We start from the raw sequence: 115,343 nt of genomic DNA, 5'->3' as shown, positions 1-115,343 counted from the left end.
CAAGCGCAAGGGTAACCTCTGAGATATGGGTAACCTCCAGGAGAAATCCTGGAGCGTTCCGAGTTATAAAATTGAGAGAACTCGCACCGGCTTCAACCGGCGCAGCTGACGGAGAGAACCGCAATGGCTACGGCGCAAGCAAAGCACCACGACTATCATCTCGTCGATCCCTCGCCGTGGCCGGCGGTAGGCTCGCTGTTCGCCTTCATCATGGCGGTCGGCGCGGTCAGCTGGATGCATCACATGTATGCCGCGGCGCCCATCGTGTTCGGCGTCGGCACCATCGGTGTGCTCTACGTGTTCGCAAGCTGGTGGACCGACGTGGTCCGCGAAGCCCAGTATAAGGGCGATCACACCCGCGTGGTGCAGATCAGCCATCGCTACGGCATGATCCTGTTCATCGCCTCGGAAGTGATGTTCTTCGTTGCCTGGTTCTGGGCCTACTTCAATTCGTCGCTGTTCCCCGGCGATCCCGTGCATGCCACCCGCGAGGCGCTGTTCGGTGGCGTCTGGCCGCCGAAGGGCATCCAGACCTTCGACCCCTGGCACCTGCCGCTACTCAACACGCTGATCCTGCTGACCTCCGGCACGACCGTCACCTGGGCGCATCATGCGCTGCTGGAAGGCGACCGCAAGGCCGTGAAGCATGCGCTGATCCTCACGGTGCTGCTTGGCGCTGCTTTCTCTTGCGTGCAGGCGTTCGAATACGCCCACGCCGCTTTCGGCTTCAAGGGCAACATCTACGGTGCGACCTTCTTCATGGCGACCGGCTTTCACGGTTTCCACGTGCTGGTCGGCACCATCTTCCTGCTGGTCTGCCTGTTCCGGGTCTATGCCGGTCACTTCACGCCGAAGCAGCATCTCGGCTTTGAATTCGCCGCCTGGTACTGGCACTTCGTGGACGTGGTCTGGCTGTTCCTGTTCGTTACGATCTATGTCTGGGGCTATGGCGGCGTTGTCGCCGGCGCAGCCGCGCACTGACCGCATTCAGGTGCTACAAGAGGGCGGCCGCAGGGCCGCCCTTTTTCGTTGGCCTTCTGCGGCGTGAAAGAAACTGAATCCGATGCCCGATCAACTCGTTGCCCCCGCTACGCTTGGCCAGACCATCGTCCGCGGCCTGACCTGCAAATGCCCGCGCTGCGGCGAGGGCAAGCTCTATGCGGGCTTCATCAATCTGGCGCCGCGCTGCGAGCGTTGCGAACTGGACTATGCTTTCATCGACACCGGCGATGGTCCTGCGATCTTCATCATCATGATCGCAGGGGCCATCGTTGTCGGTTGCGCGCTGGTGGTGGAGGTCAAGTATCAGCCGCCATTCTGGCTGCATGCCGCGCTGTGGCTGCCGCTGATTCTCGCGACCACGCTGCTGCCGTTGCGCTCAATGAAGTCGCTGCTGATCGCCCTGCAATTCCACCACAAGGCTTCCGAAGGCCAACTCATCGATCGCACGCCGAAATGAACACTGTTGCAGCGCGCCGGCGCAGTATCACCGGTCTCGGCATCGTCACGCTCATCATCGTTGGCGTGCTCCTCAGCCTCGGATTCTGGCAGCTACAACGCCGCACCGAGAAACACGCGTTGATCGCCGCACTCACGGAGCGCCTTGCAGGTGCGCCCGGCACATTGCCCGCGCCGGCCACATGGAGCGCGCTGACCCCGGCGAAGGACGAATTCCGCCGCGTCAGCTTCTCGGCCACCTACAAACCCGTGCCGGACGGCATGGTTTACAGCTCCGGCTCCGGGGTGCGGCCGGATGTACCGGGCCCGGTGACCTGGGCCTTCCTGCCGGCGCAGCTGGCATCCGGCGAGACCGTCGTGATCAATGCCGGCTTCGTGCAGAACACGATGCAGGATCGCGCCCAGCAGGACCGCGCCGTGCAGAAGCTCATCACCGGCGCCCCCGTGACCCTGACCGGCTATCTGCGCTTTCCCGAAACCGCGGGCACGCTGACGCCCCATGACGACGTCGCCAAGCGTCTCTGGTTCAACCGCGACCAGCGCGCCATGGCACAGGCGCTCGGCTGGGGCCCTGTCGCGCCGTTCTATGTCGATCTGGAAAGCCCTGTACCGGCCAACGCCATTCCGAAGCCCGGGCCGCTCGAAATCCACCTCAAGGACGACCACATGCAATACGCCATCACCTGGTTTGGCCTCGCGGCTGCCGTGGTGATTGCGTTCGGAGCGTGGATCAAGGGGCAGCAGCGGACTGTTTGAGCCAGCTCCGGAGGAAATCGTGGAGAAGAGCCGGGACATCATTTTGGCCGCCGAAGGAAAGCGAATTCTGGAGCATCATCTGGCTCTTGGGCCCGCAAAAAGCGGTGAGCTACCTGCCGATCAACACGATTGAAAACGTCCTTCACCTGACCGTGCCAATCTACCGTTCCCTTGTCGCGGATGGCGGACATCAGAGTCTTCTATTCGCTGATGGAGAATGCTGTATCGGCTCCGGAGCCATCTATGCTTACAGTCCGGATGACCTTGGTGCCGTCCTGTTTGAGAGCCGGCCAATCCTTGCTTCGAACGATTGGCCAACTTCCCAAATTGAATTTCTGAAGCGAGTAGCTGCCTTATGGGTTGAGCCAGGAAGCCCGGTCCTGCCGGTCATCCGGAGGGCGTTCGGCGAAACTTAACGCTCGGGTGCCTGGTTCGTCGCACCGCCCCATTGGCGGTTTCCCCACCCGGCGAAACCCATTATGGTGCCCTGAGACTTAGCTGCCAGCGAAGTTTTAACCCCATTATTATCAAAGGCTTGGCGGTTTCCGCGCCTTTGGAGGACGCCTTGACGACCTATATCTCGACGCGGGGAGAGGCCCCGAAACTCGGTTTTTGCGATGTCATGCTGACCGGGCTTGCCCGCGACGGCGGTCTCTACATTCCCGAGGTCTGGCCTCAATTGTCGCCTGAGACCATCGCGTCGCTGTTCGGCCGGCCCTATTGGGAAGTCGCCGTCGAGGTGCTCCGGCCGTTCGTGGCGGGTGAGATTTCCGACGAGGATCTCGGCCGCATGGCCAATGAGGCCTATGCCACCTTCCGCCATCCCGCCGTGGTGCCGCTCGACCAGACCGCGCCGAACCAGTTCGTGCTCGAGCTGTTTCACGGCCCGACACTTGCGTTCAAGGACGTCGCCATGCAGCTCATTGCGCGGCTGATGGATCATGTCCTCGCCAAGCGCAATCAGCGCACCACGATCGTGGTGGCAACCTCAGGCGACACCGGCGGCGCCGCCGTCGATGCCTTTGCCGGCCGCGACAATGTCGATCTCGTCGTGTTGTTTCCGAACGGCCGCATTTCCGACGTGCAGCGCCGCATGATGACCACGACCGGCGCGTCGAACGTCCATGCGCTCGCCGTCGAGGGCAATTTCGACGATTGCCAGGCGATCGTGAAGGGCCTGTTCAACCACCACACTTTCCGCGATGCAGTCTCGCTGTCAGGTGTGAACTCGATCAACTGGGCGCGCATCGTCGCGCAGGTGGTTTACTACTTCACCTCGGCTGTCGCCGTCGGCGCGCCTGCACGCAGCGTTGATTTCACGGTACCCACCGGCAATTTCGGCGACATCTTTGCGGGCTATGTGGCCAAGTGCATGGGTCTGCCGGTGCGCAAGCTGCGCGTCGCCGCCAACGTCAACGACATCCTCGACCGTACGCTCAAGACCGGCATCTACGAAGTGCGTGAGGTTCACGCCTCGTCGTCGCCGTCTATGGACATTCAGGTGTCGTCGAATTTCGAGCGTCTGCTGTTCGAGGCCTCCGGCCGCGATGCTGCGCTGGTGCGAGGCCTGATGGACTCGCTGAAGCAGTCCGGCCGTTTCGTGCTGCCGGAGAAAGTGCTAACCGCGATCCGCGCCGATTTCGAATCCGGCCGCGCCGACGAAGACGAGACCTCTGCCGCCATTCGCACGGCATGGCGCGAAACCGGCGATCTGATCGATCCGCATACGGCCGTGGCATTGGCCGTGGCCGATCGCGACACCACCGAGATGCATGTGCCCAACGTCGTATTGTCGACGGCACATGCGGCGAAATTCCCCGATGCGGTGGAAGCCGCTTGCGGCGTGCGCCCGGCATTGCCGGTCCATCTGGAAGGGCTGATGACGAAGCCCGAGCATATTAAGGTCATGAAGAATGACCAAAGCGATATTGAGCAGTTTGTGCTGTCCGTCAGCCGCGCTGCGAAGCAAGGAGTGTCCCGATGACCGTCGAAGTTACCAAGCTGCCTTCGGGCCTGACGGTCATCACCGATACCATGCCGCATCTGGAAACCGCCGCCCTCGGCGTCTGGACCGGCGTCGGCGGTCGCGATGAGAAGTCCAACGAGCATGGCATCTCGCATCTGCTCGAACATATGGCCTTCAAGGGCACCAAGAAGCGCTCGTCCCGCGAAATCGTCGAGGAGATCGAGGCCGTTGGCGGCGATCTCAATGCCGCGACCTCGACCGAAACCACGGCCTATTACGCCCGCGTGATGAAGGCCGATGTGCCGCTGGCGCTTGATGTGCTCTCGGACATTCTCGCCAATCCCACTTTCGTGCCGGACGAGCTGGAGCGCGAGAAGAGCGTGATCGTGCAGGAGATCGGCGCGGCGCAGGACACGCCCGATGACGTCGTGTTCGAGCATCTTAACGAGCTCTGCTATCCCGATCAGCCGATGGGCCGTTCGCTTCTGGGCACCGCAAAGACGCTGAAGGGCTTCGATCGCGATATGCTGCAGAACTACCTGTCCACGCACTATCGCGGGCCGGACATGGTGGTGGCTGCGGCCGGCGCCGTGAATCATCGCCAGGTCGTGCATGAAGCCGCCGATCGCTTTTCCAGCTTCGAAGGCACTGCCGCTCCGAAACCGCAACCGGCGATGTTCGGCAAGGGCGGCTCGCGCGTCGTCAATCGCGATCTTGAACAGGCGCATCTGACATTGGCGCTGGAAGGTTTGCCGCAGTCGGATCTGTCGCTGTTCAGCCTGCAGGTCTTTACCAACATTCTCGGCGGCGGCATGTCCTCGCGGTTGTTCCAGGAAGTGCGTGAGAAGCGCGGTCTCTGCTATTCGATCTACACTTTCCATGCGCCCTATACCGACACCGGCTTCTTCGGTCTCTATACCGGCACCGATCCGGCCGATGCACCTGAGATGATGGAAGTCATCGTCGATGTCATCAACGAGTCGGTGGAGACACTGACCGAGGCCGAGATCGCGCGCGCCAAGGCGCAGATGAAGGCTGGTCTGCTGATGGCGCTGGAGAGCTGCAGCTCGCGCGCCGAGCAATTGGCGCGGCACATGCTGGCCTATGGCCGTCCGCTCACCGTGGAGGAGCTCGTCCAGCGCATCGATGATGTCAGCGTGGAATCGACCCGCAACGTCGCACGTGGCCTGCTGACGCGCAGCCGCCCGGCCGTGGCGGCGCTTGGCAGCGGCCGGGGACTGGACACGGCGGTGGCTTTTGCGGAAGGATTGACCCGCGCCAAGGACAAGAGCCTGCTCCACTAGGCAGGCGAGGTCCGAGGCATCAGGGAGCAAGCCTATGGCCCTGTTTCGTTTACCATCGAGCATGCCGGCGGCGCTGGCGCCGCGCGGCTACGGCGTTGCCTTGCGTGCGCCCGTGATGAGCGATTTTCCGCAGTGGGCCGATCTGCGTGAGCAAAGCCGAGGCTATCTGACGCCGTGGGAGCCGATCTGGCCGTCCGACGACCTGACGCGCTCAGGCTTCCGCCGCCGGTTGCGCCGCTATGCCGACGATGCGTCGGCCGACCGTGCCTATCCGTTTCTGGTATTTCGCGAATCCAACGGCACGCTGCTGGGCGGCGTGACGCTGGCCAACGTGCGTCGGGGCATCGTCCAGGCCGGCACCATCGGTTACTGGGTTGGGCAGCCTTATAGCGGGCAGGGCGTGATGACGGCGGCGCTGCGGGTGCTGCTGCCGATCTTGTTCGGCGAATTGAACCTGCATCGCATCGAAGCCGCCTGCATTCCCACCAATATGCCGTCGGTGCGGGTGCTGGAAAAGTGTGGCTTCTCGCGCGAGGGGCTGGCGCGGCGTTATCTCTGCATCAATGGCATCTGGCAGGATCATCTGCTTTACGGCATGCTGCATGAGGACTTCCGCGGATAGTCTTGCTGCAGCGCGATGTCTGGATGTGGCGCAATGGCGCGCATCTGTCCTGTCTCAAGCGGCTTTGTTTAAGTGCCTTGGGTTCGCCGCCATTGCGCTGTTATAAGGCCCCGCGCACGCCTTGGGCGGGGCTGCGCACACGACTGAATTTCCGGGGATATCTTCATAATGCGCAATATTCGTTCGATGCCGATCAGCGGCCGCACCGGCGCGCTCCGCAGCCTGCTGATGATCACTGCAGCAAGCCTGACACTGGCTGGTTGCGGCGGCGGGAGCATGTTCGGTGGCGGCTCGCCAAGCAGCAGCGGCGGCGGCAGCCCATCGATGACCGATCGCTTCACCCAGTTGTTCTCGGGCAAGTCCACCGAGGTCGGCGCGCCGCAGTCGCCGCAGACCGACGAGAACGATCTGACCTGTCCGAGCGTCAGCATCCGGCCGGGCGCCTCGACCTATGCGGTCGGCGCTGCGGGCAAGCCTGCGGTCGGCAACGATCTGGCTTTCCAGGCCACCATCACCCGGACTGCGCGCTCCTGCGATCTGAATGCCGGTCAGATCTCGGTCAAGATCGGCATCCAGGGCCGCGTCATTGTCGGTCCGGCCGGTGCGCCGGCGGCGGTAGATGTGCCGCTGCGTGTCGCCGTGGTGCAGGAAGGCGTCACGCCGAAGACCATTGCGACTAAGGTATTCCAAACCAATGTGCAGATCGGCAGCGAGACCAGCGTGCCGTTCAGTTTGGTCGGCGAGGATCTCGTCTATCCCGTGCCGACAGGCACAGCGGGCGATTCCTACATCTTCTATATCGGCTTCGATCCGCAGGCGCTGAAGTCGCAGCCGCAGTCTCGCAAAAAGCGCTAAGGCGGCTTTCAGCCAACAAAAAGCCGGCGCGATCATCTCGCGCCGGCTTTTTAAGTTTGAAGTTCTTCGCTTAGTTCAGCTTGGAGCGGACTTCGCCGATGCCCTTGGCGATCAGGTCGTCGGCCACCGAGCCCTTCACTGACTGCGACAGCACCGAGGCTGCGGCATTCACTGCGGCTTCGGCTGCAGCTGCGCGAACGTCTGCGACAGCCTGGGCTTCCGCCAGTGCAATCTTGCCTTCTGCGCTCTTGGTGCGGCGGGCAACAAAATCTTCCATCTTGGTCTTGGCTTCGGCGGCAATGCGCTCTGCCTCTTCCTTGGCGGAGGTAATGATGTCCTGGGCTTCGCGCTCAGCCGCTGCATGACGCTTCTTGTAGTCGACGAGCAGTGCAGCAGCTTCATCACGCAGGCGACGGGCGTCGTCGAGTTCCTGCTTGATGCGGGTGCTGCGGTTGTCGAGAGCCTTCAGGATGGTGCGGTGAATACCGAACCAGCCGAACACCACCATCAGAAGGACGAAAGCGACGGCGACCCAGAATTCAGCTTGAAGTCCGAACATCCGTTATCCTTTCACCGACGCGTCGAGCGCGGCGTTGACGGCGCCTGCGTCCGGGCTGATGCCCGTCAGGCGTTCGACGATCGCCGAGGCGGTGTCCGCAGCGATGCTGTGCACATTGCCCATCGCCGTTGCGCGGGTGGTGGCGATGGTCTGCTCCGCTGCAGCAAGCTTGGTGGCAAGGCTCTCTTCGAGCTTCGCCTTGGCTGCTTCCTGTTCCGCATTGAGCTTCTCACGAACTTCTGTCGCCATCGCCTGCGCCTTGGCGCGGGCATTGGCGAGTTCGGTTTCGTAAGCCTTCAATGCAGCATCGGAATCGGCCTTGAGCTTGGCAGCTTCATTCAGGTCCGTATCGAGAACCTGCTGACGCGCAGCAAGCACGCCGCCGACGCGGGGCAGCGCCAGACGCGACACGATCAGATAGAGCAAGCCGAACGCGATCGCGAACGACACCAGCTGTGAAGCGAAGGTGTTGCTCTCGAACGGCGGAAACGACGCCTTGTGACCACCGTCAGCCGCAGTGTGTGCGGCAGTTCCGTGATCGGCGCCCTTGGATTTGCCCTGACCTTCAGCCACAGCAGTCTCCTTATCGATCGGAAGCGCCCCGGGACGGGGCGGCAACCGGATCTGTTTTCAGCTTAGACGGCGAACAGCAGCAGCAGCGCGATCAGCAGCGAGAAGATGCCGAGCGCTTCGGTCACGGCGAAGCCGAAGATCAGGTTAGCGAACTGGCCCTGGGAGGCCGACGGATTGCGGAGCGCACCGTTGAGGAACTGGCTGAAGATCATGCCGACGCCGATGCCAGCGCCACCCATGCCGAGACAAGCAATGCCGGCGCCGATGTACTTCGCTGCGATGGGATCCATAGTAAAACTCCTTCTTGGGATAGGGATAAAGACAGTTGAGGGTGAATTCCGCCAGGACACTAAGAAGCGATGGTTAGTGGCCCGGATGAAGTGCGTCGTTGAGATAGATGCAGGTCAGGATCGTGAACACGTAGGCCTGCAGGAAGGCGACCAGTATTTCCAGCGCGGTCAGCGCCGTGGTCATGGCCAGCGGCAGCACCGAACCGAAGATGCCCACTGCCCCGAGCGCGCTGAGCGATGTCACGAAGCCGGCAAAAACCTTCAGCGTGATGTGGCCGGCCAGCATATTGGCGAACAGACGAACCGAATGCGACACCGGGCGGGACAGGAACGAGATCACCTCGATCACCGTGACCAGCGGCAGGATGTAAATAGGAATGCCGTGCGGCACGAACAGCTTGAAGAAGCCGAGACCGTTCTTGTAGAGGCCGTAGAGCAGCACGGTCAGGAACACCATCAATGCCAGCGCAACGGCGACGATCAGATGGCTGGTAACGGTGAAGGTATAGGGAATGATGCCGATCATGTTCGCCGTGAGGATGAACATGAACAGCGAGAACACGAACGGGAAGAACTTCATGCCTTCTTCGCCGATGCTACTGCGCACCGTATTCGACACGAATTCGAAGGACAGTTCGGCGACCGACTGGAAGCGGCTTGGGATCAGCGCGCGACCGGCGCTGCCACCCAGCATCAGCAGCGACACGACGGCGACGGCGCCGAACATATAGGCCGATGAGTTGGTGAAGGCGATTTCCTGATTGCCGATATGGCCCAGGGTGAAGATCTTGTGGATCTCAAATTGATGGATCGGATCGGCCATCCACGTCGGTCTTTCAATTCGGCCGGAATGTCCGGCGTTTCCTTGCCGGACAGCCGGCACTCAAACACTGCGCCAACGACGCAGAGGTCTTGGGCGCGAATTTCTTATTCCGCTTTTTTTCCGACGCCAGCCGAGCGCATCACGTTCATCACGCCGGCGACGAAGCCAAGCAGCATGAAAACGATCAGCCCCCACGGCGATGTCGACAGCAAACGATCGAAGCCCCAGCCCAGAATCGTTCCGACGACGACGCCCGCGACCAGTTCCGAAGAAAGACGGAGACCCACCGCCATGGCCGATGCCCTGGACTGCGCGTTTCCGCTTCCAGTTTCGGATTGGTCAGTCTGGAATTTGCGCTCATCCTGAAGTTTGGACAGACGCTGATTCAGACTTCCGAGCCTTGCGGAAAGCGCAGCCTCATCGGGAGACGATTTGCCATCGTTTCCGCGTTCGCTGTCATTGTCCCGTGTGCCGTTCGTCATGGTTGCGACACTCGAAATAACGCTGCAAATGCTGGAAATAACGCCCCATCACCCTTCAAAGCCGGGCGGACCATACTTAGCGCATCTTGCCAAGTCAAGATTCGCTGATCGCTTGTTAGCGCCTTGATTCATTTGATTTTATTGGCAAAATTCGAATCCCGCTGCGCGAGATCGCCGCAGTGCAAGAGTGACTTTCGAGGGGATCTATCTTGCACGGCGCAGGGCGCTCTGTTGGAGTGCCGCAGAGTTTGAAAACGCCCCTGCCGGAGCCCGGAATGTCTCAAGAGATCGATTACTATTTTTCGCTGCCATCGCCCTGGGCCTATATCGGCCACACGCTGTTTCGCGATCTCGTAAGTACTTACGATCTCAAGGTGAATCACAAGCCGGTATTTCTCGGCGAGTTGTTTTCGGAAACCGGCGGCTTGCCGCTGGGGAAACGCCACCCGGTGCGGCAGCGTTACCGGATGCTCGAATTGCAACGCTGGCGCGACAAGCGAGGCCTGGATTTCCATCTCAAGCCGAAGAACTGGCCGTTCGACGGCCGGCTCGCCGATGGTCTGGTGATCGCTGCACTTGAAGCGGGACATGATCCGGATCCGTTTCTGCGCCGCGCATTTCCTGCTGTCTGGGAAGGTCAGCTCAATCTCGGGGATGCAGCGGTGCTGACAAAGCTGGCCGATGATTCGGGCCTGCCCGGTGCTAAACTCGTCGAGCGCGCGGCCTCCAGTGAGATCGCAACGAAATATGAGCAGAACCGTCAGGAGGCGATTGCAGCCGACGTGTTCGGCTCGCCGGCCTATGTGCTCAATGGTGAAGTATTTTGGGGCCAGGATCGGCTCGAATTGCTTGCCGATGCGTTGAAAGCGAAGCGAGCGCCTTTCAAATCTGAAATCTGAGCGTGAAGGCGGCTATCGCCCCGAACTCGCAACGCGGAGCATCTCCATGAAGAATGCTGTGGTGCGTTTTGTCTCCCCCGGACAGCCCATGCGGTACGCCGCGCGGGTTGGCGCGGTTCTGATGGTCGGGATCGTCCGTGCGTCTGCGCAGGCCCTCCCGGACGTCGAGAATGGCCGTTATTCGTTGTCGCCGATCGCTGAAGGCGTCATTCGCCTGGATACCCGTACCGGCACGGTTTCGACGTGCACGGATAAGGGGGCCGGCTGGGCCTGCTATGTTTTGCCGGACGAGCGTGCTGCGCTCGATACCGAGATAGGGCGGCTGCAGAAGGACAATGAAAAACTGAAGGCGGAGCTTGAGCAGCGCGGTCCAGCCGTCGCCGGCAAGACCGATGAAGCGCTCCCGAAGCAGGATTCGCTGAAGCCCGGGAAGTCAGGGACTGCGGATGGCGAGAGGAAGATCGAGATTCCGCTGCCGAGCGATCGCGACGTCGATCGGGTGATGGCCTTTGTCGAAAACGCATGGCGACGCCTTGTCGACATGGCCAGTCGCATCCAGCGCGATTCCAGCGGAAAAATCTGAGCGCTGCCAATTTCGCCGCGGATGCCGATACTCACATAGTTGATTGGTATTATTCGCCCATAGGAAGGAGCGCTTTGATGCCGAGATTCTATTTCGATCTGGTTGATGGTACGACCGTGCCCGACGTTTCGGGGCAGATTTTGCGTAATGAATTGTTAGCCGCTGAGGTCGCTGACAAGCTCGCAGGCGATATTTACAAGATCAGGCCGGAACTCCGCGGCAAGCACTTCGCCATTTCCGTCCGCAACGAGGAGGGCGATGAAGTTCACCGCGCAGATGTGATTAGCTCCGACGATTAACGCAGTGCGCAGTTCTTATTTGCGGTCGAACCCTATATCGCCGCCGTTGCCATGGATGGTGTCGCGGTTGGCTTGATCGGTCTTGTCTGCGTCCTTGATCACAGCTTTCTCTTGCGCGTGCTCTTCGTTCTTGCGTGGCTCCGGCCCCGGAATGTCCCTTGATGTTTTAGGCTTCATGGCGTTTTCCATTGTCAATCTTGATTGAAGCGGGAACGCCATATCGGCGTTTTGGTTCATCAACCAAGGTGGAATTGGCCAGGAGGGGACTTTATGACATCTGCCAGATCCGTTACGCGCAGCGCGCCGTCTTCAGTTCGTGTCGAGACCGTGACGTCGTCGCTGCTGACTGTGCAGACTTCCGGTGCGGGCTTCATCGATATCACCCGCGAGGTCGGCAAATTCCTGAGCGAGATCGGCGCCCGTGAAGGTGCGTTGACGCTGTTCATCCGCCATACCTCAGCGTCGCTCACCATCCAGGAAAATGCCGATCCTTCCGTGCTGGTCGATCTCATGACAACGCTCGATCGCCTTGCGCCTAAGGATTTTAACTGGACGCACGATACGGAGGGTCCCGACGATATGCCGGCGCATGTGCGTACCATGCTGACCGCGACCTCGCTGCATGTGCCGGTGCTGTCCGGCGAACTCGCGCTTGGAACCTGGCAGGGCATCTATCTGATCGAACACCGCGCCCGCCCGCATCGCCGCGAGGTGGTGCTGCAGTTCGTCGGCGCGACCTGACGCTCGCAGATCTGCTGAAACAAAAAAAAGCCGCGGATTGCTCCGCGGCCGGTTTGTTGTCGTCGTGTCTGCCGGCAGCCTGGGCTGCGGGCAGGGCGAAGTTAGTTCGCGCTGATATCGACGTCCTTGGTCTCCGGCAGGAAGAAGAAGCCGATGACCACGGTGATTGCCGCGAAGATCACGGGATACCAGAGACCGGCATAGATATCGCCGGTCGAAGCCACGATGGCGAAGGCGGTCGCCGGGAGAAGTCCGCCGAACCAGCCGTTGCCGATGTGGTAGGGCAGCGACATCGAGGTGTAGCGGATCTTGGTCGGGAACAGTTCGACCAGCATCGCCGCGATTGGCCCGTAGACCATGGTCACGAAAAGCACCAGCACGAATAGCAGTCCGATCACCGCCGCGACCTGCGGACGGAAGATGTCGAATGGATGCGCCATCTTCACGATCTGCGCGTCGCCGGTCTTCGGATAGCCCGCGGCCTGAACCGCTGCGAGAACCTGCGGGTTGGACGCAGCTGCGGTGTAGGGGGTGTCCTTGCCGTTGACGACGACCTTCACACCGGAGCCCGCCGGACCGTAGGCGGTCGAGTACTTGACCGACGACTGGGCCAGATAGGCACGGGCGGTGTCGCAAGGCGTGGTGAAGACGCGGGTGCCGACCGGGTTGAACAGATCGCCGCACAAAGCGGGATCGGACACAACTTCGACCTTCACGGTTTCGATCGCCTTTTCCAGCGTCGGGTTGGCGTTGGTGGTGATCATGCGGAAGATCGGGAAGAAGGTCAGCGCCGCGATCAGGCAGCCTGCCAGAATGATCGGCTTGCGGCCGATCTTGTCGGACAGGGCGCCCCAGAACACGAAGAAGCCGGTGCCGAGCAGCAGCGACCACGCGATCAGGAGGTTCGCGGTGTAGCCGTCGACCTTGAGGATCGATTGCATGAAGAACAGTGCGTAGAACTGGCCGGTGTACCAGACCACACCCTGGCCCATCACGCCGCCGAGCAATGCGATCAGCACGATCTTGGCATTGCTCCAGTTGCCGAAGGCTTCGGTCAGCGGAGCCTTGGAGCCCTTGCCTTCGTCCTTCATCTTCTGGAACACGGGCGATTCATTCAGCCGCAGACGGATCCAGACGGAAACGCCGAGCAGCACCACCGAGACTAGGAATGGCACGCGCCAGCCCCAGGCGGCGAATTCGGGTTCGCCGAGAATCGTACGGGTGAACAGGATCACCAGCAGCGACAGAAACAGGCCGAGTGTGGCCGTCGTCTGAATGAATGAGGTGTAGTAGCCGCGCTTGCCGGCTGGCGAATGCTCCGCCACGTAGGTTGCCGCGCCGCCATACTCACCGCCGAGCGCAAGGCCCTGCAGCAAACGCAGACCGATCAGGATGATCGGAGCCGCGATACCGATGGTCGCAGCGTTAGGCAGAATGCCGACGATAAAGGTCGACAGGCCCATGATGAGGATGGTGACGAGGAACGTGTATTTACGGCCGACGATGTCGCCGACGCGTCCGAACACGATGGCGCCAAACGGACGAACGATAAAGCCCGCGGCGAAGGCCAGCAGCGCGAAGATGTCGCGCGTAGCCTGATTGAACATCGGCAGCTTGGTGGCGGGATCGATCACGCCGAAGAACTGCGCGCCGATGATGCCGGCCAGCGAGCCGAACAGGTAGAAGTCATACCATTCGAAAACAGTGCCGAGCGATGACGCGAAGATGACGAAGCGTTCGTCCTTCGTCATCCCTTGGGCTTTCGCCGATGTTGCTGCGATGGTGGACATGTTTGAATCGCTCCCCAAAATTGTTGCAAAGTTTATTGTGGCTTCTCGTTCGCTGCGCCGAACTTCTGTCGGCTCAATGCAGAGAACTTCGATGCAAAAGCTAGCATTGCGGGGAAATGCGACCCAATACGACTTTAGGCCGTGCGCAAGGGGCTGTGCGCAGACGTCGCAGTGGTGAAACCCTCCTTCCGGATATGTGCATGCATATGAAATATTGCGTCGCACAATGGTCCGTGTTCACCAATTTACCGCGTGGCAGCATTGGGCGCTTGCAAGACGTTGTCGCGCGGGAGACACTTGCGGCGAAAATGCGCTTTTGCGCGTCGCCTCAACGCGGTCGCTGGTTTGCCGCAAGATTTTTGCATGGATTTTGATGACCGTTATCGCTCCCTCGCGCCTCATTATTGCTGACGATCATCCGCTGTTCCGCGGTGCGTTACGGCAGGCGGTCAGCAGCGTGCTGCCGACCACAAAGGTGGATGAAACCGGCACGTTCGAGGACCTGACCAAACTGTTGGAACAGGACTCCGACGTCGATTTGATCTTGCTCGATCTGTCTATGCCGGGGATATCAGGGTTCTCCGGACTGATTTACCTCCGTGCGCAATACCCCACGATTCCGGTCGTCATCGTGTCGGCCAGCGATGATGTCGGGACGATCCGGCAATCGCTGGACTTCGGTGCATCAGGCTTCATTCCGAAGCGGTTCGGCGTCGATACGTTGCGCGATGCCATCGTGAAGGTGATGGATGGCGATGTCTGGGTTCCGCCGGATGTCGACATGTCTGCAGCGGTCGATCCGGAAATGAGCAAGCTGCGCGACCGGCTGGTAACGCTGACGCCGCAGCAGGTCCGTGTGCTGATGATGTTGTCCGAGGGACTACTCAACAAGCAGATCGCCTATGAGCTCGGCGTGTCCGAAGCGACCATCAAGGCCCACGTCTCGGCGATCCTGCAGAAGCTCGGCGTCGAGAGCCGTACCCAGGCCGTCATAGCCGCGGCAAAAATAGCCGGCGGCCAGTGGCGCCAGGGCGAGCAGAATCCACACCAATAAGCGATATCTGATGGCGTCTCATTGTGAGGAGGCCTGGCGGCGCAATTGCGCCGCGAGCTTGCGCCGTCTCGAACCATGAGATGTTGAGACGCCATTCTTCGAGACGCGACGAAGACGTAGCTCCTCAGGATGAGGACGGAGTTTCACTCCGCCGCGATCATCTGCTGCGTGCGCCACTGCCCGAGCAATGCGCGCAGCGACGCCGGCTTCACCGGCTTGTTCAGCACCGCGATCTTGTCCTGCCGGGCGGCTGACTGCACATGTGGGCTGCGGTCGGCAGTGATCAGGATAGCCGGGATGTCCTTGCCGAAACGGTTGCGAATTTCCCGGATCGCGGCGACGCCGTTGCCGCGATCGAGATGATAATCGACTAGCAGGCCCGTCAGGCGGCGGCCTGAGGCCTGGATTTCGGCGATGGCGTTCATAGCGGCTTCCGGATCGGGCACCGCGACGACCTCGGCTCCCCAAGCCTGCAGCAGCGTCTTCATGCCGTCGAGAATCGCCGCGTCGTTCTCGATACAGACGACGAGCGTGCCCGACATCGGCGATTTCGATAGCGGCGTCGCGCTGGTGACCGCGGTGGTGTGATTGATCGCCTTGGCGACCGGTACGGTGACCGAGAAGAACGAACCGCCGCTACGGTTGGAATCCAGCGCGATGCCGTGATTGAGTACATGCGCGAGCCGCTTGACGATCGACAGGCCGAGCCCGAGACCGCGGGCGATGCGCGCGCCCTGTTCGAGTCGGTGAAACTCCTTGAAGATCTCGCCGCGTTTGAGGATCGGAATGCCGACACCGGTATCGTAGATGCCGATCTGTAAGGCCTTACCGCGGCGCCGGCAGCCGACCAACACACGGCCATGCGGCGTGTACTTGATGGCGTTCGAGATCAGGTTCTGCAGCAGACGTCGTAGCATCAGGCGGTCGGATTCGACCGGCAGCGAGCATGGCACGAAAGTGAGCTTCACGCCGCGCGCGCGGGCGATCGGCGCATATTCGATCTCGAGCGAGCGCATCAGGTCACCGATGCGGAAACTCGAAATCGCCGGACTCATGGCACCGGCATCAAGACGTGAAATGTCGAGCAGGGCGCCGAGGATTTCCTCGATGGCCTCCAGCGAGTCGTCGATGTTCTCGACCAGCCGCGCGTCCTCACCAATGCTCTTTCGTTCGACCAGACTGGTGACATAGAGACGTGCAGCGTTGAGCGGCTGCAGAATGTCGTGGCTGGCGGCGGCCAGAAAACGTGTCTTCGAAATATTGGCGTCTTCCGCAGTGCTCTTGGCGAGTGCCAGTTCGGAATTCAGTCGCGTCAGCTCCTCGGTACGGTCGCGGACGCGCTTCTCCAGCGTGGCATTGGCGCGCTCCAGCGCTTCTGCTGCCTCGAAGCTGGGGGTGACGTCGGAGAAGGTGAGCACGAGTCCGCCATCCGGCATCTTGTTGGTGCGCACCTCGATGACGATCTGGCGGTCCTGAAGACGTTCAAGATAAGGCTCGCCCTCAGTCGTGTAGGCAGCCAGCCGCGCCTGTGTCAGTGTTTCGTTGTCGCCATAAGGCGATGCACTCTGGATACCGATGAATTCCAGAATCTCCCGGAGCGGAATGCCGATCTGCACTATCTGCGGCGGCAGGCCGAGCAGCTCGCCGAACTGCCGGTTGGAGACGATGAGCTGCAAGTCGGGATTGAAAACCGCGATGCCCTGGCGGACGTGGTTGAGCGCGGTTTGCAGGATCTCGCGGTTGAAATGCAGCGCCGCGTGTGAATCGTCGAGCAGCTTCAGTGCCGCCTTGGCCGACACCGTACGTTTGCGCAACAGCAGCGACATCACGACGCGCGACGAGGCGGCGCCGATCGATGAGGCGATCAGATATTCTGCGTGCTGCAGCAGTTCGAAATCCGCAGGCGCGGCCGGATCGAGATCGACACGGCGACGCGTGGCGAAAGCATCGAAGGATTCACGCGCGCGGTCCGGGCCGAGGTATTGGGTCACGGTACTGAGAATGTCCTGCACGGTCACCGTGGTCCGCCAGCGCCGGAATGCCGGCGTGATCGGCGCCAGAGTATTCGGCACAAAAACATCGGCCTGTAGTCGTTCGATCGACGACGGTGCGCGCATCAGCGAGAGCACGATATAGGTCAGGATATTGAGTGACAGACTCCACAACGTGCCGTGCAGCAACGGCGGCAGTTCGGTGCCAAGCAGGTCCTGTGGTCTTAGCGCCTCGATACCGAACGGGCCGTGCTGCAGGAACAGGACGCCTGCGGTGCTGCCTTCAAGGAAGCTCGGGATGAATAGCGTATAGGCCCAGACGATGAAGCCGACCACCATGCCGCCCATGGCGCCGCGGGCAGTCGCGCGCCGCCATATCAGCCCGCCGAAGAAGGCTGGCGCGAGTTGCGCGATGGCGGCAAATGACAGCAGGCCGATGGCAGCGAGTTGCGTATTGCCGAGCGCGCGGAAATAGAAATAGGCCATCACCATGATGGCGAAGATCGAGAAGCGCCGCGCCTTGAGCAGGAAGTTGCCGAAGTCAGTCTGCTCATTCTGCGTCTGCGGTCCGCGCCGCAAGACCAGTGGCAACACGATGTCGTTGGACACCATGATAGCCAGTGCGACACATTCGACGATCACCATGGCTGTGGCCGCCGACAAGCCGCCGATGAACACCGCCATGCTGAGCGCCGTGGAGCCAGCCTCGATCGGCAGCGCCAGCACATACATGTCGTTGTCGACGGCGCCGAACGGAAAGGTCACGAGGCCGGCCAGGGCGATCGGAATGACGAACAGGTTGATGGCGATCAGATAGGTTGGAAACAGCCACCGTGCGCGGCTTACTTCGGAGTCGTTGGAATTTTCGACGACGCTGACGTGGAACTGCCGGGGTAGCAGCATGATGGCGCAGAACGACAGCAGCACCATCGTGAGGAAATTGCCGAACGACGGCACATAGTTGATGGCGCGCATCGCCTCCGGTGTTTTCATCGCGCGCTCGAACAGCTCCGACGGGCCGAACATCCAGAATGTCACGAAGGCGCCGGCGATGATGAACACCACCAGCTTGACGATGGATTCGGTAGCTACGGCGAGCATCAGGCCGTGCTGATGCTCGGTCGCATTGGTCTGCCTGGTGCCGAACAGTACGGCGAACATCGCCATGGCGAGAGTCACGACCAGTGCCATGTCGCCGACGATAGGGACGCCGGCAATGGCCTTGTCCTCGCCGAGGATGGTTTCCAGCGAGGACGCCACGGCCTTCAGCTGCAGCGCGATGTACGGAACCGAGCCGATGATGGCGATCACGGCCACGGTGGCGGCTACGGCCTGGCTCTTGCCGTAACGCGCGGCGATGAAGTCGGCGATCGAGGTGATGTTCTGGGTCTTGGCGAGATGGATCACACGCCGCAGCACGGGCGAGAAGAAGGCAAAGAACAGGATCGGGCCGACATAGATCGCGAGGAAATCCACGCTGGTCCGGCTGGCCACGCCGACCGAGCCGAAGAACGTCCATGACGTGCAATAGATCGCCAGCGACAGCGGATAGATGACGGCCTTGGCGCGACCGCTCTGGAACAGCGCGATCCGATCGCCATAGCTGGCGACGCAAAACAGAAATCCGATGTAGCAGAGGGCGGCAACAATCACGCCCCAGTCGTGCAGCATCGTGCGTGCTCCCTTTGGCGGGCTGAAGCCCGACCGTCAGGCGAAAATCTAGCCGGTTGCGTCGGTGCAGGCGACAGGGATTTGGTCGGACGCCGGGGAATGCCGGATCGTCGTTAAATCCAGCGCGGGCCGAAAAAGGTGATCAGGATAATAAACAGCCACGCGGTCACGCCGGCCAGCAGAGCGAGGCGGTAATCGAACGCGCCGACCGTGAGATAGCAGATGCCGAGAAAAGCGAGATAGGCCGGAATGGTCTTCGCCCCGGCCATACAGGCTTCCCGGAAGCCGGAGCTATCGCCCTTGGCGCCGACGATGAGCAGCGCGATGATGGCAAAGGTCGGAAACAGCGGCAGAATGCCCGGCAGCGTATTGCCACGTTTCGACAACCAGGCAATCAGGGCGGTGAGCAGTCCGCCGAGAATACCTTTCCAGATGATGTCCACGTCGCTATTCCCCGTTGCCTTGAATGATCCGACTTCCGCCGGATCATGAAGCAATGGAGGCGGAAGCGCTATCTCACTCGGCAGCCAGCGCCTTGATGCGCAGCGGCAGGCTGAGTTCATCCCACACCTGCAGCAGCGATTCAGCGAGGTGATCGATCAGCACGTCGTCGTGATAGGGCGACGGCGTAATGCGCAGGCGCTCGGCGCCCTTGGCGACGGTCGGGTAATTGATGGGCTGGATGTAGATGCCGTGATCTTCGAGCAGCAGATCGCAGGCCTTCTTGCAGAGTTCGGCATCGCCGACGAACACCGGCACGATATGGGTGTCAGTAGACATCACCGGAATGCCGGCGGCTGTGAGGATCGCCTTGAGACGCGCGGCGCGGTCCTGATGGCGCTCGCGCTCCCAGCTTGAGCTCTTCAGGTGTTTGATCGCCGCGGTTGCGGCCGAACAGATCGCCGGCGGCAGTGCTGTGGTGAAGATGAAACCCGGCGCATAGGAGCGCACGGCATCCACAATGTCCTTGCTCGCTGCGATATAGCCGCCGAGGCAGCCATACGCTTTGGCCAGCGTGCCTTCGAGTACGTCGATGCGATGCATCACGCCGTCGCGCTCGGCGATGCCACCGCCGCGCGGGCCGTACATGCCGACGGCATGGACTTCATCCACGTAGGTCATGGCGCCATAGCGTTCGGCGAGATCGCAGATCGCAGCCAGCGGCGCAACGTCGCCATCCATCGAATAAAGGCTCTCGCAGGCGATGAGCTTCGGCCGCGCCGGATCGGCAGCCTTCAGCAGTTCCTCGAGATGCGCGACGTCGTTGTGGCGGAACACGACGCGATCGCAGCCGGCCTGCCGGATGCCTTCGATCATCGAGTTATGATTGAGCGCGTCGGACAGGATCAGGCAATTCGGCATCAGCTTGGCGAGCGTTGAAATGCCGGTCTGGTTCGAGACATAGCCCGACGTGAACAGCAATGCCGCCTGTTTGCCGTGGAGGTCGGCGAGTTCTTCCTCGAGCTGCACCAGCGGATGATGGGTGCCTGCGATGTTGCGGGTGCCGCCGGCGCCGGTGCCGACACGGGTCGCGGTTTCGACCATGGCGCCCACCACTTTCGGGTGCTGGCCCATGCCGAGGTAATCATTGGAGCACCAGATCACGACATTCCGCGGGCCCTGCGGCGTGTGCCACATCGCATGCGGGAACCGACCGGCAATGCGCTCGAGATCGGCGAACACACGATAACGGCGCTCGTCATGCAAACGATTGAGCGCGTCACTGAAGAACTTGCTGTAATCCATCGCAAAAGACCCAAAACGGAACCCGAACCCTGCGTCAGGTTGCGTTTTAGAGCTTTTCCAGCTTGGCTGTCGAGGTGCAATTGGTCAATTTGACCAAGTGCTGTGGCTTTTGATGTGCATCAAGAGCCTGAGGTCATTCACAAATTTTTGCTGCGCTGCAGGCTACGTCGATTTGAACTGCAGCATGCCATCTGCGTCGAGCGTCGAGGTCAGCCGCTTCTGCGCCAGCATGTGGTTGACGTGGGCGATCAATTCGCCGGCGGCAAATCCGGTCTGGTGGGCGTCCAGCTTGTGCTTGTGAAACACCACCGGCACCAGCTCGGCGGATGTCTTGCCGGTGACGTTGCATGCGGCGGCGATCATCTGACAGCGCTCTTCATGATGATCGGCGAGCTGCTTGATGCGGATCTTGAGGCCATGAAACGGCACGCCGTGACCGGGCAGCACGAGCACATCGTCGGGCAGCGTATCGGCGAGACGCTTCAGCGAGCGCAGATAGGAGCCGAGTGAATTTTCGTCGGGTTCATGAGCCCAGACGCTGACATTCGGCGAGATCTTGCTGAGCACCTGGTCGGCCGACAGGAACAGTTTGTCGGCTTCGCAATACAACATCACCTGATCCGGCGAATGGCCGGCGCCGGTAAGGATGCGGAATGTGCGCGTGCCGATCACGAGATCGTCGCCGTCGGACAATCGGCGATAGGCTGCCGGCAGCGGCACTGTCTTCTTCAGGTACTCCTGGCCGCGGCCGAGCAATTGCTCGGTGATATCTGCGTCCATGCCGTGGCGATGGAAGAACTGCCGCATGTTGACGACGCGCTCTTCGGTGCGACGGTTCTGGTGATAGATGCCCTGCAGATATTCGACCTGTGACATGTAGAACGGACAGCCGAAGCGCTGCACGATCCAGCCGGCCTGGCCGACATGATCGGGATGCGCATGGGTAACGATCACCTTGCTGATGGCGATGCCCTTGAGGGGGCCTTCGAACAGCTTGGTCCACGCTGCGATGGTGGCGTCGTTGCCGAAGCCGGTATCGACCATGGCCCAGCCGTCGCCGTCCGCGAGCAAGTAGATGTTCACATGGTTGAGACGGAACGGCAGATCGAGCCGGATCCAGAGAACGCCCGGGGCGATTTCGACCATCTGATCGGTGCCGGGATGGCTCTCCCAAGGATATTGGAGGTCATCGGCTGGCTTTGTGCTGGCGTCTGTTTTCGAATGCATCGGTTCTGTCACAATGTCCTTTTCATCCGGCTTAGCGGGCCGAGGACCCCTGCGCCAGTACAAATTTGGCTGGCGCAGGGCATGGGTTTATGCGCCAGCGCGCATATCGGCCCGTGCTGAAGCGGCAATTGGCAGCGCCGACGTGCTCTTTCCGCTCACCTCGTCGAGCCGTGACGTCATGCCAAGACGGTCCAGCAGATTGGCATCGCGGTCGGTCTGCGGGTTCTTCGTCGTCAGCAACACGTCGCCGATGAAGATCGAATTGGCACCGGCGACGAAGCACAGTGCCTGCAGTTCATCGGTCATATATTGCCGCCCGGCGGAAAGCCGCACGACGCTCTTCGGCATCATGATACGCGCCACCGCGATCATGCGGACCAGTGCGATCGGATCCGGGCGTTCGGCGGTGTCGTTGACCGGTACGCCCTTCACCTCGTTCCACATGTTGATCGGCACGCTGTCCGGATGATGCGGCAGGTTCGCCAGCAGCATCAGCATGCCCAGACGATCCTCGACCTGCTCGCCCATGCCGATGATACCGCCGCAGCAGACCTTGAGGCCGGCATGGCGCGCCCGCGCCAATGTCTCGATACGATCTTCCATCGTCCGCGTGGTGATGATTTTGCCGTAGAATTCCCGCGAGGTATCGACATTGTGATTGTAGAAGTCGAGGCCGGCGTCCTGCAGACGTTTGGCCTGATCTTCCGTGAGCATGCCCAGCGTCGCGCAGGTCTCGAGGCCGAGATCCTTCACCGCGCTGACCATGTCGCAAACGCGGTCGAGATCCTTGTCCTTGGGATTGCGCCAGGCCGCAGCCATGCAAAAGCGGCTCGCGCCGGCATCCTTTGCACGCTGCGCCGTGGCAACCACGGCGTCGCGATCCATCAGCTTTGTCGCCTTGACGTCAGTGTTGTAGTGGGCGCTTTGCGAGCAGTAACCGCAGTCTTCCGCGCAGCCGCCGGTCTTGATGCTGAGTAGGCTCGCAGTCTCGACGTGATTCGGATCGAAATTGTTGCGGTGGATGCTCTGAGCCTGAAAGATCAGATCTGCGAACGGCAGGTCATACAGGGTCTGGGCTTCATGACGCTGCCAGTCGTGGCGCAGTTCGGTCGTTGTCCCTGCAGAGGGTGTTGGGGGCATTCACGCAATCCTTACATTCTGCGCAGCCACCGGTCATGGGCTGCTGTGAAAGCAGTCCATGATTTTGAGGGCAGGAGCAATGACGCTGGCCGGGTGCAGCCATGCGCTGGATTGTCGGCTTAAGCGGCGCGGATGCTCGACAGGAATTCGTCGATTTCACCACGAAGAACGTCGGCCTCGCGGCGCAGTTCGCCCGAGGCGCCGAGCACGTCGTTGGCAGCCGTGCCGGCCTGCGTCGATGCATCGCTGACGCCGACGATGTTGCTCGACACTTCGCTGGTGCCGCCGGCGGCGTGCTGGATGTTACGCGCGATCTCGCGTGTTGCCGCACCCTGCTGTTCGACGGCGGTGGCGATGGCAGCACTCACATGGTTGATCTCGGCGATGGTCTGCCCGATGTTGCGGATCGCACCGACGGCGGTGGAGGTGACCTGCTGCATCGAAACGATCTGCGTGCGGATCTCGTCGGTGGCCTTGGCCGTTTGATCGGCAAGGCTCTTCACTTCCGATGCCACGACGGCGAAGCCGCGGCCTGCATCGCCCGCGCGTGCAGCTTCAATGGTCGCATTGAGCGCCAGCAGATTGGTCTGCGAGGCAATGGTCTGGATCAGATCGATCACCACGCTTATACGGTTGGCGTTATCGGCCAGGCCCTGCATCGTTGCGTCGGTTTCGCCGGCCTCGCTGACGGCCTTTGCGGCGATTTCGGCTGATGTCACGACCTGTCGGCTGATCTCGTTGATCGATGACGACAGCTGCTCGGTCCCGGCCGAGACCGTCTGGACGTTCACCGAAGTTTCCTCTGCGGCCGACGCGACAGCGCTGACCAGTTGGCTGGAGCGATCGGCGGTGGCCGACATGCTCTGCGCGGTCGATTGCATGGAATCAGCCGAGGTCTGCAGCTTCTCCAAAGCGTTGCGCACCTTGCTTTCGAAGTCGACGATGCGGGCTTCGATACGCGACGTACGTTCGCCTTTGGCAATGCGGTCCTGATCCTGTTCTGCGCTGAGCGTGCGGGCGTTGATCATGCTGTCACGGAATACTTCGAGCGTACCCGCCATTGCCGCGATTTCGTCCTGCTGGCGGCTGCGGGCGATCTCGGTGTCGAGATCTCCGCTGGACAGCCGCTGCATGGCGCGCTGCAATTGCGCGAGGCGGCGCAGAATGCTGCGGCCGACATAGAGCCAGACGAACAATGCCGATCCGATCAGCGTCAGCGCGCCGAGGCCGAGCATCACCTGCGTCGCCAGCGTGATTGTCGTCTGCGCCTCTGTCGTGGCGGCGTCGGTTTCGCTGCGTACCTTGTCCACCAGTTGCCTGACACTCATACCGAGGCCGAGATTCAGCTTGCGCGTCTCGTCGAGGATGAGTTCGCCATATTCGACGGTGTCCATCTCTTTCTGGCGCACTTTGAAGACGCTGTTCTTGCCGTCGCCGATTGCCAGCAGTTGCACGGCGGCTTCCTTCAGTTCCTTCGTGCCCTTGATGCCAACCAGGGCATCGAGATTCGATTTGACGCGCGCCTGTGCAGCCTTGAAGCTTGCTTCGATCGGATCGAGTGCCTCGGATGTGCCGGCCGACAATGCGGCCATCAGATCGGATGAGATTAGGTTGGTACTGGCGACGACTTCGCCGACCTGCACGATGACGCGCGCAGCTTCGCCTGAATCCTCGGCCGAGAAGACTGTTGCCCGTAGCGTCTCGTCCATCACGTTCTGGGCATCGGTGGCGGCTGGCTCCGACATCTTGACGAAATTTGCCGCAGCGGCGCGCAGGGAGTCGTATTGCTTCTGATGCTGGGCGAGGGCGTCGAGGCGTTCCTGAGTGGCGGCGCCAAGGCTGCGAATCGTGTCTTCAATGTTTTTCACGGTCTCGGCCAGGGCGGCGACCACGGCCTTGTCGGCGCCGAGCTTGGCGATGGCATCGAGCTTCTCGACTGCAATCTTGTGTGTATCCCGCATGCGCTGCGAGCGTTCCTTCAGCACGTCGACGCTGCTCGATGCCAGCAGCATCGGGCCCTGGCTGGCAAGGCTCTCGCTGGCGGTGGCCAATTGAAGGCTGGCAGTGAGTTTCGGAATGTCCCGGCCGTTCAGGTCCGTCATCATGCCCCCGAGCTGGCCGAGAATCATGCCGGCGCCTGCACTGATCAGGATCGCCATGCCTGCGATAACCGCGAAGGCGGCGAACAGGCTGCCGCGGATGCCCCAACGGGGCCGCGAGAAACGAAACCGTCCAAATTTTCCGATGAATGACGTCAGTGCCATTGATTCCCCCCGCGTCCACCGTCCTGGTGGCGGATAGCGCGGAGAGTATGTCGGTACCGGGTTAACATTCGGGTAAACCGACAACCTTTGGCTGTCGCGGGGCTTGCGAGGTTACCAAAGGGTAAAACAAAAAGGCCGGCGTTTCCGCCGGCCTTTCCGTAGTCAGAGGCCTGTAACCAGGCGTGAAGCTCAGTACTTCGCGACGACCGGGCCACCCCAGTTGAAGCGGTAGTTCAGGCCAGCCTTGACGGTGTGCTCGTCGTTGCGGGACGACACGCCAGCCAGCGCGACCGGGGTCGTGAAGGTGGTCTTGCCGAAGTCGTAGTACTGGTACTCAACCTTGCCCGACCAGTTCTGGGTGAACATGTATTCGAGACCAGCGCCGACGGTGTAACCGTCATGCTTGGTGCCAGCTGCGAAGGCAACCGGAGTGCCGACGCCGGTCAGGACCAGCGATTCGCTGTAGTCGGAGTAAGCGTAGCCGCCCTTCACGTAGAGCAGTGCCGGACCCCAAGTGTAACCGATACGACCGGTGACCGAGCCGAGGCCCTTCTGGTTCAGGTTGTAGGTGACGCCTGGCGTGGTGAGGAAAGCGACGTTGGTGTTGTTCGAACCAACCCAGCTGTACTGACCTTCGATACCAACAACCCAGTTCGGAGCGAACTGGTAGTCAGCGCCGATCTGCAGACCGCCGAGGAAGCGACCATCCGAATTGTCGGAGGTGCCGCCGAAGCCGTTCGAGCCGTTGAACGCGCCGCCGACGTGGCCACCGATGTAGAAACCGGTCCAGTTGTAGATCGGGGCGGCAACGTAAGCCGGAGCCTTGGTGTAGGGACGGGCGGCCAGGTCAGCGGCCATTGCCGGAACCGAAGCGCCCAGAGCGATCAGGGCAACAGTGCCCAACAGGAAGTTCTTCATTTTCTTCTTCTCCAGAAAACCATTTTAGAGCGAGAGCGCGTTCGCTCCGTCTATGGCGTGGACTTAGACAGCTTTTGCATAAAATGCTGTCACCCATTCGCCACAGCAATCGACAACCCGACGCGATTTGGATTGGCGCGACGACATGCTTATCGGCGCCTTAATGAAAGCTGAAAGATGCCTTAATTTGCAGAGGTTTAGCGGACCAAGATACCTGCTCGCCTAACCCGCAGCAGTTTGGTTTTACTCCAGATCGCATTATTGTGATCACCTAAACCACAGCGCTCCTTCAGCGTCGGCTGCAGCTTCTCGCGTCACGTTTGGAACGCCTCAAAACGCGATGCAAACGCCGGCAACAAGCCGCCCCATCTGACATTGGAAACAAAAAACGCGCGACCCGTTAGATGTTTGCGCGGTGCCCGTCGGCGCCTCCGTGAATGGAATCGCGTTGCATGCAGGTTGAGCGGATTTTACGTGAGTACGGCCACTTCCTTCGGCCGATGAGTGAGGCGCCACGCGACGGTCAGCGAATCCTTGGCCACTCTGCCAGGGGCGGCCATCTCGTTTCCTGCTACTGGGAACTGCGCCCCCAAGCCCTGATCGGGCCGAACTGGGTGGAGGAGCGCGATAGCCCCATCGGTTATATCGACCGCTATTTTGATGGCTGGATCGGGCCCCGCGAATTCAGGCTGCTTGATTCGATCGCCATCAACCGTTTGCTCGTCGCCTATATCGATGATGCGCGCGCCGCCGATAACCGAGAGGCGCTCAAAATGCTCGAAGCGGGAGAGGGCTAGAGCATGATCCCGAAAAGTGGATGCCGGTTTTCGGATAAGATCATGCTTTCAATAAAGAAAAATGCTCCAGCCGCGTTGGGACGAGCTGATGGAAGAGGGCGGGAAATGGCTCGGGCCGGGAGCTTCGCAGCAACCCCGGCCCTGACCGCCTGTCCTCAGGTCTAGAAAGCCTTGTTGGCTTCCGGACGATGCGTATTTTTCGGCACGAAACCCGAGCGCGCGGCTTCGCGCTGGTTGCGCACCCAAACATCGCGATTGGGGTGCAGGCCGGCGCCGCGGGTGGCGGGGACTGCGCTGGTGCGGGCGCGATGCAGCAGGCGCGTGTCGGCGTCGCCGCAATTCGGATGGATGCCGCCGTTGTCCGCGACGACCTTGTCCCATGCCGTCTTGCGCTGCTTGTAGACTGCAGGATCCTTAAGCTGCGTGCAGTTGAGCTCGTTGACGTTGAGATCGGCAACGATCTCGTCACCATCCTCGATCAGCGCGATGGCGCCGCCGAGCGCAGCTTCCGGCCCGACATGGCCGATCACGAGGCCCACTGAACCGCCTGAGAAGCGGGCGTCGGTCATCAGGCCGACGACGATGCCACGTTCGCGGCACAGCGTCGTGATGCGCGAGGTCGGATCGAGCATTTCCGGCATGCCGGGTGCGCCGACAGGGCCATCGTAACGCACGATGACCATGTCGTGGTTCTGGAAACGCTCGGGATGCTTGTCGAGCGCTGCGAGCAGGCCGCGTTCGCCTTCGAATACGCGCGCGGTGCCGCGGAACAGATTGTCCTCAAGGCCGCCTTCGACGCCAGCGAGCTTGAGGATCGCCGAGAACTCCGGCGACAGATTGCCGCCGAGCACGCGCAGGCCGCCGGTCGGCTTGTAGGGCTTGGCAACGGTATAGACGACCTTGCCGTCGGCCGGCTTGGTCTCCAGGCGCTTGATTTGCTGTGCCAGCGTTTCGCCGGTGCAGGTCAGCACGTCGCCATTAATCAGGCCGGCTTCCATCAGTTCGCGCACGATCACCTGCACGCCGCCGACCGCATCGATGTCGACCATCGAATACTTGCCATAGGGACGCGCGTCGGTGAGCACCGGCACGATGTATTGTGACAGGTAGTTGAACTCCGCCGGCGTCATGACGTCCTTCCAGAAGTCGGCGAAGCCGGCCGCGCGCGCGATTTCCGGCGCATGCAGCGTGACATTGGTCGAGCCGCCGATCGCCATCGAAACGATCACCGCGTTGCGAATGCTGTCGCGGCTCACGATGTCGCGCGGCTTGATGCCCTTGGCGATCATGTTGGCAAGATAGCCGACGAGCTGCTCCGGGAATTCCTTCAGGCGGCGCGGATCGTCGGATGGCGGCGCCACCATGTGCAGCGGCTGCATGCCGACGACGCCGATGAAGGTCTGCATCGTGTTGTAGGTGAAGATGCCGCCGCACGAGCCGATGCCCGGGCAGGCATGGCAGGCGATGTGGTGGCGATATTCGGCGTCCGCATTGCCGGCGACCTGATAGGCGCTGACGATGTCCAGCTTCTCGCCGGTCTTCGGGTCCTCGCCCGGATGGATCGACCCGTCCGACATGATGATGCCGGGCTCGTTGTGTTCGAGCAGCGCAGCCAGTGTGCCGACCGGAGGTTTGTCGCAGGCAACCACGGCAATAGTGCCGAGCAAGCCGGTGGCGCTCAGATGCTCGCTTAGCGCATCATTGGTGACTTCACGTCCAATCAGCGAATAGCGCATTTCGCGCGTGCCGTTGCGGATGCCGTCCGAAGTGGCGATGGTGTATTCCGGCTGTACCAGGCGATAGGGCAGCTGGCCTTCGCCGCGGCCGATCCGCTTCTTCAGGCTCTCATGGATCGCGTCCACCTTGGACATCACGCCCATGTAACACTGGCTGTCGCCTTTGGTGCCTACCACGCCCACCGACGGCTCATGGATGAGCGTCTCGTCCGTCCCCAGCACGCGCGCAATCCCGATGGTCTGCGCAGAGCGGCCTGGATGATTGTCGATGGTGACGACGGGCGACTTGGACACGGCGAATTCCTTCCTGACGGCTTTCTTGATCGGCGAGGTTTGAGAGCACCGCCGCCGGCGTTCGGCATTGAGGCATGTCAGACCCTGCAGTCAGGGCAGGGTCCGTCACGATCCAGTTTAGGATCGGTCTAGCCAGTCCATAACCCTCTCAGATCGCAAACACAATCGGATTGACCGTCCGCTCGAACATGGCTGTGTTGATGCCTCCCGCTACCGTAAAGCAGCAAAAATCGGGTAGGCCGGTTTGCGCGATCAGGCTACTTCTGCATGGTTTTGACAAACCGGTGGGATAATCGCCATCTGCACCGTCAGTGCGGACCGCGCCGAACCGGAGTTCGAGAGTGAGCGTTGCTTTCACCAAGGAAGAGAGTGCCGAAACGGCGTCGGAAACGCAGTTGCCCGACCGCCCGATTTCGCCGCATCCGAACCTCGTGACCGAGGCCGGGTTGAAGGCGCTGGAGTTACAGCTTCGACAGGCGCGCGAGGCCCATGACGCGGCGAGCGCGATCGATGACGTGAACGAGCGGCGGCGGCAGGCGGCGATCCCGTTGCGCGATATGCGTTATTTTACGGCACGTGTGCGCACGGCCCGGCTCGTCCCGGCCCCGACGTCAACGGATACTGTGGCTTTCGGCAGCACGGTGACCTTTAGCCGCAATGACGGGCGCGTGCAGACCTATCGGATCGTGGGCGAGGACGAAGCGGACCCCAAGGCGGGATCGATCTCTTTCGTCTCTCCTGTCGCGAAGTCGCTCATGGGCAAAGCCGTCGGCGATGTCGTCGGCGCAGGTGCCCAGGAGCTCGAGATCATGGTCATCGCGTAGACTGCGGGTGCCTTTCGCAACATCGGCCTCGCGACGACTGTTCGTCGGGAGACCGATGGACGTGCTGCTGCGAACGATCGGAATGGCGCGTCAGATTCCAGCGCCGGACTCCAGCCGCTCGTTGAGCTTCTGATCGACGACTTCGACCGTACGGTCGATATTTGCATTTGTCATGCCGAGTTGATGCGAAATCAGCTTCACCAGAAGATCGACCCGCTCGATGAAAGGCGCACCGGCAGCCACCGCACGGGCCGCCGACGATGGCTTGAGCAGGCTCTCTGCCGCCTTGGCGTATTTCGCGAACGGTACCTGATCCCCGGGATCAGCGCCGAGGCGCCGCGCCACGGCATCGACATGCTCGTAGATCGATTGTGATACGTTCAGATCGCCGTGAACGGCATCGCGGATCGACTGCGGCTCTTCGGGCGTGATGCAGCGATAGTTGCCGGTCAATAGCATCGACCACTTCGCCAGTGGGACGAACAGCGAGTCGAATACCTTCAGCTTCACCGGCACGTCCTGGCCATCGAGCTTCACAGCGTCGATGTCAGCTTCGAGTTCGCGCAGCAGTTTATTGTGAGCCGGATCGGCAAAGGCCGATGCCTTGAAATTCGTCGGCAGGCCCACGTGAAGGACATTCGCCGCTTCTTCCGGCGGCCGGAAGGCCTGCGGATCGGGCGAGCACAGCGTCACCAGTCCGGGCTCGAAACGCTCCCACACCTGGGCATTGGTATAGGCCTCTTCGAGATTCATGTCGGCCAGCCCCGGAATACGCTTGAGGTAGGGCAGCGGCGGCATGTTCATGATCGACAGGCACGGAAGCTTCGCCGCGGCGATCTTGATCATCAGAACGCGGATCGTGTGGTTGGTGTATTGCGGCTCCTGCATCGCAAGGCCGACCAGATCGTATCGAGGCAGATCGACCTTGTCGGGCGACGTCGCATCCAGTTTCCCCGGCAGGTCGCGCGAGAAGATGGCGCGGTGATTGGGTTCGTCGCGCAGCTTGATGCGTACTTCAGTGCCGTCGCGGTTGATGAGCTCTGCGGTGTTCTTCCGGCAGATCAGGGTCACGTTGTGACCGGCCATCAAGAGCTTTGTAGCCAGCAATGAGCCGTAAGAAGCTCCGAGAATCAGAATATTCCGCGCCATGGTGTTTCATTCCTCAAGTGATGTGTGCGCGCCAGATCCGAACGGTCCGGCATTTTTAGTTGGCGCGGACACTACTGCACCGCTGCGTTTCGATCCAGATGGCGCGTGCCGATGTGTGCAGTCCTGCGGGGCTGAAAGCGATTTGCTTTCCCTATGCGCCAATCTGTCCTGTCTATCGTCGTGGCGGAGGTCGGAGCGATCGGATACCGTCGTAAAAAACAGGGAGGGAAACATGTCTGCGATCATCAATCGTCGTCACTTCATTGCTGCGGGCTCGGCGGCGGTCGCCATGCCGTTCGTTGCGCGCGATGCTTCGGCACAAGCAGCGTGGCCGTCGCGGCAGATCCGTATGATCTGTAGTTATCCGGCCGGTGGGCAGACCGATCTCCTGGCGCGCGCCTTCGGCGAATATATCTCCAAGCAGGTCGGGCAGACCGTCGTCATCGAAAACAAGGCTGGCGCATCCGGCGCCATCGGCACGGCGGAAGTCGCGCGCGCCGAGCCTGATGGCCACACGATGCTCTGCTCCATCTCGACCACCTATGTGATGAACCGGGTGATGCTGAAGACGCCCGGTTACGACATGGACAAGGATCTGACGCTGGTCAGCGTCATTCCCGGCGCCGGATTGCCGCTGGTCGCGAGTCCGAAATCCGGCGTCAAGACACTGGAGGACTTCGTCGCCTTCGCGCGCAAGAACGACAAAGTGAACTTCGGCACCTATAGTGTCGGCTCGGCTCCGCATATGACGATCAACGAACTCAACAAGCAGTATGGCCTCAAGATCGAGCCGATCCACTATCGCGGTGAGGCGCCGATGTGGACGGGACTGGCGGAAGGCTCGATCGATTTTGCGATGGGCAGCTACACCGCTGCGCAGACCGTGCTGCAAGGCGACCGTGGTGTTGTGTTCGCCGTGCATTCGAAGAAGGTCGACGCGATCCCCAACGTGAAGACGTTGCCCGAGCAGGGCGCAACGTCGAAATTCTTCACCGTCAGCGGCTTCACGGGCTGGGCCGTACCCAAGGCGACGCCGCAGCCAATTGTTGATCGGCTGTCGCAGCTTTGTGTAGCGGCCAACAGCGATCCGAAAGTAAAGGAAGTGCTGAAGACCTTCGTGCTCGAACCGGCGCTCGGCTTCAAGGAGACCAATGCGCTGTATCAGAAGGAATTGCCGGTTTGGATCGAGGCGGCACAGGCGCTCGGTTTGCAGCCGGTCTAGTCTGCATGGAACGTTGACCGTTGGTCGCGCGGCTAAAAGCGAGAGGCTGGCCCGCCTGGGCCAGCCGCGCTAGGCGCGTACTGAAAACCGGCTCATCGCGCTGAGCGCTTGCACGCGAGGCTCGACATCGCGCATATAGATCGTCTTGCGCAGGAATTCGATTTCGCTCGCTTCTTTGCTTTCCTCGACGTCGATGTACCAGGATTTCGGCCGGCCGTCGGAACCGTCGCTCCAGCGATAGCCGCGTCGCTTCAGTTCGTCCTTGAGATCGAAAGGCGACTGTTCCGCCCAGACTCGCATCGTCTTCTTGCGGGCGCGCTCCAGCAAAACTGCAAGCGCCGGTTCGCCCAGGTCGGGCAGTTCAAAGGCGAGAATCTCCAGCAGTGCGTGGCAGTCGTCGATCGCCCTGTGCGCCTGGTGAAAGAAGCCGGCGCCAGCGAGCAGATAGCCCAGGCGCGATCCGTCGAAGCCGTGTTTGCGCCAGTCCACTTCCGTGGCGGAACAGCCCCAGGCCTTGTGCTGAAACACGGGCCAGTAGCGTTCGGAAAATTTGCGATCGAAACTCGCATTATGCGCGATGACGATGACGGCGTTGTCGGCGAATTTGGCGACTGCCTCCGGATCGATGCGGTGCCCTGCGACGATCTCGTCGGTAATGCCGGTCAGCTCGGTGATCTCCGGCGGGATCGGCCGCGACGGCTCGCTGAATGCGGTGAAGATATCCGCGACGCGCGTGATGCTGCCGTCCGGCAGATAGTCGAACTTGATCATCGCGAGTTCGATGACTTCGTCGCGAACCTGATCGAGGCCAGTGGTCTCGACGTCGAGAAGAATGCCGGATCTGGTCGGCTGGCCATTGGCTGGCGCGAATTCGGTGCGCGGGATCAGCCGGCGCAGCACGCGGTAATCGGTCGATCGGGCGAGCGTGTCCGCCATGGCGGCAAGGCCGGGATTATCCTGCAGGCTAAGATCGTCTTGGAGCATCTGATTCCGGGCAGTTCTTCAGGCGCAGCGTCGTTCAGCCATGACTATGGTGTTCGCTGAATCGGGGCAACCTGCCTGCCGGCGATAGACACAGCTGTGTGGCGCTCAGGGCGCCACTTTTACGGCCGATTATACCTTGCGATCCAGCGAGGCCAGGGCCTTGTTCAGTACCGAGCGCAGGCGTTCGGTGTCGCTGGGCCGCACGGCCGCCGGGTCGAGATAGAAATCCAGCCCCGGCATGCGTTCAACGACGATATCGGTTTGCACCGGCTTGTCGTCGATGATGCTGTCCACCGCATAGGGTACGACCTCGCGGCTGATGCCTTTCATGGTGATCGGCGGCAGCGGATGCGAGGTGATGATGTCGCTCACCAGCGCGAAGGTTTCATAGCTGATGGCAATGCCGCCCGGCTCGGCGATCGACTGCAGGCGCGCCGCGAGATTGGCCTCTGCACCGATGATCGTATAGTCCATGCGATCGGCGCTGCCGAAATTGCCGACATTGCAATAACCGGAATTGATGCCGATGCGGGCCTTGAACGGTTCCTCGATGCCTTCGGTGCGCCACTTCGCATTCAGCTCAAGCAGTCTGCGTTGCATCCGCCACGCCATGCGCAGGCAGTCCTGCGCGTCCTGACGATCGCCTTTGGTATCAGGGTCGCCGAAGAAGATCAGCATCGCATCGCCGATGAACTTGTCGATGGTGCCGCCATATTTGTGGGCAATCGCCGACATCTCCGTGAAGTACTCGTTGAGCAGATGCGTGATCAGCTCCGGCTGCAGCCGCTCTGTCGTGGCCGTGAAATTCTGGATGTCCGAGAAGAAGATCGTCAGCTTCTTGCGCTCGGTATGGATCGTGACGTCCTTCTGGCCGCTGAAGATGCTCTTGTAGACCTGTGGCGAGATGTAACGTGAAATCTTCATCGAGAGCGTGGCGAGGAAATCGTTGTTGGCCTCCAGCTCCTGATTCATGCCGGCAATGCGCCGCGACTGGCGACGCTGCAAAGTGAGGAACGAGACGCCGCTGACGGCCGCCAGAGCGAAATAGGCCAGCAGGAACTTGAAGGAAAACAGGTTCGCCGCGATCGGCTGCGTGATGATCACTTCCTGAATGCCCCGGACATCGCCGACCTTCCAATCTTTCTTCGGACTTTCCGGATGGCTGTTGTGGCAGCTGACGCAGGCTGGGCCCATCAGCACCGGCGCGACGATGCGGACGGTGTCGCTGAACAGCGACGCCTTGGTGTCGATGATCTTCTGTTCGGAATTGTCGCGCAGGCTGCGCAGCGATGTCCTCTCAAAATCGTCAAGCTGGTGCGGCGCGCGGTTCTGGAATGGGTAATCCGACACGAAGCGGTAGTTGATGTTCTCCTGCTGCGCGCCGATCACCCGGCCGAGTTCGAGGGAAAGCGTCGCCGGGATCGGGATCGCGCCCGGAACGCTTTCATAATTATGAACCACCTCCGTGGTGCCCTGATGGGCCAGCACGCGCCCGACCACATTGGTTGCGTAATAACCACGCACGCTGGTGATCACGGAGTTCAGGTCATTGGCCTGCCGGCGCAAGGCGGCGTCAACCAGATTGGTCAGGTCGAGCCACACTGCTACAGGCAGCAGCAGCAAAAGCGCGGCGACGGCGAGCCCAGGCGCAAATACGCGAGAGCGTCGGCGGGGGACATCAGGCTGATCCATGAAGATAGGTTCCTGGATTTCTGGCTGTTGAGCGCAATGAGCGTGCAGCGGCGCGGCCGCCTCAGTCTCATAGCGCCGGTATGGTTATAATATCGTGCCTGGGTTGTGCCAATTTTCCGGTAGCGGATGACATTGCGCCAGATGCCCGCCAATTTTGGCAGACGTGCATGCCGCCTGCGCACCTTGACTTCACGAGTCGCTTGGCCAATCTCGCGGTCAGAAAAACACTTCAAAACTCTTGGGAGAAGAGCATGGCCGAGGCCTATATCATTGACGCAGTCCGCACGCCCCGTGGCATCGGCAAAGTGGGCAAGGGCAAGCTCGCTGAACATCATCCGCAGCATCTGGCAGCGACCGTGCTGAAGGCGATTGCTGAGCGTAATAAACTCAACACCGCCGACGTCGATGACGTGATCTGGTCGACCTCGACCCAGCGCGGCAAGCAGGGCGGCGATCTCGGCCGTATGGCCGCGCTCGATGCCGGCTATGACATCAAGGCTTCCGGCACTACCCTCGATCGCTTCTGCGGTGGCGGCATCACCGCGGTGAATTTCGCAGCAGCGCAGATCATGTCGGGCATGGAAGACGTCGTCATCGCCGGCGGCACCGAGATGATGTCGCTCACTGGTGCGATGGCTGCCGAAGACATGGCCGCCGGCAAGGCGCCGCTCGGCATGGGCTCGGGCAATAAGCGGCTCGCCAAGGTGCATCCGCAGTCGCATCAGGGCATCTGTGGCGACGCGATTGCCTCGATGGAGGGCATCAGCCGCGAGGCGCTCGATGCGCTCGGTCTGGAAAGCCAGCGTCGCGCAGCCATCGCGATCAAGGAAGGCCGTTTCGACAAGAGCATCGTCCCGGTGAGGGATGACGAGGGCAACATCGTGCTCGCGAAAGACGAGTACCCCCGCCCGGAAACCACTGCCGAAGGTCTCGCCGGTTTGAAGCCGGCTTTTGCTGCGATGGCCGATCATCCGCTCGATGCAGCGGGCATGACCTATCGCAAGCAGATCAACCAGAAATATCCGGATCTCAAGATCGAGCATTTCCACCACGCCGGCAATTCATCAGGCGTGGTCGATGGTGCCGCAGCCCTGCTGCTGACCTCGAAGTCCTATGCCGACAAGCATGGCCTGAAGCCCCGCGCGCGCATCGTGGCGATGGCCAATATCGGCGACGATCCGACCCTGATGCTGAATGCGCCGGTGCCGGCTGCGCAGAAGGTACTGGCAAAGGCCGGTCTCAAGAAGGAAGACATCGATCTGTGGGAGATCAATGAAGCCTTCGCCGTGGTCGCCGAGAAGTTCATCCGCGATCTCGATCTCGATCGCAACAAGGTCAACGTCAATGGCGGTTCGATCGCGCTCGGTCATCCGATCGGCGCCACCGGCGCGATCCTGATCGGGACCATTCTGGACGAACTCGAGCGCCGCAACCTGAAGCGCGGCCTGGTCACCATGTGCGCCGCCGGCGGCATGGCACCGGCGATCATCATCGAGCGCGTGTAAGCGCGCGCATACTCAACAATCCTGATCCCATGAAGGAGCATAGGTGCCACGCACCTGTGCTCCTTTGCGTTGGAGCATGACTTGCATCCGGCGGCCAAAGGGAAGGTTGCGCCTCGACCCTATCACAGTTCGGCGCGAAGGCATAAAACCACGGTTATTGTCGAAGCCAGAGCGTATCCCAAGGTTACACCATGCAATACAGACACGATGGACTTTATGCCTCCCGCCGTTCGCCGGTTATGGCGCGCAATGTGGTGGCGGCGTCGCAGCCGCTGGCGACACAGGCCGGGTTGCGCATGCTGGAACGCGGCGGCAATGCGCTGGATGCGGCGCTTGCGGCAGCGATCACGCTGACCGTGGTCGAGCCGACCGGCAATGGCATCGGATCGGACGCCTACTGCATCCTGTGGGACGGCAAGGAGCTGCACGGCCTCAACGCCTCCGGCCGGTCGCCGGCAGGATGGACTCCTGAGCGATTTGCAAATCACAAGACGTTCCCGCACCGCGGCTGGGAAAGCGTCACCGTACCCGGCGCCGTCTCTGCCTGGGTCGATCTGTCCGAGCGCTTCGGCAAGCTGCCCTTCGCGGATCTGTTCGGGCCCGCGATCTCCTATGCGGAGAATGGCTTCAATGTCTCGCCCGTGATTGCCGAACTCTGGCGCCGCGGCGCAGAGGAACTGAAGAACCAGCCGGGCTTCGCCGAAGCCTTCATGCCGAACGGTCGCGCGCCGGCGGCTGGTGAACTCTTCAAAGCGCCGGGCCATGCATATTCGTTGAAATTGATCGCCGAGACCAAAGGCGAAGCCTTCTATCGCGGCGAACTCGCCCAGCGCATCGCTGACTTTGCGCGCGAGCATGGTGCGGTGCTCGAAGAGGCTGATCTCGCCGCACACAAGAATGACTGGTGCGGCACCATCCATCAGGATTTCGGCGACGCATCGTTGCATGAGATACCGCCGAACGGGCAGGGCATCGCCGCGCTGATGGCGTTGGGTATCATGAGAGCCTACGGCACCGATGGTCTTGTGCTCGACAGCGGCGATGCTTTCCATTTGCAGATCGAGGCCACAAAGCTGGCCTTCGCCGATGTCTACGCTTACGCCGCCGACCTCGATTACATGCACGATGTCACCGTCGCGCATCTGCTCAATCCCGCCTATCTCGCGTCACGCGCCAAACTGATCGACATGAGCCGCGCGCAGGATTTCGGCGCCGGCGCACCCAAAACCGGCGGCACGGTGTGCCTGTCCACCGGCGACGCCAATGGCATGATGGTGTCCTATATCCAGTCGAACTATTCGGGCTTCGGCTCCGGCGTGGTCGTGCCCGGCACCGGCATCAGCCTGCAGAATCGCGGCTTCGGTTTCGTCCTGACCGATGGTCATCCCAATCAGGTTGGCCCGCGCAAGCGGCCGTTCCAGACCATCATTCCGGGCTTCGTCATGCAGGGCAAAGAGCCGCTGATGGCCTTCGGCCTGATGGGTGGTCCTATGCAGGCACAGGGCCATCTGCAGATCATGCTGCGCATGCAGCTCTGGGGACAGGATCCGCAGACCGCAGCGGATGCGCCGCGCTGGCGCTATGTGGCCGGGTTGAAAGTGGCGATCGAGACGGCGGTGCCGGACAATGTCGCCGCCGATCTCGCCAGCCGCGGCCATGTCATCGAGCGCGAGCCGCCGGATTCAGCTTTCGGCTTTGGTGGCGCGCAGCTCGTGCGCAGGATCGACAGCGGTTATGTCGCCGGATCCGATCCGCGCAAGGATGGCCTCGCAGCGGGCTATTGAGGCGACGACGTCGTCGTGGGGGTGCGCTACCCCAGCCCGGCGGCCTTCGCGATATTGTAGGTGATCAGGCTCGCCACATAGGCCAGTGCGAACATGTAGAGGAACGTCACCACCATCCACTTGGTGCTGCCGGTCTCGCGGCGGATCACGGCCAATGTTGAGGCGCATTGCGGGGCGAAGATGAACCAGGCCAGGAACGACAGGGCCGTCGCAAGGCTCCATTTGCTGGCCAGCGCCTGGCCGATGGCGTCTGCCGCTTCCTTGCCGCCTTCGATCGCATAGACGGTGCCGAGCGCGCCGACCGCGACTTCGCGCGCCGCCATGCCGGGGATCAGTGCCACCGTGATCTGCCAGTTGAAGCCGAGCGGCGCGAAGAACGGCTCCAGCGCGTGTCCGATGATGGCCGCAAGACTGTAATTGATCGCTGGCCCTTCGGCGCCGGCCGGCGCCTGCGGGAATGAGGCGAGGAACCAGATCAGGATCATCATCGACAGGATGGTGGTGCCGGCGCGCTGCAGGAACATCTTGGCGCGGGTGTAGACACCAATGGCGATGCTCTTGAGGCGCGGCAGCTTGTAGTCCGGCAATTCCAGCATGAACGGCGCCGGCTGGTAGTCGCGCCACATGAAGAACTTGATGACGAAGGACGCCGCCAGCGCGCTGCCGATGCCGGCGATATAGAGCCCGAACATCACGAGGCCCTGCAGATTGACCCAGCCCCAGACGGTCTCGGCCGGAATGAAGGCGGAGATGATCAGCGTATAGACCGGGATGCGCGCCGAGCAGGTCATCAGCGGCGCAATGAGGATGGTAGTGAGGCGGTCGCGGCGATTGTCGATCACGCGGGTCGCCATGATGCCGGGAATGGCGCAGGCGAAGCTCGACAGCAGGGGGATGAAGGCGCGGCCGTGCAGGCCGGCGCCGCCCATGACGCGGTCCATCAGGAACGCGGCGCGCGCCATGTAGCCGAAATCTTCCAGCAGCAGGATGAACAGGAAGATGATGATGATCTGCGGGAGAAACACGAGCACGCTGCCGACGCCGGCGATCAGACCGTTCTGCAGGAAGCTCTGGATGATTCCTTCGGGCAGCACCTGCGCCACCAGTGTGCCCAGCGCGCCGAAGGAATCCGACAGCAGTTCCATCAGCGGCTGCGCCCAGGAGAATACCGCCTGGAACATCACGAACAGAATGAGCGCGAGGATCACGAGACCGGCGACGGGATGCAGCACCACGGCATCGACGCGCGTGGTCAGCGTGTCCGGCTTGCTCGGCATCGTGACGGTTTCGCGGATGATGCGGTCAGCCTCGCGCTGCAGCGTTTTCATCTCGGACAGGCCGAGCGGCGTCCAGCCGTCGCCGGCGGTGACCGCCGGCATATTGGTGGCGAATTCGTCGGTGCGGTGACGCAGTTCCTCGACGCCGGCCTTCTTCACCGCGATCGAGGTGATGACAGGCACGCCAAGTGCTGCGGACATCGCGTCGACATCGATGCTGACGCCGCGGCGCTGCGCGATGTCGAACATGTTGAGCACCACCAGCAGCGGGCGACCGGTACGCTTGAGTTCCAGGATCAGCCGCAGCGTGAGGCGCAGATTGGTGGCGTCGGCGATGCACAGGACCAGATCGGGCGCAGCTTCGCCGGGGCGCTTGCCGAGCACGACGTCGCGGGTGATCTCTTCATCCGGGCTGCGGCCGCGCAGCGAATAGGTGCCGGGCAGGTCGAGCAGCGTCACCTGACGGCCGGCCGGCGTCACGAAGGCGCCTGCCTTGCGCTCGACGGTGACGCCCGCATAATTCGCCACCTTCTGGCGGCTGCCGGTGAGTGCGTTGAAGAGCGATGTCTTGCCGCTATTGGGGGCTCCCACCAGCGCGAGATGAAAGCGCTCGGTGGTCACGTCTGTATGGGTCATTTCACAACAACTGCCATGGCTTCGCGCCGGCGAACGGCGATCGTAATATTGTCGACGCGCACCGCGATCGGATCGCGCTGGATGGCGCCCTGATGCAGGATCTCGACGCGCGCGCCTTCGGTGAAGCCCATTTCCAGCAGATGCCGTTCGAGCTCGTGGCCGCTCTCGGCTGCGCCTGCAATATCGGGCTGCAATGCCACGATGGTCCCGATGAATCCGCGCGGCGCATTGCCGAGGCGCAACTCGTGTACGGATGTTTCAGATGCAGTCGGGTGGGCGGTCATGCCGGACCTTGTCGAGCAGCGTTCTGACAAGGTCAAGACAAACGCGCGTATGTTATTAGAATGATTATAAAAAGGCGCTCTGGCACCGCTTCTCGCCTGCCGAAGACGGGCGACCTGGAGCGTTAAGACACTCCGGCCGATTGTTCGTTCGCTACGCGCTGCTGGATTTTCATCATCTCTGCAAAGATGGATTTTCGCTGACGGCCCGCGCATGATGGCATACGGGCGGGGCCTCAGCGAATTTGCGGGACCGCGCAGGACCGAACATGAGCGTGCGATCCATTGCTTTCCCGTTCTGGGGCAGGGTGCTTCTGCTGGCCGGCATCTTCGGTCTGGTGCTGGGCGGCGGCCTTCTGACCTGGCGTTATATCGAGCGTCCGACCGTGCTCAAGCTGGCAGTCGGATCTATCGATGGCGAAGCCGGCAAGACGGCGGCAATCATCGCCAGCCATTTCGCCAACAAGAAGTCGCCGATCCGGCTGGATTTCGAGACCTTCGACAACGCCGTCGATGCCGGCAAGGCATTCTCTTCCGGTAAGGTCGATCTCGCTGTGGTCCGGGCCGATGTCGGCGATCTCTCCGAGGCGCGCGCCGTTGCCGTCATGGCCAAGGCGGTTGTCATGCTGATCGCGCCGCCCGGCTCGAAGATCACCAGTGTCGAGGGCCTGCGCGGCCGCACCGTCGGTGTGGTGGGCGGTGAGGTCAATCGCAAGCTGGTCGATGCGCTGACCAAACAATATGACCTGACGAGTGCGAGGGTCACATTCAAGAATCTCGAAGTCAGCGACACCCGGCGCGTAGTGGAGGCCCGGGAAGTCAGCGCGCTGCTGGTCGTGATCCCGCTGACTGAGAAGTATTTGTCTCAGGTGCGCGGTCTGTTCAAAACCGGCGCGCCGGTGTTGATCCCGATCGACGCCGCCGGCGCCATTGCCGATGCCAACGGTGCCTATGAAAGCTTCGACATTCCGAAAGGGTCGCTCCGCGGTGCGCCGCCCGTCCCGGATGATGACGTGACAACGCTTCGGGTCAGTTACTATCTGGTCGCGAACAAGAAGCTCCATTCCAGCGTGATCGCGCGTCTGACCGAAATGGTGGTCGCGGCGCGCCGCGATCTGATTGCCGGGCAACCGCAACTGGCCGGTATCGCCGCTGCCGACACCGATCCCGATGCCTTTATCCCCGTCCATCCCGGCGCCGCCGCTTACTATAACGGCACCGAGCAGAGCTTCATGGATAAATACGGCGATGACATCTATCTCGCACCCATGCTCCTTGGCGCTCTGGCCTCGATACTCGCTGCCGCCTGGCGGTTCCTCGGCATTCGCCCGCCCGATCACCGGGAGACGACGCTCAACGCACTTTACACATTGCCGCGCCGGATTAGGGCGGCGCCGGACGATGCGGAACTGTGCGCGATCGAACAGGAGGTCGACGACCTTCTCACCGCGCAGTTGGCGAAGACGATGCGAAATGACGAGGACGCACTGGAAATGGCGACGCTGGTCTCGGCAGCGCAGCGACTCGACAATCTCATTCATCATCGTCGTTCGGCGTTGGCGCGCGCCCCATTGTCCGCCGCGCCGGGTTCAAGCATCAAGTCAGAGACGTAGTTGTGCCAGGCAACGTACGCGTCTTCGCTCAGCGCCGCTCCGGCCGCGGCGATTGCCGGCCGCGGGGCTGTACAGGCTTCCTTTCCGCGCGGCGAGCGTATTCCGTAGCCAGGTTCAGCAGCCGCTCGCGAATCGTGGGGTCATCATTCTCCCGCGCCAGCTTTTCGCAGCGCTCGGCCTGCTCTCTGAAATATGCAGCCTCGTCAGGCAACTTTGTCGTTTTCCTTGGGCAGTGCCGGGTGCAGGAACATTGCTGAGAGCTGATCCTTGATTTCTATGACTCGCGGCGACGTCAGGCCGGGGCGAATGCAGAGCAGGGCTTTGATGGTCGGAAGCTCCGGCAAGCAATAATCCTTGGCCCAAACCAGTCCCGGCGGAATGATCCGGCTGGGAACAGCCGTCAGTCCAATACCGGCTTCGACGGCGGCCTTCTTTGCGCTGTAGTCCTGACTGCTGAAGGCTATCCGATAGGAAAGGCCATGTCGCGAGAGCGTATGAAGCATCCAGTCATCGTTGGTCCAGATGATGACCGGGATAGGTGCGCCGGGGCTGAGCAAGAATGATTTCGCGCGAACCCATGCCAGCCGATCCTCGGATTCATCAACAACAAGTGGAGCCAGATCGGAATTGATCTCTCCTCGCTGGAAAAAACATGCGATGTCGACATGACCCTCGATCAACGCTGTCGCAATCTCGGCGGACATTCCGGCATGGATATGTATATCATCGAGATTGGTTGGGCTCTGCTGGGCCACGAAGCGCTGCGCCATGACGACGCTCAGGCCCAAACGAAGCCGCTCGCCATGACTATCGGTTCCGCCGAGTGCAAGCACCTGATCGTTGGCCTCGATAATCTTGCGGGCTTGCGCAAGCACCAGCTTGCCGAGATCGGTCGGACAGCTTCCGTTCGGCGTCTTGCTGAACAGCGAACCGCCAACAAGTTGTTCGAGGCGCTTGATTTGCGAACTCACTGCGGGCTGACTCAATCCCAATTGTTCCGCAGCTTTGGTTAAACTACCTGTTTCTGAAATGGCAACGACGGTGCGAACAATTTCAATGGGAATATTGAGATGCCGCCTGTGCATTGAATGTCCAGCCTCGCAATTAAGTCATGAGTCAGACTGAGTGGTGCAGCGATTCGTTACCAATCATATATACGTAATCACTCTTGGTTATATATTTGATTTGGATGGCCTTTCCGTAATTTATGGCCTCATCAAAATCGGCGGTCCGGTGACGCCTATCTACCGAATTCGATGATGACGGCACGTGCCGTCGCATGAGACTCAATGGTGACAGGTGTTGATCCTCGTTCGACAAGCAGCGCATCATGCGCCGACAGTCTGTCGACGGTGGATGCCGACCGTATGGTCGCAGTACCATGCTCGACGAACAGAAACGTTTGTGCAGAAACTATAAAGTCTCGATGCTTCATGACGTTGATGCGTCGCACATGCTGTGAGACGATCCCGCGCCTGCTCATCACATTCAAATCTGTAATGGAACCGTCGATCAGTGTCGCTGACGTTTGCTGATCGCCCGGGAAGGAATGGATCGTATTGCGATCAATGCGCACAGGTGCGCAGCCGTCGACATTGAGGTCGATGCCGGCACCATCGATGACCAGAAGTGTGCGATTAATCCCGGGAAATGACGAGAACGGTCCGTCGCTCGTCACCATTGCCATACTGACGCGCCAGTCGAAATCGTCCAGTTTTGCATCCGCCGGGAAGATCGCGATCTCCGTGGTCGATCCCAGCCCGTTCTTCCAGGGCATCACTTTGTAGTTTGCGGCGCGCAGGATCTGCATGGCGCCGCGCTCAGCCTTTGGCGTGCAGCGACGGCAGATTGAGGTGATGTTCCTCGGCGCAGGCGATGGCTTCTTCATAGCCGGCATCCGCGTGACGCATCACGCCGGTGGCCGGATCGTTCCACAGCACCCGTTCGAGACGCTTCGCTGCTTCCGGCGTGCCGTCGGCGACGATGACCATGCCGGAATGCTGCGAGAAGCCCATGCCGACGCCACCGCCGTGATGCAGCGACACCCAGGTTGCACCAGATGCGCAGTTGAGCAGCGCATTGAGCAGCGGCCAGTCCGACACGGCGTCGGAGCCGTCCTTCATCGCTTCGGTCTCGCGGTTCGGGCTTGCTACTGATCCGGAGTCGAGATGATCCCGGCCGATGACGATCGGCGCTTTCAACTCTCCAGACGCCACCATCTCGTTGAAGGCGAGGCCGAGGCGATGGCGATCGCCGAGGCCGACCCAGCAGATGCGCGCCGGCAGGCCCTGGAACTGGATGCGCTCGCGCGCCATGTCGAGCCAGTTCACCAGTGCCTTGTTGTGTCCGAGGATCTCCTTCACCTTGGCGTCGGTCTTGTAGATATCCTCGGGATCGCCGGACAGCGCTGCCCAGCGGAACGGGCCGATGCCGCGGCAGAACAGCGGGCGGATATAGGCTGGCACGAAGCCGGGAAAGTCGAACGCGTTGTCGACGCCTTCTTCCTTCGCCATCTGGCGGATGTTGTTGCCGTAGTCGACAGTCGGCACGCCCATCTTGTGAAAGTCGAGCATCGCGCGGACGTGTTCGCTCATCGATTTGCGCGAGGCCTTCTCGACGGCCCGCGGATCGCTGGCGCGCTTGGTTTCCCATTCGGACAGCGTCCAGCCTTGCGGCAGATAGCCGTTGACCGGATCATGCGCCGAGGTCTGGTCGGTGACGATGTCTGGCCTAACGCCGCGGCGGACCAGTTCAGGGAAGATGTCAGCGGCATTGCCAAGCACGCCGACCGAGACCGGCTTCTTCTCCTTGTTGGCCTTCTCGATGATTGCCAGAGCATCGTCGAGGTCTTTCGCCTGCACGTCGAGATAACGGCTCTTCAAGCGCATCTCGATGCGGCTCGGCTGGCACTCGACCGCGAGGCACGACGCGCCGGCCATGGTCGCCGCCAGCGTTTGCGCGCCGCCCATGCCGCCGAGACCGGCGGTGAGAATCCAGCGTCCGGAGAGGTCGCCGTTGTAGTGTTGCCGTCCGGCTTCCACAAAGGTCTCGTAGGTACCCTGCACGATGCCCTGCGAGCCGATATAGATCCACGACCCCGCCGTCATCTGGCCGTACATCATCAGCCCCCGGCGATCGAGCTCGTTGAAGTGCTCCCATGTCGCCCAGCGTGGCACCAGGTTGGAATTGGCGATCAGCACGCGCGGTGCATCCGCATGCGTCTTGAATACGCCGACCGGCTTGCCGGACTGCACCAGCAGCGTCTCGTCATTGTTGAGTTCGCGTAGCGACTTGGCAATCTGGTCGAAGGCTTCCCAGTTGCGCGCGGCACGGCCGATGCCGCCATAGACCACCAGTTCGTTCGGGTTCTCGGCCACTTCCGGATCGAGATTGTTCATCAGCATGCGTAGTGGCGCTTCGGTGAGCCAGTCCTTGGCGGAAAGCTCGGTGCCGCGCGGGCTGCGTACGATGCGGCTGTTCTTGCTGCGATCCATGATGTCGATCCTTATTTGGATGTCGCGGAGGTCCGGCCGTGCCAGACGCGGGCGTGAAGCGGATTGAAGCCGACGCGGTAGACCAGCTCGGCGGGGTGTTCGATGTCCCAGATCGCAAGGTCGCAGACCTTGCCCGTTTCCAGTGTGCCGATCTCCCTAAGCTTGCCGAGCGCCCGCGCACTCTCACGCGTCACGCCGAGCAGACACTCGTCGACCGTCATGCGAAACAACGTCGCGCCCATATTCATGGTGAGCAAGATCGACGTCAGCGGCGAGGTGCCCGGATTGCTGTCAGTCGCCAGCGCCAGATGCGTCCCATGTTTGCGGAACAGCGCGATCGGCGGCGCCTGTGTCTCGCGCAGGGTGTAGTAGGCGCCGGGCAGCACGACGGCGACGGTGCCGGCCTTGGTCAGCGCGATCACGCCGTCTTCGTCGGTATGTTCGAGGTGATCGGCGGAGAGCGCGCCATGTTCGGCGGCGAGCTTCGCGCCATGCAGGTTGGAGAGCTGGTCGGCATGCAGCTTGACCGGCAGGCCGAGTTTCTTGGCGGCGTCGAACACCCGCGCCGTTTGCTCCGGCGAAAATGCGATGCCCTCGCAGAACGCGTCGACGGCGTCGGCGAGTTTCAGTTCGGCAATCGCCGGCAGCATCTCGGCGATGACCCTGTCGATATAGGCGTCCTTGTCGCCATTGGCTTCCGGCGGCATCGCATGCGCGCCGAGAAATGATGTCACGACGGAGACGTCGCGCTCGCTCGCGAGCTGCCTCGCGGCCTTGAGGCAGCGGATCTCGGTCTCCTTGTCGAGCCCATAGCCCGACTTGATCTCAATGGTCGTCACGCCTTCGGCGAGCAGGTGGTCGAGCCGCTTCAATCCGCTGGCGACGAGCTGCACCTCGCTCGCTGCGCGCGTCGCCTTCATGCTCGAAGCGATGCCGCCGCCGGCGCGCGAAATTTCCTCATAGCTCGCGCCTTCGAGCCGCATCGCGAATTCCGTGGCGCGATTGCCGCCATAGATCAGATGGGTGTGGCAATCGACCAGCCCCGGCGTGATCCAGCGCCCATCGCAATCGATGCGGGTCTTGGCGTTGGCACCCGGCAGCTCCGAAACCGGTCCGACGAAAGCGATCCGGCTATCCTTTGCTGCGATGCACCCGCCCTCCACGATCCCGAGGCCGGGCGTGCCGGGCGCCATGGTCGCAAGGCGTGCATTGGTCCAGATGGTATCGAAGGTCATGACGGACTGCCGTAAATTCGGGACGTCGTATGTCTATACATAATCAGCGGCCTCGCTTATTGTCGAGCGTCTTTTGAATGCAACAGGCAATCGCTATGGGCACGCAACGTGCTGCAAAAAGGCTGTTCTTCGCACATGCGCTGCTGCCGTCAGGCTGGGCGCGCGACGTGATTTTCACGATCGAGAATGGCACCATCACGGCCGTTGCCGCGAATTCGAGCAGCGCTGACGCTGAAATCATCAGCGGCGTGGCGCTGCCGGGATTGCCCAATTTGCACAGCCATGCGTTTCAGCGCGGCATGGCCGGCCTCACCGAAATCCGCGGTGCCACGCAGGACAGTTTCTGGACCTGGAGGCAATTGATGTATCGCTTCATCGATACGCTGACGCCGGACGACGTCGAGGCCATCGCGGCTTTCGCCTATGCCGAGATGCTGGAAGGTGGCTTCACCTCGGTGGCCGAGTTTCACTATCTGCACCACGATGAGAACGGCGCTCCCTATGGCGATCTCGCGGAGATGGGTACGCGCATCGCGGCAGCGGCCGGCGAGACCGGCATCGGTCTGACGCTGCTGTCGTCCTTCTATAATTTCAGCGGCTTCGGTGGCGCCACGGCTATTCATGGTCAGCGCCGTTTCGTCAATGATCCCACGCGCTTTCTGGCGCTGCTGGAGAAGTCGCGCGCTGCTATTCAGTGCCTCGATGACGCTGCCATCGGCATCGCGCCGCATTCGTTGCGCGCGATCACGCCAGACACACTAAATGAAGTCCTCAAGGCTGTGCCTGACGGTCCCGTACATATCCACGTGGCCGAACAGACCAAGGAAGTCGACGACTGTATCGCCTGGTCCGGTCAGCGCCCGGTGGCGTGGCTGCTGGATCACATGCCGGTCGACAGGCGCTGGGTGCTGATTCACGCGACCCATATGACACCCGAAGAAACCGCCGGTGTCGCGAAAGCAGGGGCCGTCATCGGCCTGTGCCCGCTCACCGAAGCAAGTCTCGGCGACGGTATCTTCGAAGGTCCGCGCTTCATCGATGCAGGCGGCGTGTTCGGCGTCGGCAGCGATTCCAACATCGAGATCACGGCGCCCGGCGAACTCAAGCAGCTCGAATACAGCCAGCGTCTCGTCTATCGCGTCCGCAATGCCGTGGCGCGCCATGAGGGCGAGTCCACCGGCCGTGCACTTTATGAGCATGCGTTGGTTGGCGGTGCGCAGGCCTCAGGCCGTGCCATCGGCGCACTTGCGGTTGGCAAACGTGCCGATATCGTCGTGCTGGACACCGCGCATCCCGATCTCTGTGCCGTCACCGGTGACCGATGGCTCGATGCCGCGACCTTTGTTGCCGGCAAGTCGGCGATTTCCGACGTCTTCGTTGGCGGCAAGCAGGTTGTCAACGGCGGTCGCCACATCAAGCGCGCATCCATCACTGAACGCTATCGGCGTGTCGTGCAGCGGCTGGCGGCACTCTGATGGCGACAGCGCGCGTATCAAAATCGGCAAACGGAAAAGCGCACACCGCGCCGCAGGCGCTGTATCAGCGCATCCGTGCCGATCTCGAAGAGAATATCCTCTCCGGCCGCTGGCCGCCCGGCTATCGCATTCCGTTCGAGCATGAACTGGTCGAGAGCTATAACTGTTCACGGATGACAGTGAACAAGGTGCTGTCAGGTCTCGCTGCCGCCGGCGTCATCGAGCGCAAGCGCCGCGTCGGCAGTTTTGTTGCCAAGCCGCTGGTGCAGTCTGCGGTGCTGCATATTCCGGATATCCAGGCCGAGATCGCCAAGCGCGGCGAGGCCTATGCTTATGAGTTGCTCACGCGCAAACGGCGCAAGGCGACCAAGGACGATCTCGAACGTCTCGGCATCGACAAGAGCTGCGACGTATTGGTGTTGAGCTGCCGACACATCGCCAAGGGCAGGCCTTTCGCGCTGGAAGAGCGCCTGATCAATCTCGACGTGGTGCCGCCTGCATCCGAGGTTGACTTCACGCGCGTGCCGCCCGGTACCTGGCTGCTCGGTCACGTACCGTGGAATGAGGCGGAGCATCGGATCACCGCGTCTCTGGCAGACGATATCGCGCTGAAAGCGTTGACGCTGAAGAAGCCGGCCGCCTGCCTCGTGGTCGAGCGCCGCACTTGGCGCAAGAACAAGATCATCACATCGGTGCGCGTCACTTATCCGAACGATTTGTATCAGCTCACCGCACGCTTCACGCCGACGGGGCTGCGATCGTGAGGACGACATGAATCATCTGCCGCGGCATAGCCGCGCAAATTGACTCTGGCAATCCGCCATGTTGCCATGCAGTATCATTCTAAATCTGGCTGAGGAGAGTGCGTTATGAAGTTGATTGGAGTTTCCGTCGCCGCCATGTTCGCGGCTCTCGTTGCGACCCCGGCTGCGGCGCAGACCAAGGTCACCATCGCCATTTCAGGCTGGACCGGTTTTGCACCGCTGACGCTGGCGAAGGAAGCCGGCATCTTCGCCAAGAATGGTCTCGACGTCACCATCAAGAAGGTACCGCAGGCCAGCCGCCATCTCGCCATCGCCTCGGGCGACGTGCAATGCGCTGCCACGACGGTCGAGACCTGGGTGGTGTGGAATGCCAACGGCGTCGCCACCACGCAGCTGTTTCAGCTCGACAAGTCCTATGGCGCCGACGGCATGGCCGTGCGCGCCGGCACCGCATCGATCAAGGATCTGAAGGGCAAGACCGTTGCCGCCTCTGCGCCGGGCACCGCGCCCTATTTCACGCTCGCCTGGTTCCTGAAGAAGAGCGGTCTCTCGGTGAAGGACGTTTCCGTCGTCAACATGGAGCCGGGTCCGGCAGCACAGGCTTTCATCGCCGGTCAGAACGATGCGGCGATGACCTATGAGCCCTATCTGTCGGCGGTGCGCGAGAAGCCGGAAGCCGGCAAGATCATCGCCACCACGCTCGACTATCCGATGATCATGGACACCTTCGGCTGCACACCGAAATTCATCGCCGATAATGAAGGTGCTGTGAAGGCACTGGCCAAGAGCTATTTCGAAGCCGTCGCGATGATCAAGGCCGAGCAGGCCAAGTCCTATGAGATCATGGGCGCCGATGTGAAGCAGACCGGCGAGAAGTTCGGCGCCTCCGCGCAGTATCTGCGCTGGCAGGATCAGGAAGCGAACAAGAAGTTCTTCGCTGGCGAGCACCAGGCGTTCTCGAAGGAAGCTGCCGAGCTGCTGCTCGAAATCGGCGTGATCAAGGAAATTCCGGATCTGTCGAAGCTCGCCGATCCGCGCTTCATTCAGTAAATCTCTGCCATCGCTTCCGTCATTGCGAGGAGCGAAGCGACGCGGCAATCCAGCTCTTACTTAAGGAAGACTGGATTGCTTCGTCGCAAGAGCTCCTCGCAATGACGATCATGAGCATCGAATACGCAGCATGAAGCCACTCGCCCCCATTTCATCCACCGCGCGCGTCGTGCTCGGCATATCCTTCTTCGTGCTGTTTGTTGCCGCGTGGTCCTATGCGACCTTTGGTGGCTTCGTCTCCAAGACCTTTCTCGCGAATCCGTGGATCATGCTGCAGGACGGCTGGTTTCTGCTGGTGAAGCAGGGCTTCCTGCACGACATCGGCATGACCATCTGGCGCGTGCTCGGCGGCTTCGTGCTGGCCGCGTTGCTCGCGGTGCCGATCGGCATCCTGATGGGCGCCTATAAGCCGATCGAAGCGTTTCTCGAGCCCTTCGTATCCTTTGCGCGCTATCTGCCGGCCTCCGCCTTCATTCCGTTACTGATCCTGTGGGCCGGCATCGGCGAATTGCAGAAGCTGCTGGTGATCTTCATCGGTTCGGTGTTCCAGCTCATCCTGATGGTTGCTGTGTCCGTCGGCAGCGTGCGCCGCGATCTCGTCGAGGCGTCCCTCACGCTCGGCGCGCGAGACGCCGGCGTGCTGAAGCGCGTGCTCATTCCATCCTCGGCGCCGGAGATCGCGGAAATCCTCCGCCTCGTGCTCGGTTGGGCCTGGACCTATGTCATCGTCGCCGAACTGATCGGCTCGTCCTCGGGCATCGGTCACATGATCATCGACAGCCAGGCGCTGCTGGCCACCGGCCAGATCATCTTCGGCATCATCGTCATCGGTATCATCGGTTTGATTTCGGACTATGCGTTCAAGGCTGCGAACCGACGCTTGTTTCCGTGGAGCATCATTTGAGCAAGCTCGTCATCGACAACGTCTCGCGGATCTTCCCTGCGGTTCGCGGCGGCACGCCGACGCGTGCGCTGGAGCCGACCAATCTCTCGGTTGCGGACAACGACTTCGTCACGATCCTCGGCCCATCCGGCTGCGGCAAGTCCACATTGCTGCGCATGATCGCCGGTCTGGACAGGCCAACCACCGGCCGCATTATGCTCGACGGCAAGGCGATCACCGGCCCCGGCGCGGATCGCGGCATGGTGTTCCAGTCCTACACGCTGTTTCCCTGGCTGACGGTCTCCGAAAACATTTCCTTTGGCCTGCGCGAGCGGGGCATCTCGCAGCGCGAGCGCAACGACATTGCGCGACAGTGGCTGGAGAAAGTCGGCCTCACCAGCTTCGCCAATCATTTTCCGAAGCAGCTCTCCGGCGGCATGCAACAGCGCACGGCGATCGCGCGCGCGCTCGCCAACGATCCGAAGATCCTGTTGCTCGACGAGCCGTTCGGCGCGCTCGATAATCAGACCCGCGCCCTGATGCAGGAATTGTTGCTCGGCATCTGGGAGCGCGAGCGTAAGACGGTGATCTTTGTTACCCATGATATCGAGGAAGCAATCTTTCTCGCCTCGCGCGTGGTGGTGATGTCGGCGCGTCCCGGTCGCATCAAGGCCGATATTCCGGTCGATCTGCCGCATCCGCGGCATTACACCATCAAGACCAGCCCGGCTTTCTCCGACCTCAAGGCACGGCTCACGGAAGAAATCCGTGTCGAGGCCGTACTCGCGGCTGAAGCCCACTAAGCCCTGCCGCGCATTCTTTCGGCGTCAGGATACCGCCGCATCAATGCGCGATCTATCGAAGGTTGCGCGGCGGTTTGCGTGTCCTTCTCAGGCTGTGCCGTTTTATTAGAACCTTAATTACGTTTTTGCGCATTGGAACTTTCGGCGTATCGCAAACAGTTTGGCGACGTCTCGCACATACGATTGCACCGCCTCGGCTGAAAGCCGGTGACCGGGCCATTTCAAAGATGGTCCGGCGATTTGAGCAAAGTAATTGCGAGTTGCGTTATGACGTTGGTACATGTCGACCAGATTGATGCCGCTAGAACGCTTCTCGCCGGACTGGAGCAGGCCATCGATGCCGTCGTGATGATCGACAGCAGGAATGCTGTGATCCATTTCAACGCCGCCGCCGAACGGTTGTGGGGTTATGAGCGCGATGAAGTGCTCGGGCGAAATATCAGCTTTCTGGTGCCGATGGCCATCGGGTCGCAGCATGACGGATACATCGCCGCGAACTGCGCGACCGGCGTTAACCGCATCGTCGGTCGTAGCCGCGAGGTGAAGATCGAACGCAAGGACGGCAGCGAGATCTGGGGGGCGTTGTCGATGTCGCGCATCGAGGTGAATGGCGAGATCACCTATATGGGCTTCGTCCGCGATGTGACGGAGGACGTGAGGCGCAGGGAAGAAATTATCCGGCTGTCTCTCGTTGTCGACAAGACAAAACGCGCGATCTACATCGCAGGTCGCGATGCACGGATCTGCTACGTCAACGGCGCCTTCACCGGCATGTTCGGCTACTCGCTGGAGGAGGCGACGGGACTCGTCCCCGAGGAATTCCTCGTCGGCGCATATACCAGCCAGGCGACGCTCGCGTATCTGGACCAGCAGATCAGAACGGAAGATTCTGCTGACGACGAAATTCTCCTTTACGACAAGGCGGGCAACGAGATCTGGGTCTCGGTTGCATTGAATGCGATTCGTGGCGCGGATGGAAAACTCCAGCACCTCGTCGCATTGATGACCGATATCACCGAGGGCAAGCAGGTTCAGTCGCTGCAGCATCACATTCTCGAAGCGCTGGCCGATGAGCAGCCGCTGCTCGACGTGATGGACAATCTTTGTCGGAAGGTGGAGCAGATCGCGCCCGATGTCGTCTGCTCGGTACTGCATGTCGATTCCAGGGGACTACTGCATCCCCTGGGAGGGCCAAGCCTTCCGGCAGGCTATGCGCAGGCGCTGGACGGCCTTGCCATCGGGCCGGATGTCGGGTCCTGCGGGACCGCGGCCTTTCGCGGCGAGCCTGTTCTGGTCACCGATATCGAAAATGATCCCCTATGGCTGCCATACAACAGCGCGCCGTTGGCTTCTGGTCTGAAGGCCTGCTGGTCGATGCCGATCAAGACCAAGGACGGGCGCGTGATCGGCACGTTCGCATTCTATTTCAGGGAATGTCGCAGGCCCAATCGTTGGCATCACCACATCGTCGATGCCTGTGTTCATCTCGCCGCGGTCGCCATCGAGCGTGAGGAAGCGCGCAACGAGATCTCGCGGCTTGCTTATTTCGATGCGCTCACCGGTCTGCCGAACCGGACTCATATGCGCCAGTTGATGGAGCGCGCCGTCGCGGAATGTTCCGCAGGTGCGCAGATGGCGCTGATATTTCTTGACCTGGATCACTTCAAGGACGTCAACGATACGCTGGGGCACGCTGTCGGCGATGACTTGTTGGTTGCCGTCACACAGCGGCTTCATCAGCACATCCGGCCCGGCGATATCCTGAGTCGTCAGGGCGGCGATGAATTCATCATCCTGATGCCGAACTGTATAGCGGCAGATGCCTCCCGCATCGCCAGTCGTCTCACTGAGGCACTGTCGGTTCCGCTGCAACTCAGCGGCCATCAGGTGCCGATCTCTGCCAGCGCCGGCATCAGCATGTTCCCGGACAATGCCCGCGATCTCGATAGGCTGCTGAAATATGCCGATGCGGCAATGTACAAGGCCAAGCAAGCCGGTCGCTCCACGCATCGGTTTTTCAGCAACGACATGGACCGCGTGAATGAGGAGCGCCTCCGTCTCAGCACCGCTTTGCGCCACGCGCTTGCACAAGGCGGTCTACGGTTGCACTACCAGCCGCAGATACGCGCAGGCAACGGTGATCTGTACGGCGTCGAGGCGCTGGCGCGCTGGCATGATCCCGTATTGGGCGATGTGTCACCGGCGAGGTTCATTCCACTCGCGGAGGAATGTGGCCTGATCGAGCAGATCGGTGTCTGGTCGCTGCGCGAGGCGTGCAGGCAGATTGCGGCGTGGCAAAAGACAGGGCTCGATGTGCCTTGCGTCTCGGTCAATCTGTCGCCGATCAATTTTCTGAATCCGGGATTGCCGGCGCTGGTTTCCGACATAATAGCGGAAAACGGGCTGGCGCCGAACAGGCTGATGCTCGAAGTCACCGAGGGCGCGGTGATGAGCGAACACACGACCGCGATCGAGATCATGAAGCAGATCCGCGCAGCCGGCGTCGGATTGTCGATGGATGATTTTGGCACGGGTTATTCGAGCTTGAGCCGTCTGGCGCATTTGCCGGTGCGCGAGCTGAAGATCGATCGCAGCTTCATGCGTGGTATCGAGACCGAGGTCTGCGCTCTGGCGATCGCCACCGCCATCGTGTGCGTCGGGCAGAGCCTCAACATGACGGTCGTGGCCGAAGGCGTCGAGACCGAAGAGCAGCGCAGGATTTTGGCCGGGCTGGGCTGTGACGTCATTCAGGGTTTCCTGTATTCGCCCGCACTGTCCGCATTCGATCTCGAAGCCTGGCTGGTGGCCCGCCACGCCGAACGCTGGGTGGCGCTGGTCGACGAGTGCCGGGCCGAAGCTTCGCAAGATGAAATGCGGCGGTGTGCGCTTGCGGCCATGTAATCCCGAGAAGTCGACGGCCGTCGTTAACGTGTTGTTAACGACATCCGGTATTCCAGCCCCTCGATATGAGACCGAACGAACTTCTTAGCTACTGGAGTTCAAATACACTCGTACCTGCGAATGACATTGCCGCTGTAACGAAGACAGTCGTCGTCGTGCTCACGCGGCTTCCGTGATCGAAGGTCGTTTCATGCCTACAAGTCCTGTCGGCCAGCCCAGTGAAGCTGCGAAGGCGCTGTTCTCGGCGTTCGAACAGGCGGTCGATGCTGTCGTTATCACGGGTATCGACAGCCAGATCCGGCACTTCAATGCCGCGGCGGAGCGGATGTGGGGATATCACCGCGACGAAGTCGTCGGTCGGAAGGTCAGCGTCCTCGTTCCGCTCGACGTGCGCGAACATCTCGATGAGGCGATCGCGGCAGAGTCCGCCATGGATCCGCGGACGGCGGTCAAGGGCCGCCGCGAGTTCAGGATCAGCCGCAAGGATGGGAGCGAGGCCTGGGGCGCGTTCTCGATCTCGCGTGTCGATTATGCCGGCAAGACGCTTTACATCAATTTCATCCGCGACGTGACGGACGATGTCCGTGACCGCGAGCAAAATGCGCTGATGGCGCTGGTTGCCGAAAAGACTGACCGTGTCGTGATGGTCTCCAAGCGCGACATGACCATCGTTTATGTTAACGCCGCTTTCACGGAGCTGTTCGGATATACCCTCGCGGAAGCGATAGGCAAACACCCCCGGGATTTGCTGACCGGAGAGTATACCGACAACGAAGCGCTGGAGCGGTTTCACGCGCAGATTGATGCCGAAGGACACGGGCAAGAGGATATCCTTGTCTATGACAAGGACGGTCACGAGATCTGGATCTCAAGCACGGTCAACGCAGGCCGCAACAAAGTCGGCGAGGTCGAGCATCTGGTCGCGGTGCTCGATGACATCACCGAGAGCAAGCAGATCAATTCGCTGCAGCATCATGTGCTGGAAAATCTCGCCAACGACATGCCGGTCGTGGATGTGATCGGCGATCTCTGCCACCGCGTCGAAGCCATCGCGCCTGATATCGTCTCGTCGGTGCTGCATGTGGACGCGGAAGGTCGCCTCCATCCGCTCGGTGGCCCCAGCCTCCCGGCCGCTTTCGCGCCCATTGTTGACGGTCTTGCCACCGGTCCCGATGTCGGGTCTTGCGGCGCGGCAGCCTTTCTCGGCCATGCGGTGCTGGCCACCGATATCGCCACCGATCCGCGATGGCGCCTCTATAACAGCCTGCCGCTGGAAGTTGGCTTGCGCGCCTGCTGGTCGACGCCGATCAAGGCGCGGGATGGTCGCGTGATCGGCGCCTTTGCCTTCTACTTCCGCGAGACACGGGGGCCGACGCGCTGGCACCAGACCATCGTCGATGCCTGTGTGCATCTGTGCGCCCTGGCCATTGAACGGCACGAGGCCCGCAGCGAAATCGCGCGTCTGGCCTATTTCGATGCGCTGACCGGCCTGCCGAACCGCGCACAACTGCGCCAGATCCTGACGGGGCAGATCGACAAGAGCAAGCCGCGGGACCGCATTGCGGTGATGTTCCTCGATATCGATCATTTCAAGGACGTCAACGATACGCTCGGCCATTCCATTGGCGACGAGCTGCTGGTCAAGGTCACGCAACGACTGTGCAGGCAGATCCGGCCGGCCGACACGCTAAGCCGGCAGGGCGGCGACGAATTCGTCATTGTGTTGCCGAATTGCGATGTTGAAGGCGCCGCCTTGATCGCCAACCGTCTGCTCGAGACACTGCTGCCGCCCATGCAGCTTGGCGCCAAGCTGGTGCCGGTATCGGCCAGCATCGGCGTTAGCATCTATCCCGACAATGCCGGTGATATCGACGGTCTGCTCAAACATGCGGATGCGGCGATGTATCAAGCCAAGCAGGCCGGCCGCTCGACCTATCGCTTCTTCAGCGCCGAGATGAACCGCGTCAGCGAGGAGCGCCTCGCCTTCAGCACGGCCCTGCGCAATGCCATCGTGCAGGATGCGCTGCGGCTTCACTATCAGCCGCAGGTGCGGGCTGACGGTGGCCTTTACGGTGTCGAGGCACTGGCCCGCTGGTCCGATCCGGTGCTCGGCGAAGTGCCGCCCTCGAAATTCATCCCTCTTGCGGAAGAATACGGGCTGATCGAGCTGATCGGCACCTGGTCGCTGCGCGAGGCATGCCAGCAGGTCGCGGTCTGGCGCGAAAATGGCATCGACGTGCCCGGCGTCTCGGTCAATCTGTCGCCGATCAATTTCCAGAACGACGATCTCGCCACACTGGTCGGCGAGGTGATCGCCGAAAACGGTCTGTCGCCGGACATGCTGATACTGGAGGTCACCGAAGGCGTGGTGATGAGCGAGCATTCGACCGCCATCGAGACGATGGAGAAAATTCGCAAGTCCGGCGTGCGGCTGTCGATGGATGATTTTGGCACCGGCTATTCTAGCCTCAGCCGTCTCGCGCATCTCCCGATCCGTGAGTTGAAGATCGATCGCAGCTTCATGCGTGGCCTTGAAAGCGAGGCGAGCGCGCTGGCGATTACGCGCGCCATCATCCGCGTAGGCCAGAGCCTCGACATGATCGTGGTCGCCGAGGGCGTTGAGACCGATGGGCAGCGTCGGATTCTCACTGAACTCGGCTGCGACGTCATCCAGGGCTTCGTCTATTCGCCTGCGCTGTCGGTGCCGGATTTCGAACTCTGGCTCGTCAGTCACGAAGCGTCGCGGGCAGCTGCGAAACTTGGCGAAGTACAGTTTTCTTTGTCGTCCCCGCGAAAGCGGGGACCCATACACGCTGTGGATCTGAAGAAAACGCGATAGTCGCGATTATGCCAATTCGATTGAACTGACGGTGGTTATGGGGCTGCCTTCGCGGGGACGACAGCAAGTTCACGTCTTGTCGAGCATCTCGCCGCCTTGCCGCCGAGCGCTGCGTCGGCATTGCCGGCCTTGTGCCAGCGGACATGACGGGAGTGCCAGCTACGCTTTCGCTTGTGACAGCAACCATGCCCGGAATGCCTGCAGCAAAGGATTCCCGGCTTTCTCCTCCGGACAGGCGAAATAGTACGAGCCGGCGCTTTTCAGGGTCAGACTCGACAGTACTTTCAGCTTGCCGGACCTGAGTTGATCGGAGATCAGGAATTCGGGAAGCAGGGCGACGCCAAGACCCGAGCTTGCCGCACTGATCAGCGTGGACTGGATATCGAAACGCGGGCCGCGGATCACATTCGTGCCGCCAAGGTCGGCAGCATCGAACCAGCGACGCCATGCATCGGCGCGTGTGACCAGATGCAGAAGCCGCAGCTCGGCGACCTCGCTCGGCGGCAATTCGCCGCGCCTGCCGATCAGCGTCGGCGAGCCGACCGGCAGAAGAATCTCGTCGAACAAATGGTCGGCCTGCGTGCCCGGCCAGTCCGGCTCGCCGAAATAAAGCGCGCCATCGAGTGCCGTTTCGCTGAAGAAGAAACGCGTGTTGCGCGCACTCACGTTGACGGCGACGCCCGGATGCCGCGCATAGAAGTCCGGCAGCCGTGGAATGAGCCACTGGGCGCCGACGGTGGGCAGCGCTGCGACGTCCAGAACCATGCCGTCGGCCTCATAGCCCATGATCTCAAGCGCATCGCGCTCGATCCGCTCGATCGTCTGTGCCACGCGGGTGCTGTAGGCCGCCCCCGCACGCGTCAACGTGATCCGCTTCTTGATGCGATGAAACAGCTTCACGCCGAGCTGCGTCTCCAGCTGCGCAATCTGGCGCGACACCGCGCTTTCGGTCAGCGCAAGTTCGCTGGCGGCGCGCGTGACGCTGAGGTGCTTGGCAGCTGCGCTGAAGGCCATCAGCGCGCCGAGGCTCGGTATTCTGCGGCGCATAGTTCATTCCAAAAACGCAAGATGTCCGCAGATTAAATTGTTTGCACGCCTAAGCACAAGGCAACAATCTACCGGCGGATGACAAAAGTCATGATGGACAGCGACCTTTGGGTCGCGCCTCGGCAATGGTCTCAAAACATGCAGGCTGCAGCGCGGTGCCCCGTGCAAGTGCTTCGGTCATCAACTTCAAGGAGCACATCAGTGGCGGTCAACAAATTGCATGACGAATTCCACACGCTCGACATGGAGAGCGGCTGGCAATTGCCCGAGGGCTACGATCCCGCGTCGGGCGCGCTGGAGAAGATCCTGTCCGGATCACTCGATACAGCGAACAAACGCGGCAGCCGGACGCGCCTGCTGAAATTTCCTCCGGGCCTGTTCACCAAACAGCAGATCGTTCACGACCACTGGGAAGAAGTGTTTCTCGTTTCCGGCGATCTGATCGTTGGCAACGACGAGAACGGGCAGGGCGGCGCACCGTTCGCTGGCTACACCTACGCCGTCAGACCGCCGGGTGCCTGGCATGGTCCGTTCAAATCCGAGGGTGGCTGCCTGCTTCTCGAAATGCACTACTACGATCCAGCCTGAGAGCGACAGAGACGATGACGGCAGCCCTTTCGAGGTGCAGCCGATCAGAGCCGATGCTCCCTGAAATCCCGCAAGAGGTCTTGATAGAATGAGTAATGCGAAGCTTCCCGTCATCATCGCCGGTGCAGGGCCGGTCGGCATGGTGGCTGCCGCAGATCTGGTGCGACAGAACATTCCGGTTCTGGTGCTCGAGAAGAACGACGCGCTGAGCAGCGAGTCGCGCGCATCGACATTCCATCCGCCGACACTAGACATGCTCGACGATCTCGGTTTCGCCAGCACGTTGATTGCACGGGGACTGAAGGCGCCGACGGTGCAGTACAGCTCGTCCGAGGACGGTGTGCTCGGCACGTTCGATTTCGCGGCGATCTCCGATCTGGTGCGGCATCCGTTCCGCCTGCAGGCCGAACAGTTCAAGCTCACGCGTATCATTCTGGACGCTCTATCCGGCAATCCATTGTTCTCGATCGCGTTCGGCAGCGAGGTCAAATCCGTCGAGCAGACCAGCGACACCGTCAAGGTGGTGATCACGGCCAACGGCCACGACACGACGCATGAATGCGCCTGGCTGATCGGCGCCGATGGCGCGAACAGCATCGTTCGCCGCAGCCAGGACATGGAATTCGAGGGCTTCACCTGGCCCGAGCGCTTCCTCGTGATGACGACACCAGTCGACTTCACCGCGTTTCGCCCTGGCGTCTCGTCGGTCAGCTATGTCGCCGATCCCGAACGCTGGTATTTCCTTCTGCGTATCCTCGGCGCATGGCGCGTAATGATGCCGGTGGCCGCGGAAACATCCGATGAGGAAGCTCTGTCCGAAGCCTATGTGACGGCGTCGATCCGGCGGATCGTTCCCGCAGAGCTGGACGCCCCCATCCTCCACACGACGCTCTATCGCGTGCATCAGCGCGTCGCCGCGAATTTCCAGAAAGGTCGCACGTTTCTGGCCGGTGACGCCGCCCATATCAACAATCCGCTCGGCGGCATGGGCATGAATGGCGGCATTCATGATGCATTGAACCTGACCGCGAAACTGGGTCCGGTCATCCACGGTACGGCTGATGAGCGCATTCTCGCCGATTACGATCTGCAGCGCCGCACGGTCACGATGCAGGCTATTCAGGGCGACACCATCCGCAACAAGAAGAACCTCGAAGCGAAAGACGAAGCCGATCGCGCGCGTTTCCGCGACGACATTCGCGCAGCAGCCGCCGATCCGGAAAAGGGGCGACAGCTATTGCGCCGGATCGCGATGCTGGACTCGCTCGAGCGGGCCGGCGCGTTGCATGTCGCTGAGCACCGCCCGGAGTGATCAGCAATTCTCTCTGAGACGATGTCGACGGCAACGGGTCACTCGGCCGGATAAGAACCGCGGCAGTGGAAGCGTCAGTAAGCCTGGAGGAGCCGACATCCTGGTTCCCAAGATGTCATGCAGGAGTTTCAGAATGCCAAGCAAGGATTTACGGATGAAGTGGACGACGTTTCTTTTGGCGGCGTTGGTAGCGCCTCTCGCCTTGGGTGTGCCCGGCGCGGCAGCGGCCGGCTTTCCTGAAAAAATGATCACGATCGTGGTCCCTTATCCGGCTGGAAGCACGGCAGACGCGATTCCACGGCTGGTGGCTCCGCTGATATCGAAGTCGCTCGGCGTCACGGTGATCATCGAAAACCGCGGCGGCGCCAACGGCTCGATCGGAGCGGCCCGCGTCGCCGCTTCGCCGGCGGATGGCTATACGATTCTGCTCGCGACGACCGGCATGATGGCGATCAATCCGTGGATCTACGAGAAGCCCACATATAATCCAGAGAAGGACTTCACGCCGATCACCAACGGCGCTTCGACGCCAAACATCCTGGTCGTCAATCCGTCGGTCAAGGCAAACTCGCTGAAAGAACTGGTGGCGCTGGCCAAAGCCGAGCCAGGCAAGCTGACTTTTGCTTCCGCCGGCAACGGGAGCACCAGCCATCTGTGTGGCGAGACGCTGAAGGTGCTCGAAGGGATCGATACCGTTCACATCCCGTATCAGGGCGCAGCGCCAGCACTTCAGGATGTGATCGGTGGTCAGGTATCCATGATGTGCGATAACCTGTCGAATACGGTCCAGCAGGTGCAAAGCGGAGCGTTGAGGCCAATCGTGGTGACCGCGCTTGAACCAAGCAAGCAGCTGCCCAATGTGCCGACGTCACCGCAGGCAGGATCGCCTGATCTTCTGGCAGGCAACTGGTACGGCTTTGTCGCCCCATCGGCGACCCCCAAGGATGTGATCGAGAAGCTCAACACATCGATCGTGGAGGCATTGCGAGATTCGACAGTCTCAGCCCGTCTGGAAGGCCTTGGTTTGACTGTGATCGCAGATCGACCCGACGCGTTCGGAACGACGATCGCAAAGGACTCCGCGCGGATGGAAAATATCGTGAAGCGCGCGAGAACGAAGATTTCCAACTAGGAATTCTTTAGCGGCCCGGTCATCCGGGCTGCGGCAGGCGCAGCGTTCGCTCGGCGGACTTCACACCCGCCGATGTCGCAATGCGCGTGTCTCTCCCGCGGGATTCGCAATCCCGCAGGTGCCGACGTGCAAGGCAGGCCCCCCGCGAGGCCAGCCTTAAGGAACCTCGCAAGCCCAAGGCGCCTCCCGGCGCTCCATGATCTCGCATGCGCGGGATGGGGAAACAGTGATAAGGGTAGCCCGCGGCCCATTACGCCGTGCAGCGAAGCCTTGACTCAACCACAGCGCGGACAGACGATTTGGGAGCTCGTTTCAATTCAGGCGGGCGTATCGCATCGGTAGGAGACATGCATGGCCTATAAATTCGAGATTTATAAGGACAAAGCGGGTGAATTCCGGTTTCGATTCAGGGCCCCGAACGGCGAGGAAATGTTCGGCTCCCAAGGCTACAAACAGAAGGGATCGGCCACCAGCGCGATCGATTCCATCAAGGCGCATTCGCCCAGCGCCGCTATCGAGGATCAGACAAAATAGCTTGACCATCATGTGCGCGACTGGACCCGGCCGCCCGCCGGGTTTTCCAGTTTTGAGGAACGAGGCAATCTACCCCTGCAGATCACGCGACCTGCGCACGCACCGATAGCTCGGCATTCGGCGCAGCAACGGCCTGAGCTCTCAACAACTCAATGATCTCGTCGTTCGGACGGGCGCGACTGAACAGGAATCCCTGACCTTCATGGCAACCTTCGCTACGCAGGCAGGCGAGTTCGGCTTCGGTCTCGACGCCTTCGGCCGTAATGGTGACGCCGAGGCCCATACCGAGACTGATGATCGAGCGCACGATCGCCTGCGCATCGCGATTCGAGCCGAGATCGCGCACGAAGGATTGATCGATCTTGATCTTGTCGAACGGAAAGCTTCTGAGATAGCTCAGCGACGAATAGCCGGTGCCGAAATCGTCCATCGAGATGCGCACGCCGAGCGCGCGCAGCGCATGCAGCGTCGCGAGCACCTGATTGCTCTTTTCCAGCAGTAGCGTCTCGGTGATCTCGAGCTCAAGCCGCCGTGGCGGCAGCCCTGAATGCTTGAGTGCATCCATCACCACCGACAACAGATTGCCGACGCGGAACTGCAGCGGCGACAGATTGACTGCGACGCGCACTTCATCGGGCCAGCGCGCAGCCTCGTTGCAGGCACGGCGCAGGATCTGCGTGCCGAGCGCATTGATCAGGCCAGTGTCTTCCGCCACCGGGATGAAATCTGCCGGCGAGATCATGCCGCGCTCCGCATGCGGCCAGCGCACCAGCGCCTCGCAACCGGTGATGCGGCCGGTCTTGAGATCGATCAGCGGCTGGTAGAAGGGCCGCAGTTGATCGTCCTGAATCGCGGCACGCAGATCGATCTCGATCTTGCGACGTGCCTGCGCGCGAGCGTCCATGCCGGATTCGAAGAAACTGAAGGTGCCGCGCGAGTCGTTCTTAGCGCGCGACAGCGCCATGTCGGCGTTCTTGAGCAGCCGCTCGGATTCGTCGCCATCGCTCGGCGCCATCGCGATGCCGATGCTGGCGCCGATCACCACCGAATGACCGTCGAGCAGATAGGTCTCGCCGACGGCGTCAAGCAGCCGGCGCGCCAGCAGCACCACATCCTCGGGGCGATCGATGCCGGTCTGGATGATGGCGAATTCGTCCGAGTTCAGCCGCGCCAGCGCATCTTCCTCGCGCAGCGACGAGCGCAGCCGCCGCGCCACGCCGCGCAGCAGCTTGTCGCCGATGCCGTGGCCGAGCGTGTCGTTGACGCCCTTGAAACTGTCGAGACCGAGGAACAGCACGGCGACCTTTTCACCGCTACGCCTTGTATGCGCGAGGACCTCGTCGAGCCGCTGGCGCAGCAGATTGCGATTCGGCAGTCCGGTGAGACCATCGTGATGCGCCATGAAAGCGAGCCGCATCTCCGCGCGCTTGCGCTCGGTGATGTCCATCAGCGCCAGCATCACGGCCGGCTCCTCGTTATAGACGAGCTTGCGCGAATAGATCGCCAGATCGATCAGTGCACCGTCGGCCTTGACGTGTTTCCAGGTTCGCGCCGCCTGTTCGTCACTGGCATGGTCGCCAACCCAGGGCGGCTCCGCCTCGAAGGCCTGCAACTGGCGGATGGTCAGCTTCTCGAATTCGGGACGCGTATAGCCGTAGTGCTCGATGGCGGAATCGTTGACGCTGAGGATGCGTTCGTCGTCGAGTGCGCAGACGATCATGGGCACCGGATTGCTCTCGAACAGCAGGCGGAACGACGCCTCGCGCTGTTTCAGCTCGGTGATGTCCACGCGCAGACCGACGACGCCGCCGTCTTCGGTGAGCCGCTCTTCGATCAGGATCACGCGGCCATCGGCCAGAACCTGTTCATGGCGCTCGCCCGGGTGGAACAGTTTGGCGACGCGCTCCGCGATCCATTCGTCCTCGCGGCCGATGGCTTCAGGATAGTCGCCGCGCTCGACACCGACGCGGATCGTGTCCTGCAGACGCGCACCCGGCACGAACTGATCCGAGCTGCGGTTGTAGATCTCCGCGTACTTCTTGTTCCAGAGGATGTAGCGCCCGTCGGAATCGAGAAACACGATGCCTTGCGGCAAGATGTCAATCGCCTCGCGCAGACGCTCATGGGATTTACGGGCTTCCGCGATCGCCGCCTCGGCCTGGGCACGCTGGCGCACGATCTCGCGGATGGGACCGCTGACAAGACCCTTTTTCGGCGCCAGTTTCGGTGCAGCCGCGATCGCCCGGCTCGGCCGGGTGATCCGAGACACCAGTCCCGCTTTCGCTTTCTTTTTCGCTTCGGGCCGGAATTTCGGCATCAATGATCCACTCGCAACGCGCGTGCGACAATCAGTGCAAGAAGTGTCTGAAAAAACGGTATCAATGCCCGCTCGGCAGCAAGGATTACCGTCTGCATTGCGTGCCTGTACACATTTGGTGCCTTCACAACAGGCAAAAGCTGTAGGCGTATGGTTACCCATCTCTAGACATTAGAGGGTCACGCGTGATCTTCCTGCCAAGTGAGAGACACAAGCGGCAGGAAACGCTGATAAAACGACTGAGCCGGTGGCAACAGCAGGGCCGACAAATCGGAACGCAAAAAAAAGCGCCAGCATCAGATATGGTTACCAGCGCGCTAAAATCATGTGTGCCGTAGGTTACTCACCTGATCGACAGCTTCAGTTATAGTCACGGCATGAGCCTTCGCCTGATTCTCAGCCTCATATCCCTGCCGGCCGTCATCGTTTCAACGTCGCTCGCGTTGGCGCAGACCAAAGGCAGCGTCGATCCGAAACCGCTGCCGCCGCTGGCCAACCCGAACGACCCGGCCATCGGCGCCAAGGAACTGTTCGGCCGCAAGGTATTACCTACGAAATCGCCGGTGCGCGTGGTCGGCTTCTACGCCAAGGGCTGTATTGCCGGCGCGGAAGCGCTGCCGATCAATGGGCCGACCTGGCAGGTGATGCGGCTGTCGCGCAATCGCAACTGGGCACATCCGCAACTGGTTGAGCTGCTGGAGCGGCTATCGGTCAAGGCCAGCAAGACTGCGGGCTGGCCAGGCATCTTGGTCGGCGACATGTCACAGCCGCGCGGCGGGCCGATGATCACGGGCCATGCCAGTCATCAGGTCGGGCTCGATGCCGATATCTGGTTGACCCCAATGCCGAACCGCCAGCTGTCGCGCAACGAGCGCGAGGACATGTCGGCGGTGATGATGGTGCGGCGCGACCGGCTCGATATCGATCCCACAACCTGGACACCGACCCATCTGCCGGTGATCCGCGCCGCAGCGCTGGAGCCCAGCGTGGAGCGCATCTTCGTCAACGCCGCCATCAAGAAGGCGCTGTGCCGCGAAGCCAAGGGCGATCGTAGCTGGCTGTCGAAGGTGCGCCCGATGTACGGCCATGACTATCATTTCCACGTCCGCATCAAATGCCCGGTGGGCAGCACCGAATGCGAGTCCCAGCCACCGCCGAACGAAAGTGAAGGCTGCAGCGCCGGCGATCTGGCTTACTGGTTCAGCGATGCCGTGTTGCACCCGAAGCCGCCGCCGGTCCCGCCCAAGCCGAAGCCGCCCATGACACTGGCGGAAATGCCGGCTGCGTGCCGTCAGGTGCTAACGGCACCGTGATCGGCCGACTGGCTATCGCATTATCGTGAAACCGGGTTAGAACACGCCATCGTTGTGCCGTAAGCCGACGATCAACAACGGGCGCCCCTCCCGAACTCCTTCCATATCAGCCGCGGCTGTCAGCTGCCCGGCCCAATCGGCGAGATCCAACATGCGCATCAGTGCACGCAACCAGATCAAGGGGACCGTCCTCGAAGTCACCAAGGGCGCCACCACATCCCATGTCCGCGTCGATATCGGCGGCGGTCAGATCGTAACCTCGTCGATCACCAATGAAGCCGTTGACGATCTGGCGCTCAAGGCCGGCGGCAAATGCGTCGTTGTGGTGAAGGCCTCCGACGTTATGATCGCGGTGGATTGATCATGCGTGCGCGTCTGATTGTCGCGCTCACGCTGCTCGGTTCGGCGCCTGTATGGGCGGCCGAGCCCAGCGGCTGTGACAAGTTCAAGTGGCCGATCGACAAGGAGCGCGCCGCACTCACGGCGCAAGATCGCCCCAAGATTGTCTCAGGCGCCGAACTTGCAATTCCTGCCAGAGCGACGCTCGATCTGAAGACGCCCGGTGATGCCAAGCTGCCGTCGTCACCGGAGCGAAAGCCGAAAGACGGCACATTTGCAGGCTTTGCGCGCTTCCAGAAGGCGCCGAAGGCCGGCACATACACCGTCAGCCTGTCATCGGCGGCGTGGGTCGACGTGGTGCAGGATGGTGAGATCCTGAAGCCGATGGAATTCAGCGGCGCGACCGACTGCGCCGGCATCCGCAAGACCATGAGGTACGATCTCGCGGCAGGTCCGTTCGTGATCCAGGTCACTGGCGTAGCCGAAAACACCATCAGCCTGGCCGTGCTGCCGTCCGAGTGACGGCAGTTTTCTTTCTGTGGCCACGCCCCTTGGAGGCCATCGTACCTCGGGGGCCTTTACCCCTTTGGCCAGCCTGATACTATTCGGCCAGCGATATCCCGGACGATCGTAAGTCCCCGGGATTGCCGGAACGGCGCTTCCGCCTGTCGCATGTCCCACCCAACCAACGCCTGAGTTGCGCGCGCTTTGCGCTGCGCTCACGCATGGAGCGCCACATGAATCGATTTGCCGGACTTTTCGCTGCGTTCTCGATCCTGCTCGGATCGACCTTCACGCCTGCCCAAGCGCAGGACAAAGCCCTGACGGTCTTCGCCGCGGCTTCCATGAAGAACGCCCTCGACGAACTCGACGCCGCCTATACCGCCAAGACCGGTGTGAAGATCACCGCCAGCTATGCCGCCAGCTCCGCGCTCGCCAAGCAGATCGAACAGGGCGCGCCGGCCGACGTCTTCGTTTCCGCCGATACCGACTGGATGGACTACGCCATTGGTAAGAAGAACATCAACGAGTCGACCCGCGTGAACCTGCTCGGCAACAGCATCGTGCTGATCGCCGCCAAGGACTCCAAGCTCGACAAGGTGACGATCGGCCAGGGCTTCGACCTCGCCAAGCTCGCCGGCGACGGCAAGATCGCCACTGGCGACGTGAAGTCCGTGCCGGTCGGCAAGTATGCCAAGGCGGCGCTGGAGAAGCTCGGCAGCTGGAGCGCGGCCGAGTCGAAATTCGCCATGGCTGAGAGCGTGCGTGCCGCGTTGACGCTGGTGTCGCGCGGCGAAGCCCCGCTCGGCATCGTCTATGCGACCGACGCCAAGATCGATCCCGGCGTGAAGATCATCGGCACCTTCCCGGCGGACTCGCATCCGGCGATCATTTATCCGGTCGCTGCGACAACGACCGCGAAGACTGAAGCCGCCGACTATCTGGCCTTCCTGCGCTCCACCGCAGCCAAGACCATCCTGGAAAAGTACGGCTTCACGTTCCTGGTCAGCCCGACGACCTGATACGTGTCAGAAATCTCCCCCGAAGAATGGACGGCGATCCTGCTTTCAATCAGGATCGCCGTGATCGCGACATTGATCTCGACGCCGATTGGAATCGGTGTCGCGTGGCTGCTTGCGCGGCGTGACTTCTGGGGCAAGCCGATCATCGACGCGGTGATCTATCTGCCGCTGGTGCTGCCGCCCGTTGTCACCGGCTATCTGCTGCTGCTGTTGCTCGGCAAGCGCGGCATTCTCGGTGCCTGGCTCGCGGAGCATCTCGGTATCGTGTTCGCCTTCCGCTGGACCGGCGCCGCGATTGCATGCGGCGTGATGTCGTTTCCCCTTCTGGTCCGGCCGATCCGGCTGTCGATCGAAGCAGTCGATCGCAGGCTCGAACAGGCTGCCAGCACACTTGGCGCATCGCCCTGGAAAGTGTTTGCGACCGTCACGTTGCCGCTTGCTTTGCCCGGCGTACTGGCTGGCATGGTGCTCGGCTTTGCCAAGGCGATCGGCGAATTCGGCGCCACCATCACTTTCGTCTCGAACATCCCCGGCGAGACCCAGACGATTTCCTCCGCAATCTATTCGCTGATCCAGACACCCGACGGCGATGCAGCAGCCTCGCGTCTGGTGATGATCTCCATCGGCATTGCCGTGCTTGCGCTGATCGCATCGGAATGGTTCGCGCGCCGCGCGACGCAGCGACTGCATGGGAACTGATCGTGCTGCGCGTTGACGTATTCAAGCAACTCGGCGAATTCTCGGTGAATGTCGCTTTCACCAGTGAAGGCCGCGTCACCGGTCTATTCGGCTCGTCAGGCGCCGGCAAAACTTCGCTGGTCAGCATGATCGCCGGCCTCGTGCAGCCCGACCGCGGCATTATCGCCGTGGACAGCGCAGTGCTCTATGACGGCAACGCGCGCATTCACGTTCCGCCACATCGCCGTCGCATCGGCTACGTGTTTCAGGATGCGCGACTGTTTCCGCATCTGAGCGTCATGCAGAATCTCGATTACGGCCGCCGGATGAATCAATTGGCCCGCGATGCTGTCGCGGAGACGCGGATCACCGATATGCTCGATATCGGCCATCTCTTGAATCGGCGACCAGGCGGCCTCTCAGGTGGCGAACGCCAGCGCGTCGCACTGGGACGTGCGCTGCTCTCGCAGCCGCGGCTGCTGTTGCTCGACGAACCAATGGGCGCGCTTGACGAGGAGCGGAAGGCCGAAATCCTGCCCTATCTGAAGCGGCTCCGCGATGAAGGCGATGTGCCGATGGTGTTCGTCAGTCATGACGCCGACGAGATGCGGCAGTTGGCGACGCAGGTTGTGATGCTGAAGCGGGGCCGTGTCGCCGCGTTTGGTGGTACCGAGATCCTGCCGCGTATCATCGCCGCGGCCTAAGCCGATCACGCACCAGACAGCGCGGTCCAGCTACGCTTCAGCTTACCCTTGACCGATTGTGCGCGCGTCAGCTTCGGCGGCGCGGGGTCTTCATCTTCGGGCAGACGCAGGCCAACCACATTGACACGCCCGCCGCCGAGACTGCGCGCGACGAGATCGATGCTGTCGATAGGCAATGCCGCACCGACTGTTGGCGCATGATCGAGGTGAATGTCGAAATAATCCGCCAGCGTCAGCCCCGCCTGGGCGGGATCGACGGCGATACCGTAGATCGCCGCAAGATCGCCGAGAGTGATTTCACCCGACACCATGAAGTCACCGAGCAGATGCGGGTCCGGTGCCGTGCTCGGCGGCATATCGACGAAGAAGCGATCCAGTGCCTCGGCCTTTTCCGGCGGCGCCAGCAAATAGATGTAATCGCCGGCCGTAACAGGCTCAGCCTCCGCCGGAGTCAGGATGCGCTCATCGCGAATGACCAGCGTCGGCTTCGACCATGACGGAATGAGGTTGCGCTTCAGGTACAGGCTCTTCGGACGCACGGCATAGCCGACCAGTTGCTGTTCGAGCTGACCTGGCAAATCGAGTTCGATACGGCGCGGCCCCCTGTCGGTGCGCGGCAGAGCGACATGCAGCTTCCGGGCGGCAAAAGCCAGCGTCCATCCCTGAAACAACAGCGAGATGATCACAACCACGAAAGCGACGTCGAAATACAGCGACGCCTTGGGCAGACCGACCAGCATCGGGATCGAGGCAAGGAAGATTGCGACGGCACCGCGCAGGCCGACCCATGACACGAACATCTTTTCGCGCCAGTTGAAGCGGAAGGGCTGCAAACACAGGAAGACCGCGACCGGGCGCGCCACGAACATCAGAACCAGGGCAACGCCGACGGCCGGAATGATGCTGCCGATCAGGCGTTGCGGCGAGACCAGCAGGCCAAGCATCACGAACATGACGATCTGCGCCAGCCACGTCGCAGCGTCGAGGAACGTCACCACAGAATTGTGCGCCCGCGTCGGGCGATTGCCGATGATGATGCCGGCGAGATAGACGGCCAGAAAGCCCGAGGCGTGAGCGATCTGAGCCAATCCGAAGATCACCAAAGCCGCTGTGCAGACGAAGGGCGCATGCAACCCCTGCGGCAGCGCCACGCGATTCATGGCCAAGACAACCAGCCGGCCACCGACGACGCCGATCACGGTGCCCAGCACGGCTTCCTGAACAAATTCCAGTGCCACATGACCGGCGGAGGCGCTCCCCAGCGACAGAAATTTGACCAGCGTCAGGGTCAGAAAGACGGCGAACGGATCGTTGGTTCCGGACTCGACTTCGAGCGTCGCACCAACCCTCGGCCGCAGGCGCAGGCCCTGCGCATGGACCAGCAGAAAGACAGCCGCGGCGTCGGTGGAAGCCACTACCGCGCCAGTCAGCAGCGCCTGGGTCCAGTTCAGGTCGAGGGCATATTTGGCGACCGGTGCCGTGATCAGCGCCGTTAGCAACACGCCAATCGTGGCCAGCACCATCGAGGGGGCCAGCACCGCGCGAATGGCCTGAAATCGTGTCTTCAGCCCACCGTCGAACAGGATCAGCGCCAGCGCAACCGAGCCGACCACATAGGTCGTGTGGACGTCGTCGAACCGCAGCCCACCAGGACCCGCTTCGCCAGCGGCCATGCCGATGAACAGGAAGAACAGCAGCAAGGGCGCGCCGAAGCGAAGCGCAAGCAGGCTGGACAGGATGCCCGCCATGACCAGAACTGCGCCGAGAAGGATAGCGATGCTGACTGAGTCAAGTGACGCCATGAGGCTCCGAGGCCGGAAATACTTGTAAATCCATGCTTATCGTCGTCATCCCGGGACGCCAAACACTTTCTGCCTTAGACGCATTTGCAGGTATATTTCTCGGGAATTGCTCACAAGCAGGAGCTGCGCTCGATGGCGCCGACGTGACGCTTGTGTGAATCTCCGCCCCATCCGAATCAAATGCGCCGTCCTGGATGATTTCACGCCGGGCAAGACCTTCACGATGACGAGAACCACGCGATGCTTGACCTGACCGACACCCACGAATTCGTGCTGGCGACCGCACGATCGTTCGGCGCCGAGGTGACCTCACCGTGGTTCTATCTGCAGCTCGGACTGATGATGGCGGGCGGCGGCATTGCCTTCGCCATTGGAGCCGCCGTTCGCTCGCGGGTCGATATGACCTCGCTGGCGATGGGCTGGCCGGCGCCGCTGCGCATGTTCATGCGCATCCTCGTGGGCAGCGCGGCCACCGCGGCCTTTGCAATCCTGATGAGCCTCGACCGCGTGATCATGCTGAGCGTGACTTGGCCGAGCCGCAGTTATCTGCTGTCGGTAGCCGCCAAACTTGCGCTGGCGTGGCTGGTGATCCGGCTGGTCACCAGCGTGATCCGCAACGAATTCCTGGTGCGGCTGGTGTCGATCTCGGCCTGGCTCGTGGCGGCGCTCAGCATTATCGGCCAGTTGCAGCCGACCATCACCATGCTGGACGCGAATGGGATCGATCTCGGCGGCCTCCGGCTGACGCCGCTGCTGCTGATCAAGCTCGGCGTGCTGCTCGCTGTGGCGCTGTGGCTGTCGAACATTGCCAGCAATTTTCTCGAAGGCCGGATCAGACAGTCCCACGACCTCACACCCTCAATCCAGGTGCTGCTGATCAAGCTGGTGCGGCTGCTGTTGATGGTGTTCGCGGTCGCGCTCGTGATGGGCGCAGTCGGTATCAACCTCTCGGCTCTTGCCGTGTTCTCCGGTGCGGTCGGTGTCGGTATCGGTTTCGGCCTGCAGAAGATCGTCGCCAATTTCATCAGCGGCGTGATCCTGCTGGCGGACAAATCGGTGAAGCCCGGCGACCTCGTCACCATCGGTGACAGCTCCGGCCGCATCAGTGCGATGAATACGCGCTACATCTCGGTCGCCGCGGGTGACGGCCGCGAGTTCCTGATCCCCAACGAGGACCTTATTACCCAGAAGGTGGTGAACTGGACCTATACGGACAAGGACACGCTGGTGAAGGTCAATTTCAGCGCCAATTACGACGCCGATCCACGCGTGGTTTGCAAACTGGCCATCGATGTCGCGACCGCATCGCCACGCGCCAATACAGCTAAGACGCCGAACTGCATCCTCACCGAATTCGCCGAAGCTGGTATGAAATTCTCGCTGACCTTCTGGATCGACTCGCCCGACGGCATGGATGCGGTGAAGAGCGAGGTGATGCTGGGCCTGTGGGATGCCTTCAAGCGCGAGGGCATCCGCGTGCCCTATCCGGTTCGCGAGCTAAAGATCCGCGGCGGCGCGTTGCCGGTCGAAACCATTGTCGAAGTCGCATCCGGTCCGGAATAGGCGGCGATGAAGCTTCAGGCCGATCTGGTCCCGGCGACACTGCTGCGGCGCTACAAGCGCTTCCTTGCTGATGTCGAACTCGCCGATGGCAGCGTGATCACCGCTCATGTCGCCAATCCCGGCGCGATGCTCGGACTGCAGGCGCCGGGCGCGCGCGTCTGGCTGTCGAAATCTCCGAGCAAGACGCGCAAGCTGCCTTTTTCGTGGGAGCTGATCGAAGTCGATTTTGGCAATGGCCCGGAACTGGTCGGCGTGAATACGATGCACCCCAACGCCATCGTCGCCGAGGCGCTGGCCGCCCATGCAATCTCGGAACTCACCGGCTACGACGTCGTCCGCCGAGAGGTGAAATATGGTGCGGCGTCGCGGGTGGATTTCTTGCTGGAGCACGCCTCACGGCCCCCCTGCTATCTCGAGGTCAAGAACGTCCACATGATGCGCCAGCCGGGACTGGCAGAGTTCCCGGATTCCGTCACCGCGCGTGGCGCCCGCCATCTCGACGAACTGGCCGCCATGGTCGCCGCAGGCGCCCGGGCCGTGATGCTGTTCGTGGTCCAGATCGGCTCGTCCACGGCTTTTGCGCTGGCGCGGGATATCGACCCGGCCTATGGCCGCGCCTTCGACAAGGCCCGCGCCGCAGGCGTCGAAGCCATCGCCTATACCTGCCGGATCGACCACGGCAGCATCGTTTTGGCCGGCCGAGTGCCGATTCAGCCGTGAATATGGCTGGCGTGGGGACCGAGCAAAGAGGTCCTGGAGAGGCTGCTTTGGCTTGCGCTGACCGCCCCAGCCATTAAATTGAGGCCTCAAATCACACATTCCCGTCGCATCCTGCCTGGCAAGATCACCTGATGAGCTACGTCGAAGCCTCCGAAACCACCCAGCGCAAAACCGGGCAGATCAAGCTGCACGGTCCCGCCGCTTTTGCTGGCATGCGCAAGGCCGGCGCGCTGGTATCGCTCTGCCTGGACGAGCTGACCGATCTGGTGAAGCCGGGCGTGCTGACTTCCGCGATCGACGACTTCGTCCGCGAATTCGCCTTCAGCCATGGCGCCTTTCCGGCGACGCTGATGTATCGCGGCTATCGGTATTCGACCTGCACCTCGATCAATCACGTGGTCTGCCACGGCATGCCCGGCGATCGCGCGCTGAAGGAAGGCGACATCGTCAATGTCGACGTGACCTTCATCGTCGAGGGCTGGTATGGCGATTCCAGCCGCATGTATGGCGTCGGCGAACTCGCCCGCAAGGCGGAGCGTCTGGTCGAGGTCACCTATGAATCGCTGATGCGCGGCATCGCAGTGGTCAAGCCCGGCAATACCACCGGTGACATCGGCCATGCGATCCAGAGCTTCGTCGAACCGCAGCAGATGAGCGTGGTGCGCGACTTCTGCGGCCATGGCCTCGGCCGCATGTTCCATGACGAGCCGAACATCATCCATGTCGGCCGCCCCGGCGAAGGCGTGACCTTGCGCCCCGGCATGTTCTTCACGATCGAGCCGATGATCAATCTCGGCAAGCCACATGTGAAGGTGTTGTCCGACGGCTGGACCGCTGTGACCCGCGACCGTTCGCTGTCGGCGCAGTTCGAGCACACCGTTGGCGTGACGGCGACCGGCGTCGAGATTTTCACGCTGTCCAAGCGGCGTAACGAACAGCCGCCGACGCCCGCCGCATAAACTTCAAATCGCCACACGGTAGCGAACACTTTCTGGTTGCAAATGCAGCCGAGCACGGCATGCTCGTGGATAAGATCCATGCGAGCGTTTGCGCCACATGCCCGTCAGCCCCATCGATCCGACTGCGCCGCCGGGTCTTGCCGAAGCCCCGCACTATCACGGCCATCGGGAGCGGCTGCGCGAGCGCTTTCGCAGTGTCGGCGCCGATGCGCTGAGCGATTACGAATTACTGGAAATGGTGCTGTTCCGTGCGCTGCCGCGCCGCGATGTGAAGCCGCTGGCGAAATCGCTGATCACGAAATTCGGCTCCTTTGCCGAGACGGTGCATGCGCCCGATACACGGCTGCGCGAAGTCGGCGGCTTGGGCGAAGCCGCCATCACCGAGATCAAGCTGATCGCCGCCGCCACCAGCCGCGTCGCCAAAGGGCAATTGAAGCAGCGCACCGTGCTGTCGTCATGGGCCACGGTGATCGACTATTGCCGCATGGCCATGGCCTTCGCCGACAAAGAGCAGTTCCGCATCCTGTTCCTCGATAAGCGCAACCAGTTGATCTCGGACGAGGTGCAGCAGGTCGGCACCGTCGACCACACGCCGGTCTATCCGCGCGAGGTGGTGAAGCGGGCCCTCGAACTATCCGCAACGGCCATCATCATGGTGCACAACCATCCTTCCGGCGATCCCACGCCGTCGCAGGCGGATGTGCAGATGACCAAGGCCGTGATCGATGTCGCCGCGCCGCTCGGCATTTCGGTCCATGATCACATCATTGTCGGCAAACACGGCCATGCCAGCTTGAAGGGGCTGAAGCTGATCTAAGGCAACTGGCGCCACCTAGTTCTTGGCGGTTTTCAGATGTTCTTCTGCTGCGCGAATGCCGCCCTTCGCCTTCAGCGTCAACGCAGTTACCTGTGGCTTCCATTCGGAAAACATCTTCTCTGCATTCTTGAGCTCTGGCTCGGACAATGTGGAAGCCATCTCATTTACGTTTTTCTTGGGTGGTATCTGAGAAAGCTTGAAATACGCATACGTCAAAGATGCATCCCTTGGCGTGCCCTTTCCAGCAAAATACGAACGAGACAAACTAAAGAGGGCGCCCGGATATCCCTGATCGCCCGCCCGCTTCCACCATTTCAACGCTTCTTCCGGATTTTCGCGGCGATCGTACAGGTTGGCAACGTCGTGCTGGGCGCGTGAATAGCCGGCTTCGGCCGCAACAAGCTTGTACTTTAAAGCTCGATCCGAGTCGGACTCAACGATGCCCGCGCCTTGCCCATCATAGTAACAACCGAGCTTATAGGCGCCCAACGGGTCGTTCGACGCAGCCGATTTTTGAAACCACTCAAAGGCCTGCCTGCGATCCTGTGGTGTGCCGATGCCATTATTGTGCATCATGCCCACATGATACTGCGCCTCTGCATCTCCCTTGTTCGCTAATGCGACCATTGCATTGAAGGTGTCTGCGTCATTTGCATTGGCAGGCATTGAGAAGAATAAAAGGCACAAAAAAGCCAAGGCGAAAAATTTCATCTCACCCTCCAATTGGGTTTGAACCATTTCATCTTGGTCACGCGCAGCGGAAATAGGTTCGAAGAAACTGATTTGAACCGGGCGGATTGATGCGTAGGGCGCAATCCGTGCAACGACCCCTACTCGTCGTCCCCCGCAAAAGTAGGCGCAGAGCGACCTCTTACTGCCGCAGCAATATCAGCGGATCGGCACTATCCGGCACCCGGCGCCACTGCGCGTTGTCGTCGGCTTCGAAATGCCAGGTCTCGCCTGATGCCGACATCATCAGCAGCTCGCCGCGTTCGAGGCGCCACTGCTTGGGACTGAAAGTCGCCACCAGGGGGTCGCAGCGCGGTTTCAGAAAGACCGCGAAATTGTCCTGAGTCGTTTCGGTATTGGTCAGCGTCAGACCGCAAACCACGCGACCGCTGCCGCGCACCATCGACCAGTCGCCGATCATCTGATCCATCGATTTGGTCAGAGCGCGCGCCGCCGCCAGGTTCTGCAGGATATAGACACCTTCGCCGGTGCGAATGCCCTCGAAGATGCCGCTCTCGACTTCGGTGAAATCGATCACCGCTTCGCCCGTCGGATTTTGCAGCCGGACGATATCGAGCCCCTTGATGTTCCAGGCTGTGATATCCTTGGTGAAGGGCAACGCCTTCGCGCAATCCGGTTCGAGTTCGAGCTTCAACCCCTGTGGTGACGCGTCGTTCTTCAGCGTCACCACGCAGGTCTTGCTGCGTTCGGTGGTGGAGAGCTCCCACTGCCCGATCATGTTTTTCCGAAGGGTGGCAGCATCCTGAGCTCGCGCCGGTGCGCCGACAAGCATTGCGCCGACAACTGCCAGAACAAAATATCGACAGCGCCCCGACGCGAGTCTCACGATCAGCGTCCCTTTAGTGGTGTTTCCGCAATCGGCGTCGTCGGCGCCTTGCCGGCGAACCAGAGCTTGAGGTTGTCGACCACAAGCTGATCCATCGCGTTGCGCGTCACCACCGACGCCGAGCCGACATGCGGCAGCAGCACGACGTTCTGCATCGACTTCAGCTCGTCCGGCACTTTGGGCTCCTGCGCAAACACGTCGAGACCCGCGGCCAGAATGGTGCCCGATTTGAGGGCCGCAATCAGTGCAGGCTCGTCGATCACCGAACCGCGTGCGATATTGATGATGATGCCGCGCGGACCGAGCGCCTGCATCACTTCCGCATTGACGAGATTGGCTGTCGATGCTCCGCCCGGCGTGATGACGATTAGCGTGTCCACCGCCTTCGCCATCTCGATCAGGTTCGGATAATGCTTGTGCGAGACGCCGGCGGCCGGATTGCGCGAGTGATAGACCACCGGCACCAGCGAGGCGTCGAGACGGCGCGCGATGGCCTGACCTATGCGGCCCATGCCCACCATGCCGACCTTGCGATCGCGCAGCGAGCCGACCGTGAGCGGATAGGGCTGCGTCAGCCACAGGCCCGAACGGACATATTTGTCCGCCTTGATGAATTCACGGGCAGTGGCAATGAACAGACCGAGCGCCGTATCGGCGACTTCCTCGGTCAGCACGTCCGGCGTGTTGGTGACGAGGATATTGTTCTCGGCGGCATATTTGGCGTCGACGTGATCGTAGCCGACGCCGAACGAGGAGATGATCTCAACCTTGGGATACTTCGCCAGCACGGCGCTGTTGGTCGGCACCAGACCCGTCACGGCAATGCCACGGATTTTCTCGGCGACACCCGCCGGCAGCCGTTCGAGATCGTGCTGGGTTTCATATTTGTGCAATACGAACTGGTCCGAGAAACCGTTATTGATCAGCGGTTTCGTCGGTCCATAGATCAGCAGATCGATTTTATCCGAAGAGATTCCCGTCCCCATTATTTTTCCTTTCGCAGTGCACTCTCATGCCAGCGCCGCAATAATCCGTGGGATACCAGCGCGAGCAGCATATAGATCACAATCCCCGCAACGGACAGCAACAATAACGCGGCGAACATTCGGGGAATATTGAGGCGATAGCTGGATTCCGAAATGCGATAGGCGAGGCCAGAACCCGCGCCGGCCGCCCCCGCTGCAATTTCTGCCGCCACCGCACCGATCAGTGACAATCCGCCGGCAATGCGCAATCCGCCAAGTATGAATGGCAATGCCGCCGGAAGCTCCAGATAGCGCAACACCTGCCAGCGCGATGCGCGATAAAGTTGAAACAGCCCGACCAGATTGCGATCCACCGAATTGAGGCCCAGTGTCGTATTGGCCAGCACCGGGAAGAACGCCACGATCCAGGCGCAGACGACAACGGCCGTCTGCTGCGGCAGATAGATCAACATCAAGGGCGCGATGGCGATGACGGGCGTCACCTGCAGCACGATGGCATAGGGCAGCAGCGCATATTCCAGCCACTTGGACTGGTTGAACAACAGCGCCAGCGCGATGCCACCGATGGCCGCGGCGATGAAGCCCTCGAGCGCGGTCAGAAGCGTCACACCGAGGGATTCAGACAGGATCGGCCAGTCGGCAATCAGCGTCTTGAAGACGAGCAAGGGACCAGGCAGCAGATAGGGGGGGATTTCGCCGATCCGAACGACGAGATCCCACAGCACAATGCCCGCAATGAACACGACGACGGGCCAGACGATGCTGCCCGGCATAGCCGAAGCGCGATCGACCGAAGGTAACGGCTCCAACCCCTTCATGCCTGCGCCTTCGCGGCGCTGACTTGCGCGTCACTGGCTTGCATCAGGGCCTGCGATACATCGCGGCAATAGCCGGCATAGGCCACCGAGGTGCGGAACGCGTCGTCGCGTGGCTCGGCGGCTTCGATACGGCATTCGGCGCTGACGCGACCGGGCCGCGAGGTCATCACCACGACGCGTTGCGACAGATAAACCGACTCGAACACCGAATGGGTGACGAAGATGACCGTCTTGCCGAGTTCGCGCCACAACGTCAGCAAGTCATTGTTGAGCCGGAAGCGCGTGATCTCGTCGAGCGCCGCAAACGGCTCGTCCATCAGCAGGATGTCCGGCTCGGTCACCAGCGCGCGGGCCAGCGACGCGCGCATCTTCATGCCGCCCGACAATTCACGCGGATAGGCGTCAGCGAAGTCCGCAAGGCCGACCTGCGCCAGCGCCTCGTCCACACGCGCGCTCGATTGCGCATCCGGCATATGTGCCAGCTTCAGCGGCAGCCGTACGTTCTCGCGGATCGTGCTCCACGGCATCAGCGTCGGCTCCTGGAACACGAAACCGATGGCTTGGCTGCTGCTCTGCGCAGCGACATCCACAGTACCCGCCGACGGCGCGATCAGACCGGCGATGAGGCGCAATGCGGTCGATTTCCCGCAGCCGGACGATCCCAGCAGCGAAACGAACTCGCCCTTGCGGATATTGAGATCGAGTGGCCCTAGCGCGACGGTGCCGTTGTCATAGACCTTCGTGACACCGCGCAGGCGCACGGCGGCATGGGCATCGCTCGGCGGCAAGGCAAGCTCGACCATCTGCCGGGTTACTTCTTCGGTCGGAGATCGAGACCGACACCCTTGTTGATGAATTGCAGCGTATAGGCTTGGCGATAGTCGATGTCGCGCTTGACCACGCCTGCGCGTGACATCTTGTCGAAGAAGCTGGCGATACGCGCTTCGCTCATCGCGCCGATGCCGTCTTTCAGCGTGTCACCTGAGTCGACGATGCCGTATTCCTTCATCTTGGCGATGGAATAGGCCAGCAGCTCATCGGTCATTTCCGGGTTGAGTTTCTTGATGACGTCATTGGCGGCTTTGTTATCGCCGTAGATATAGTTGTACCAACCGATCATCGAGGCATCGACGAAGCGCTGGACGAGATCCGGCTTCTTGTCGACCCATTCCCGGCGCGTTTCGATCAGTGTCGAATAGCCGTCGAAACCGTAATCCGCGAGCAGCATCACTGTCGGCTTAAAGTTCGCTTGCTTCTCGACCACGAACGGCTCGGATGTGACGTAGCCCTGCATCGCGCTGTTCTTGTCGACGATGAAGGGTTGCGCATTATAGGTGTAAGGCTTGACCTTGGACGCGTTGAAACCGAGTTCGGATCGCATCCATTGGAAATAGCCGGCGACGCCTTCCTTCGAGATCAGCAGCGTCATCGGCTTGAGGTCTTCGAGCTTGGTCACCTTGGGATTGGGATGCGCCAGAAAGACCTGCGGGTCCTTCTGGAAGATCGCGGCGACAGCCACCACCGGCACATTATTGGCGACGGCATCGAAGGATTGCAGCGTGTTGGCGCTCATGAAGAAGTCGAGCTTGCCCGAAATCAACAGGATGCGGTTGTTCACATTCGGTCCGCCCGGCACGATGGTGACGTCGAGGCCGTAATTCTTGTAGGTGCCGTCCGCGACCGCCTGGAAGAAGCCGCCATGTTCAGCCTCGGCCACCCAGTTGGTTCCGAAACTGACCTTGTCGAGCCTGGTTTCCGCTGCGGCGGGCGACCGCGCGGCCATCACGGCCAGTGCGCCAATGGTTAACGCGCGCAGCAAGGATATCGGGCTCATATTGGACTCCGTCGACCGTTATGGCCCATGATAGAAAGCAATCTACTGCCAGACTACCCTGCAAAATTGACCAAAGAAACGCACCTCGATGACTGCCAACATGCCCCCCCGCGACTGGACCTCGATCCACTGGCCCGACATCGCCCAGAATGATCCGGCCTCCTGGATTGCAGTGCTGCCATTGGCCGCGACCGAGCAGCACGGACCGCATCTGCCTCTCGGCACCGACGTCATGATTGCGCAGGCGTATCTTGCAGAGGTCCAGCATCTGCTGCCTGCCGATATTCCGGCGACGTTTCTGCCGCTTCAACCTGTGGGCATTTCAACCGAGCACCTCGCTTTTCCCGGCACGCTGACCCTGCCCACCGAGATCGCATTGCAGACCTGGACCGCGATCGGCGAAAGCGTCGCGCGCGCCGGTGTTCAGAAACTCGTGATCGTCACCAGTCACGGCGGCAACAGCGCAGCGATGACGCTCGCGGCGCAGGACCTGCGCGCCGAATACGGCATGCTGGTCGCCACCACCGGCTGGAATCGGTTCGGTGCGCCGGATGGATTTTTTTCGGACGAAGAGTTGCGTCACGGCATTCATGGCGGTGCGTTGGAAACATCGATCATGCTGGCGCGCTACCCGCAGCATGTCCGCAACAACAAGATCGCAAACTGTGCATCGTCTGCTATCGCGATGGAAAAGAACTATCGCTGGCTCTCTGCAAGCCGGCCCGCGCCATTCGCGTGGCAGGCCGAAGACCTGCATCCATCAGGTGCGATTGGCGATGCCACCCAGGCATCAGCCGACAAGGGCGAGAAGCTGTTGGCCCACGGTGCAAAGGCATTCTGCGAATTGCTCGCGGACATGCACCGCTTCGATGTGGCGGCGTTCGATCGCGCGCCGGACGCCGGGGCCTGAGGCATGGTTAACTTGGCGTTTGCGCTTTGCACGACGACATATTCCGTGCGGATGACGACACAATTCTGAAACCAAATAGTTCGACCGGGTCTCGAACCTGATCCGTTTAGGCTTCGACTGATTGGCATGCAGGCCACGATGGCTGCACTTCAACAGGATGGAGTTATCACATGTCGATCAAGTCCAAGATTGCTGCTTTCGCTCTCGTTGCTCTCACCGCTGCCGGCACGATGGCATCGCCCCAGCAGGCTCAGGCCAAGGGCCCGGGCATCGGCTTCGGCATCGCTGCCGGCGTGGTCGGCGCCGCAGTCGTCGGTAGCGCCATCGCCGCCAACAACGGCTACTACGGTTACGGATATCGCTGCGGCTGGGTGCGCCAGTATGACGGCTACGGCAACTATGTCGGCCGCGTCCGCACCTGCAACTACTAATCCCTTGATTGACTGACGTGGATTTGCGTCCGACACGGGCGCCTCATCCACCCCGTGTCGCACCAGACCCGCTCGGTTGTCCCCCGAGCGGGTCATTTTTTTGCGCTCGACGAATGCCTTTCGAGCCGTGCCGGCCAGCTGCTGTTATCCAACCGTCATGATCGGCTGCCACTGAGACATGCTTCTCCAGTTGCTTCTTGCTATTGCGAATTAGTTGCAATTATAGTCAAGGAGTCGATGGGGTGCTCATTCTGTTTCGTTTTGTTTCGTGACGGCCTTCGACTCCCACACCGTTATGGGCGAATCGACTATTTTTGTGGAATATCAAACGGTTCGTTGCATGATCAGCGGCGACCTAAGCGAGAAATGACGGCCGCATGAAGTACCCCGACCGATCGCGAGTATTGTCGTGAAGCGCGTTTTGGCCGGTTTTGCGCTGGGTGCATTGGCGTTCGATGGCTCTGCGATGGCGGCCGACATTTCGACCGACATGGCGCTGAAAGCGCCCCGCCTAGTTTACGACTGGACCGGGTTTTATCTCGGCGGTCACATCGGCTATGGCGGCGGCAACTTTGGTCCCGGCAGCAATGCACTGCCCGCGCAGGGCGTTTTCCTGCCGCCTTCGCCGACCGGCCTGACCGGCGGCTACCAGATCGGCTACAACAGGCAGCTCAGCAACAACGTCGTGCTGGGCTTCGAGGCCGACGCCACGTTCAGCAGTCCGCAGGACGCCGCGCGGTTGATGCCAGCGCCTTTCCATACGACCTTCGATTATTTTGCGACCGCACGCGGCCGCATCGGCTACGCCTTCGGTGCGTTGATGCCTTACGTCACCGGTGGCGCGGCGTGGGGACGCACCAAACTCAATCTCAATGATGCCGACGGCGGTCTCATCGGCTCGACAACTCGCGATCATTTCGGCTGGACCGCCGGCGCGGGCGTCGAATTTGCCGTTGGCGGCAACTGGACCGCGAAGGCCGAGTACGCCTATCTTGATTTAATGCGGCAGACCCATGACCTCGGCAACGCCGGGCTGCCGAATGTGAGCGTTGATCCGAATATTCACACCGTCAAAGTCGGCTTGAATTATCGGCTGTGGGACACGCCGCCATGGTTGCCGTCAGCCCCTATCGCCGGCAAGACTGCGGTGCCGGAATCCACCGACTGGAACGTTCACGCCCAGACCACTTTCATCGCGTCCGCCTATCCGCGGATTCGCTCGCCCTATGAAGGCACCAACAGCCTTCCCGGCGGCGGCCAGGGGCGCGAGACCTTTACGACGACGGCGTTCCTCGGCTGGCGACTGTGGCAGGGCGGTGAGCTCTATCTCAATCCTGAGCTGGCGCAGGGCTTCGGCCTTAACTCCACGCTCGGCCTCGCCGGCTTCCCCAACGGCGAGGCGCAAAAAGGGGGCGCACCGTTTCCGCGCTTTCGCATGCAGCGCTATTACTTCCGCCAGACGCTTGGCCTTGGCGGCGAACAGGAAGACGTCCCCGACGCCGCCAATCAATTGGCGGGCAAGCGCGACATCGACCGCATCACGCTGACAGTCGGACGCTTCGCGGTGGGTGATTTCTTCGATGGCAATTCCTACGCCAAAGATCCGCGCGCCGATTTCATGAACTGGGCGATGTGGTCGTCGGCTGCCTACGATTTCCCGGCCGATCTGCCGGGCTTCACGCGCGGCGCCGTGGTTGAACTGAACCGCAAGGACTGGGCGCTGCGTGCCGGCCTGTTCCAGGTGCCGTCAGCTCCCAACAGCGACATCCTCACCTTTAAAACCGGCGGGGCCGTCGTCGAATTCGAGGAACGCCACCAGATATTCGATCAGCCCGGCAAGCTGCGCGTCGGCGCCTTCATCAATCGCGGCAACACCGGCAGCTATCGCGGCGCGCTGGCCATCGAGGCCAATGATCTGACGCTGGATATCAACGACGTGATGTCCTCGATCCGCCGGGCCAGCGACAAATACGGCTTCTACGTCAATGGCGAGCAACAGGTTGCCAATGACGTCGGCATCTTCGCGCGCGCCAGCTGGAATGACGGCCAGAACGAGATTCTGTCTTTCACCGACATCGACCGCAGCGTCTCGGCCGGCGTGTCGATCAAAGGCAGCCATTGGGGCCGCGCCAATGACACGATCGGCCTCGGCGGCGCAATCAACGGCCTGTCCGCCGCGCATCGCGACTTCCTCGCCGCCGGCGGCAACGGATTGCTGATCGGCGACGGACGGCTGAATTACGGCACCGAGCGTGTGCTCGAAACCTATTACGCCTATGCCATCGACAAGAACTTCACCCTCACGGCCGACTACCAGCTGATTGCCAATCCTGCCTACAACAAGGATCGCGGGCCGGTTTCGATTTTCTCAGGCCGGTTGCACGGCGAGTTCTGATCCTCGTCGCTCCTCGCAATGATCGAGAGGTCTAGGCTGAACGTTCCAGAGCTGCTGGCACGAATGTCGCCGCTTGCGCCATCTCCCATGCATCGCGAAAGCGCTTGTCGCCGGTGCCATCGACCAGCTCGTTGTGGCGCAGGGCCGGATACATCCGCGTGAAGGACAGTACATCGGTGCCCGAGGCGCGGTGCGAGAAGTGGACAGGGCGAATATCCTGCGGATGATCGAGACCGGCCGCCGCAATCAGCTCGGCCAGCGCATGCAGCGTCGCCTCGTGATAGTTGTAAACGCGATCGGTCTTCTGCGGCACGGCGAGCGCGCGATTGCGCGTCGGGTCCTGCGTCGTGACGCCGGTCGGGCAGCGGTCGGTGTGGCAGCTCAGCGACTGGATGCAGCCCAGCGCAAACATGAAGCCGCGCGCCGAATTGCACCAGTCGGCGCCGAGCGCCATGGCGCGGGCGATATCGAAGGCAGTCGCGATCTTGCCGGAGGCGCCGATCTTGATGCGGTCACGCGCTCCGATGCCGATCAGCGCATTGTGCACGAAGTTGACACCCTCGCGCATCGGCATGCCCAGATGGTCCATGAATTCCAGCGGCGCAGCACCGGTGCCGCCTTCATTACCATCGACCACGATAAAATCCGGATAGATACCGGTCTGCAGCATCGCCTTGCAGATCGCCAGGAATTCCCAGGGATGACCGATGCACAGCTTGAAACCGGCCGGCTTGCCGCCGGACAGCCGGCGCATCTTGTCGATGAATTCCATCATCTCGATCGGCGTCGAGAACGCCTTGTGATAGGCCGGCGAGATACAATCTTCGCCCATCGCGACACCGCGGATGCGTGAGATCTCTTCCGATACTTTCGCGGCCGGCAACACCCCGCCGTGGCCGGGTTTCGCGCCCTGGCTGATCTTGAGTTCGACCATCTTGATCTGATCGTTGACCGCGAGGCGTGCGAAAGCCTCGGGATCGAAGTTGCCATCATGCGTGCGGCAACCAAAATAGCCGGAGCCGATTTCCCAGATCAGGTCGCCGCCGTTCTCCTGATGATACGGACTGACACCGCCTTCGCCGGTGTCATGCGCGAAGTTGCCACGCTTGGCGCCGCCATTCAGTGCGCGGATCGCATTGGGGCTGAGCGCACCGAAGCTCATGGCCGAGATGTTCAGCACCGAGGCTGAATAGGGCTTCAAACAATCCGGCCCGCCGATGGTGATGCGGAACTGTTCGGGCGCATGCGGCCGCGGCGCGACCGAATGATGCATCCACTCATAGCCCTCTTCATAGACGTCCTTCTGAGTACCGAAGGGACGTTTGTCGAGCACCATCTTTGCGCGCTGATAGACCACCGCGCGGGTATCGCGGCTGAACGGCATACCGTCCTTTTCGCTCTCGAAGAAATACTGCCGCATCTCCGGACGGATTTCTTCGAGCAGGAAGCGGATATGCGCCGAGATGGGATAGTTGCGCAGAACCGCATGATCCTTCTGCAGCACGTCGTGAATGCCGAGCACCGTCAGGCCGCCGAACACCAGCGCCGGGATGATGACAAGATTGAACACCTTGGGGTCGTGAATGCCGATGCCGACCAGCAGCAAGGTGGCGACGCCGCAGATCGTTAAAACGATGAAGCGCGGCGAGAGGGGAAGCATCAACGTTTCCATAAAAATCCTGCCTGACATGAATGGCGCTAGCGTTACACAGACCCGATGACGCAAAGATCACAAATGCGTTGCCGCAGAGCATCGCACCGGAGTGCTTAATCTAGCGCGTCACGCTCAATGAATTGTTGCAAAAAGCGAGCGCCCCAGACGACAAAACCCGCGCCGGAGCGCGGGTTTTGCAGTGCAGTGAATTTTGATGGTGTCGGGCTGCCTCAGCGCTCGACGAACGCCTTCTCGATCACGAAGTGGCCCGGCTTCGAGCCGCTGCCTTCGATGAAATCGCGCTCTTCGAACATGACCTTGAGGTCTTCGAGCATGTGTGGGCTGCCGCACAGCATGAGGCGGTCGGTCTCGATGTTCAGCGGGCCCTGGCCGATGTCGTTGAACAGCTGCGCCGAGGAGATCAGGTCCGTAATACGACCGCGGTTGCGGAATGGCTCGCGGGTCACGGTCGGATAATAGATGAACTTGTCCTTCATCAGCTCGCCAAACAGCTCGTCCTCAGCCAGCTTCGCGACCAGACGCTCGCCATAGGCCAGTTCGGAGACCTGACGGCAACCGTGCACCAGGATCACGCTCTCATAGCGCTCATAGATATCCGGATCCTTGATCAGGCTGGCGAACGGCGCCAGGCCTGTTCCGGTCGACAGCAGCAGCAGCCGCTTTCCGGCGATCAGGTTGTCGGTGATCAGCGTACCAACCGCCTTGCGGCCGACCAGGATGGTGTCGCCTTCCTTGATCTTCTGGAGGCGCGAGGTCAGCGGACCGTCTGGCACCTTGATGCTGAAGAATTCCAGCTCTTCCTCGTGGTTCGCGCTGGCCATGGAATAGGCGCGCAGCAGCGGCTTGCCGTCGACCTCGAGGCCGATCATGGCGAACTGGCCGTTCAGGAAGCGAAATGAAGCATCGCGGGTGGCTTTGAAGCTGAAAAGTGTATCGGTCCAATGCTGGACGGAAAGAACTTTCTCTCTGTGAAAGGCGCTCATGAGATCTGATTTTCCAGTGCGGGCTTTTTTAGAACAAGTCCATTGTTTGCCGCGTCACGATGCCGAGAAACCATTGCGGCTATTGGCTAATTTTGGTTCTCGCAGCTGCGAATGACAATTAGTCAAAGAAGCCATGAAGTGCAATTGCGGACTGAGGGAGGCGGTCGATTAATTTCCAAAGCAGGTTACCCATGCAGCAGCAGCCGATCTGGCCGCGACATTAAATTACCCGATATTGGGGATTCCATTCGATTTCTTGCCGGGTGCCGTTAACGGTATCCGGCTGGATCGCCCGATCCCGATCCGGTAGTTTCCCGCCACCCCGTTAAAGTCGTCACAGGCGGCTTTTCGTTCAATCCTGGGCCTGGCCTTGATGACATCCCTTCGCGACATCCGGGCCGGAAAGCCCCCGTTCTATCCCGACCAGTCGATCTATGCCGAATATGCCTGCCGTCAGTCGGGGCTGGATTTCGCCGAGGTCGATGGCGGAACGGGCCTGATCTTTACTATCGGCCGCAATAGCAGGAGCGCATCTTTCGGCGCCGGCCGCGGCTCGTTCTTTCCGCAGAACAATGCCACGGCTGCGACGCTGGCGAACGACAAGTATTTCGCCAATGTACTGATGGAGCGCGCCGGCGTCCCGACTTTGGGCGGGAAGTACTTCTTCCTGCATGAGCGTTATCGTGCCCATCGCCCGCCCGGTCACGAACATGCCGATGCGGTCTGGCATTTCGCCGAACTCGGCGATCGGGCCTTCATCAAACCTCTGATGGGATCGCGCGGCGACTTTGCGGAGATTGTCGCGGGCGGCGATGCGCTGATAGCCTATCTCAGGCAGGTTACGCAGTATTATGACGCGATCCTGATGCAGCGCGTCTATGCCGGCCAGGAATATCGCGTGTTCATCCTCGACGACGAGGTCGTGTATTGCGCGCAGAAGACGGCGCCCTTTGTGACTGGCAACGGCAAGGCGACGCTCAGGCAATTGATCGCCGCGGAGACGTCCGCGCTGGACCGGCACGGGATTTCGTCGGCCACGACCGGCTTCGATGAGAGGTCCCTCGATCGCGTGTTGCCATACGGTGAACGACGGGCGATCCTTGGCCGGATGAATCGCAGCGCAGGCGGCAGCATGAGCTTTGCAGCGCCGGGCAACGAGACTGTTGCCTTTGCGATGGCGCTGCAGGCCGCCAAGGCGCTCGGTCTGCGCGCCGGCGCGGTCGACCTGTTTACGGATATCGACGGAGATGCTGCGGCCTTGCGCGTGATTGAGGTCAATGCAAATCCCTCGATCCGCTTTCTCGAAGACAGTGGCCGCGAGGATCTGATCCTGCGCATCTGGCGGCATACTTTCACGGCGATCGGCCTGCTCGATGTTTAACCTGCCCAAATATGGCGAAGGTCTTTGCCTCGCGCGGCTGGCGATGCTGCTCGATGCGCTGTCCATCGACCGTATCAGGCTGCGTAAACATTCCGTGGTTGTCACCGGCTCCAACGGCAAGGGCAGCACGGCGGCATTCTGCGCCAGCATCGGCCGCGCCTTCGGCCTGCGCACGGGCCTGTTCACATCGCCGCATCTCTATCGTTTCAACGAGCGCTTCCAGATTGACGGTGTGCCCGTCGACGACGAATTGCTCGAAGCTCTCGTGCTGCGCGTCGCCACCGCCATCGCCGATCTCAAGCAGCACACGCTGCATGAAACCTTTGGTGCCTTCGAGGCGCAGTTCGCGCTGGCCTGCCTGTATTTCCAGGAGACCGAATGCGAATTCGCGGTGTTCGAGGCAGGGATCGGCGGACGCTACGATCCGGTTCGACTGGTCGGTGCCGATATCACCAGTGTCACTTCGGTCGATCTCGAACACGTCAACCTGCTCGGCAACTCGCTGGAGCTGATCGCGTGCGACAAGAGCGATGCCTGCATTTCGGGCGGCACGGTCGTCTATGGCGAGAACTGCCTGCCCCTGCGCAGCAATCTCGCCGAATATAACCGCAACCGGAACGTCACCGGCCTCCACGTCGGTGACGAGATCACGATCAGCAACGTGTTTGCGTCGATCAAGGGCCAGACCTTCAACTGCCGGCTTGGCGCGTTCGATCTTCGGGCGCTCGAACTTATGCTGGCCGGCGATTTCCAGCTCAACAATGCTGCGGTTGCCGCTGCACTGTTCATTCTCTGGATGCAGCGCATGCATCCGGACGGGACCACCAGCGCCATCGATCACGCAATCAGGACCGGGTTGCGCGACACCAGGTGGCCGGGTCGGCTCGAGATCGTCCAGCGCGATCCCCTGACCGTCATCGATGTCGGTCACACGCCCGACGGCGTCGCGCAGGCCTTGAAAGGGCTTCGCGCGATCCATGGTGCCGATAACTGGATTCTCGTGCTCGGCGTCTCCGGTGACAAGAATGTCGACGATATCGCCAAACACCTCGCGCCCGTCTTCGATACGATCGTGTGCACCCGCGCCTATCATAAAGGCGCCGATGCGCGGGTTGTCGGCGCGGCTGCGCGCAAGGCCCACCCGGTCGCGCGCATTCATGTGGCCAATGAGATCGAGGATGCCGTGCGCTTGAGCCAGCAACTGGCGCGCGCCGTACCACGCAAGATCTATGTCGCGGGTGGATTATTCGCAGCGATCGAATACGCGACGGTGCTGCGCGGCGGCAAGGCGCAGGACCTCGTGTTTTTCTAGGGCAATTTCACTCGTCATTCCGGGGCGCGTTCTTGCGCGAACCCGGAATCCCGGAGTGATGAACATCCAGAGATTCCGGGTTCGCGTGCGGCTCGCGCCGCCCGCGCCCCGGAATGACAGTTTGCGGTCAATTCGTCCCGCCCGCTGAGTCGTCCAGCACCTTGAAACTCTCCTCGAGCTGCGGCGAGATCGAGACGCCCATGCGTTCGCCGGTCGGCAGACGCGCGACGAACCATTTGTTGTAGAGCGGGATCAGATCGCGATTGGAGCCGAGCCGGCGAAACGTGCGCTCGACGACTTCGCTCAGCTGCTTCTCGCCCTTGCGAAACATGATGCCGTAGGGATCGTAGGACAGATAATCGCCGACCACGCGGAATTTGTCCTGCGACTTGTGTCGTGCGATCAGGCCCGACAACAGGATATCGTCGGTCGCGAAGGCATCGGCCTTGCCGTCGACCAGCATCTGATAGCTCTGCTCGTGATCCGGCGAAGCCACGATATTGAGGCCGAGATTGAACTTCCTGTCGACCGCATACATCGCCTGCTCGTTGGTCGTGCCTTTGGTGACGACGATGGTCTTGCCCTTGAAGTCGGTCGGTGCGACCGCGCTTGTCGTCTTCGGCACCATCAGCTTGGTGCCGGCGACGAACATCAGCGGCGAGAACGCGACCAGCTTGCGGCGTTCGGCATTGGCTGTGGTCGAGCCGCATTCGAGATCGATCTTGCCGTCGACCACGGCGGGAATGCGATCGTCCGACGTGACTTTGACGTATTCGATCTTGAGCTGGGGATCGTCGACTTCAATGCCGATGTCCTCGACGATGGCCTCGCAGAGTTCGAGACTATAGCCGATCGGACGCCCCGCTTGATCGAGGAACGAGAATGGCGGCGAACTCTCGCGATAGCCGAGCTTGACCACATGCGCCTTCTTGATCGCTGCCAGCGTCGGGCTAAGCCCTTCCGCAGGCGCTTGCGCCTGCGCGGTCGTCGCCAGCAGCAAAGCAGCCAGCAGCCCGGTGATCGAACCGGTCAGATAGTCGCGCATCATGCACCTCAACCATGTCCGAGGGCAGGGATTTCTCCGGGGATCATGTCGCCGGGCACCACATCGTCAGGGCCGAGCTCATGTTCGGGCGCGAGTTCGCCCTCCCATTTCGCCACCACAGCCGTGGCCAGCGAATTGCCGATCACATTTGTGGCGCTGCGGCCCATATCCAGGAAAGTATCGATGCCCATGATCATCAACAGGCCCGCTTCGGGAATGTTGAACTGGCTGAGCGTCGACGCGATCACCACCAGCGAGGCGCGTGGCACGCCGGCTACACCCTTCGAGGTGATCATCAGCGTCGCCAGCATCGCGAGCTGCGTGCCGAGCGACATCTCGATGTGATAGGTCTGCGCGATGAAGATACTGGCGAAGGTGCAATACATCATCGTGCCGTCGAGATTGAACGAATAGCCCAGCGGCAGCACGAAACTGGAGATGCGCGACGAGGCACCAAAGCGGTTGAGACCCTCCAGCGTCTTCGGATAGGCGGCTTCCGAGCTCGCGGTGGAGAAGGCGATCATCAGCGGTTCGCGGATCAGCCGCAGCAGATGGCTGTAGCGCGGCCCGATGACGATGAAGCCGACAACCACAAGGATGCCCCACAGGATCATCAGCGACAGGTAGAAACCGCCCATGAAGACGATCAGCTTCCACAGTACGCCGAGCCCGTTCTTCGCCACTGTTGCCATGATTGCCGCCCATACCGCGAGCGGTGCGAACAGCATCACATAGCCGGTGACCTTCAACATGATGTGACCAAGGTCATCGATCAGTTGCAGCATCGGCTTGGAGCGCTCCGGCATCGCACCCATCGCAACTGCGAAGAACACCGCGAAGATCACGATCTGCAGGATCTCGTTCTGCGCCATCGCGTCCGCGATGGAGGTCGGGATCAAATGGGTGAGGAATTTTTCAATGGAGAAAGCCGATACCGGCAGGCCCGTCGACTGGCCCGCGGCCGGCAGCGTTCCCGGGAAATTCGCGCCGGGCTGCAGCAGGTTGACCATCACCAGGCCGAGCAGCAGCGAGATGAAGGAGGCGCTGACGAACCAGCCCATGGTCTTGGCGAAGATGCGGCCGAGCTTGGAGCCCGAGCCCATATGGGCGATGCCGCCGACCAGGGTGGCGAAGACCAAGGGCGCGATGATCATCTTGATCAGGCGCAGAAACAACATGGCGATCAGATTGACGTCGGCCGCGATCTCGCCGCGGCTATCGGGCAAATAGTTGAAAACCAGCGAGCCCATCACGATGCCCAGCGCCATCGCGATCAGAATGTATTGCGTAAACCTGTTCGACATACCGACCCCCGTTACACATTCCCAACTGCGACAGTCTGTCATATTGATCAGGGCACGCAACAAGCTTCGTCAGCCGCGTACCGTTTCGGTATCATCAGGCGGCAAATAGCCGTTGTGGAATGCCGCGCTGCCGCATAGCGTCATCGCCAACTACAAAAACTGTGCAGTCTGATTGTTTTATGCGCGGCGACTGCAACAAGTTTCGACAAAAGAAAAACAGGGAGACAACGGCCATGACCGACGTAACGACCGACACCATCAATCATCAGGTGCTGCTCGTCGAAAAGCCCACAGGAAAATTGGGGCCCGAGCATTTCAAACTATCAAAGGGTGCGGTTCCCGAACCGAAGGACGGGGAGGCGCTGCTGCGCGTGCGTTACATCTCGCTCGATGCTGCCAATCGCGCATGGATGCACGGCGCAACCTATCGCGCGGCGGTCGAGGCCAATACGGTGATGGCGGGCGGCGGCATTGCCGAAGTCGTGTCGTCGAAGTCGCCTGCGCTGAAGCCGGGCGACATCGTGTTCGGCGACACCGGCTGGCAGAATTACGCGGCGGTGCCGGCCAAGCATCTCAGCAAGATGCCATCAATGGAACCGATGACGCACCTGCTCAGCGTCTATGGCATCGCCGGGCTGACAGCCTATTTCGGCCTGCTGGACGTCGGCAAGCCCAAGACAGGCGAGACCGTCGTCGTTTCGGCCGCGGCCGGTTCGGTCGGCTCCATCGTCGGCCAGATCGCCAAGATCAAGGGCTGCCGTGTGATCGGCATCGCCGGCGGCAAGGACAAATGCGACTGGCTGACCAGGGAACTCGGTTTCGATGCCGCGGTCGATTACAAGGACGGCGCGGTGTTCAAGGCGCTGAAGGCCGCGGCGCCGGGTGGCATCGATGTGTATTTCGACAATGTCGGTGGCGATATTCTCGAAGCTTGTCTCGCACAGATGAATCTCAACGGCCGCATCGCCTGCTGCGGCGCCATCTCGCAATATGACGGTGCGCCCTCTGCGACCGGCCCGCGCGGCGTGCCCGGTCTCATCGTGGTGAAACGCCTGACCATGCAGGGCTTCATCGTGATGGACTATATGAACCAGCGCGAGCGCGCGTTGACCGATCTGCAGTCCTGGGTCGCATCGGGCAAGCTCAAGGTGCAGGAAGATGTCATCGACGGATTGGAAAATACGCCGCAGGCGTTGATCGGATTGCTGGCCGGTGAGAACCGGGGCAAGCGGATGGTGAAGGTGTAGGGAGTACATCGGGCAGCGCCTCTTCCCTTTCCCTCCCACTGCGCATTGCTACGCAACGCTTGAGGGAGGGATACTTCTGGCGCCCAAGCGTCGTTGCTGATGTGAATGTCAAACAGCCACTATCCTTCAGACATACGACATCGCCCCCATTGTTTGCGGCGCGGGGGCGCCGTCGTCTCTTGCATTCCCGCCCCCTGTGAGAGGGCGTGCGGAACGCCGGGTGCCCGTTGCACCCTTGGGCCTGATGCCGATGCGGTCTTCCGCAAGGTAGTGCATCAGGACTTTCGGAGGCGCAGGGCAAGTGCCCAGCGTTCCGCATGCGGTGTTTTTTCGATTGCTTGCGCTTTGCCATGGCGAACGGTTCTGTCGAACGATTCCATCACCAAAATTACAGTCCCAAGGCGAAGGGACAGGGTGCCTCAAGCGAGTAAGCCGAACGCGTTTTGAGTTGGTCGTCCGTCACTTGATCTGCAGGTTTCTTCCATCTCAAGACAAACCGTGCCGCCTGTCCCAGTGGTATCCTGACCACAGACGATCCGGCCTGCCGCAAGACAGCCGTCACCCACATCTCCCGTGACGCCGCATCTCCGGCGTCCACCGCATCCCACCCCGCGAACGTGACGATCGCGATCGCCCCTCTCGGTGGGGCAGGACGGGGGGAATATAAACCTGACGAGGATGATGTCAACGGAGGATAGGAAAAAATGTTTGGCGCTGTCTTGCCGCCCCACGCTGTCATTCCCCGGCGACGCGCGCCCCGGAATGACGAACGAGGAGCCATGCAGATACCGTGGCAAGACCGGCTTATGGCGTCCTATCCAGCGGTCCCCCGCTTTTGTATGACCTAGCCCTCACTCCCTCCAGCCCACCGATATCTCCAAGAAGGAAAATCCATGTCTGATGCGGCGACTGACGCGGCCAATGCCGAACTCGAAGCCGCCGGCTGGAGCATCATGGACGATGACGGGTTCATCCATTTCGTCGGCCCGATGTGGCACCGGATCGTCCACGGCGCGCACGAATTCGCGATCCTCGGCCAGGACAAGCACCGCAACCGCCGCGGCGTGGTTCAGGGCGGGGCGGTGATGACGCTGGCCGATCGCAGCTGTGGCATGGCGGCGCGCGAGGCTGCGGGGGTCGAGGCGCTCGCCACGGTCCAGATGGATACTTATTTCGTCGATGCCGCGCGGATAGGCGACCTGATGATCTCGCGCCCCAAGGTCGTGCGTTCCACCAAGAGCCTGATCTTCATGAGCACCGAGGTCAGCGTGAACGATCACGTGGTTGCGACCGCGCATGGCGTCTTCAAAACAGTCCGCGACCGTACTGACGCTGGTCGCAAGGCCGACTGAGCGGGTAGCGCCGTGGATTCCGTCACAGTGCGAATTATCTCGCAGGTGACGGAACGAATGGCCGGCCACGTTGCTTAGCAAACATCCGAACCAAAACGGTTTCAGCACGACCCATGTTCACGTTCCCATATTCGCGTTCCCGATTCATTTGCCGACCTGACCACGACTGATCGACCGCTGCCTTCGTCAACCATACGAGCCACTTTCGGCCCTCTGGCGTATGGAACCGCCCATCAAGGTTCAAATCCCATGGCCCATGACGCTGTCGCAAACGACACCGCCCTTCGCACCACCGTCCTTGTCGTCGAGGATGACGTGCTGTTGCGGATGTATGCGGTCGAAATGATCACGGAAGCCGGGTTCCGGGTAATCGAGGCGCAGGATGCTGACGCTGCGATCCGCGTGCTCGAAGCGCGCGACGATATCCGCATCATCTTTACCGATATCGACATGCCTGGCTCGATGAACGGGCTCAAGCTCGCCCATGCGGTCGCCAATCGCTGGCCGCCGATCCGCATCATCGCGACATCAGGCCATTTCAAGATACACGAGGGCGACCTGCCTGATGGCGGCCGTTTCATCCCGAAGCCCTATCGGCAGCATCAGATCATCGGCGCCCTGACCGAACTCGCCAATCCCGGCAGCGCCTTCGGCTACTGATAAGCCCGTTCGCAATTGCGCTCACGGTTGACGCCTCCACACCGCCGGTCGCGCTGGTTCCGAGACACCAGCGACCGGCGGGGCAGGTCTGTTTGAGGCAAGCCAGACGATCAAACTCAGTCCTTCTTCACATACTGGCATCCGCCGTCCTTCATCGGCCGGAACACCTGATCGCCCGGCACTTCCGCCAGCACCTTGTAGTAATCCCACGGCGCCTTGGATTCTTCCGGCTTCTTCACTTCCAGTAGAAACATGCTGTGCACCATGCGGCCGTCCTCGCGCAGGAAGCCGTTGTCGGTGAAGGCGTCGCGCACCGGCATCTCGCGCATCTTCGCCAGCACTGGCTTGGTGGCACGTGTGCCTGCCGCCTGCACGGATTTGAGATAATGCAGCGTGGCGCTGTAGGTCGCGGCCTGGTTCATGGTCGGCATCCGCTTCATCTTGTCGAAGAACTTCTTGCCGAAGGCCCGCGTGCGATCGTTGAGATCCCAGTAATAGGCCTCGGTGATGATCAGCCCCTGCGCCATCTTCAGGCCGAGCGAGTGGATGTCGGAGATGAACATCACGATGCCCGCGAGCTTCTGCCCGCCGGCGACGATGCCGAATTCCGACGCCTGCTTGATGGTGTTGATGGTGTCGCCACCGCCATTGGCCATGCCGATGATCTTGGCCTTGGACGATTGTGCCTGCAGCAGGAAGGACGAGAAGTCCGCGGTGTTCAGCGGATGCTTGGAGCTGCCGACCACCTTGCCGCCTGCCGCGCGCACGACATCGCCGGTGTCACGTTCGATGGAATGGCCGAACAGATAGTCCGCTGTGATGAAGTACCAGGAATCGCCGCCCTGCTTGACGATGGCGCTGCCGACTGTGTGAGCATTGCCATAGGTGTCGTAGGTCCAGTGCGCAGTATAGGGCGAGCACGATTTTCCGGTGATGTCCGACGAGGCCGCGTCGGTGACGATCATGATCTTCTCGAACTGCTTCGACATTTCCATGCCGGCCAGCGCAGTCGCCGATGTCGGCATGTCGACGATCATGTCGACATTCTCGGCCTCATACCATTTGCGCGTGATCGTGGCGGCGACGTCGGCCTTGTTCAGCGCGTCGGCGGTGACCAGCTCGATCGGCTTGTCGAACATCTTGCCGCCGAATTCCTCGATGGCGATCTTGGCCGCCTCGACATTCCCCTGGCCGCCGATGTCGGCATAGACCGAGGCGAAGTCGGCGAGCACACCAATCTTGAGCGGAAGCGTGTTGGCCTGCTGGGCCAGCGCCGAAGCGCCAAACAACAACGAAACGGCAAAGGTCGTAGCCGCAACCGTGCGGTGCGCGATCATTCAATCCTCCCCAAGTTTTCATACGCGCCGTTTTCGGCGTCGTAGCGGCAGCATGAGGGGCGAAGGCCGGGGAGGCAAGGGCGGTGTGAGGGATGTTTGGTCGCAGAAATCTGGCGCATTGCGGCGGGCGGAAAATTGTGCCGGCGGCTAGCTCCGGCCGCGTTTTGCATTGACGAAGGAGCTCAGCCGGCTGAACGTCGTTGGTTCGAAAATGCAGATCGCCAGCAGGATGAGCCAAGCCACACAGAACAGGGGCAGCGGATGGCTTGTCGCGGGCCACAAATCCCAAATCACATAGGCTTGCGCGATTCCCGGAAGGAACATGGTCAGGAGCAAAGCGGTGAGCAGCGGGAGGTGGCTGAAAGTATAGAAGAAGGTGCAGGCATAGATCAGCATCGTGAGCAACAAGAGCCAAGTCAGGCTGGTTAGCCAGATCACGTCCCCGAGATAATGCGCGACGGCGTAGGCCCCGATGAAGACGACGATCGTGGCGATCACACCGTCCGGATTGTAGTGGAATACGGCCAGTGCGGCTGCGGCAATAGACAGTGCATCGACGAACCATCCGCGCGCCGTGTCATAGCGGCGGACGAGATTGTCGGGACAGATCTCTGGAATGCAATTTCCACTCATCGGGAATGGGTCGTCGCAACTGGCGGATCCGTTCATTTCCAGCTGCAAGCGGAAGCGCCGAAAAGCCGCGAAACGGCAAGCGTCGTGGCAGAATCCGCTCAATGCTTCTCGCGGTGCCTATGAGCGCGGCTTGCGTTTGCTTCGGTGATAGGTGAGCGCCAGTCCGACGCAATGGCGCAGAGCGACTTCGGGAGGGTCGTCGTCGAGGCTGAGGATGATGCTTCGGTTACCGTCGTAGTTCAGGTCTTCGGGATACAGCGAGCGAAACGTTTCAACCAGATTGGTATTGCAGTTGAAGTAGAGCGCGTACCCGTTGGTGTCCTTGATCCGGTCGATCCGTATGGTGCTGCCGCTTCCGGTTGCCGTCGTGAGATAACTCGGCTGATTCCACTTCAGCGTCTCTTCGAGTGGGCCTACGCCATCGATTCCCGCGGCAGTCTCGAAGATCAGCTGGCGGAGCGCCAAGAGCCTGGCCTTCATCGTCGGTGGATGCTGGTCGAATGCCGCTTTGACAGCTGGATCTGAAAAGCCTTGGGGAGGTCGCTTCGCCGCTCTGTTCGCATTCCTTGTTGCTGCCATAGGCGGTGCCTCAAATCAGAACGGCGGTCGGTTGGCCCTCAGCTATCCACCTTCAGCGCCGCAATGAACGCTTCCTGCGGGATGTCGACCTTGCCGAACTGCCGCATCTTCTTCTTGCCTTCCTTCTGCTTCTCCAGAAGTTTACGCTTGCGGCTGATGTCGCCGCCGTAGCACTTCGCGGTCACGTCCTTGCGCAGCGCGCGGACGGTTTCGCGGGCAATCACCTTGCCGCCGATCGCTGCCTGGATCGGAATGACGAACATGTGCGGCGGGATCAGTTCCTTCATCTTCTCGACCATGGCGCGGCCACGGCCTTCGGCGCGGGTGCGATGCACGAGCATCGACAGCGCGTCGACCGGCTCGGCATTGACCAGGATCTGCATCTTGACGAGATCTGCGGCTTTGTAGTCGGTCAGATGATAGTCGAACGAGGCGTAGCCCTTCGAGATCGACTTCAGGCGATCGTAGAAGTCGAATACCACCTCGTTGAGCGGCAGCTCGTATTTCACCATCGCGCGGGCGCCGACATAGGTCAGCTCTTTCTGATTGCCGCGGCGTTCCTGGCAGAGCTTCAGCACGCTGCCGAGATATTCGTCGGGGGTCAGGATCGTGGCTTCGATCCACGGCTCCTGGATCTCGGCAATCTTCACCACGTCCGGCATGTCGATCGGATTGTGGATTTCGATCTCCTCGCCATCGGTGAGATGCATCTTGTAGATCACGCTTGGCGCGGTCGCGATCAGGTTGAGATCGAACTCGCGGCTCAGGCGCTCCTGGATGATTTCCAGATGCAGCAGGCCGAGGAAGCCGCAGCGGAAGCCGAAGCCCAGTGCAGCTGAGGTTTCCATTTCGAACGAGAACGACGCGTCGTTCAGCCGCAGCTTGCCCATGGCGGCGCGCAGCGTTTCGAAATCGTCGGCATCGACCGGGAACAGGCCGCAGAACACCACGGGGATGGCGGGCTTGAAGCCCGGCAGCATCTCGGTGACCGGCTTGCGATCATCGGTGATGGTGTCGCCGACGCGGGTGTCCGCGACTTCCTTGATCGCGGCGGTGATGAAGCCGATCTCGCCGGGGCCGAGTTCGTCCACATTGACCATTTTCGGCGTGAAGTAACCGACGCGTTCCACGTCATAGGCCGCGTTGGTGCCCATCATACGGACCCGCTGGCCCTTCTTCATGACGCCGTCAACGACGCGGATGAGCACGACGACGCCGAGATAGACGTCGTACCAGCTATCGACCAGCAGCGCCTTCAGCGTGCCCTCGCGATCGCCCTTCGGCGGCGGCAGCCGGTGCACGATGGCTTCCAGCACGTCGGGCACGCCCAGACCTGTTTTTGCCGAAATCATCAACGCTTCCGAGGCGTCGATGCCGATGACGTCCTCGATCTGCTTCTTCACCTGCTCGGGCTCGGCCGCGGGCAGATCGACCTTGTTGAGGATCGGCACGATTTCGAGATTGGCGTCGAGCGCGTGATAGACGTTGGCGAGGGTCTGGGCCTCCACGCCCTGCGAGGCGTCGACCACCAGCAGCGCACCTTCGCAGGCCGCCAGCGACCGCGAGACCTCATAGGCGAAGTCGACGTGGCCGGGCGTGTCCATCAGGTTGAAGATGTAATCCTTGCCGTCCTTGGCCTTGTAATGCAGGCGGACGGTCTGCGCCTTGATCGTGATGCCGCGCTCGCGCTCGATATCCATCGAATCGAGCACCTGCTCCTTCATCTCGCGCGCCTGCAACCCGCCGGTGATCTGGATCAGGCGGTCGGCCAGTGTCGATTTGCCGTGGTCGATATGGGCAACGATGGAGAAGTTGCGGACGTTCGAAATCGGGGAGGTTGTCATGCGCGCGGGATAGCATTCAGGCCCCGATGCAGCAACCTTAATGCGGGTTTTCGCCCGGATTCCGGCCCTGTTTCCGTCACGGCATCCTGATTTTACTCCGGCCCGAAACGCGCTAGGCAGGGCCCCATGAGTACAATCGCTTCCTCCGCCCCTCCCAAGCGCCGGGGTATTCTCTCAATTGGTCGCCGCGGCGCCGCCCGGCTCGTCGCATGGGCCTGCGATCCGCATTTGAGCACCGTCCTGGTGGTCGGGTTCACGATCGCCCATGTGGTGTTGTGGACCGCTATCCTGACGCAGGTGAAGGCCGCGCAGGACATCCATTTTGACGTCTCCGAGGGCTATGCCTGGGGGCAGAAGTTCCTGTGGGGCTATGGCAAGCATCCGCCGCTGTCGGGCTGGATCTCGGGTGTCTGGTTCAAATTTTTCCCGCCGGTGGACTGGGCGACCTATCTGCTCGCCATGGTCACAGTCGGCATCGGCATGATCCTTTGCTGGGCGATCGCGCTGCGCGTGGTCGATCGCCGCCGTGCCTTCTTCGTGCTGGTGATGGTCGCGATCTACCCGATCTTCAATTTCAAGGGCTTCAAATACAATCCGGACCTGCTGCAGCTGGTGACCTTGCCGCTGGTGGTGCTGGCCTATTTGCATGCTTTCGAGAAGCGGACGATCCGCTCGGGTTTCCTGCTTGGCGTCGCCGCTGCGCTGGCGCTGATGACCAAATACTGGGTGGTGACGATGATCGGCGCCATCGGTCTGGCCGCGCTGATCCATCCCCAGCGGATGCTGTTTCTGCGCTCGCCGGCGCCATGGATCGCCATCGCGACAATGGTGGCTGCGATGATTCCGCATCTCGACTGGGTGCGGCAGGTGGAGTACGCGCCATTTCGTTACGCTGGCAATACCTATGCGATCTCGTCGCACTGGGAGAGCCTGCAACTGGCATGGGGCTATGTCGGTCACAATATCGCGCTGCTGCTGTTGCCGCTGGGTCTGGCCGCTGCGGTGCTGGCCTGGAGCCCGCGCTGGTGGATGTCGGTGGCGCGTGATCCCCGCGCATTCGTCAAGCGACCGTGGTCACTGACGAGAAACCCCGGTGTCCGCAGGGATCAGGCCCTGAATATCTGGCTGATCCAGGCCATCGTCGCCGTCGGCCCGCCCATCGGGGCGTTGGTGTTCGACGTCTATATCAAGACCGATTGGGGCATCTCGCTGTTCTTCCTGGTGCCACTGGCGGTGATTGCGATTCCAGCGCTGAAGGTGCCGCGGATCGCGCTGGTGCGGCTCGCCGCGATCTGGCTGGTGCTGTCGCTGGTCATGCTAGCGGCCGCGCCGCAGATCGCCATCGCGTCACTGCCACGCGATGCCAACGGCAACTTTGCTCACATCTCCTATTCGCAACTCGCGCGTGAACTTACCGAGGTCTGGCACAAGCGCTTCCACACGCGCTGGAGTAATGTGGTGGGCTTCGTCGATGTTGCCGAGCAGATGACGTTCTACAGTCCGGACCATCCGCTGCCGCTGACGCCTTATGAACCATGGCCATCAGGCGTGACGTCGATGGAAGAAGCCAAGCGCAATGGTTTCATCGGCATCTGCCTGGTGGGTGACTGGAAATTCGAGCGCTGCGAATCGTGGATGAAGGACAATCTCCCGAATGCCGAACGCATCGTGATGTCGACGCGGCGCTTCTTCAAGGGCAATGTCGGAACGACCACACGGTGGAATGTCTATGTGGTGGCGCCTGGAGCGATGAAATAGTCGCTCGCTGACGTAGAGCTTTCGACTGATCGCTACTCTTCGCCGAACTTGTTGGTCACCAGTTCGGTGATCGCATCGAGTGCCGCCTGGGCCTCGGCGCCTTTGGCGGCGACCAGAATGCTGGTGCCCGGGCCGGCGGAGAGCATCATCAGGCCCATGATCGAAGTACCGCCAACGGTCTCGCCGTTGCGCGTCACCGTGACGTCTGCATTGAACCGCTCGACCATCTGCACGAATTTGGCGGAGGCGCGCGCGTGAAGGCCGCGCTTGTTGGTAATAGGAATCTCGCGTGAGACGCTGCCGGACACGGTCGTATCGTCTGGGCTGTCGTTCATTTGCCGGCGAGAACGCGGCTGGCGATGGTGACGTATTTGCGGCCGGCTTCCTGTGCCATGGCGATCGCATCGGGCAGTGCGCGCTCTTCGCGCACCTTTGCGAGCTTCACCAGCATCGGCAAATTGATACCCGCAAGAACCTCGACCTTCGGCCGGCTCATGCAGGAGATCGCCAGATTCGATGGCGTGCCTCCGAACATGTCAGTGAGGATGGCTACGCCATCGCCACTGTCGACGCGATTGACCGCTTCGATAATGTCGCTTCGACACAAATCGGAATCGTCTTCGGCGCCGATTGTCACGGCTTCGATTTGCTTTTGCGGACCCATTACGTGCTCAAGCGCCGCCTTAAATTCGTCGGCAAGGCGCCCGTGGGTCACAAGTACTAGACCAATCATTGGAAACTCCTCGTGGGTGCTTTTGGTGCACCGCACGAAAGGGCCACTTTGACCATCCAGAGCCCCTATGCAAGAGGGCACTTCGCGAATCTCCCTTAAATTGCACGGATGCGGCGGGAAGTAGCGCGGGTCTATTCGGTGGCGATAGTGGGACTAATATGGTTACCAATTTCCTTCGAGCAATCGTCCAAAGGTCGCAGCGCTCCCAAACCCTCGATTGTCGTCAGAGCAGCTACTACCAAGGGTAGGGGGTGAAAGCCTGTTCCGACCGGGATTCGAGCTAATTCGACGCCCTCCAGCGTGGTTTTGAGCGCTTCCGGCTCCGGCAGGCGTGCGGCGTCGGGTGCGTCAAGATCGACCACCAGCCCGACAATGGCGCCGGTAGCGCAGTCCAGCCGTCGGATCCCGAGCCCTCTGATCTCCAGCAGCCCGACCAGTTCGGGCGCTGGCCGTACCCACAGCTTTCCGTCCCTGACATCCAGATGGACCCGGTCGTCACCGACCAGCATGGCCTCGGGAAGCTGACCGCTCTGACCGGCAAGGATCAGATCGAATACCAGCCGCGACTTTCCGGAGCCGGACGGTCCCCGGATCAGCACGGCGCGATCATCCACCAGCACGGCAGAGGCGTGAATGCTTTTGCCATCCGCGTTCATGTCGCAGGCAACCGCACAACGAAGCGCGCACCCAGCACCGGGATCTCGCCGTCGGCGCCGGCCGGGCCGATGCGGTTCTCCGCCCAGATCGTGCCGCTATGGGCTTCGACGATCTGTTTGGAGATCGACAGCCCGAGGCCGGAATTCTGGCCGAAGCCCTGATGTGGCCGGTCGGTATAAAAGCGCTCGAAGATGCGTTCGAGTGCGTCCTGTCCGATGCCCGGGCCGTCGTCGTCGACGACGATCTCGATCTTGCCTTTCAGGCGGCGGCAGACGATCCGCACCTTACCGCCCGGCGTCGAGAACGACTGCGCATTGGTGACGAGATTGGTGACGACCTGACCCAGGCGGGAGTCATGGCCGGGCACCGAAAACGCATCACTGGCAGCGCCTTCGAAGCGGACTTCAACGCCGACGTCATGACCGAGCTTGGTTTCGTTGGCGACCGAGGTCAGTGTGGTCAGCAACCGTCGAACGTCGACGGGCGCGGTGTCGTTGCGCTGCAGTTCGGCGTCGAGGCGGCTGGCGTCGGAAATATCCGAGATCAGCCGGTCAAGCCGGCGCACGTCGTGTTCGATGACGGCGAGCAGGCGACCGCGGCTGTTGTCGTTCTTCGCCAGCGGGAGTGTTTCCACGGCGGAGCGCAGCGATGTCAGCGGGTTCTTCAACTCGTGCGAGACGTCGGCGGCAAACATCTCGATCGCCTCGATGCGGTTATAAAGCGCGTCGGTCATGTCGCGCAGCGCGCCGGACAAATGGCCGATCTCGTCGCGGCGCCGTGTGAAGTCAGGAATTTCCACGCGGGTGCGGATACGGCGGCGAACGCGCTCGGCGCTGTCGGCAAGACGTCGTACCGGGCCGGCGATGGTCGATGCCAGCAGCAACGACAGCACGATCATCACCACGGCAGCGACCGCGAAAACTTTCAGAATCGCCAGACGCTCGGCCGTCACCATCTGATCGATGTCGTCGCCCTGGGTCGACAGCATCAGCGAGCCATGCACGGCGCGGAAGCGCTGCACCGGCACGGCGACCGAGACGATGACTTCGCCGCGTTCGTTGATACGCACCATGCTGCTCTTCAGGCCGTCCAGCGACTGCTGGACTTCCTGATAGCCGTTGCCGTTTTCCGGGCCGAGTTCGCGATACAGCGGCAGGTCGCCGCGGTTGAGCCAGGTCCGGATCGCGATCATCGTGCGTTCCGCAATGCCGGGCTTTTCGGAGGTCGGAGGCGGCAGTTCGAAACGCAGCACGTCGCCGCGGCCATAGAGGCTGCGGCTGTCGAGGATCAGTACGCCGTCACGATCGTAGATGCGCGCACGCGTCTTGGTGGGCGAGATCAATCGCCGCAGCACCGGCGCGACGCGCTCGGGGTTGATCGGGAAATCGAGGCCGGAGAGTTCGTCCGGCACGCCGTAAGTTTCGCCCGGCTTGAGATCGAGCAACCGGTCGGGGTCGATGGTGATGGTGTTGGTTTCGACCGTGGCCGAGGCGGCGATGGCGCTTGCGATGATTTCGGCTTGTACCAGCAGGCTCTGCGCGCGTGCGTCGATCAGACCGGCGCGAAATTGCGAGAGATAGAGAATGCTGGCGACCAGGGCGCAGAGCCCGGCGAGGTTGAGCGAGACGATGCGGCGCGTCAGACTCGAGAAAGTCAGCGCAACAAAGAATTGCCGGGCACGACGCAGCCAGTCGAGCGGGCGCTGCCAGCCGCGCCGGGTGCGATCGGCGTCGCCGCCTGCCGCATCCGGCGACATGCCGTCGGCGTCCAGGCTTTCATCAGGCTGCGTGCGATCCAGCAATGCCAAAACTGCTCGGTTGTTGTCGATATCTGCGATACGCCACGCAGCGCTCATTGTTGCATGTGCGTGTGCGCATTCTAGCGCAGCACGGCTGAGGCGTCAGGACCCAACCGTGCTGCTGGAACCGTCTCTGGATCAGGTTTCCTTGAAACGATAACCGACGCCGTAAAGCGTCTCGATCATTTCGAAGTCGTCGTCGACGACCTTGAACTTCTTGCGTAGCCGCTTGATGTGGCTGTCGATGGTGCGATCGTCCACATAGACCTGATCGTCATAGGCGGCATCCATCAGCGCGTTGCGGCTCTTCACTACGCCGGGACGCGTCGCCAGCGCCTGCAGGATCAGGAATTCAGTGACGGTCAGCGTGACCGGCTCGTTCTTCCATGTGCAGGTGTGACGTTCCGGATCCATCCGCAGCAAACCGCGATCGAGCGCCTTGGCATCAGTCTCCTTCGGAGCGGCCGTCGGATCCTTCGGCGCAGCACGGCGCAGCACGGCTTTGACGCGCTCCACCAGCAGACGTTGCGAGAACGGCTTCCGGATGAAATCGTCGGCGCCCATCTTTAGACCGAACAGCTCGTCGATCTCTTCGTCCTTTGACGTCAGGAAGATCACCGGCAGATCGGACTTCTGGCGAAGGCGACGCAGCGTCTCCATGCCGTCCATGCGTGGCATCTTGATATCGAGGATCGCGAGATCTGGCTGGCTGGTGCGGAAACCATCGAGCGCAGAAGCACCATCCGTATAGGTCATGATACGGTAGCCCTCGGCTTCCAGCGCGATCGATACGGATGTGAGAATGTTACGGTCGTCGTCGACCAGAGCGATAGTTGGCATGAGCCTGCTTTCCGAAGCGGGATGGGCTATCCGGCAGAATTCGATAATCCGCCGTATGAGGTGGCCTTAAGAACACAGTCAACAAACAAGTCCTGCAACGAGCAATGCAAGCTGGGCTGAAGTGTGGCCAAGTTCCCTGAACGCTTGAATGACGCGTAGGTTCCCTAGATGTATAGACCTCCCACTAGAGAAGAAAAAGCCAATTTTTGCAATGAAATACGGGATCTAACGATGCAACCGACCCCTGATTTCGACCCCTCGCGTGTGACCCGGTCGTTGTTACGGCGCAGCCGGCAGGGCGCCTTGGCCACCCTGTCCGCCGGCACCGGCGATCCCTATTGCGCGCTGGCCAACGTCGCCAGCCATCCTGACGGGTCTCCGATTCTGCTGATTTCCCGGATGGCGCTGCATACCCGCAATATCCTGGCGGATGCCCGGATCTCGCTGATGCTGGACGAGCGGGCGCCGGGCGACCCCCTGGAGGGCTCACGCATCATGCTCGGAGGTATCGCGCAGGAGGCCAGCGAGAGCGAAAAACCGCTGCTGCGCCGGCGCTATCTCAGTGCCCATCCATCCGCACAAGTCTTTGTGGACTTTAAGGATTTCTCGTTCTTCAGGATCGTGCCGAAAAGCGCCCATCTGGTGGCTGGCTTTGGCCGCATTAACGACCTGAAGCCGGGGCAATTCCTGACTGATCTCACCGATGCCGAAGGCATGCTGGAGGGAGAGGAGGACGCTGTTGCTCATATGAACGCCGATCATCTCGATGCGCTCAATCTCTATGCAACGAAGCTTCTAAGCGCGAAGGCGGGCGACTGGCGCTGCACCGGATGCGACCCGGATGGCATGGACCTGCAGAACGGCGCGACGGTGATGCGGCTGGACTTTCCGCGGCGGATTGTCACTCCGGGTGCATTGCGGCAAGTCCTCAAGGAACTTGCAGAGCAGGCCCGCGCTTTGAACAATTGAGCCGTATCAAGTGCGGCGCTGGAATAACCAAATATATGGACGGTAGCTTGGCATTTCACATCTTCGTCACTATTAGATCGCCGGACTACGGGCCGAGCGTTTATAGTGAAGGCTACCCCTGCTGACGTGTGATTGAAGACAGTCGCACAGGTCGGACAGGCGGACTCAAGGAGGAATATTCCGTGCAAGAGACGGGCGTACGCAACGGTACTTATGGTGCCGATAAATTCGGACTGAAAAATCTCAAAGCGGTGAACTGGAATCTCGGCGCGCCGCAGCTTTACGAATATTCGCTGCGCAATGGCGAAGCCGAATTGTCGTCCGATGGCGCGCTCTGCGCTGACACGGGTGACTTCACCGGCCGCAGCCCAAAGGACAAGTTCACCGTCAAGGATGCTTCCACCGAACAGATGTGGTGGGCCGGCAATCAGGCGATCACGCCCGAGCAGTTCGAAGCGCTCTATGTCGACTTCAAGAAGCACGCCGAAGGCATGACCCTGTTCGCGCAGGACCTTTACGGCGGTGCCGATCCGAGTTTCCAGATCAAGACCCGCGTGTTCACCGAACTCGCATGGCACTCGCTGTTCATCCGCACGCTGCTGATCCGCCCGGAAGCAGCTGCGTTGAAGGACTTTGTGCCTGAGCTCACCATCATCGACCTGCCGAGCTTCAAGGCCGATCCCAAACGTCACGGCTGCCGCTCGGAAAACGTCGTAGCCATCGATTTCGCCCGCAAGATCGTCCTGATCGGCGGGTCTTATTATGCCGGCGAGATGAAGAAGTCGGTCTTCACCACGCTGAACTACTATCTGCCTGCCAAGGGCGTGTTGCCGATGCATTGCTCGGCCAATGTCGGCCCTGACGGCGACAGCGCAATCTTCTTCGGCCTCTCCGGCACCGGCAAGACCACGCTCTCGGCCGATCCGAAGCGCACGCTGATCGGCGACGATGAGCATGGCTGGGGCAAGGACGGCATCTTCAACTTCGAAGGTGGCTGTTACGCCAAGACCATCAAGCTTTCCGAAGAAGCCGAGCCTGCGATCTATGCCGCGAGCAAGCGTTTCGGTGCCGTGCTGGAAAACGTCGTGCTCGACGCCAACACCCGCCTGCCGGATTTCGACGATGGGTCGAAGACCGAGAACACCCGCTCGGCCTATCCGCTCGACTTCATTCCGAATGCATCGCGTACCGGTCGTGCGCCGCAGCCCAAGAATGTGGTGATGCTCGCCGCCGACGCGTTCGGCGTGCTGCCGCCGATCGCCAAGCTGACTCCGGCGCAGGCGATGTATCACTTCCTGTCCGGCTACACCGCCAAGGTTGCAGGCACCGAGCGTGGTCTCGGCAACGATCCGGAGCCGGAATTCTCGACCTGCTTTGGCTCGCCGTTCCTGCCGCTCGATCCGTCGGTCTATGGCAACATGTTGCGTGACCTGATCGCCAAGCACAATGTCGACTGCTGGCTGGTCAATACCGGCTGGACCGGTGGCAAGTATGGCGTCGGTTCGCGCATGCCGATCAAGGCGACGCGCGCGCTGCTCACCGCGGCGCTGAACGGCTCGCTGCGCAACGTCGAATTCCGCACCGACAAGTATTTCGGTTTCGCGGTCCCGACCGCGCTGGATGGCGTTCCCTCGGAGATCCTCGATCCCGTCAATACCTGGAAGGACAAGGCCGAATTCGATGCCACCGCGCGAAAACTGGTCGGCATGTTCCAGAAGAACTTCGCCAAGTTCGAAGCGCAGGTCGACGCGGACGTTCGTGCTGCGGCACCGGATGTGAAGATTGCGGCTGAGTAAGTCTCTGCTTCAAGATTGAATGCAAAAGGGCGACCGGGACGTCGCCCTTTTTGTTTGATGGACAAAATTTAAGGTCGCCTTCGGGCAAGGAGTGATGCAGTCCAGTGTTACAAGCGAAAATGGGATTGCCGCCGCGAGGGCTGCTTGCCATGACAGCTGAGAGTTTGAGGGCTGCTTCGATATGAAAAACGTCATGCTCTCCTGGCCGTTCTGGGCGCTGCTGTCCGCGGCCTTTGCGGCGCTGACGGCGATCTTCGCCAAGATCGGCATCGAGAACGTCAATTCGGACTTCGCGACGTTCATCCGCACCGTCGTCATTCTCTTTGCCGCCGGCATGATGGTCTATGTCACCGGCAACTGGCAATCGCCGTCAGCGGTCTCGCCGAAGACGTGGTTTTTCCTCGTGCTGTCGGGGTTGGCGACCGGCGCGTCGTGGATCTGCTATTTCCGCGCGCTCAAACTTGGCAATGCCGCGCAGGTGGCGCCGATCGACAAGCTGAGCGTCGTATTCGTGGCGGTATTCGCCGTGCTGTTCCTCGGCGAGAAACTGTCGCTGCCGAACTGGCTGGGCGTGGCTCTGATCGCCTGTGGTGCCGTGCTCGTCGCCTATCGGTGACGGCGAGCACGGTTCTCACGCTTTTGCTTAGACTGCCTGCTGCAACGTCTCGTTCCATTTCGTATCGTGGCTTTCCACCGGTTTCGTTTTGCGGATGTGGCCATTGAGTTCGATATGCAATTCGATGAGTTGCTTGTCGCGTCGGCCGAGCACTTCAAAATGCCTTGGCTTGCGGCGCGGTTCGCCCACCGTCTCGTAGCCGGCGACACGCGCCGCCTTCAATGCATCGCGCGGTTCGCCATCGGCATGATGCTCATGCGGCTTCTTCCTGTGTTCGATGGTGATCGTGGTGTTGCCGGAGGTCAGGCGCGACACTTTCAGCTCGGATGGCTTCATCTCGCCTGAGAGACTGATCTCGTCGCCAACGCGCAACGCGTGTTGTTCAAGTCCCTTCGGCGTGATGTCGGCGAGCACGGCACCTTGACCGGTCTCGACCACGAACCGGTGGCCAAAAACATGTGTAATCTTGCCGCTGATGGCTGCGGTGTGATGATCGGGCATCCTGAAATCCTGTGATGATATACTTGGCTGGGAGAAAGCGGGTCCGATCGCTCAGGCCCGCGAAGTTTGCGTGACGCGTTATCGGGCGCGCGGTGGCGGAGGTGGTGGGGCATCGTCATCCTCCGGACCGCCGGGCGGCGGCGGGGGAGGCAGACCACGGTCGGCGCGCTCTCCCGGTCCTGCCTTCGGTCCCTTCGGCCCCTTGGATCCCTTCGGACCTTTCGGGCCGCCGGGAGGGCCGAATGACTCGTTGCGGCCGTCGGCATGCGCGAGCACATCGGCATGTACGATACCGTCGTCGAAACGGCCCTGCACGGTGACTGTCTCGCCCTTGGCAACGATGGTGCGATCCTCGCCGCGGGGGCCGGTATCGACCAGCGCGCGACCGCTGGCATCCTGCACAATAAACTTGTTGCCGAAGATCTCGACCACATCGCCCTTGATGGCGACCGGGCTCCGCTCGGTCATCTTGTCGATGGATACGGGTTGCAAGAGCATGACGCTTTGCGGTTGCCAGTTCTGCGCGAGCCGTGTGCCGCCTGCGCCGAGGGCCGCTCCCGCGATCAGCAGTGCGGCAACCGCGCCCACGGCGATGGCGCTGCTGCGCGACATCCGCAGACGCCGCTGGGGCGGTGGTAGAGCTTTCGGTTCGGAGGTATTATTCGTATCAATCATGGCTGGTTTTCCTGTCATCGTTGCCGATGTCAGGACCGTAGCGCTCGTCGCCCAATCCAGCCTGAACCGAACCGTTCAGGCTGAGTTAAGCTACGCCGCCTAGTCGTGGCGAAGATTCAGACGAGAACATCCATGAAGATATTGCTTGTCGAGGACGACACGCTGCTCGCTAGCGAGATTGCCTCGGCTTTGCGCCGGGAGAATTTCGCCGTCGATATTGCGGCCGATGGTGAGGAAGGTCACCATCTCGGCGATACGGAATCCTATGACGCTGCCGTGCTCGATCTTGGCCTGCCGAAAATGCCAGGCGCCAATGTGTTGCGCGCTTGGCGCAAGAGCGGGCGGCAGTTGCCGGTACTGATTTTGACGGCCCGGGATGGCTGGACCGAAAAGGTCGATGGTTTCAAAGCCGGCGCCGACGACTATCTGACCAAGCCGTTTCGCGTCGAAGAACTGATCATGCGGCTGCGCGCGCTGGTGCGGCGGTCGGCCGGCCATGCCGCACCGGAGATTTCCTGCGGGGCACTGACTTTCGACGCGCCGACGGGGGTGTTCGAACTCGATGGTTTGCCGCTGAAGCTCACGGCGCTGGAATGGCGCGTGCTGCAGTCGCTGATCATGCGCAAGGATATGGTGTTCGATCGGCTTGAGCTGATGGAAAAAGTCTATGAAGGCGATGCCGGCACGGATTCCAATTCGATGGAAGTGATCGTGGCGCGGCTGCGGCGCAAGATCGGTCATGACATGATCGAGACTGTGCGTGGACGCGGCTATCGCTTGACGGCGGGTCCCGCATGATGCGGCACGAAGCGTCGCTGAGCCGTCGGCTGCTGACCGCTGCCGGTGCGTTCATCGCGCTGGCGCTGATCATTGCGACCGTCCTGATTGGCTTCGTGCTGCACCGGTTCGTGCAGGGACAGATCGATCAGCGGCTCGATACCCAGATCGTGTTTCTCGCGTCGATGTTGCGCGCCGATGGTGCCGGCCGGATCAGCCTTGCCGGCAACGCAGATGGACCACCCTTCGAGCGCAGGCGCCGCGGCTGGTACTGGCAGGTGACGGGTCCCAGAAATGTATTGCGCTCGGCGTCGCTGGATGGCGCTGATCTTGATGCGCCTATGCTCGCGGCGCGCGAGGACCGTCCGCCTGCGCCGCCAAGGAAAGACCGCGAGGAGCGCCCGCGTCCTGCCGATGGCGTCGGGCCGGATGACGATTATCTGCATTTCCGCATCAAACCTGTGAAAGTCGGCGGGCTCGACGTCACCATCACCACATCGGCACCGCGTGCGGCGGTGCTCGGCCCATTGCGCGAGGCTATGATCACACTTGGCATTTCGCTGGCTGTGCTCGGGCTGGCGCTTGTTCTCGCGATCATGCTGCAGGTAAGGCTGGGATTGCGCCCCCTTGAAAGATTGCGCAGGGCGGTGGCGGATGTGCGCAGCGGGCGCCTCGATCGCGTGCCGTCGCGACAGCCGCTGGAAATTCAGCCGCTGGTGGAAGAGCTCAATGGCCTGCTCGATCAGAATGCCAGTAGTCTCGAACGGGCCCGCCGCCATGTCGCCAATCTCGCGCATGGCCTGAAGACGCCGCTGGCCACGCTGGCGATTGCGGCATCCGCTGACGGCGGCCGAGATCCCGCGACGCTTCAACGGCTGGTCGCGCAGATGGAGCGCCGCATTCGCCATCACCTCGGGCGTGCGCGGACGGCCGTGTTGAACGGCCCCGTCCGCGCACAGACCTTGATCGTGCCGCGACTGCAGGATCTTGGAGACGCACTCGGCAAGATCAATGGCGACAAGGCCGTCGTATTTTCGATGAACGTGCCGGCCGATCTGATGGTTGCTTGCGAGCAGCAGGATTTTGACGAGATGGCGGGCAATCTGCTCGACAACGCATTCAAATGGGCACGCGGGAAGGTCTCGATACGCGGCGTGAGGCAGGATTCGCTGATCGAATTGAGCGTCGAGGACGACGGCAGCGGACTCTCCGCCGACGAACGTGCGCAGGTGCTGCGGCCCGGCGAACGGCTCGACGAAGGCGCGCCGGGGTTCGGCTTTGGACTGTCGATCACCAGCGAGCTGGCTGAGCTTTACGGTGGTGACATCGCACTGGGCGCGTCGCCACTGGGGGGCTTGTGCGTGACGCTTCGTCTCCCGGCGGCAGGGGCCGCCGAGAGCCGATAGGTCGGGCTCACGTCGCCTTTCGCGCCTGCAGGCTTGTCGTGCCCGGCAGATCGCCGGCAACCGGCACGCCCCAGATATCATCGGCATATTCGCGGATGGTGCGGTCCGACGAGAACCAGCCCATCCGGGCGGTGTTGAGAATTGCAGCGCGGCTCCAGGCTGAGCCGGCCCTCCACCGCGTGTCGATGCCGCGCTGGGCTTCGTAATACGAGTCGAAGTCGGCCGAGACCACATAGTGATCGAGGTGGCGCAGTGCGTGGCCCACTGACGCGTAGCGGCCGGGATCGTCCGGCGAGAATGCTCCGGTCTCGATGGCCTGGATGGCGCGGCCGAGATTGGGCGATTTGTTGATCACGTCGGAGGCGTCGAGGCCCTTGGCACGGCGCTCGACTACCTCAGCAGCGGTCATGCCGAAGATCGCGATGTTCTCCGGGCCGACATTGTCGCGGATTTCGATATTGGCACCGTCCAGCGTGCCGATGGTCAGCGCGCCGTTCAGCGACAGCTTCATGTTGCCGGTGCCGGAGGCTTCCATGCCGGCAGTGGAGATCTGCTCGGAGAGGTCCGCCGCGGGAATGATGACCTCCGCGAGGCTGACATTGTAGTCCGGCAGGAAAGCGACCTTCAGCTTGCCGCCAATGGTGGTGTCGTTGTTCACGACCTCGGCAACGTCGTTGATCAGGCGGATGATCAGCTTCGCGTAGCGATAACTCGCCGCCGCCTTGCCGGCGAAGATCTTGACGCGCGGCACCCAGTCCTTGTTCGGCTCGTCCTTGATTGCCTGATACAGCGCGACCGTTTCGATCAGGTTCAGCAGTTGCCGCTTGTATTCATGGATGCGCTTGATCTGCACGTCGAACAGCGCTGAAGGATCGGCCTGTACGCCGAGCTTCTCGCCGATCACACGCGCAAGCGCGAGCTTGTTGTGATGTTTGACCTTGCGGAATTCCTGCTGGAACGCGGCGTCGCCGGCAAAGGCTTCGAGCTTGATAAGCCGCGTAGGATCATCGAGCACGGCTTCGCCGCAGGTGGCGCGCAGGAGATCAGTGAGCTTCGGATTGGCGAGCATCAGCCAGCGGCGGAAGGTGATGCCGTTGGTCTTGTTGGTGATGCGGCCGGGGTAGAGCTGGTTGAGATCGTGGAACACGGTCTCCTTCATCAGCTCCGAATGCATTGCCGAAACGCCGTTGATGCGGTGCGAGCCGATAAAAGCGAGATTGCCCATGCGCACGCGGCGGCCGGAGGTCTCGTCGATGATCGAGACCGAAGCGCGATAGGCGGTGTCGCCGGGGCGCGTCGCATCGGCGCGATCGAGATGCGCTTCGTTGATGCGGTAGATGATCTCGAGATGCCGCGGCAGCAGCCGCTGGAACAGTTCGACCGGCCAGGTCTCCAGCGCTTCGGGCAGCAGCGTGTGGTTGGTATAGGACAGTGTCGCGTTGGTGATCTGCCAGGCGGCGTCCCAACGCATATTGTGCTGATCGACCAGGATGCGCATCAGCTCGGCAATGGCGAGGCTCGGATGCGTGTCGTTCATCTGCACCGCCGCCTTGTTGGCAAGGCCACGCAGGTTGCCGTCCGAATGCAAGTGACGCTTGACGAGATCCTGCAGCGATGCGGAGACAAAGAAGTATTCCTGTCGCAAACGCAATTCGCGGCCGGCAGCGCTCTCGTCGTTCGGATAGAGGAATTTGCAGATCGCTTCGGCGCGCGCCTGCTCGGCGCTGGCGCTGACATAGTCGCCGGTGTTGAACACATCGAGCCGCAGCGGATCCGGCGCGCGCGCCGACCACAGCCGCAGCGCGTTCACATGCTGGCCACGCCAGCCGACAATGGGGGTGTCATAGGCAACAGCCTCGACGGTTTCGCCGGGATGCCAGATGACCTGCTTGCGGCCCTTGCCGTCCTCGACGGTCTCGATGCTGCCGCCGAAGTGGATGTCATATCGCACTTCGCGGCGTGGCATCTCCCAGGGATTGCCAAAGCCCAGCCATTCGTCGGGATATTCCTGCTGCACGCCGTGCGAGATGATCTGGCGGAACAGGCCGAAATCGTAGCGGATGCCGTAGCCGAAAGCGGGAATACCAAGCGTCGCCATGCTTTCCATGAAACAGGCAGCGAGGCGGCCCAGACCGCCATTGCCGAGCGCTGCGTCGGGCTCGCATTTGCGCAGCTCATCGAGGCCGACGCCGAGGTCGCCGAGGGCAGCTTCGAACAGCGGCAGCAGGCCCATATTGTTCAATGCGTCGGTGAACAGGCGGCCGATCAGGAATTCCAGAGAGAGGTAATAGACCCGCTTGCGGCCGGCGTCGTAGCTCTCCTTGTCCGAGGTCAGCCAGCGATGCACCATGCGGTCGCGCAGCGTCAGGGCGGCAGCCTTGTACCAGTCATGCTTGGTGGCGAAGGCGGCTTCCTTGCCGATCGCCAGCCTCAGCTTGACGAGAATGGCGCTCTTGATGTCGGCAAGAGCCAGTTCATCGACAGGCGCGTTCTCGGGCTGGAATTTTGCTGGGACTGATTGATCTGACAAACCGGCCATCCTGAGCTGTGTCACTGACGAAAATCATACGCGTATTTGATTGCCGCCGGAACCCGGGGAGGTGGCGAGCTTTTGCAATGGAACTGCCCGGGATTTGAGCAGCCGGTGGAACCTCCACTCGTCGTCCCGGCGAATTGCCGGGATCCATACACTCCGGCTCGAAAGGATCGATGAAGTCACGTCGCGACAAAGTGAGGTTGCCAACTAGAACAAATTAAGAACAAATTAGTAAGCTATTGATATTCCGATGTGATTCGTCGCTTCCATCCACAATATCTATGGTCTGTTCAAGCTCGCGAGGACTAGATGTCCACCATTGCCTTCGATCAGTTTGCTCTCACCCGGATCGCCGACTTTGCGCGGTCGCTGTCGCGGCTGCATTTGATGGCGCGCCGACATCCGATCGACGACGATCAGATCGATCGTGAGTTCAATGCTGTCTGCCTGTCGGTGTGGGGCTACACCACAGATGACGTCAGCGACGATCTGTTCTCGCTGGAAGATCATGCCTGGCTCGACCAGCTCGACGAAGCGCATGCGCGGATCTTCGCTGCGGAACAAGGCTACGACCTCGTCGACGACCACGGCATGCTCACCGACTGGTGGGGCTATTGCTGGATGATCCTTGCCGAGAAACGTGGACTGCTGACGCCGGAGAATCGCTCGGCCGCACGTGCGGAGATCGAGGAGAAGTATCTCTCGGCGCCGAACGTGATCGGCGTCATCGTCGGACGATGACCTATGGAAGCTCGGCGCGCTTGGCCCGAGTGGCCGGGGCAGTCTTCGGCACGACGGTTGTGGCGGGCGCCGGGACTGGCGCGGCATCGCGCGCGGCTTCCGACATCGGCGCTTCGTCGGTGATCATTTCGGCGGAGACCGGTGCCACCTTCATCTCGCCGAGCCGGGCACGGACATCAGAGGTCAGGCCGGGATAGTTTGCCACCGGCGTGAATTCCGCAGTCTGGGTGTTGCCGGTGCGGACGCCCGAGAAAGCGACGAGACCGTTGGTCGTCGCAATCACATCGCCGGGGCGTAGCGACGTATCGAGCGTGAGATCGACCGGCGCGAGACCCGCGGGATCGCGGCCGTTGCAGGTGCAGTCGGCTTTCAGCGCCTTGCGATAGGCGAAGGCGTTTTCCAGGTCGGCATAGCGCTCGCCGGTGCTCGACGATGCGTTGTCGATGCTGCTGCCGACCATGACCTTGGTGGTCGCCGCCGGGCAGAAGGCCTGGCACATCTGTGCCGGGCTCATGCCACGACCGAGCGGAAAATATTTGCCGTCGCAGGTGCGCACGCAGAAGGCGGGACCGGAGCCACCGATGGACGCACTGCGCTGGGGCGGAGGCGCTTCGGCCGGCGTGTTGAGGCCGAACGGATCG

At 61.3% G+C, this 115,343-nt stretch carries 105 protein-coding genes (2 of these 105 cut by a window edge); 55 read left to right on the top strand and 50 right to left on the bottom strand.

Going from position 1 to position 115,343, the window contains the following annotated elements; translation table 11 throughout:
* From CIW50_RS24170 to CIW50_RS24135, 8 genes are all read left to right on the top strand, one after another.
* Positions 1-22: the 3' portion of a cytochrome c oxidase assembly protein gene (locus CIW50_RS24170; protein ID WP_149533709.1), read on the top strand. It extends 617 nt beyond the left edge of the window; the window shows 22 of its 639 coding nt (coding positions 618-639); the start codon falls outside the window, past its left edge; the stop codon is at positions 20-22.
* Between the two features lie 101 nt (positions 23-123).
* The gene (locus CIW50_RS24165) at positions 124-981 is read left to right on the top strand and encodes a cytochrome c oxidase subunit 3 (protein ID WP_149533708.1); all 858 of its coding nucleotides are present in this window, start codon (positions 124-126) and stop codon (positions 979-981) included.
* Positions 982-1,063: 82 nt separating this feature from the next.
* Positions 1,064-1,459: a DUF983 domain-containing protein gene (locus CIW50_RS24160; protein WP_149533707.1), complete on the top strand. Its 396-nt coding sequence runs from the start codon at positions 1,064-1,066 to the stop codon at positions 1,457-1,459.
* Positions 1,456-2,214, top strand: coding sequence for an SURF1 family protein (locus tag CIW50_RS24155; protein WP_149533706.1), 759 nt, complete (start codon positions 1,456-1,458; stop codon positions 2,212-2,214). The genes CIW50_RS24160 and CIW50_RS24155 overlap by 4 nt, the downstream gene beginning before the upstream one ends.
* A gap of 565 nt (positions 2,215-2,779) precedes the next feature.
* Positions 2,780-4,198 carry a threonine synthase gene (gene thrC / locus CIW50_RS24150; protein ID WP_172980448.1) on the top strand — a complete coding sequence of 473 codons (1,419 nt, stop codon included), beginning with the start codon at positions 2,780-2,782 and terminating at the stop codon, positions 4,196-4,198.
* Complete coding sequence (locus tag CIW50_RS24145) at positions 4,195-5,484, top strand: M16 family metallopeptidase (RefSeq protein WP_149533704.1); 1,290 nt, start codon at positions 4,195-4,197, stop codon at positions 5,482-5,484. The genes thrC and CIW50_RS24145 overlap by 4 nt, the downstream gene beginning before the upstream one ends.
* Before the next feature lie 34 nt (positions 5,485-5,518).
* The gene (locus tag CIW50_RS24140) at positions 5,519-6,106 is read left to right on the top strand and encodes a GNAT family N-acetyltransferase (RefSeq protein WP_149533703.1); all 588 of its coding nucleotides are present in this window, start codon (positions 5,519-5,521) and stop codon (positions 6,104-6,106) included.
* Between the two features lie 168 nt (positions 6,107-6,274).
* Positions 6,275-6,961: a hypothetical protein gene (locus tag CIW50_RS24135; RefSeq protein WP_246664436.1), complete on the top strand. Its 687-nt coding sequence runs from the start codon at positions 6,275-6,277 to the stop codon at positions 6,959-6,961.
* A gap of 70 nt (positions 6,962-7,031) precedes the next feature.
* Here CIW50_RS24135 and CIW50_RS24130 read toward each other — a convergent pair whose 3' ends face one another.
* From CIW50_RS24130 to CIW50_RS24110, 5 genes are all read right to left on the bottom strand, one after another.
* The gene (locus CIW50_RS24130; RefSeq protein WP_149533702.1) at positions 7,032-7,520 is read right to left on the bottom strand and encodes a F0F1 ATP synthase subunit B family protein; all 489 of its coding nucleotides are present in this window, start codon (positions 7,518-7,520) and stop codon (positions 7,032-7,034) included.
* A gap of 3 nt (positions 7,521-7,523) precedes the next feature.
* A complete protein-coding gene (locus tag CIW50_RS24125) occupies positions 7,524-8,093 on the bottom strand; it encodes a F0F1 ATP synthase subunit B family protein (RefSeq protein ID WP_149533701.1) in 570 nt (189 codons plus the stop codon).
* Between the two features lie 62 nt (positions 8,094-8,155).
* A complete protein-coding gene (locus CIW50_RS24120; protein WP_068732626.1) occupies positions 8,156-8,383 on the bottom strand; it encodes a F0F1 ATP synthase subunit C in 228 nt (75 codons plus the stop codon).
* Between the two features lie 73 nt (positions 8,384-8,456).
* On the bottom strand, positions 8,457-9,206 hold the full coding sequence (locus CIW50_RS24115; RefSeq protein WP_149533700.1) for a F0F1 ATP synthase subunit A: 750 nt from the start codon (positions 9,204-9,206) through the stop codon (positions 8,457-8,459).
* A gap of 104 nt (positions 9,207-9,310) precedes the next feature.
* A complete protein-coding gene (locus CIW50_RS24110) occupies positions 9,311-9,688 on the bottom strand; it encodes an AtpZ/AtpI family protein (protein WP_149533699.1) in 378 nt (125 codons plus the stop codon).
* Between the two features lie 275 nt (positions 9,689-9,963).
* Between CIW50_RS24110 and CIW50_RS24105 the strand changes: the two genes are divergently transcribed.
* The 3 genes from CIW50_RS24105 to CIW50_RS24095 all read left to right on the top strand — a co-directional run bounded on the left by CIW50_RS24105 (position 9,964) and on the right by CIW50_RS24095 (position 11,469).
* Positions 9,964-10,587 (top strand): 2-hydroxychromene-2-carboxylate isomerase, encoded by a 624-nt coding sequence (locus CIW50_RS24105; RefSeq protein ID WP_149533698.1) that lies wholly within the window; start codon positions 9,964-9,966, stop codon positions 10,585-10,587.
* A gap of 88 nt (positions 10,588-10,675) precedes the next feature.
* On the top strand, positions 10,676-11,170 hold the full coding sequence (locus tag CIW50_RS24100) for a hypothetical protein (RefSeq protein ID WP_149533732.1): 495 nt from the start codon (positions 10,676-10,678) through the stop codon (positions 11,168-11,170).
* Positions 11,171-11,247: 77 nt separating this feature from the next.
* A complete protein-coding gene (locus CIW50_RS24095; protein ID WP_149533697.1) occupies positions 11,248-11,469 on the top strand; it encodes a DUF6894 family protein in 222 nt (73 codons plus the stop codon).
* Positions 11,470-11,484: 15 nt separating this feature from the next.
* Here CIW50_RS24095 and CIW50_RS29200 read toward each other — a convergent pair whose 3' ends face one another.
* A complete protein-coding gene (locus CIW50_RS29200) occupies positions 11,485-11,658 on the bottom strand; it encodes a hypothetical protein (protein WP_172980447.1) in 174 nt (57 codons plus the stop codon).
* 81 nt (positions 11,659-11,739) lie between these two features.
* Here CIW50_RS29200 and CIW50_RS24090 point away from each other — a divergent pair, with 81 nt between their 5' ends.
* On the top strand, positions 11,740-12,210 hold the full coding sequence (locus CIW50_RS24090) for a secondary thiamine-phosphate synthase enzyme YjbQ (RefSeq protein WP_149533696.1): 471 nt from the start codon (positions 11,740-11,742) through the stop codon (positions 12,208-12,210).
* A gap of 101 nt (positions 12,211-12,311) precedes the next feature.
* On the opposite strand, the gene CIW50_RS24085 is transcribed toward CIW50_RS24090, so the two are convergent.
* Positions 12,312-13,961, bottom strand: coding sequence for an MFS transporter (locus CIW50_RS24085; RefSeq protein WP_502707535.1), 1,650 nt, complete (start codon positions 13,959-13,961; stop codon positions 12,312-12,314).
* 412 nt (positions 13,962-14,373) lie between these two features.
* Between CIW50_RS24085 and CIW50_RS24080 the strand changes: the two genes are divergently transcribed.
* Entirely contained in the window at positions 14,374-15,054 is a 681-nt protein-coding gene (locus tag CIW50_RS24080; protein ID WP_149533694.1) for a response regulator, read from the top strand.
* A gap of 143 nt (positions 15,055-15,197) precedes the next feature.
* Here the strand turns inward: CIW50_RS24080 and CIW50_RS24075 are convergent, their stop codons facing one another.
* The 7 genes from CIW50_RS24075 to CIW50_RS24045 all read right to left on the bottom strand — a co-directional run bounded on the left by CIW50_RS24075 (position 15,198) and on the right by CIW50_RS24045 (position 26,011).
* Positions 15,198-18,716 (bottom strand): PAS domain-containing hybrid sensor histidine kinase/response regulator, encoded by a 3,519-nt coding sequence (locus tag CIW50_RS24075; protein WP_149533693.1) that lies wholly within the window; start codon positions 18,714-18,716, stop codon positions 15,198-15,200.
* A gap of 113 nt (positions 18,717-18,829) precedes the next feature.
* Positions 18,830-19,159: a GlpM family protein gene (locus tag CIW50_RS24070; RefSeq protein ID WP_149533692.1), complete on the bottom strand. Its 330-nt coding sequence runs from the start codon at positions 19,157-19,159 to the stop codon at positions 18,830-18,832.
* A gap of 73 nt (positions 19,160-19,232) precedes the next feature.
* Positions 19,233-20,462 (bottom strand): 5-aminolevulinate synthase, encoded by a 1,230-nt coding sequence (gene hemA, locus CIW50_RS24065; protein ID WP_149533691.1) that lies wholly within the window; start codon positions 20,460-20,462, stop codon positions 19,233-19,235.
* Between the two features lie 162 nt (positions 20,463-20,624).
* Positions 20,625-21,689: an MBL fold metallo-hydrolase gene (locus CIW50_RS24060; protein WP_149533690.1), complete on the bottom strand. Its 1,065-nt coding sequence runs from the start codon at positions 21,687-21,689 to the stop codon at positions 20,625-20,627.
* Between the two features lie 87 nt (positions 21,690-21,776).
* A complete protein-coding gene (gene bioB / locus CIW50_RS24055; protein WP_149533689.1) occupies positions 21,777-22,829 on the bottom strand; it encodes a biotin synthase BioB in 1,053 nt (350 codons plus the stop codon).
* Between the two features lie 119 nt (positions 22,830-22,948).
* A complete protein-coding gene (locus tag CIW50_RS24050) occupies positions 22,949-25,093 on the bottom strand; it encodes a methyl-accepting chemotaxis protein (protein ID WP_149533688.1) in 2,145 nt (714 codons plus the stop codon).
* A 189-nt stretch (positions 25,094-25,282) separates the two neighbouring features.
* Complete coding sequence (locus CIW50_RS24045; protein ID WP_149533687.1) at positions 25,283-26,011, bottom strand: outer membrane protein; 729 nt, start codon at positions 26,009-26,011, stop codon at positions 25,283-25,285.
* A 452-nt stretch (positions 26,012-26,463) separates the two neighbouring features.
* Between CIW50_RS24045 and CIW50_RS24040 the strand changes: the two genes are divergently transcribed.
* Positions 26,464-26,808, top strand: a complete 345-nt coding sequence (locus CIW50_RS24040) for a hypothetical protein (protein ID WP_149533686.1) — start codon at positions 26,464-26,466, stop codon at positions 26,806-26,808.
* Between the two features lie 161 nt (positions 26,809-26,969).
* Here CIW50_RS24040 and CIW50_RS24035 read toward each other — a convergent pair whose 3' ends face one another.
* Positions 26,970-28,838 (bottom strand): dihydroxy-acid dehydratase domain-containing protein, encoded by a 1,869-nt coding sequence (locus CIW50_RS24035; RefSeq protein ID WP_149533685.1) that lies wholly within the window; start codon positions 28,836-28,838, stop codon positions 26,970-26,972.
* A 341-nt stretch (positions 28,839-29,179) separates the two neighbouring features.
* Here CIW50_RS24035 and greA point away from each other — a divergent pair, with 341 nt between their 5' ends.
* Complete coding sequence (gene greA, locus CIW50_RS24030; protein ID WP_149533684.1) at positions 29,180-29,662, top strand: transcription elongation factor GreA; 483 nt, start codon at positions 29,180-29,182, stop codon at positions 29,660-29,662.
* A gap of 90 nt (positions 29,663-29,752) precedes the next feature.
* On the opposite strand, the gene CIW50_RS24025 is transcribed toward greA, so the two are convergent.
* Positions 29,753-30,811, bottom strand: a complete 1,059-nt coding sequence (locus CIW50_RS24025; RefSeq protein WP_149533683.1) for a ketopantoate reductase family protein — start codon at positions 30,809-30,811, stop codon at positions 29,753-29,755.
* Positions 30,812-31,043: 232 nt separating this feature from the next.
* Here CIW50_RS24025 and CIW50_RS24020 point away from each other — a divergent pair, with 232 nt between their 5' ends.
* Positions 31,044-32,033 (top strand): Bug family tripartite tricarboxylate transporter substrate binding protein, encoded by a 990-nt coding sequence (locus tag CIW50_RS24020; protein ID WP_149533682.1) that lies wholly within the window; start codon positions 31,044-31,046, stop codon positions 32,031-32,033.
* Positions 32,034-32,102: 69 nt separating this feature from the next.
* On the opposite strand, the gene CIW50_RS24015 is transcribed toward CIW50_RS24020, so the two are convergent.
* Positions 32,103-33,017, bottom strand: coding sequence for a 3'-5' exonuclease (locus tag CIW50_RS24015; RefSeq protein WP_246664435.1), 915 nt, complete (start codon positions 33,015-33,017; stop codon positions 32,103-32,105).
* 129 nt (positions 33,018-33,146) lie between these two features.
* Positions 33,147-34,709: an adenylate/guanylate cyclase domain-containing protein gene (locus CIW50_RS24010; protein ID WP_149533681.1), complete on the bottom strand. Its 1,563-nt coding sequence runs from the start codon at positions 34,707-34,709 to the stop codon at positions 33,147-33,149.
* 251 nt (positions 34,710-34,960) lie between these two features.
* Here CIW50_RS24010 and CIW50_RS24005 point away from each other — a divergent pair, with 251 nt between their 5' ends.
* A complete protein-coding gene (locus CIW50_RS24005; protein ID WP_149533680.1) occupies positions 34,961-36,214 on the top strand; it encodes an acetyl-CoA C-acetyltransferase in 1,254 nt (417 codons plus the stop codon).
* A gap of 191 nt (positions 36,215-36,405) precedes the next feature.
* Positions 36,406-37,998, top strand: coding sequence for a gamma-glutamyltransferase family protein (locus CIW50_RS24000; protein ID WP_149533679.1), 1,593 nt, complete (start codon positions 36,406-36,408; stop codon positions 37,996-37,998).
* Positions 37,999-38,024: 26 nt separating this feature from the next.
* Here the strand turns inward: CIW50_RS24000 and feoB are convergent, their stop codons facing one another.
* Positions 38,025-39,911: a ferrous iron transporter B gene (gene feoB / locus CIW50_RS23995; protein ID WP_149533678.1), complete on the bottom strand. Its 1,887-nt coding sequence runs from the start codon at positions 39,909-39,911 to the stop codon at positions 38,025-38,027.
* Positions 39,908-40,195: a FeoA family protein gene (locus CIW50_RS23990; protein WP_149533677.1), complete on the bottom strand. Its 288-nt coding sequence runs from the start codon at positions 40,193-40,195 to the stop codon at positions 39,908-39,910. The genes feoB and CIW50_RS23990 overlap by 4 nt, the downstream gene beginning before the upstream one ends.
* Positions 40,196-40,461: 266 nt before the next feature.
* Between CIW50_RS23990 and CIW50_RS23985 the strand changes: the two genes are divergently transcribed.
* Positions 40,462-41,805, top strand: coding sequence for a TAXI family TRAP transporter solute-binding subunit (locus tag CIW50_RS23985; protein WP_149533676.1), 1,344 nt, complete (start codon positions 40,462-40,464; stop codon positions 41,803-41,805).
* A gap of 203 nt (positions 41,806-42,008) precedes the next feature.
* Here the strand turns inward: CIW50_RS23985 and CIW50_RS23980 are convergent, their stop codons facing one another.
* The 4 genes from CIW50_RS23980 to hutI all read right to left on the bottom strand — a co-directional run bounded on the left by CIW50_RS23980 (position 42,009) and on the right by hutI (position 46,534).
* Entirely contained in the window at positions 42,009-42,890 is an 882-nt protein-coding gene (locus CIW50_RS23980; RefSeq protein ID WP_149533675.1) for a LysR family transcriptional regulator, read from the bottom strand.
* A 155-nt stretch (positions 42,891-43,045) separates the two neighbouring features.
* On the bottom strand, positions 43,046-43,615 hold the full coding sequence (locus CIW50_RS23975) for a HutD/Ves family protein (RefSeq protein WP_149533674.1): 570 nt from the start codon (positions 43,613-43,615) through the stop codon (positions 43,046-43,048).
* Positions 43,616-43,625: 10 nt separating this feature from the next.
* Positions 43,626-45,299: a urocanate hydratase gene (hutU, locus tag CIW50_RS23970; protein ID WP_149533673.1), complete on the bottom strand. Its 1,674-nt coding sequence runs from the start codon at positions 45,297-45,299 to the stop codon at positions 43,626-43,628.
* A gap of 11 nt (positions 45,300-45,310) precedes the next feature.
* Positions 45,311-46,534 (bottom strand): imidazolonepropionase, encoded by a 1,224-nt coding sequence (gene hutI, locus CIW50_RS23965; RefSeq protein WP_149533672.1) that lies wholly within the window; start codon positions 46,532-46,534, stop codon positions 45,311-45,313.
* 95 nt (positions 46,535-46,629) lie between these two features.
* Between hutI and CIW50_RS23960 the strand changes: the two genes are divergently transcribed.
* The 7 genes from CIW50_RS23960 (at position 46,630) to CIW50_RS23930 (ending at position 57,249) form a co-directional block, all read left to right on the top strand.
* Positions 46,630-48,009, top strand: coding sequence for a formimidoylglutamate deiminase (locus CIW50_RS23960; protein WP_197738395.1), 1,380 nt, complete (start codon positions 46,630-46,632; stop codon positions 48,007-48,009).
* The gene (hutC, locus tag CIW50_RS23955) at positions 48,009-48,773 is read left to right on the top strand and encodes a histidine utilization transcriptional repressor HutC (protein WP_149533670.1); all 765 of its coding nucleotides are present in this window, start codon (positions 48,009-48,011) and stop codon (positions 48,771-48,773) included. Before CIW50_RS23960 ends, hutC begins: the two co-directional genes overlap by 1 nt.
* Before the next feature lie 105 nt (positions 48,774-48,878).
* Positions 48,879-49,823: an ABC transporter substrate-binding protein gene (locus CIW50_RS23950; protein ID WP_149533669.1), complete on the top strand. Its 945-nt coding sequence runs from the start codon at positions 48,879-48,881 to the stop codon at positions 49,821-49,823.
* A 130-nt stretch (positions 49,824-49,953) separates the two neighbouring features.
* Positions 49,954-50,727, top strand: coding sequence for an ABC transporter permease (locus tag CIW50_RS23945; protein WP_149533668.1), 774 nt, complete (start codon positions 49,954-49,956; stop codon positions 50,725-50,727).
* Positions 50,724-51,509 carry an ABC transporter ATP-binding protein gene (locus CIW50_RS23940; protein WP_149533667.1) on the top strand — a complete coding sequence of 262 codons (786 nt, stop codon included), beginning with the start codon at positions 50,724-50,726 and terminating at the stop codon, positions 51,507-51,509. Before CIW50_RS23945 ends, CIW50_RS23940 begins: the two co-directional genes overlap by 4 nt.
* A gap of 267 nt (positions 51,510-51,776) precedes the next feature.
* Positions 51,777-54,410, top strand: a complete 2,634-nt coding sequence (locus CIW50_RS23935) for an EAL domain-containing protein (RefSeq protein ID WP_149533666.1) — start codon at positions 51,777-51,779, stop codon at positions 54,408-54,410.
* 190 nt (positions 54,411-54,600) lie between these two features.
* Positions 54,601-57,249, top strand: a complete 2,649-nt coding sequence (locus CIW50_RS23930; RefSeq protein WP_149533665.1) for an EAL domain-containing protein — start codon at positions 54,601-54,603, stop codon at positions 57,247-57,249.
* A gap of 159 nt (positions 57,250-57,408) precedes the next feature.
* Here the strand turns inward: CIW50_RS23930 and CIW50_RS23925 are convergent, their stop codons facing one another.
* On the bottom strand, positions 57,409-58,296 hold the full coding sequence (locus CIW50_RS23925) for a LysR substrate-binding domain-containing protein (protein WP_149533664.1): 888 nt from the start codon (positions 58,294-58,296) through the stop codon (positions 57,409-57,411).
* Positions 58,297-58,497: 201 nt separating this feature from the next.
* On the opposite strand from CIW50_RS23925, the gene CIW50_RS23920 reads away from it, so the two are divergent.
* The 4 genes from CIW50_RS23920 (at position 58,498) to CIW50_RS23905 (ending at position 61,862) form a co-directional block, all read left to right on the top strand.
* Complete coding sequence (locus tag CIW50_RS23920) at positions 58,498-58,884, top strand: cupin domain-containing protein (protein WP_149533663.1); 387 nt, start codon at positions 58,498-58,500, stop codon at positions 58,882-58,884.
* A gap of 88 nt (positions 58,885-58,972) precedes the next feature.
* A complete protein-coding gene (locus CIW50_RS23915) occupies positions 58,973-60,196 on the top strand; it encodes an FAD-dependent oxidoreductase (RefSeq protein ID WP_149533662.1) in 1,224 nt (407 codons plus the stop codon).
* The gene (locus tag CIW50_RS23910; protein ID WP_172980446.1) at positions 60,171-61,328 is read left to right on the top strand and encodes a Bug family tripartite tricarboxylate transporter substrate binding protein; all 1,158 of its coding nucleotides are present in this window, start codon (positions 60,171-60,173) and stop codon (positions 61,326-61,328) included. Before CIW50_RS23915 ends, CIW50_RS23910 begins: the two co-directional genes overlap by 26 nt.
* A 351-nt stretch (positions 61,329-61,679) precedes the next feature.
* Positions 61,680-61,862, top strand: coding sequence for a YegP family protein (locus tag CIW50_RS23905; protein ID WP_149533660.1), 183 nt, complete (start codon positions 61,680-61,682; stop codon positions 61,860-61,862).
* A gap of 82 nt (positions 61,863-61,944) precedes the next feature.
* On the opposite strand, the gene CIW50_RS23900 is transcribed toward CIW50_RS23905, so the two are convergent.
* Positions 61,945-64,179, bottom strand: coding sequence for a putative bifunctional diguanylate cyclase/phosphodiesterase (locus CIW50_RS23900; protein ID WP_149533659.1), 2,235 nt, complete (start codon positions 64,177-64,179; stop codon positions 61,945-61,947).
* A 377-nt stretch (positions 64,180-64,556) separates the two neighbouring features.
* On the opposite strand from CIW50_RS23900, the gene mepA reads away from it, so the two are divergent.
* The 6 genes from mepA to modC all read left to right on the top strand — a co-directional run bounded on the left by mepA (position 64,557) and on the right by modC (position 68,736).
* On the top strand, positions 64,557-65,492 hold the full coding sequence (mepA, locus tag CIW50_RS23895) for a penicillin-insensitive murein endopeptidase (protein ID WP_149533658.1): 936 nt from the start codon (positions 64,557-64,559) through the stop codon (positions 65,490-65,492).
* Between the two features lie 151 nt (positions 65,493-65,643).
* Complete coding sequence (locus CIW50_RS23890; RefSeq protein WP_149533657.1) at positions 65,644-65,853, top strand: TOBE domain-containing protein; 210 nt, start codon at positions 65,644-65,646, stop codon at positions 65,851-65,853.
* Positions 65,854-65,855: 2 nt separating this feature from the next.
* Entirely contained in the window at positions 65,856-66,353 is a 498-nt protein-coding gene (locus tag CIW50_RS23885) for a hypothetical protein (RefSeq protein WP_149533656.1), read from the top strand.
* A gap of 215 nt (positions 66,354-66,568) precedes the next feature.
* A complete protein-coding gene (gene modA / locus CIW50_RS23880; RefSeq protein ID WP_149533655.1) occupies positions 66,569-67,354 on the top strand; it encodes a molybdate ABC transporter substrate-binding protein in 786 nt (261 codons plus the stop codon).
* 3 nt (positions 67,355-67,357) lie between these two features.
* Positions 67,358-68,053 carry a molybdate ABC transporter permease subunit gene (modB, locus tag CIW50_RS23875; RefSeq protein ID WP_149533654.1) on the top strand — a complete coding sequence of 232 codons (696 nt, stop codon included), beginning with the start codon at positions 67,358-67,360 and terminating at the stop codon, positions 68,051-68,053.
* Between the two features lie 2 nt (positions 68,054-68,055).
* The gene (gene modC / locus CIW50_RS23870) at positions 68,056-68,736 is read left to right on the top strand and encodes a molybdenum ABC transporter ATP-binding protein (protein WP_149533653.1); all 681 of its coding nucleotides are present in this window, start codon (positions 68,056-68,058) and stop codon (positions 68,734-68,736) included.
* Between the two features lie 5 nt (positions 68,737-68,741).
* On the opposite strand, the gene CIW50_RS23865 is transcribed toward modC, so the two are convergent.
* On the bottom strand, positions 68,742-70,538 hold the full coding sequence (locus CIW50_RS23865) for a potassium/proton antiporter (RefSeq protein WP_149533652.1): 1,797 nt from the start codon (positions 70,536-70,538) through the stop codon (positions 68,742-68,744).
* A gap of 240 nt (positions 70,539-70,778) precedes the next feature.
* Between CIW50_RS23865 and CIW50_RS23860 the strand changes: the two genes are divergently transcribed.
* The 4 genes from CIW50_RS23860 to radC all read left to right on the top strand — a co-directional run bounded on the left by CIW50_RS23860 (position 70,779) and on the right by radC (position 74,597).
* Positions 70,779-72,101 (top strand): mechanosensitive ion channel family protein, encoded by a 1,323-nt coding sequence (locus tag CIW50_RS23860; protein ID WP_149533651.1) that lies wholly within the window; start codon positions 70,779-70,781, stop codon positions 72,099-72,101.
* A 6-nt stretch (positions 72,102-72,107) separates the two neighbouring features.
* Positions 72,108-72,821: a DNA/RNA nuclease SfsA gene (sfsA, locus tag CIW50_RS23855; RefSeq protein WP_149533650.1), complete on the top strand. Its 714-nt coding sequence runs from the start codon at positions 72,108-72,110 to the stop codon at positions 72,819-72,821.
* Between the two features lie 131 nt (positions 72,822-72,952).
* Positions 72,953-73,780, top strand: coding sequence for a type I methionyl aminopeptidase (map, locus tag CIW50_RS23850; RefSeq protein ID WP_149533649.1), 828 nt, complete (start codon positions 72,953-72,955; stop codon positions 73,778-73,780).
* A gap of 97 nt (positions 73,781-73,877) precedes the next feature.
* Positions 73,878-74,597 carry a RadC family protein gene (gene radC / locus CIW50_RS23845; protein ID WP_149533648.1) on the top strand — a complete coding sequence of 240 codons (720 nt, stop codon included), beginning with the start codon at positions 73,878-73,880 and terminating at the stop codon, positions 74,595-74,597.
* Between the two features lie 15 nt (positions 74,598-74,612).
* Here the strand turns inward: radC and CIW50_RS23840 are convergent, their stop codons facing one another.
* The 6 genes from CIW50_RS23840 to CIW50_RS23815 form a co-directional block, all read right to left on the bottom strand.
* Positions 74,613-75,308 carry a tetratricopeptide repeat protein gene (locus CIW50_RS23840; protein WP_172980445.1) on the bottom strand — a complete coding sequence of 232 codons (696 nt, stop codon included), beginning with the start codon at positions 75,306-75,308 and terminating at the stop codon, positions 74,613-74,615.
* Between the two features lie 160 nt (positions 75,309-75,468).
* A complete protein-coding gene (locus CIW50_RS23835; protein WP_149533730.1) occupies positions 75,469-76,119 on the bottom strand; it encodes an AprI/Inh family metalloprotease inhibitor in 651 nt (216 codons plus the stop codon).
* 56 nt (positions 76,120-76,175) lie between these two features.
* A complete protein-coding gene (locus CIW50_RS23830) occupies positions 76,176-77,159 on the bottom strand; it encodes a 2-hydroxyacid dehydrogenase (RefSeq protein WP_149533646.1) in 984 nt (327 codons plus the stop codon).
* Positions 77,159-77,932 (bottom strand): ABC transporter permease, encoded by a 774-nt coding sequence (locus tag CIW50_RS23825; protein ID WP_149533729.1) that lies wholly within the window; start codon positions 77,930-77,932, stop codon positions 77,159-77,161. Before CIW50_RS23825 ends, CIW50_RS23830 begins: the two co-directional genes overlap by 1 nt.
* A gap of 41 nt (positions 77,933-77,973) precedes the next feature.
* Positions 77,974-78,780, bottom strand: coding sequence for an ABC transporter ATP-binding protein (locus CIW50_RS23820; RefSeq protein WP_149533645.1), 807 nt, complete (start codon positions 78,778-78,780; stop codon positions 77,974-77,976).
* An 8-nt stretch (positions 78,781-78,788) separates the two neighbouring features.
* Positions 78,789-79,811, bottom strand: a complete 1,023-nt coding sequence (locus CIW50_RS23815) for an ABC transporter substrate-binding protein (RefSeq protein WP_149533644.1) — start codon at positions 79,809-79,811, stop codon at positions 78,789-78,791.
* An 88-nt stretch (positions 79,812-79,899) separates the two neighbouring features.
* Between CIW50_RS23815 and CIW50_RS23810 the strand changes: the two genes are divergently transcribed.
* The 3 genes from CIW50_RS23810 to CIW50_RS23800 all read left to right on the top strand — a co-directional run bounded on the left by CIW50_RS23810 (position 79,900) and on the right by CIW50_RS23800 (position 83,547).
* Complete coding sequence (locus tag CIW50_RS23810; protein ID WP_149533643.1) at positions 79,900-80,721, top strand: creatininase family protein; 822 nt, start codon at positions 79,900-79,902, stop codon at positions 80,719-80,721.
* A 170-nt stretch (positions 80,722-80,891) separates the two neighbouring features.
* Complete coding sequence (locus CIW50_RS23805; protein WP_149533642.1) at positions 80,892-81,152, top strand: hypothetical protein; 261 nt, start codon at positions 80,892-80,894, stop codon at positions 81,150-81,152.
* Between the two features lie 466 nt (positions 81,153-81,618).
* Complete coding sequence (locus tag CIW50_RS23800; protein ID WP_149533728.1) at positions 81,619-83,547, top strand: carbohydrate porin; 1,929 nt, start codon at positions 81,619-81,621, stop codon at positions 83,545-83,547.
* A 31-nt stretch (positions 83,548-83,578) separates the two neighbouring features.
* On the opposite strand, the gene CIW50_RS23795 is transcribed toward CIW50_RS23800, so the two are convergent.
* The gene (locus CIW50_RS23795) at positions 83,579-85,219 is read right to left on the bottom strand and encodes an FMN-binding glutamate synthase family protein (RefSeq protein ID WP_149533641.1); all 1,641 of its coding nucleotides are present in this window, start codon (positions 85,217-85,219) and stop codon (positions 83,579-83,581) included.
* Positions 85,220-85,431: 212 nt separating this feature from the next.
* Positions 85,432-86,205, bottom strand: coding sequence for a ferredoxin--NADP reductase (locus CIW50_RS23790; protein ID WP_149533640.1), 774 nt, complete (start codon positions 86,203-86,205; stop codon positions 85,432-85,434).
* Positions 86,206-86,578: 373 nt separating this feature from the next.
* Here CIW50_RS23790 and CIW50_RS23785 point away from each other — a divergent pair, with 373 nt between their 5' ends.
* Together CIW50_RS23785 and CIW50_RS23780 are read left to right on the top strand one after the other, a co-directional pair.
* Positions 86,579-87,586: an ATP-grasp domain-containing protein gene (locus CIW50_RS23785; RefSeq protein ID WP_149533639.1), complete on the top strand. Its 1,008-nt coding sequence runs from the start codon at positions 86,579-86,581 to the stop codon at positions 87,584-87,586.
* Entirely contained in the window at positions 87,579-88,898 is a 1,320-nt protein-coding gene (locus CIW50_RS23780; RefSeq protein WP_149533638.1) for a bifunctional folylpolyglutamate synthase/dihydrofolate synthase, read from the top strand. The genes CIW50_RS23785 and CIW50_RS23780 overlap by 8 nt, the downstream gene beginning before the upstream one ends.
* Positions 88,899-89,025: 127 nt before the next feature.
* Here the strand turns inward: CIW50_RS23780 and CIW50_RS23775 are convergent, their stop codons facing one another.
* A complete protein-coding gene (locus tag CIW50_RS23775) occupies positions 89,026-89,943 on the bottom strand; it encodes an amino acid ABC transporter substrate-binding protein (RefSeq protein WP_149533637.1) in 918 nt (305 codons plus the stop codon).
* A gap of 8 nt (positions 89,944-89,951) precedes the next feature.
* On the bottom strand, positions 89,952-91,247 hold the full coding sequence (locus tag CIW50_RS23770) for a dicarboxylate/amino acid:cation symporter (RefSeq protein ID WP_149533636.1): 1,296 nt from the start codon (positions 91,245-91,247) through the stop codon (positions 89,952-89,954).
* A 233-nt stretch (positions 91,248-91,480) separates the two neighbouring features.
* On the opposite strand from CIW50_RS23770, the gene CIW50_RS23765 reads away from it, so the two are divergent.
* The 3 genes from CIW50_RS23765 (at position 91,481) to CIW50_RS23755 (ending at position 94,506) form a co-directional block, all read left to right on the top strand.
* A complete protein-coding gene (locus CIW50_RS23765) occupies positions 91,481-92,494 on the top strand; it encodes an NADP-dependent oxidoreductase (protein ID WP_149533635.1) in 1,014 nt (337 codons plus the stop codon).
* An 893-nt stretch (positions 92,495-93,387) separates the two neighbouring features.
* Complete coding sequence (locus CIW50_RS23760; protein ID WP_149533634.1) at positions 93,388-93,846, top strand: PaaI family thioesterase; 459 nt, start codon at positions 93,388-93,390, stop codon at positions 93,844-93,846.
* A 249-nt stretch (positions 93,847-94,095) separates the two neighbouring features.
* The gene (locus CIW50_RS23755; RefSeq protein ID WP_149533633.1) at positions 94,096-94,506 is read left to right on the top strand and encodes a response regulator; all 411 of its coding nucleotides are present in this window, start codon (positions 94,096-94,098) and stop codon (positions 94,504-94,506) included.
* Between the two features lie 116 nt (positions 94,507-94,622).
* On the opposite strand, the gene CIW50_RS23750 is transcribed toward CIW50_RS23755, so the two are convergent.
* The 4 genes from CIW50_RS23750 to lepA all read right to left on the bottom strand — a co-directional run bounded on the left by CIW50_RS23750 (position 94,623) and on the right by lepA (position 98,899).
* Entirely contained in the window at positions 94,623-95,843 is a 1,221-nt protein-coding gene (locus CIW50_RS23750) for an ABC transporter substrate-binding protein (protein WP_149533632.1), read from the bottom strand.
* A gap of 147 nt (positions 95,844-95,990) precedes the next feature.
* The gene (locus CIW50_RS23745; protein WP_149533631.1) at positions 95,991-96,578 is read right to left on the bottom strand and encodes a hypothetical protein; all 588 of its coding nucleotides are present in this window, start codon (positions 96,576-96,578) and stop codon (positions 95,991-95,993) included.
* Positions 96,579-96,593: 15 nt separating this feature from the next.
* The gene (locus CIW50_RS23740) at positions 96,594-96,956 is read right to left on the bottom strand and encodes a DUF1801 domain-containing protein (RefSeq protein WP_246664434.1); all 363 of its coding nucleotides are present in this window, start codon (positions 96,954-96,956) and stop codon (positions 96,594-96,596) included.
* Positions 96,957-97,093: 137 nt separating this feature from the next.
* Positions 97,094-98,899, bottom strand: a complete 1,806-nt coding sequence (gene lepA, locus CIW50_RS23735) for a translation elongation factor 4 (protein WP_149533629.1) — start codon at positions 98,897-98,899, stop codon at positions 97,094-97,096.
* A gap of 126 nt (positions 98,900-99,025) precedes the next feature.
* On the opposite strand from lepA, the gene CIW50_RS23730 reads away from it, so the two are divergent.
* The gene (locus CIW50_RS23730) at positions 99,026-100,657 is read left to right on the top strand and encodes a glycosyltransferase family 39 protein (protein ID WP_149533628.1); all 1,632 of its coding nucleotides are present in this window, start codon (positions 99,026-99,028) and stop codon (positions 100,655-100,657) included.
* Between the two features lie 32 nt (positions 100,658-100,689).
* Here the strand turns inward: CIW50_RS23730 and CIW50_RS23725 are convergent, their stop codons facing one another.
* From CIW50_RS23725 to CIW50_RS23705, 5 genes are all read right to left on the bottom strand, one after another.
* Positions 100,690-100,992, bottom strand: a complete 303-nt coding sequence (locus CIW50_RS23725) for an HPr family phosphocarrier protein (RefSeq protein ID WP_149533627.1) — start codon at positions 100,990-100,992, stop codon at positions 100,690-100,692.
* Complete coding sequence (locus CIW50_RS23720; protein ID WP_149533626.1) at positions 100,989-101,390, bottom strand: PTS sugar transporter subunit IIA; 402 nt, start codon at positions 101,388-101,390, stop codon at positions 100,989-100,991. Before CIW50_RS23720 ends, CIW50_RS23725 begins: the two co-directional genes overlap by 4 nt.
* Before the next feature lie 131 nt (positions 101,391-101,521).
* Positions 101,522-102,046, bottom strand: coding sequence for an HPr kinase/phosphorylase (locus tag CIW50_RS23715; protein ID WP_149533625.1), 525 nt, complete (start codon positions 102,044-102,046; stop codon positions 101,522-101,524).
* Positions 102,043-103,803 carry a sensor histidine kinase gene (locus tag CIW50_RS23710; RefSeq protein ID WP_172980452.1) on the bottom strand — a complete coding sequence of 587 codons (1,761 nt, stop codon included), beginning with the start codon at positions 103,801-103,803 and terminating at the stop codon, positions 102,043-102,045. The genes CIW50_RS23715 and CIW50_RS23710 overlap by 4 nt, the downstream gene beginning before the upstream one ends.
* A 180-nt stretch (positions 103,804-103,983) precedes the next feature.
* Positions 103,984-104,685, bottom strand: a complete 702-nt coding sequence (locus tag CIW50_RS23705; protein WP_068733897.1) for a response regulator transcription factor — start codon at positions 104,683-104,685, stop codon at positions 103,984-103,986.
* Between the two features lie 231 nt (positions 104,686-104,916).
* On the opposite strand from CIW50_RS23705, the gene CIW50_RS23700 reads away from it, so the two are divergent.
* From CIW50_RS23700 to CIW50_RS23690, 3 genes are all read left to right on the top strand, one after another.
* A complete protein-coding gene (locus CIW50_RS23700; protein ID WP_149533624.1) occupies positions 104,917-105,654 on the top strand; it encodes a HugZ family pyridoxamine 5'-phosphate oxidase in 738 nt (245 codons plus the stop codon).
* Positions 105,655-105,836: 182 nt separating this feature from the next.
* Positions 105,837-107,450 (top strand): phosphoenolpyruvate carboxykinase, encoded by a 1,614-nt coding sequence (locus CIW50_RS23695; RefSeq protein WP_149533623.1) that lies wholly within the window; start codon positions 105,837-105,839, stop codon positions 107,448-107,450.
* A gap of 181 nt (positions 107,451-107,631) precedes the next feature.
* Positions 107,632-108,066 (top strand): EamA family transporter, encoded by a 435-nt coding sequence (locus CIW50_RS23690; protein WP_149533622.1) that lies wholly within the window; start codon positions 107,632-107,634, stop codon positions 108,064-108,066.
* A 27-nt stretch (positions 108,067-108,093) separates the two neighbouring features.
* Here the strand turns inward: CIW50_RS23690 and CIW50_RS23685 are convergent, their stop codons facing one another.
* Positions 108,094-108,567, bottom strand: coding sequence for a hypothetical protein (locus CIW50_RS23685; RefSeq protein WP_149533621.1), 474 nt, complete (start codon positions 108,565-108,567; stop codon positions 108,094-108,096).
* A 78-nt stretch (positions 108,568-108,645) separates the two neighbouring features.
* Positions 108,646-109,242 carry a hypothetical protein gene (locus CIW50_RS23680; protein ID WP_149533620.1) on the bottom strand — a complete coding sequence of 199 codons (597 nt, stop codon included), beginning with the start codon at positions 109,240-109,242 and terminating at the stop codon, positions 108,646-108,648.
* Between the two features lie 132 nt (positions 109,243-109,374).
* Here CIW50_RS23680 and CIW50_RS23675 point away from each other — a divergent pair, with 132 nt between their 5' ends.
* The gene (locus CIW50_RS23675) at positions 109,375-110,040 is read left to right on the top strand and encodes a response regulator (protein ID WP_149533619.1); all 666 of its coding nucleotides are present in this window, start codon (positions 109,375-109,377) and stop codon (positions 110,038-110,040) included.
* The gene (locus CIW50_RS23670; RefSeq protein ID WP_149533618.1) at positions 110,037-111,425 is read left to right on the top strand and encodes a sensor histidine kinase; all 1,389 of its coding nucleotides are present in this window, start codon (positions 110,037-110,039) and stop codon (positions 111,423-111,425) included. Before CIW50_RS23675 ends, CIW50_RS23670 begins: the two co-directional genes overlap by 4 nt.
* A 7-nt stretch (positions 111,426-111,432) precedes the next feature.
* Here the strand turns inward: CIW50_RS23670 and CIW50_RS23665 are convergent, their stop codons facing one another.
* Positions 111,433-113,964: a glycogen/starch/alpha-glucan phosphorylase gene (locus tag CIW50_RS23665; protein ID WP_149533726.1), complete on the bottom strand. Its 2,532-nt coding sequence runs from the start codon at positions 113,962-113,964 to the stop codon at positions 111,433-111,435.
* Positions 113,965-114,270: 306 nt separating this feature from the next.
* Between CIW50_RS23665 and CIW50_RS23660 the strand changes: the two genes are divergently transcribed.
* Positions 114,271-114,702 (top strand): hypothetical protein, encoded by a 432-nt coding sequence (locus CIW50_RS23660; protein ID WP_116661502.1) that lies wholly within the window; start codon positions 114,271-114,273, stop codon positions 114,700-114,702.
* A 1-nt stretch (position 114,703) separates the two neighbouring features.
* Here the strand turns inward: CIW50_RS23660 and CIW50_RS23655 are convergent, their stop codons facing one another.
* Positions 114,704-115,343 carry the 3' portion of a DUF2865 domain-containing protein gene (locus CIW50_RS23655; RefSeq protein ID WP_502707533.1) on the bottom strand. It continues 188 nt past the right edge of the window, so the window shows 640 of its 828 coding nt (coding positions 189-828); its start codon lies beyond the right edge, outside the window — the gene reads right to left on this strand; it ends in the stop codon at positions 114,704-114,706.

The organism is Tardiphaga sp. P9-11 (genome assembly GCF_008329525.1).
Taxonomy (GTDB): domain Bacteria; phylum Pseudomonadota; class Alphaproteobacteria; order Rhizobiales; family Xanthobacteraceae; genus Tardiphaga.
The sequence above is the reverse complement of the archived record's forward strand: the minus strand, read 5'-3'. Positions and strand labels throughout refer to the sequence as shown.

Bases quoted from the DNA above. Each gene is read 5' to 3' on its own strand.
- CIW50_RS24165 (WP_149533708.1), top strand. From the start codon at position 124: ATGGCTACGGCGCAAGCAAAGCACCACGACTATCATCTCGTCGATCCC.
- CIW50_RS24160 (WP_149533707.1), top strand. From the start codon at position 1,064: ATGCCCGATCAACTCGTTGCCCCCGCTACGCTTGGCCAGACCATCGTC.
- CIW50_RS24155 (WP_149533706.1), top strand. From the start codon at position 1,456: ATGAACACTGTTGCAGCGCGCCGGCGCAGTATCACCGGTCTCGGCATC.
- CIW50_RS24145 (WP_149533704.1), top strand. From the start codon at position 4,195: ATGACCGTCGAAGTTACCAAGCTGCCTTCGGGCCTGACGGTCATCACC.
- CIW50_RS24140 (WP_149533703.1), top strand. From the start codon at position 5,519: ATGGCCCTGTTTCGTTTACCATCGAGCATGCCGGCGGCGCTGGCGCCG.
- CIW50_RS24135 (WP_246664436.1), top strand. From the start codon at position 6,275: ATGCGCAATATTCGTTCGATGCCGATCAGCGGCCGCACCGGCGCGCTC.
- CIW50_RS24130 (WP_149533702.1), bottom strand. From the start codon at position 7,520: ATGTTCGGACTTCAAGCTGAATTCTGGGTCGCCGTCGCTTTCGTCCTT.
- CIW50_RS24120 (WP_068732626.1), bottom strand. From the start codon at position 8,383: ATGGATCCCATCGCAGCGAAGTACATCGGCGCCGGCATTGCTTGTCTC.
- CIW50_RS24115 (WP_149533700.1), bottom strand. From the start codon at position 9,206: ATGGCCGATCCGATCCATCAATTTGAGATCCACAAGATCTTCACCCTG.
- CIW50_RS24110 (WP_149533699.1), bottom strand. From the start codon at position 9,688: ATGACGAACGGCACACGGGACAATGACAGCGAACGCGGAAACGATGGC.
- CIW50_RS24105 (WP_149533698.1), top strand. From the start codon at position 9,964: ATGTCTCAAGAGATCGATTACTATTTTTCGCTGCCATCGCCCTGGGCC.
- CIW50_RS24100 (WP_149533732.1), top strand. From the start codon at position 10,676: ATGCGGTACGCCGCGCGGGTTGGCGCGGTTCTGATGGTCGGGATCGTC.
- CIW50_RS24095 (WP_149533697.1), top strand. From the start codon at position 11,248: ATGCCGAGATTCTATTTCGATCTGGTTGATGGTACGACCGTGCCCGAC.
- CIW50_RS29200 (WP_172980447.1), bottom strand. From the start codon at position 11,658: ATGGAAAACGCCATGAAGCCTAAAACATCAAGGGACATTCCGGGGCCG.
- CIW50_RS24090 (WP_149533696.1), top strand. From the start codon at position 11,740: ATGACATCTGCCAGATCCGTTACGCGCAGCGCGCCGTCTTCAGTTCGT.
- CIW50_RS24085 (WP_502707535.1), bottom strand. From the start codon at position 13,961: ATGACGAAGGACGAACGCTTCGTCATCTTCGCGTCATCGCTCGGCACT.
- CIW50_RS24080 (WP_149533694.1), top strand. From the start codon at position 14,374: ATGACCGTTATCGCTCCCTCGCGCCTCATTATTGCTGACGATCATCCG.
- CIW50_RS24075 (WP_149533693.1), bottom strand. From the start codon at position 18,716: ATGCTGCACGACTGGGGCGTGATTGTTGCCGCCCTCTGCTACATCGGA.
- hemA (WP_149533691.1), bottom strand. From the start codon at position 20,462: ATGGATTACAGCAAGTTCTTCAGTGACGCGCTCAATCGTTTGCATGAC.
- CIW50_RS24060 (WP_149533690.1), bottom strand. From the start codon at position 21,689: ATGCATTCGAAAACAGACGCCAGCACAAAGCCAGCCGATGACCTCCAA.
- bioB (WP_149533689.1), bottom strand. From the start codon at position 22,829: ATGCCCCCAACACCCTCTGCAGGGACAACGACCGAACTGCGCCACGAC.
- CIW50_RS24050 (WP_149533688.1), bottom strand. From the start codon at position 25,093: ATGGCACTGACGTCATTCATCGGAAAATTTGGACGGTTTCGTTTCTCG.
- CIW50_RS24045 (WP_149533687.1), bottom strand. From the start codon at position 26,011: ATGAAGAACTTCCTGTTGGGCACTGTTGCCCTGATCGCTCTGGGCGCT.
- CIW50_RS24040 (WP_149533686.1), top strand. From the start codon at position 26,464: ATGCAGGTTGAGCGGATTTTACGTGAGTACGGCCACTTCCTTCGGCCG.
- CIW50_RS24025 (WP_149533683.1), bottom strand. From the start codon at position 30,811: ATGGCGCGGAATATTCTGATTCTCGGAGCTTCTTACGGCTCATTGCTG.
- CIW50_RS24020 (WP_149533682.1), top strand. From the start codon at position 31,044: ATGTCTGCGATCATCAATCGTCGTCACTTCATTGCTGCGGGCTCGGCG.
- CIW50_RS24015 (WP_246664435.1), bottom strand. From the start codon at position 33,017: ATGCTCCAAGACGATCTTAGCCTGCAGGATAATCCCGGCCTTGCCGCC.
- CIW50_RS24010 (WP_149533681.1), bottom strand. From the start codon at position 34,709: ATGGATCAGCCTGATGTCCCCCGCCGACGCTCTCGCGTATTTGCGCCT.
- CIW50_RS24005 (WP_149533680.1), top strand. From the start codon at position 34,961: ATGGCCGAGGCCTATATCATTGACGCAGTCCGCACGCCCCGTGGCATC.
- CIW50_RS24000 (WP_149533679.1), top strand. From the start codon at position 36,406: ATGCAATACAGACACGATGGACTTTATGCCTCCCGCCGTTCGCCGGTT.
- feoB (WP_149533678.1), bottom strand. From the start codon at position 39,911: ATGACCCATACAGACGTGACCACCGAGCGCTTTCATCTCGCGCTGGTG.
- CIW50_RS23990 (WP_149533677.1), bottom strand. From the start codon at position 40,195: ATGACCGCCCACCCGACTGCATCTGAAACATCCGTACACGAGTTGCGC.
- CIW50_RS23985 (WP_149533676.1), top strand. From the start codon at position 40,462: ATGAGCGTGCGATCCATTGCTTTCCCGTTCTGGGGCAGGGTGCTTCTG.
- CIW50_RS23980 (WP_149533675.1), bottom strand. From the start codon at position 42,890: ATGCACAGGCGGCATCTCAATATTCCCATTGAAATTGTTCGCACCGTC.
- CIW50_RS23975 (WP_149533674.1), bottom strand. From the start codon at position 43,615: ATGCAGATCCTGCGCGCCGCAAACTACAAAGTGATGCCCTGGAAGAAC.
- hutU (WP_149533673.1), bottom strand. From the start codon at position 45,299: ATGGATCGCAGCAAGAACAGCCGCATCGTACGCAGCCCGCGCGGCACC.
- hutI (WP_149533672.1), bottom strand. From the start codon at position 46,534: ATGACCTTCGATACCATCTGGACCAATGCACGCCTTGCGACCATGGCG.
- CIW50_RS23960 (WP_197738395.1), top strand. From the start codon at position 46,630: ATGGGCACGCAACGTGCTGCAAAAAGGCTGTTCTTCGCACATGCGCTG.
- hutC (WP_149533670.1), top strand. From the start codon at position 48,009: ATGGCGACAGCGCGCGTATCAAAATCGGCAAACGGAAAAGCGCACACC.
- CIW50_RS23950 (WP_149533669.1), top strand. From the start codon at position 48,879: ATGAAGTTGATTGGAGTTTCCGTCGCCGCCATGTTCGCGGCTCTCGTT.
- CIW50_RS23945 (WP_149533668.1), top strand. From the start codon at position 49,954: ATGAAGCCACTCGCCCCCATTTCATCCACCGCGCGCGTCGTGCTCGGC.
- CIW50_RS23935 (WP_149533666.1), top strand. From the start codon at position 51,777: ATGACGTTGGTACATGTCGACCAGATTGATGCCGCTAGAACGCTTCTC.
- CIW50_RS23930 (WP_149533665.1), top strand. From the start codon at position 54,601: ATGCCTACAAGTCCTGTCGGCCAGCCCAGTGAAGCTGCGAAGGCGCTG.
- CIW50_RS23925 (WP_149533664.1), bottom strand. From the start codon at position 58,296: ATGCGCCGCAGAATACCGAGCCTCGGCGCGCTGATGGCCTTCAGCGCA.
- CIW50_RS23915 (WP_149533662.1), top strand. From the start codon at position 58,973: ATGAGTAATGCGAAGCTTCCCGTCATCATCGCCGGTGCAGGGCCGGTC.
- CIW50_RS23910 (WP_172980446.1), top strand. From the start codon at position 60,171: ATGTCGCTGAGCACCGCCCGGAGTGATCAGCAATTCTCTCTGAGACGA.
- CIW50_RS23905 (WP_149533660.1), top strand. From the start codon at position 61,680: ATGGCCTATAAATTCGAGATTTATAAGGACAAAGCGGGTGAATTCCGG.
- CIW50_RS23900 (WP_149533659.1), bottom strand. From the start codon at position 64,179: ATGCCGAAATTCCGGCCCGAAGCGAAAAAGAAAGCGAAAGCGGGACTG.
- mepA (WP_149533658.1), top strand. From the start codon at position 64,557: ATGAGCCTTCGCCTGATTCTCAGCCTCATATCCCTGCCGGCCGTCATC.
- CIW50_RS23890 (WP_149533657.1), top strand. From the start codon at position 65,644: ATGCGCATCAGTGCACGCAACCAGATCAAGGGGACCGTCCTCGAAGTC.
- CIW50_RS23885 (WP_149533656.1), top strand. From the start codon at position 65,856: ATGCGTGCGCGTCTGATTGTCGCGCTCACGCTGCTCGGTTCGGCGCCT.
- modA (WP_149533655.1), top strand. From the start codon at position 66,569: ATGAATCGATTTGCCGGACTTTTCGCTGCGTTCTCGATCCTGCTCGGA.
- CIW50_RS23865 (WP_149533652.1), bottom strand. From the start codon at position 70,538: ATGGCGTCACTTGACTCAGTCAGCATCGCTATCCTTCTCGGCGCAGTT.
- CIW50_RS23860 (WP_149533651.1), top strand. From the start codon at position 70,779: ATGCTTGACCTGACCGACACCCACGAATTCGTGCTGGCGACCGCACGA.
- sfsA (WP_149533650.1), top strand. From the start codon at position 72,108: ATGAAGCTTCAGGCCGATCTGGTCCCGGCGACACTGCTGCGGCGCTAC.
- map (WP_149533649.1), top strand. From the start codon at position 72,953: ATGAGCTACGTCGAAGCCTCCGAAACCACCCAGCGCAAAACCGGGCAG.
- radC (WP_149533648.1), top strand. From the start codon at position 73,878: ATGCCCGTCAGCCCCATCGATCCGACTGCGCCGCCGGGTCTTGCCGAA.
- CIW50_RS23840 (WP_172980445.1), bottom strand. From the start codon at position 75,308: ATGAAATTTTTCGCCTTGGCTTTTTTGTGCCTTTTATTCTTCTCAATG.
- CIW50_RS23835 (WP_149533730.1), bottom strand. From the start codon at position 76,119: ATGCTTGTCGGCGCACCGGCGCGAGCTCAGGATGCTGCCACCCTTCGG.
- CIW50_RS23830 (WP_149533646.1), bottom strand. From the start codon at position 77,159: ATGGGGACGGGAATCTCTTCGGATAAAATCGATCTGCTGATCTATGGA.
- CIW50_RS23825 (WP_149533729.1), bottom strand. From the start codon at position 77,932: ATGCCGGGCAGCATCGTCTGGCCCGTCGTCGTGTTCATTGCGGGCATT.
- CIW50_RS23820 (WP_149533645.1), bottom strand. From the start codon at position 78,780: ATGGTCGAGCTTGCCTTGCCGCCGAGCGATGCCCATGCCGCCGTGCGC.
- CIW50_RS23815 (WP_149533644.1), bottom strand. From the start codon at position 79,811: ATGAGCCCGATATCCTTGCTGCGCGCGTTAACCATTGGCGCACTGGCC.
- CIW50_RS23810 (WP_149533643.1), top strand. From the start codon at position 79,900: ATGACTGCCAACATGCCCCCCCGCGACTGGACCTCGATCCACTGGCCC.
- CIW50_RS23805 (WP_149533642.1), top strand. From the start codon at position 80,892: ATGTCGATCAAGTCCAAGATTGCTGCTTTCGCTCTCGTTGCTCTCACC.
- CIW50_RS23800 (WP_149533728.1), top strand. From the start codon at position 81,619: ATGGCGGCCGACATTTCGACCGACATGGCGCTGAAAGCGCCCCGCCTA.
- CIW50_RS23795 (WP_149533641.1), bottom strand. From the start codon at position 85,219: ATGGAAACGTTGATGCTTCCCCTCTCGCCGCGCTTCATCGTTTTAACG.
- CIW50_RS23790 (WP_149533640.1), bottom strand. From the start codon at position 86,205: ATGAGCGCCTTTCACAGAGAGAAAGTTCTTTCCGTCCAGCATTGGACC.
- CIW50_RS23785 (WP_149533639.1), top strand. From the start codon at position 86,579: ATGACATCCCTTCGCGACATCCGGGCCGGAAAGCCCCCGTTCTATCCC.
- CIW50_RS23780 (WP_149533638.1), top strand. From the start codon at position 87,579: ATGTTTAACCTGCCCAAATATGGCGAAGGTCTTTGCCTCGCGCGGCTG.
- CIW50_RS23775 (WP_149533637.1), bottom strand. From the start codon at position 89,943: ATGCGCGACTATCTGACCGGTTCGATCACCGGGCTGCTGGCTGCTTTG.
- CIW50_RS23770 (WP_149533636.1), bottom strand. From the start codon at position 91,247: ATGTCGAACAGGTTTACGCAATACATTCTGATCGCGATGGCGCTGGGC.
- CIW50_RS23765 (WP_149533635.1), top strand. From the start codon at position 91,481: ATGACCGACGTAACGACCGACACCATCAATCATCAGGTGCTGCTCGTC.
- CIW50_RS23760 (WP_149533634.1), top strand. From the start codon at position 93,388: ATGTCTGATGCGGCGACTGACGCGGCCAATGCCGAACTCGAAGCCGCC.
- CIW50_RS23755 (WP_149533633.1), top strand. From the start codon at position 94,096: ATGGCCCATGACGCTGTCGCAAACGACACCGCCCTTCGCACCACCGTC.
- CIW50_RS23750 (WP_149533632.1), bottom strand. From the start codon at position 95,843: ATGATCGCGCACCGCACGGTTGCGGCTACGACCTTTGCCGTTTCGTTG.
- CIW50_RS23740 (WP_246664434.1), bottom strand. From the start codon at position 96,956: ATGAAGGCCAGGCTCTTGGCGCTCCGCCAGCTGATCTTCGAGACTGCC.
- lepA (WP_149533629.1), bottom strand. From the start codon at position 98,899: ATGACAACCTCCCCGATTTCGAACGTCCGCAACTTCTCCATCGTTGCC.
- CIW50_RS23730 (WP_149533628.1), top strand. From the start codon at position 99,026: ATGAGTACAATCGCTTCCTCCGCCCCTCCCAAGCGCCGGGGTATTCTC.
- CIW50_RS23725 (WP_149533627.1), bottom strand. From the start codon at position 100,992: ATGAACGACAGCCCAGACGATACGACCGTGTCCGGCAGCGTCTCACGC.
- CIW50_RS23720 (WP_149533626.1), bottom strand. From the start codon at position 101,390: ATGATTGGTCTAGTACTTGTGACCCACGGGCGCCTTGCCGACGAATTT.
- CIW50_RS23715 (WP_149533625.1), bottom strand. From the start codon at position 102,046: ATGAACGCGGATGGCAAAAGCATTCACGCCTCTGCCGTGCTGGTGGAT.
- CIW50_RS23710 (WP_172980452.1), bottom strand. From the start codon at position 103,803: ATGTCGCCGGATGCGGCAGGCGGCGACGCCGATCGCACCCGGCGCGGC.
- CIW50_RS23705 (WP_068733897.1), bottom strand. From the start codon at position 104,685: ATGCCAACTATCGCTCTGGTCGACGACGACCGTAACATTCTCACATCC.
- CIW50_RS23700 (WP_149533624.1), top strand. From the start codon at position 104,917: ATGCAACCGACCCCTGATTTCGACCCCTCGCGTGTGACCCGGTCGTTG.
- CIW50_RS23690 (WP_149533622.1), top strand. From the start codon at position 107,632: ATGAAAAACGTCATGCTCTCCTGGCCGTTCTGGGCGCTGCTGTCCGCG.
- CIW50_RS23685 (WP_149533621.1), bottom strand. From the start codon at position 108,567: ATGCCCGATCATCACACCGCAGCCATCAGCGGCAAGATTACACATGTT.
- CIW50_RS23680 (WP_149533620.1), bottom strand. From the start codon at position 109,242: ATGATTGATACGAATAATACCTCCGAACCGAAAGCTCTACCACCGCCC.
- CIW50_RS23675 (WP_149533619.1), top strand. From the start codon at position 109,375: ATGAAGATATTGCTTGTCGAGGACGACACGCTGCTCGCTAGCGAGATT.
- CIW50_RS23670 (WP_149533618.1), top strand. From the start codon at position 110,037: ATGATGCGGCACGAAGCGTCGCTGAGCCGTCGGCTGCTGACCGCTGCC.
- CIW50_RS23665 (WP_149533726.1), bottom strand. From the start codon at position 113,964: ATGGCCGGTTTGTCAGATCAATCAGTCCCAGCAAAATTCCAGCCCGAG.
- CIW50_RS23660 (WP_116661502.1), top strand. From the start codon at position 114,271: ATGTCCACCATTGCCTTCGATCAGTTTGCTCTCACCCGGATCGCCGAC.